This window comes from Thermosynechococcus sp. (assembly GCF_025999095.1).
GTDB lineage: Bacteria > Cyanobacteriota > Cyanobacteriia > Thermosynechococcales > Thermosynechococcaceae > Thermosynechococcus.
Window position 1 is genome coordinate 57,672 of the sequence record NZ_AP024678.1, and the last position, 115,343, is coordinate 173,014.

General features: G+C 55.0%; 107 protein-coding genes, 2 tRNA genes and 3 pseudogenes (2 of these 112 cut by a window edge). 46 read left to right on the forward strand and 66 right to left on the reverse strand.

Features of this window, described 5'->3' with window-relative positions; genetic code table 11:
* From Q0W94_RS00315 to Q0W94_RS00330, 4 genes are all read left to right on the forward strand, one after another.
* On the forward strand, positions 1-177 hold the 3' portion of the coding sequence (locus Q0W94_RS00315) for a Calvin cycle protein CP12 (protein ID WP_011057657.1). The gene continues 51 nt to the left of window position 1, outside the view; only the last 177 of its 228 coding nucleotides appear in the window; the start codon falls outside the window, past its left edge; the stop codon is at positions 175-177.
* An 11-nt stretch (positions 178-188) separates the two neighbouring features.
* Positions 189-1,046: a fructosamine kinase family protein gene (locus tag Q0W94_RS00320; protein ID WP_297759729.1), complete on the forward strand. Its 858-nt coding sequence runs from the start codon at positions 189-191 to the stop codon at positions 1,044-1,046.
* A gap of 131 nt (positions 1,047-1,177) precedes the next feature.
* A complete protein-coding gene (gene lepB / locus Q0W94_RS00325; protein ID WP_297759731.1) occupies positions 1,178-1,825 on the forward strand; it encodes a signal peptidase I in 648 nt (215 codons plus the stop codon).
* Positions 1,822-3,561 (forward strand): FAD-dependent oxidoreductase, encoded by a 1,740-nt coding sequence (locus Q0W94_RS00330; protein WP_297759732.1) that lies wholly within the window; start codon positions 1,822-1,824, stop codon positions 3,559-3,561. The genes lepB and Q0W94_RS00330 overlap by 4 nt, the downstream gene beginning before the upstream one ends.
* On the opposite strand, the gene Q0W94_RS00335 is transcribed toward Q0W94_RS00330, so the two are convergent.
* The 3 genes from Q0W94_RS00335 to rpsN all read right to left on the reverse strand — a co-directional run bounded on the left by Q0W94_RS00335 (position 3,558) and on the right by rpsN (position 5,914).
* On the reverse strand, positions 3,558-5,195 hold the full coding sequence (locus Q0W94_RS00335) for an acetolactate synthase large subunit (RefSeq protein ID WP_297759734.1): 1,638 nt from the start codon (positions 5,193-5,195) through the stop codon (positions 3,558-3,560). The two genes, Q0W94_RS00330 and Q0W94_RS00335, sit on opposite strands and share 4 nt — an antisense overlap.
* An 85-nt stretch (positions 5,196-5,280) precedes the next feature.
* Positions 5,281-5,568 (reverse strand): 4a-hydroxytetrahydrobiopterin dehydratase, encoded by a 288-nt coding sequence (locus Q0W94_RS00340; protein ID WP_297759736.1) that lies wholly within the window; start codon positions 5,566-5,568, stop codon positions 5,281-5,283.
* A gap of 43 nt (positions 5,569-5,611) precedes the next feature.
* Entirely contained in the window at positions 5,612-5,914 is a 303-nt protein-coding gene (gene rpsN, locus Q0W94_RS00345) for a 30S ribosomal protein S14 (RefSeq protein WP_011057663.1), read from the reverse strand.
* Positions 5,915-6,012: 98 nt separating this feature from the next.
* On the opposite strand from rpsN, the gene cysS reads away from it, so the two are divergent.
* A complete protein-coding gene (cysS, locus tag Q0W94_RS00350) occupies positions 6,013-7,473 on the forward strand; it encodes a cysteine--tRNA ligase (protein WP_297759739.1) in 1,461 nt (486 codons plus the stop codon).
* Positions 7,474-7,487: 14 nt separating this feature from the next.
* A complete protein-coding gene (pyrE, locus tag Q0W94_RS00355) occupies positions 7,488-8,057 on the forward strand; it encodes an orotate phosphoribosyltransferase (protein WP_297759741.1) in 570 nt (189 codons plus the stop codon).
* Here pyrE and purB read toward each other — a convergent pair.
* From purB to ftsH, 4 genes are read right to left on the reverse strand one after another with little or no spacing between them, the layout of a single operon-like run.
* On the reverse strand, positions 8,054-9,349 hold the full coding sequence (purB, locus tag Q0W94_RS00360) for an adenylosuccinate lyase (RefSeq protein WP_297759743.1): 1,296 nt from the start codon (positions 9,347-9,349) through the stop codon (positions 8,054-8,056). The two genes, pyrE and purB, sit on opposite strands and share 4 nt — an antisense overlap.
* A 52-nt stretch (positions 9,350-9,401) precedes the next feature.
* On the reverse strand, positions 9,402-10,490 hold the full coding sequence (locus tag Q0W94_RS00365) for an LOG family protein (RefSeq protein ID WP_297759745.1): 1,089 nt from the start codon (positions 10,488-10,490) through the stop codon (positions 9,402-9,404).
* A gap of 31 nt (positions 10,491-10,521) precedes the next feature.
* Complete coding sequence (locus Q0W94_RS00370) at positions 10,522-12,735, reverse strand: ATP-binding protein (protein ID WP_297759747.1); 2,214 nt, start codon at positions 12,733-12,735, stop codon at positions 10,522-10,524.
* On the reverse strand, positions 12,681-14,609 hold the full coding sequence (gene ftsH, locus Q0W94_RS00375) for an ATP-dependent zinc metalloprotease FtsH (RefSeq protein ID WP_297759749.1): 1,929 nt from the start codon (positions 14,607-14,609) through the stop codon (positions 12,681-12,683). Before ftsH ends, Q0W94_RS00370 begins: the two co-directional genes overlap by 55 nt.
* 136 nt (positions 14,610-14,745) lie before the next feature.
* On the opposite strand from ftsH, the gene Q0W94_RS00380 reads away from it, so the two are divergent.
* Together Q0W94_RS00380 and Q0W94_RS00385 are read left to right on the forward strand one after the other, a co-directional pair.
* Entirely contained in the window at positions 14,746-16,545 is a 1,800-nt protein-coding gene (locus Q0W94_RS00380) for an aspartate kinase (protein WP_297759751.1), read from the forward strand.
* Positions 16,532-17,446, forward strand: coding sequence for a DMT family transporter (locus tag Q0W94_RS00385; protein ID WP_297759753.1), 915 nt, complete (start codon positions 16,532-16,534; stop codon positions 17,444-17,446). The genes Q0W94_RS00380 and Q0W94_RS00385 overlap by 14 nt, the downstream gene beginning before the upstream one ends.
* On the opposite strand, the gene Q0W94_RS00390 is transcribed toward Q0W94_RS00385, so the two are convergent.
* Entirely contained in the window at positions 17,443-17,796 is a 354-nt protein-coding gene (locus Q0W94_RS00390) for a hypothetical protein (protein WP_297759755.1), read from the reverse strand. The two genes, Q0W94_RS00385 and Q0W94_RS00390, sit on opposite strands and share 4 nt — an antisense overlap.
* 78 nt (positions 17,797-17,874) lie before the next feature.
* Between Q0W94_RS00390 and prmC the strand changes: the two genes are divergently transcribed.
* A complete protein-coding gene (gene prmC / locus Q0W94_RS00395) occupies positions 17,875-18,750 on the forward strand; it encodes a peptide chain release factor N(5)-glutamine methyltransferase (RefSeq protein WP_297759757.1) in 876 nt (291 codons plus the stop codon).
* On the opposite strand, the gene Q0W94_RS00400 is transcribed toward prmC, so the two are convergent.
* Positions 18,747-19,010, reverse strand: a complete 264-nt coding sequence (locus tag Q0W94_RS00400) for a DUF3493 domain-containing protein (protein WP_297759760.1) — start codon at positions 19,008-19,010, stop codon at positions 18,747-18,749. The two genes, prmC and Q0W94_RS00400, sit on opposite strands and share 4 nt — an antisense overlap.
* A 107-nt stretch (positions 19,011-19,117) precedes the next feature.
* On the opposite strand from Q0W94_RS00400, the gene Q0W94_RS00405 reads away from it, so the two are divergent.
* Positions 19,118-19,696: a M23 family metallopeptidase gene (locus Q0W94_RS00405; RefSeq protein ID WP_297759762.1), complete on the forward strand. Its 579-nt coding sequence runs from the start codon at positions 19,118-19,120 to the stop codon at positions 19,694-19,696.
* 212 nt (positions 19,697-19,908) lie between these two features.
* Here Q0W94_RS00405 and Q0W94_RS00410 read toward each other — a convergent pair.
* Positions 19,909-19,982: transfer RNA gene (locus Q0W94_RS00410), tRNA-Asp, on the reverse strand.
* Positions 19,983-20,184: 202 nt separating this feature from the next.
* Here Q0W94_RS00410 and purD point away from each other — a divergent pair.
* Entirely contained in the window at positions 20,185-21,480 is a 1,296-nt protein-coding gene (purD, locus tag Q0W94_RS00415; RefSeq protein WP_297759764.1) for a phosphoribosylamine--glycine ligase, read from the forward strand.
* A 5-nt stretch (positions 21,481-21,485) separates the two neighbouring features.
* Positions 21,486-21,779: a DUF3082 domain-containing protein gene (locus Q0W94_RS00420; protein ID WP_297759765.1), complete on the forward strand. Its 294-nt coding sequence runs from the start codon at positions 21,486-21,488 to the stop codon at positions 21,777-21,779.
* Here the strand turns inward: Q0W94_RS00420 and Q0W94_RS00425 are convergent.
* Complete coding sequence (locus tag Q0W94_RS00425) at positions 21,776-22,477, reverse strand: ABC transporter ATP-binding protein (RefSeq protein ID WP_297759767.1); 702 nt, start codon at positions 22,475-22,477, stop codon at positions 21,776-21,778. The genes Q0W94_RS00420 and Q0W94_RS00425 overlap by 4 nt on opposite strands.
* 19 nt (positions 22,478-22,496) lie before the next feature.
* On the reverse strand, positions 22,497-23,684 hold the full coding sequence (locus Q0W94_RS00430) for a TRC40/GET3/ArsA family transport-energizing ATPase (RefSeq protein WP_297759769.1): 1,188 nt from the start codon (positions 23,682-23,684) through the stop codon (positions 22,497-22,499).
* A 261-nt stretch (positions 23,685-23,945) separates the two neighbouring features.
* On the opposite strand from Q0W94_RS00430, the gene psbA (Q0W94_RS00435) reads away from it, so the two are divergent.
* Together psbA (Q0W94_RS00435) and psbA (Q0W94_RS00440) are read left to right on the forward strand one after the other, a co-directional pair.
* A complete protein-coding gene (gene psbA, locus Q0W94_RS00435) occupies positions 23,946-25,028 on the forward strand; it encodes a photosystem II q(b) protein (protein ID WP_297759771.1) in 1,083 nt (360 codons plus the stop codon).
* Between the two features lie 304 nt (positions 25,029-25,332).
* A complete protein-coding gene (gene psbA, locus Q0W94_RS00440) occupies positions 25,333-26,415 on the forward strand; it encodes a photosystem II q(b) protein (RefSeq protein WP_297759773.1) in 1,083 nt (360 codons plus the stop codon).
* A gap of 71 nt (positions 26,416-26,486) precedes the next feature.
* On the opposite strand, the gene Q0W94_RS00445 is transcribed toward psbA (Q0W94_RS00440), so the two are convergent.
* A complete protein-coding gene (locus tag Q0W94_RS00445; RefSeq protein WP_297759775.1) occupies positions 26,487-27,683 on the reverse strand; it encodes a Coenzyme F420 hydrogenase/dehydrogenase, beta subunit C-terminal domain in 1,197 nt (398 codons plus the stop codon).
* Complete coding sequence (locus Q0W94_RS00450) at positions 27,684-29,882, reverse strand: phosphoketolase (RefSeq protein ID WP_297759776.1); 2,199 nt, start codon at positions 29,880-29,882, stop codon at positions 27,684-27,686.
* 157 nt (positions 29,883-30,039) lie between these two features.
* Between Q0W94_RS00450 and Q0W94_RS00455 the strand changes: the two genes are divergently transcribed.
* Both Q0W94_RS00455 and Q0W94_RS00460 read left to right on the forward strand, forming a co-directional pair.
* The gene (locus Q0W94_RS00455) at positions 30,040-31,371 is read left to right on the forward strand and encodes a cobyrinate a,c-diamide synthase (RefSeq protein WP_297759778.1); all 1,332 of its coding nucleotides are present in this window, start codon (positions 30,040-30,042) and stop codon (positions 31,369-31,371) included.
* A gap of 60 nt (positions 31,372-31,431) precedes the next feature.
* The gene (locus tag Q0W94_RS00460; protein ID WP_297759780.1) at positions 31,432-32,586 is read left to right on the forward strand and encodes a M23 family metallopeptidase; all 1,155 of its coding nucleotides are present in this window, start codon (positions 31,432-31,434) and stop codon (positions 32,584-32,586) included.
* On the opposite strand, the gene Q0W94_RS00465 is transcribed toward Q0W94_RS00460, so the two are convergent.
* The 3 genes from Q0W94_RS00465 to Q0W94_RS00475 form a co-directional block, all read right to left on the reverse strand.
* Entirely contained in the window at positions 32,583-34,310 is a 1,728-nt protein-coding gene (locus Q0W94_RS00465) for a phosphodiester glycosidase family protein (protein ID WP_297759782.1), read from the reverse strand. The genes Q0W94_RS00460 and Q0W94_RS00465 overlap by 4 nt on opposite strands.
* A 98-nt stretch (positions 34,311-34,408) precedes the next feature.
* Positions 34,409-37,198 (reverse strand): preprotein translocase subunit SecA, encoded by a 2,790-nt coding sequence (gene secA, locus Q0W94_RS00470; protein WP_297759784.1) that lies wholly within the window; start codon positions 37,196-37,198, stop codon positions 34,409-34,411.
* Positions 37,199-37,276: 78 nt separating this feature from the next.
* Positions 37,277-37,588 carry a Mo-dependent nitrogenase C-terminal domain-containing protein gene (locus tag Q0W94_RS00475; protein ID WP_399371884.1) on the reverse strand — a complete coding sequence of 104 codons (312 nt, stop codon included), beginning with the start codon at positions 37,586-37,588 and terminating at the stop codon, positions 37,277-37,279.
* Positions 37,589-37,850: 262 nt separating this feature from the next.
* Here Q0W94_RS00475 and Q0W94_RS00480 point away from each other — a divergent pair, with 262 nt between their 5' ends.
* The 4 genes from Q0W94_RS00480 to Q0W94_RS00495 all read left to right on the forward strand — a co-directional run bounded on the left by Q0W94_RS00480 (position 37,851) and on the right by Q0W94_RS00495 (position 42,783).
* Positions 37,851-38,858, forward strand: coding sequence for a radical SAM protein (locus Q0W94_RS00480; RefSeq protein WP_297759788.1), 1,008 nt, complete (start codon positions 37,851-37,853; stop codon positions 38,856-38,858).
* Positions 38,779-40,143 (forward strand): glycosyltransferase family 2 protein, encoded by a 1,365-nt coding sequence (locus Q0W94_RS00485; protein WP_297759790.1) that lies wholly within the window; start codon positions 38,779-38,781, stop codon positions 40,141-40,143. Before Q0W94_RS00480 ends, Q0W94_RS00485 begins: the two co-directional genes overlap by 80 nt.
* Before the next feature lie 78 nt (positions 40,144-40,221).
* Entirely contained in the window at positions 40,222-41,274 is a 1,053-nt protein-coding gene (locus Q0W94_RS00490; RefSeq protein WP_297759792.1) for a PstS family phosphate ABC transporter substrate-binding protein, read from the forward strand.
* 12 nt (positions 41,275-41,286) lie between these two features.
* Positions 41,287-42,783, forward strand: a complete 1,497-nt coding sequence (locus Q0W94_RS00495; RefSeq protein WP_297759794.1) for a hypothetical protein — start codon at positions 41,287-41,289, stop codon at positions 42,781-42,783.
* A 1-nt stretch (position 42,784) separates the two neighbouring features.
* Here the strand turns inward: Q0W94_RS00495 and Q0W94_RS00500 are convergent, their stop codons facing one another.
* The 5 genes from Q0W94_RS00500 to Q0W94_RS00515 all read right to left on the reverse strand — a co-directional run bounded on the left by Q0W94_RS00500 (position 42,785) and on the right by Q0W94_RS00515 (position 47,752).
* Positions 42,785-43,615 carry a Tab2/Atab2 family RNA-binding protein gene (locus Q0W94_RS00500; protein WP_297759796.1) on the reverse strand — a complete coding sequence of 277 codons (831 nt, stop codon included), beginning with the start codon at positions 43,613-43,615 and terminating at the stop codon, positions 42,785-42,787.
* A gap of 138 nt (positions 43,616-43,753) precedes the next feature.
* The gene (locus Q0W94_RS12315; protein WP_399371889.1) at positions 43,754-44,059 is read right to left on the reverse strand and encodes an IS630 transposase-related protein; all 306 of its coding nucleotides are present in this window, start codon (positions 44,057-44,059) and stop codon (positions 43,754-43,756) included.
* Positions 44,060-44,251: 192 nt separating this feature from the next.
* The gene (locus Q0W94_RS00505; RefSeq protein ID WP_297759798.1) at positions 44,252-46,390 is read right to left on the reverse strand and encodes a bifunctional diguanylate cyclase/phosphodiesterase; all 2,139 of its coding nucleotides are present in this window, start codon (positions 46,388-46,390) and stop codon (positions 44,252-44,254) included.
* Positions 46,391-46,507: 117 nt separating this feature from the next.
* Positions 46,508-46,834 (reverse strand): hypothetical protein, encoded by a 327-nt coding sequence (locus tag Q0W94_RS00510; protein ID WP_297759801.1) that lies wholly within the window; start codon positions 46,832-46,834, stop codon positions 46,508-46,510.
* A 786-nt stretch (positions 46,835-47,620) separates the two neighbouring features.
* Complete coding sequence (locus Q0W94_RS00515; RefSeq protein WP_297759803.1) at positions 47,621-47,752, reverse strand: hypothetical protein; 132 nt, start codon at positions 47,750-47,752, stop codon at positions 47,621-47,623.
* Positions 47,753-47,871: 119 nt separating this feature from the next.
* Here Q0W94_RS00515 and nrdR point away from each other — a divergent pair, with 119 nt between their 5' ends.
* Positions 47,872-48,360: a transcriptional regulator NrdR gene (gene nrdR, locus Q0W94_RS00520; RefSeq protein ID WP_297759805.1), complete on the forward strand. Its 489-nt coding sequence runs from the start codon at positions 47,872-47,874 to the stop codon at positions 48,358-48,360.
* Here nrdR and Q0W94_RS00525 read toward each other — a convergent pair.
* Genes Q0W94_RS00525 through Q0W94_RS00540 form a run of 4 tightly spaced genes read right to left on the reverse strand, consistent with a single transcriptional unit; the run spans position 48,357 to position 51,166 of the window.
* Complete coding sequence (locus Q0W94_RS00525; RefSeq protein WP_297759807.1) at positions 48,357-49,553, reverse strand: GNAT family N-acetyltransferase; 1,197 nt, start codon at positions 49,551-49,553, stop codon at positions 48,357-48,359. The two genes, nrdR and Q0W94_RS00525, sit on opposite strands and share 4 nt — an antisense overlap.
* 44 nt (positions 49,554-49,597) lie before the next feature.
* Positions 49,598-50,590, reverse strand: coding sequence for a pentapeptide repeat-containing protein (locus tag Q0W94_RS00530; protein ID WP_297759808.1), 993 nt, complete (start codon positions 50,588-50,590; stop codon positions 49,598-49,600).
* A 50-nt stretch (positions 50,591-50,640) separates the two neighbouring features.
* The gene (locus tag Q0W94_RS00535; protein ID WP_297759809.1) at positions 50,641-50,892 is read right to left on the reverse strand and encodes a hypothetical protein; all 252 of its coding nucleotides are present in this window, start codon (positions 50,890-50,892) and stop codon (positions 50,641-50,643) included.
* Complete coding sequence (locus tag Q0W94_RS00540; RefSeq protein WP_297759811.1) at positions 50,885-51,166, reverse strand: helix-turn-helix transcriptional regulator; 282 nt, start codon at positions 51,164-51,166, stop codon at positions 50,885-50,887. The genes Q0W94_RS00535 and Q0W94_RS00540 overlap by 8 nt, the downstream gene beginning before the upstream one ends.
* A gap of 44 nt (positions 51,167-51,210) precedes the next feature.
* Between Q0W94_RS00540 and Q0W94_RS00545 the strand changes: the two genes are divergently transcribed.
* Complete coding sequence (locus Q0W94_RS00545; RefSeq protein ID WP_297759812.1) at positions 51,211-52,608, forward strand: aminotransferase class I/II-fold pyridoxal phosphate-dependent enzyme; 1,398 nt, start codon at positions 51,211-51,213, stop codon at positions 52,606-52,608.
* Here Q0W94_RS00545 and Q0W94_RS00550 read toward each other — a convergent pair.
* From Q0W94_RS00550 to acpP, 6 genes are all read right to left on the reverse strand, one after another.
* Positions 52,605-53,222 (reverse strand): DUF3727 domain-containing protein, encoded by a 618-nt coding sequence (locus Q0W94_RS00550; protein ID WP_297759813.1) that lies wholly within the window; start codon positions 53,220-53,222, stop codon positions 52,605-52,607. The genes Q0W94_RS00545 and Q0W94_RS00550 overlap by 4 nt on opposite strands.
* A 108-nt stretch (positions 53,223-53,330) precedes the next feature.
* Complete coding sequence (locus Q0W94_RS00555) at positions 53,331-53,741, reverse strand: hypothetical protein (RefSeq protein WP_297759814.1); 411 nt, start codon at positions 53,739-53,741, stop codon at positions 53,331-53,333.
* A gap of 4 nt (positions 53,742-53,745) precedes the next feature.
* The gene (locus Q0W94_RS00560; RefSeq protein ID WP_297759815.1) at positions 53,746-54,147 is read right to left on the reverse strand and encodes a hypothetical protein; all 402 of its coding nucleotides are present in this window, start codon (positions 54,145-54,147) and stop codon (positions 53,746-53,748) included.
* Positions 54,148-54,243: 96 nt separating this feature from the next.
* Positions 54,244-56,238: a transketolase gene (gene tkt, locus Q0W94_RS00565; protein WP_297759816.1), complete on the reverse strand. Its 1,995-nt coding sequence runs from the start codon at positions 56,236-56,238 to the stop codon at positions 54,244-54,246.
* A gap of 42 nt (positions 56,239-56,280) precedes the next feature.
* The gene (gene fabF, locus Q0W94_RS00570) at positions 56,281-57,543 is read right to left on the reverse strand and encodes a beta-ketoacyl-ACP synthase II (RefSeq protein ID WP_297759818.1); all 1,263 of its coding nucleotides are present in this window, start codon (positions 57,541-57,543) and stop codon (positions 56,281-56,283) included.
* Between the two features lie 4 nt (positions 57,544-57,547).
* Complete coding sequence (gene acpP / locus Q0W94_RS00575) at positions 57,548-57,793, reverse strand: acyl carrier protein (RefSeq protein ID WP_024124908.1); 246 nt, start codon at positions 57,791-57,793, stop codon at positions 57,548-57,550.
* 221 nt (positions 57,794-58,014) lie between these two features.
* Between acpP and Q0W94_RS00580 the strand changes: the two genes are divergently transcribed.
* The 8 genes and pseudogenes from Q0W94_RS00580 to Q0W94_RS00615 all read left to right on the forward strand — a co-directional run bounded on the left by Q0W94_RS00580 (position 58,015) and on the right by Q0W94_RS00615 (position 65,423).
* Positions 58,015-60,279 (forward strand): ribonuclease R family protein, encoded by a 2,265-nt coding sequence (locus tag Q0W94_RS00580; protein ID WP_297759820.1) that lies wholly within the window; start codon positions 58,015-58,017, stop codon positions 60,277-60,279.
* A 36-nt stretch (positions 60,280-60,315) separates the two neighbouring features.
* A pseudogene (gene fmt / locus Q0W94_RS00585) lies at positions 60,316-61,312 on the forward strand (methionyl-tRNA formyltransferase).
* A 132-nt stretch (positions 61,313-61,444) separates the two neighbouring features.
* Entirely contained in the window at positions 61,445-61,768 is a 324-nt protein-coding gene (locus tag Q0W94_RS00590; RefSeq protein WP_297759822.1) for a ribbon-helix-helix domain-containing protein, read from the forward strand.
* A gap of 49 nt (positions 61,769-61,817) precedes the next feature.
* Positions 61,818-63,347 (forward strand): AAA family ATPase, encoded by a 1,530-nt coding sequence (locus Q0W94_RS00595; protein ID WP_297762445.1) that lies wholly within the window; start codon positions 61,818-61,820, stop codon positions 63,345-63,347.
* Positions 63,348-63,467: 120 nt separating this feature from the next.
* The gene (locus tag Q0W94_RS00600) at positions 63,468-63,821 is read left to right on the forward strand and encodes a DUF1257 domain-containing protein (RefSeq protein WP_297759824.1); all 354 of its coding nucleotides are present in this window, start codon (positions 63,468-63,470) and stop codon (positions 63,819-63,821) included.
* A gap of 141 nt (positions 63,822-63,962) precedes the next feature.
* Positions 63,963-64,892 (forward strand): site-specific DNA-methyltransferase, encoded by a 930-nt coding sequence (locus Q0W94_RS00605; protein WP_297759826.1) that lies wholly within the window; start codon positions 63,963-63,965, stop codon positions 64,890-64,892.
* The gene (locus Q0W94_RS00610) at positions 64,880-65,257 is read left to right on the forward strand and encodes a hypothetical protein (RefSeq protein WP_297759828.1); all 378 of its coding nucleotides are present in this window, start codon (positions 64,880-64,882) and stop codon (positions 65,255-65,257) included. The genes Q0W94_RS00605 and Q0W94_RS00610 overlap by 13 nt, the downstream gene beginning before the upstream one ends.
* Entirely contained in the window at positions 65,235-65,423 is a 189-nt protein-coding gene (locus Q0W94_RS00615; RefSeq protein WP_297759830.1) for a hypothetical protein, read from the forward strand. The genes Q0W94_RS00610 and Q0W94_RS00615 overlap by 23 nt, the downstream gene beginning before the upstream one ends.
* Here the strand turns inward: Q0W94_RS00615 and Q0W94_RS00620 are convergent.
* A complete protein-coding gene (locus Q0W94_RS00620) occupies positions 65,420-67,018 on the reverse strand; it encodes a radical SAM protein (RefSeq protein WP_297759832.1) in 1,599 nt (532 codons plus the stop codon). The two genes, Q0W94_RS00615 and Q0W94_RS00620, sit on opposite strands and share 4 nt — an antisense overlap.
* On the reverse strand, positions 67,019-69,682 hold the full coding sequence (gene topA, locus Q0W94_RS00625) for a type I DNA topoisomerase (RefSeq protein WP_297759834.1): 2,664 nt from the start codon (positions 69,680-69,682) through the stop codon (positions 67,019-67,021).
* Positions 69,683-69,969: 287 nt separating this feature from the next.
* On the opposite strand from topA, the pseudogene Q0W94_RS12320 reads away from it, so the two are divergent.
* Positions 69,970-70,597, forward strand: a pseudogene (locus Q0W94_RS12320) (amino acid ABC transporter ATP-binding protein).
* Here Q0W94_RS12320 and Q0W94_RS00640 read toward each other — a convergent pair.
* From Q0W94_RS00640 to Q0W94_RS12240, 7 genes and pseudogenes are all read right to left on the reverse strand, one after another.
* A complete protein-coding gene (locus Q0W94_RS00640; RefSeq protein WP_297762447.1) occupies positions 70,594-71,106 on the reverse strand; it encodes an inorganic diphosphatase in 513 nt (170 codons plus the stop codon). The pseudogene Q0W94_RS12320 and the gene Q0W94_RS00640 sit on opposite strands and share 4 nt — an antisense overlap.
* 194 nt (positions 71,107-71,300) lie before the next feature.
* Complete coding sequence (locus Q0W94_RS00645; RefSeq protein ID WP_315863137.1) at positions 71,301-74,156, reverse strand: BPTD_3080 family restriction endonuclease; 2,856 nt, start codon at positions 74,154-74,156, stop codon at positions 71,301-71,303.
* A gap of 19 nt (positions 74,157-74,175) precedes the next feature.
* On the reverse strand, positions 74,176-74,388 hold the full coding sequence (locus Q0W94_RS00650) for a DUF2283 domain-containing protein (RefSeq protein WP_297759841.1): 213 nt from the start codon (positions 74,386-74,388) through the stop codon (positions 74,176-74,178).
* On the reverse strand, positions 74,385-74,633 hold the full coding sequence (locus Q0W94_RS00655; protein ID WP_297759843.1) for a DUF4258 domain-containing protein: 249 nt from the start codon (positions 74,631-74,633) through the stop codon (positions 74,385-74,387). Before Q0W94_RS00655 ends, Q0W94_RS00650 begins: the two co-directional genes overlap by 4 nt.
* The gene (locus Q0W94_RS00660) at positions 74,633-74,923 is read right to left on the reverse strand and encodes a hypothetical protein (protein WP_297759845.1); all 291 of its coding nucleotides are present in this window, start codon (positions 74,921-74,923) and stop codon (positions 74,633-74,635) included. Before Q0W94_RS00660 ends, Q0W94_RS00655 begins: the two co-directional genes overlap by 1 nt.
* Before the next feature lie 77 nt (positions 74,924-75,000).
* Positions 75,001-75,363 carry a four helix bundle protein gene (locus tag Q0W94_RS00665; protein ID WP_315863138.1) on the reverse strand — a complete coding sequence of 121 codons (363 nt, stop codon included), beginning with the start codon at positions 75,361-75,363 and terminating at the stop codon, positions 75,001-75,003.
* Between the two features lie 49 nt (positions 75,364-75,412).
* Positions 75,413-78,037, reverse strand: a pseudogene (locus tag Q0W94_RS12240) (site-specific DNA-methyltransferase); the annotation flags it as partial.
* 160 nt (positions 78,038-78,197) lie between these two features.
* Between Q0W94_RS12240 and Q0W94_RS00675 the strand changes: the two are divergent.
* Positions 78,198-79,601, forward strand: a complete 1,404-nt coding sequence (locus tag Q0W94_RS00675; RefSeq protein WP_297759846.1) for a type II CAAX endopeptidase family protein — start codon at positions 78,198-78,200, stop codon at positions 79,599-79,601.
* Here the strand turns inward: Q0W94_RS00675 and Q0W94_RS00680 are convergent.
* On the reverse strand, positions 79,569-80,345 hold the full coding sequence (locus Q0W94_RS00680; protein ID WP_297759848.1) for an SDR family oxidoreductase: 777 nt from the start codon (positions 80,343-80,345) through the stop codon (positions 79,569-79,571). The two genes, Q0W94_RS00675 and Q0W94_RS00680, sit on opposite strands and share 33 nt — an antisense overlap.
* Before the next feature lie 67 nt (positions 80,346-80,412).
* Between Q0W94_RS00680 and Q0W94_RS00685 the strand changes: the two genes are divergently transcribed.
* Positions 80,413-81,339, forward strand: coding sequence for an alpha/beta fold hydrolase (locus Q0W94_RS00685; protein ID WP_297759850.1), 927 nt, complete (start codon positions 80,413-80,415; stop codon positions 81,337-81,339).
* On the opposite strand, the gene Q0W94_RS00690 is transcribed toward Q0W94_RS00685, so the two are convergent.
* The 10 genes from Q0W94_RS00690 to recN all read right to left on the reverse strand — a co-directional run bounded on the left by Q0W94_RS00690 (position 81,301) and on the right by recN (position 89,181).
* Complete coding sequence (locus tag Q0W94_RS00690) at positions 81,301-82,266, reverse strand: heme o synthase (RefSeq protein ID WP_297759852.1); 966 nt, start codon at positions 82,264-82,266, stop codon at positions 81,301-81,303. The genes Q0W94_RS00685 and Q0W94_RS00690 overlap by 39 nt on opposite strands.
* 7 nt (positions 82,267-82,273) lie before the next feature.
* Positions 82,274-82,639: a hypothetical protein gene (locus Q0W94_RS00695; RefSeq protein WP_297759854.1), complete on the reverse strand. Its 366-nt coding sequence runs from the start codon at positions 82,637-82,639 to the stop codon at positions 82,274-82,276.
* Entirely contained in the window at positions 82,575-83,210 is a 636-nt protein-coding gene (locus Q0W94_RS00700; protein WP_297759856.1) for a heme A synthase, read from the reverse strand. Before Q0W94_RS00700 ends, Q0W94_RS00695 begins: the two co-directional genes overlap by 65 nt.
* A gap of 146 nt (positions 83,211-83,356) precedes the next feature.
* A complete protein-coding gene (locus Q0W94_RS00705; RefSeq protein ID WP_297759859.1) occupies positions 83,357-83,578 on the reverse strand; it encodes a hypothetical protein in 222 nt (73 codons plus the stop codon).
* Positions 83,532-83,927, reverse strand: coding sequence for a hypothetical protein (locus tag Q0W94_RS00710; RefSeq protein WP_297759861.1), 396 nt, complete (start codon positions 83,925-83,927; stop codon positions 83,532-83,534). Before Q0W94_RS00710 ends, Q0W94_RS00705 begins: the two co-directional genes overlap by 47 nt.
* Positions 83,928-84,102: 175 nt before the next feature.
* Positions 84,103-85,011, reverse strand: a complete 909-nt coding sequence (gene csaB / locus Q0W94_RS00715; RefSeq protein WP_297759863.1) for a polysaccharide pyruvyl transferase CsaB — start codon at positions 85,009-85,011, stop codon at positions 84,103-84,105.
* On the reverse strand, positions 85,008-85,703 hold the full coding sequence (locus Q0W94_RS00720) for a sirohydrochlorin chelatase (RefSeq protein WP_297759865.1): 696 nt from the start codon (positions 85,701-85,703) through the stop codon (positions 85,008-85,010). The genes csaB and Q0W94_RS00720 overlap by 4 nt, the downstream gene beginning before the upstream one ends.
* Complete coding sequence (gene hisS, locus Q0W94_RS00725; RefSeq protein ID WP_297759867.1) at positions 85,700-86,968, reverse strand: histidine--tRNA ligase; 1,269 nt, start codon at positions 86,966-86,968, stop codon at positions 85,700-85,702. The genes Q0W94_RS00720 and hisS overlap by 4 nt, the downstream gene beginning before the upstream one ends.
* A 63-nt stretch (positions 86,969-87,031) precedes the next feature.
* The gene (locus tag Q0W94_RS00730) at positions 87,032-87,346 is read right to left on the reverse strand and encodes a resolvase (RefSeq protein ID WP_297759870.1); all 315 of its coding nucleotides are present in this window, start codon (positions 87,344-87,346) and stop codon (positions 87,032-87,034) included.
* 116 nt (positions 87,347-87,462) lie between these two features.
* On the reverse strand, positions 87,463-89,181 hold the full coding sequence (recN, locus tag Q0W94_RS00735; RefSeq protein ID WP_297759872.1) for a DNA repair protein RecN: 1,719 nt from the start codon (positions 89,179-89,181) through the stop codon (positions 87,463-87,465).
* 153 nt (positions 89,182-89,334) lie between these two features.
* On the opposite strand from recN, the gene crtR reads away from it, so the two are divergent.
* From crtR to Q0W94_RS00750, 3 genes are read left to right on the forward strand one after another with little or no spacing between them, the layout of a single operon-like run.
* Entirely contained in the window at positions 89,335-90,219 is an 885-nt protein-coding gene (crtR, locus tag Q0W94_RS00740) for a beta-carotene hydroxylase (RefSeq protein ID WP_399372432.1), read from the forward strand.
* A 14-nt stretch (positions 90,220-90,233) separates the two neighbouring features.
* Complete coding sequence (locus Q0W94_RS00745; RefSeq protein WP_297759876.1) at positions 90,234-91,193, forward strand: ABC transporter ATP-binding protein; 960 nt, start codon at positions 90,234-90,236, stop codon at positions 91,191-91,193.
* A gap of 44 nt (positions 91,194-91,237) precedes the next feature.
* Positions 91,238-92,476 (forward strand): endo-1,4-beta-xylanase, encoded by a 1,239-nt coding sequence (locus tag Q0W94_RS00750; protein WP_297759877.1) that lies wholly within the window; start codon positions 91,238-91,240, stop codon positions 92,474-92,476.
* Between the two features lie 2 nt (positions 92,477-92,478).
* Here the strand turns inward: Q0W94_RS00750 and Q0W94_RS00755 are convergent, their stop codons facing one another.
* Both Q0W94_RS00755 and Q0W94_RS00760 read right to left on the reverse strand, forming a co-directional pair.
* Entirely contained in the window at positions 92,479-93,315 is an 837-nt protein-coding gene (locus Q0W94_RS00755; RefSeq protein WP_297759879.1) for a hypothetical protein, read from the reverse strand.
* Positions 93,316-93,341: 26 nt separating this feature from the next.
* Complete coding sequence (locus Q0W94_RS00760) at positions 93,342-94,220, reverse strand: hypothetical protein (RefSeq protein WP_297759881.1); 879 nt, start codon at positions 94,218-94,220, stop codon at positions 93,342-93,344.
* A gap of 85 nt (positions 94,221-94,305) precedes the next feature.
* On the opposite strand from Q0W94_RS00760, the gene sufC reads away from it, so the two are divergent.
* The gene (gene sufC, locus Q0W94_RS00765) at positions 94,306-95,088 is read left to right on the forward strand and encodes a Fe-S cluster assembly ATPase SufC (RefSeq protein ID WP_297759883.1); all 783 of its coding nucleotides are present in this window, start codon (positions 94,306-94,308) and stop codon (positions 95,086-95,088) included.
* Positions 95,085-96,383 carry a Fe-S cluster assembly protein SufD gene (sufD, locus tag Q0W94_RS00770; RefSeq protein WP_297759885.1) on the forward strand — a complete coding sequence of 433 codons (1,299 nt, stop codon included), beginning with the start codon at positions 95,085-95,087 and terminating at the stop codon, positions 96,381-96,383. The genes sufC and sufD overlap by 4 nt, the downstream gene beginning before the upstream one ends.
* Here the strand turns inward: sufD and Q0W94_RS00775 are convergent.
* From Q0W94_RS00775 to Q0W94_RS00815, 9 genes are all read right to left on the reverse strand, one after another.
* Positions 96,363-96,905 (reverse strand): PepSY domain-containing protein, encoded by a 543-nt coding sequence (locus Q0W94_RS00775; RefSeq protein WP_297759886.1) that lies wholly within the window; start codon positions 96,903-96,905, stop codon positions 96,363-96,365. The genes sufD and Q0W94_RS00775 overlap by 21 nt on opposite strands.
* Before the next feature lie 23 nt (positions 96,906-96,928).
* Positions 96,929-97,603 (reverse strand): Fe2+-dependent dioxygenase, encoded by a 675-nt coding sequence (locus tag Q0W94_RS00780; RefSeq protein WP_297759888.1) that lies wholly within the window; start codon positions 97,601-97,603, stop codon positions 96,929-96,931.
* Positions 97,604-97,746: 143 nt separating this feature from the next.
* A complete protein-coding gene (locus Q0W94_RS00785; RefSeq protein ID WP_297759890.1) occupies positions 97,747-98,040 on the reverse strand; it encodes a hypothetical protein in 294 nt (97 codons plus the stop codon).
* A gap of 81 nt (positions 98,041-98,121) precedes the next feature.
* Positions 98,122-99,522, reverse strand: coding sequence for a cell wall metabolism sensor histidine kinase WalK (locus tag Q0W94_RS00790; RefSeq protein WP_297759892.1), 1,401 nt, complete (start codon positions 99,520-99,522; stop codon positions 98,122-98,124).
* Positions 99,476-100,165, reverse strand: coding sequence for a response regulator transcription factor (locus Q0W94_RS00795; RefSeq protein ID WP_297759894.1), 690 nt, complete (start codon positions 100,163-100,165; stop codon positions 99,476-99,478). The genes Q0W94_RS00790 and Q0W94_RS00795 overlap by 47 nt, the downstream gene beginning before the upstream one ends.
* Positions 100,166-100,272: 107 nt before the next feature.
* Positions 100,273-101,532, reverse strand: a complete 1,260-nt coding sequence (gene argJ, locus Q0W94_RS00800) for a bifunctional glutamate N-acetyltransferase/amino-acid acetyltransferase ArgJ (protein ID WP_297759896.1) — start codon at positions 101,530-101,532, stop codon at positions 100,273-100,275.
* A gap of 609 nt (positions 101,533-102,141) precedes the next feature.
* Positions 102,142-105,177 carry a phosphoenolpyruvate carboxylase gene (ppc, locus tag Q0W94_RS00805; RefSeq protein WP_297759901.1) on the reverse strand — a complete coding sequence of 1,012 codons (3,036 nt, stop codon included), beginning with the start codon at positions 105,175-105,177 and terminating at the stop codon, positions 102,142-102,144.
* A gap of 102 nt (positions 105,178-105,279) precedes the next feature.
* Complete coding sequence (locus Q0W94_RS00810; protein WP_297759903.1) at positions 105,280-106,779, reverse strand: DUF3352 domain-containing protein; 1,500 nt, start codon at positions 106,777-106,779, stop codon at positions 105,280-105,282.
* 26 nt (positions 106,780-106,805) lie between these two features.
* The gene (locus Q0W94_RS00815; protein ID WP_297759905.1) at positions 106,806-107,810 is read right to left on the reverse strand and encodes a phosphoribulokinase; all 1,005 of its coding nucleotides are present in this window, start codon (positions 107,808-107,810) and stop codon (positions 106,806-106,808) included.
* Positions 107,811-108,021: 211 nt separating this feature from the next.
* Here Q0W94_RS00815 and Q0W94_RS00820 point away from each other — a divergent pair, with 211 nt between their 5' ends.
* The 5 genes from Q0W94_RS00820 to Q0W94_RS00840 all read left to right on the forward strand — a co-directional run bounded on the left by Q0W94_RS00820 (position 108,022) and on the right by Q0W94_RS00840 (position 110,701).
* Positions 108,022-108,204: a 50S ribosomal protein L32 gene (locus Q0W94_RS00820; protein ID WP_024124949.1), complete on the forward strand. Its 183-nt coding sequence runs from the start codon at positions 108,022-108,024 to the stop codon at positions 108,202-108,204.
* A 2-nt stretch (positions 108,205-108,206) separates the two neighbouring features.
* Entirely contained in the window at positions 108,207-108,380 is a 174-nt protein-coding gene (locus tag Q0W94_RS00825; RefSeq protein ID WP_011057753.1) for a hypothetical protein, read from the forward strand.
* Positions 108,381-108,404: 24 nt separating this feature from the next.
* The gene (gene crtG, locus Q0W94_RS00830; RefSeq protein WP_297759907.1) at positions 108,405-109,187 is read left to right on the forward strand and encodes a 2,2'-beta-hydroxylase CrtG; all 783 of its coding nucleotides are present in this window, start codon (positions 108,405-108,407) and stop codon (positions 109,185-109,187) included.
* A 26-nt stretch (positions 109,188-109,213) separates the two neighbouring features.
* The gene (locus Q0W94_RS00835; RefSeq protein WP_297759909.1) at positions 109,214-110,071 is read left to right on the forward strand and encodes a hypothetical protein; all 858 of its coding nucleotides are present in this window, start codon (positions 109,214-109,216) and stop codon (positions 110,069-110,071) included.
* Positions 110,072-110,203: 132 nt separating this feature from the next.
* Entirely contained in the window at positions 110,204-110,701 is a 498-nt protein-coding gene (locus tag Q0W94_RS00840; RefSeq protein ID WP_297759910.1) for a hypothetical protein, read from the forward strand.
* On the opposite strand, the gene Q0W94_RS00845 is transcribed toward Q0W94_RS00840, so the two are convergent.
* Positions 110,678-112,915, reverse strand: a complete 2,238-nt coding sequence (locus Q0W94_RS00845) for a cation-translocating P-type ATPase (protein ID WP_297759912.1) — start codon at positions 112,913-112,915, stop codon at positions 110,678-110,680. The two genes, Q0W94_RS00840 and Q0W94_RS00845, sit on opposite strands and share 24 nt — an antisense overlap.
* A gap of 224 nt (positions 112,916-113,139) precedes the next feature.
* Between Q0W94_RS00845 and Q0W94_RS00850 the strand changes: the two genes are divergently transcribed.
* From Q0W94_RS00850 to Q0W94_RS00860, 3 genes are all read left to right on the forward strand, one after another.
* Positions 113,140-113,367, forward strand: coding sequence for a hypothetical protein (locus tag Q0W94_RS00850; protein ID WP_297759914.1), 228 nt, complete (start codon positions 113,140-113,142; stop codon positions 113,365-113,367).
* A 159-nt stretch (positions 113,368-113,526) separates the two neighbouring features.
* Positions 113,527-114,309, forward strand: a complete 783-nt coding sequence (locus Q0W94_RS00855) for an ABC transporter permease (protein ID WP_297759916.1) — start codon at positions 113,527-113,529, stop codon at positions 114,307-114,309.
* Positions 114,310-114,376: 67 nt separating this feature from the next.
* A tRNA-Thr gene (locus Q0W94_RS00860) sits at positions 114,377-114,448 on the forward strand.
* 4 nt (positions 114,449-114,452) lie between these two features.
* Here Q0W94_RS00860 and Q0W94_RS00865 read toward each other — a convergent pair.
* Together Q0W94_RS00865 and trxB are read right to left on the reverse strand one after the other, a co-directional pair.
* Complete coding sequence (locus tag Q0W94_RS00865) at positions 114,453-115,208, reverse strand: sulfite exporter TauE/SafE family protein (protein WP_297759917.1); 756 nt, start codon at positions 115,206-115,208, stop codon at positions 114,453-114,455.
* A gap of 19 nt (positions 115,209-115,227) precedes the next feature.
* Positions 115,228-115,343: the 3' portion of a thioredoxin-disulfide reductase gene (gene trxB, locus Q0W94_RS00870; protein ID WP_297759919.1), read on the reverse strand. It continues 1,246 nt past the right edge of the window; the window shows 116 of its 1,362 coding nt (coding positions 1,247-1,362); the start codon falls outside the window, past its right edge; it ends in the stop codon at positions 115,228-115,230.

Here is a 115,343-nt window from a genome sequence, read left to right on the forward strand (position 1 = left end):
ATCTGTGACACCGAAGGGGCAACCTCTGGACAGTGTGCCGCCGCTTGGGATGCCCTAGAGGAACTGCAAGCGGAAGCTGCCCACCAACGCGCTGAGCAGCAAGATCACAAAACCTCCTTCCAGCAGTACTGTGATGACAACCCGGATGCTGCTGAGTGCCGCATTTACGACGACTAAGGGTTGAGGGTGTGAGTCGCTGGCAACAGTTGTGGGAGCAATTTGCCGCAGCGACGGGTCGGCGGCTCCATGGGGGTAAAGCCGTTGCGGTGGGGGGCGGCAGTATCAACACCACCTATGTGTGGCAACATCCGGAGCAAACCCTCTTTGTTAAATTTAATCGCCCCGAACGGCAGGCTATGTTTGCTGCCGAAGCCAATGCCCTAAGGGCGATCGCCAAGGTTCAAGCGATTCGCGTTCCCCTTCCCCTGCTCTGGGGAGTGGTTGAGGACGCCAGTTTTTTAGTTTTGGAATACTTGCCCCTCACCAATGCTGGGGATTGGTGGCAGATGGGGGTAGAGCTGGCACAGTTGCACCTCCAGGGCAGTGGCGATCGCTACGGCTGGTCAGAAAATAACACCATTGGTGCTACCCCTCAAATGAACCCTTGGTCAGAGGATTGGGGCACCTTTTTCCGCGATGCGCGGCTGCGTTATCAGTTTGATCTGGCGCAGCGCCGGGGTGGATACTTTCCCAAGGCGGAGCAGCTCCTCGCAGTGATTCCAGAACTCCTAAACCATGAGCCAACCCCTACTTTGGTGCATGGCGATCTTTGGTCGGGCAATGTTGCCTTTTGTCCCACGGGGGAACCAGTGATTTTTGACCCCGCCAGTTATTATGGCGATCGCGAAGTAGATTTGGCCATGAGTGAACTTTTTGGTGGCTTTCCGGCTGCCTTTTATGAGGGCTATAACGCCACCTATCCCCTAACAGCGGGCTATGCGCAACGGAAAACCATCTACAACCTGTACCACATCCTTAATCACTTTAACCTCTTCGGCGGTAGTTATGCTGCCCAAGCCCAGTCCATGATTGAGCAGATCCTCTAACCATAGGCCGCCGGTGGAACAGAACGTTTCCCAAAGGACTCTAAGAGCAAACAGCGACCCCTAACCTGACATCGCTGTAGTATCGTGGAGTGCATGGCTTCAGTTTTTGAGTGTTTGCGAGATTCCTTCCTATGTCCGATGGCAAAGTGCCACCCACAAATGCTCCAGCCCCTGAATCAGGGATAGCCAACACAAAAAAGGCCACAGAACCCTGGTGGCTAGAGATGGCTAAAACCTTAGGGCTTGCGGCTGTCCTTGCCTTTGGCATTCGTACATTTGTGGCCGAGGCGCGCTATATCCCCACCGGGTCCATGGAGAACACCCTCCTGATCAACGATCGCCTGATTATTGAAAAAATCAGCTACTATTTCCATGCCCCCCATCGGGGCGACATTATCGTGTTTAATCCAACCCCCACACTTCAGCAGGCGGGCTTTCGTGATGCCTTTATCAAACGGGTGGTGGGCTTACCGGGCGATCGCGTAGAACTGCGCCAAGGGCGCGTCTATGTCAACAATCAACCGCTACCCGAACCCTATCTTGCGCCCTCAACCTTTACTTCAGTGGACACCTGTGCTGGGATGCAGCCCTACCTTGCTCAACCCCAAGTGATTCCTGCCAACAGTTACTTGGTGTTGGGGGATAACCGCAATAATAGCTTTGATGGCCGCTGCTGGGGAGTGGTACCCCGCAGTTACATTATTGGCCGGGCGGCGCTTCGCTTTTGGCCCCCCAATCGCTGGGGGTTGATTACCGATCCCAAGGAACCCCAACGGTGAGGCAAACCCTCCACACCGCAGTGCTCGTCGTTGGCGGCGGAACAGGGGGGGTGGCCGCTGCCCTAACGGCGGCCCGAATGGGTGTTCAAACAGTGTTGGTCAGTGAAACCCCTTGGCTAGGGGGCATGCTCACCAGTGCCGGGGTAGCGGCCCCCGATGGCAATGAACTCATGGCGTGGCAAACAGGACTGTGGGGGGAATTTCTACGGGCGATCGCCCACCGCCAGCCAGGGGGTCTGGATCATGCTTGGGTGAGTTTTTTTACCTTTGAGCCCAAGGTTGCCGCTGATCTGTTGGCCGAGTGGGTCAAGGCAACCCCAAACTTGGCCTGGATGGTCGGCGAAGTTCCCCAAGCGGTCTTGCGCCAGGGCGATCGCGTCGGCGGCGTGGAATTCACTACCCTGACGATCCATGCCCAAATCACCATTGACGCCACGGAACTTGGTGATCTCCTCGCCTTAGGGGAGATTCCCCACCGTTGGGGCTGGGAGTGGCAAGCAGACACCCAAGAACCCTCAGCCCCGCCAGCACCCACACCGCTCACCGAAACCTACCCTGTTCAAGCGCCCACCTGGGTTGTGGTTCTCCAGGACTATGGGGAGGGTGCCACTGCCCCGGAGATTCCCCCTTCCCCCCTTTGGGATGAACGCAAGTTTGACGGGGCTTGGGCAGGCTACGAGCCACGGCACTTCCTCAACTATGGCCGCTTGCCGGGGAACCGCTTTATGCTCAACTGGCCGCACCAGGGGAATGACTACGGTGTTGGCCTCCAGCGGTTGGTTGGCTCTGCCCAAGAGCGAGAAGCCTTTTGCCAAGAGGCCCGCTGGCATGCCCAGGACTTTGCCCGTTATATCCAACGCCACTTTGGTCGTCGCTATGGTTTAGCAGCGGACACTTTTCCAAGATTCCCTGGCCAACTAGGAGGTGGTGCCTATGCTCTCCATCCCTACTACCGCGAAAGTCGTCGCCTCATTGGTCTCACTACAATTCAAGAGCAGGATATTCTCCCCAGTGCGCCACCGCCCATTGATGCCCAAGGCCACTACACTGGCATTGCCATCGGCAACTACCCGAACGATCACCACTATCCTGGAATGGAACTCCCCCTGATGCCTAAGTCTATCCGCTGGGGCGGTCGTTGGACAGGGACGCCCTTTGTGATTCCCTATACCGCCCTGATCCCGCAGACGGTGGAGGGCTTTTTAGTGGCGGAAAAAAATATCTCGGTGACCCATATTGCCAATGGTGCCACCCGCTTGCAACCGCTGGTGATGGGCATTGGGCAGGGGGCAGGTTGGTTAGCAGCCACAGCCATTCGCCAAGGCAAATCTGTACACCAACTGGCGGGCACCCTTGATCTGATGCCCCTGATTCAGCAGTGCCGGCAGGCAATTTTTCCCTTCTTTAACCTGCCACCCCAACACCCTGAATGGGAAAGGTGGCAACTGCGGGCATTGCAGACCTTTGATCCCTCCCTAGCGCAGCCGTCGGCGGTGGCGATCGCCCAACCAACCCCGATGACCAAGAGCGTAGGAATGCAAACCGTCAGGGGCGAATTTCTAAACTTGGGGGAGCAGGCCTATCAACTGCGCACAGATCAACAGTCTTGGCCTTTGGTAACGCTCCACCCCACCGTGAACGATCGCCTGCAAACCTATAGAAGTGGGCAATGGATCACCGTGACGGGCTTTATCAACCCCTATGCCCCTTGGATACGGGTAGAGCACATCGCCTAAGGGTCGCAGCTTAGCTCGCCGAGACGTTGGTTAAAGCGCAGATTTTCACTATAGTCCACGGGGACATCAATGATAGTGGGGACATCCTGTGCCAGGGCGGTTTTTAGGGTTGGGATCAAGTCGGCGGTCTCCTCAATGCGATAGCCTTTGAGTCCCATGCTCTCGGCTAACTTAACAAAGTCGGGGTTCCCAAAGTGGACATAGGCAGATTCACCAAAGTAGCGCTGCTGCTTCCACTCAATGAGGCCATAGCCGCCATCATTAAAGATGATGGTTGTGAAGTTTGTGCCTATGCGCAGGGCGGTTTCCAGTTCTTGGCAATTCATCATGAAGCCACCATCGCCGGTGACCGCCACCACCTGCCGCTGGGGACAGACCAATTTCGCAGCCACTGCCCCGGGTACGGCAATGCCCATGGCCGCAAAGCCATTGGAAATCAAGCAGGTGTTGGGGCGATCGCAATGGTAGTGACGGGCAAGCCACATCTTGTGGGCACCAACATCGGAAATCACGATATCCTCTGGCCCCATGACTTGGCGCAGGTCATAGATTAGCTTTTGGGGCTTAACGGGAAAACTCTGATCCTGGGCATATTGGCAATAGTCCGCCACAATGTCTTGACGCAGTTGCACGGCATAGGGGGTGGGCTTCCCTTGGCGATCGGCCCGCTTCAGAATTTCGTAGAGGGAATCGGAAATATCCCCCACCACTTCAACCACGGGAATGTAGCTGCTGTCAATTTCGGCAGGAGTGGCCGCAATATGAATAATCGGCAAGCGGCCATCGGGGTTCCAGCTTTTCGGGGAATACTCAATCAAGTCATAGCCAACGGCAATCACTAAGTCAGCATGATCAAAGCCACAGCTAATGTAATCCCGCTGTTGGAGTCCCACGGTCCACAGGGCAAGGGAGTGCTGATAGGGAATGACCCCTTTGCCCATGAAGGTATTGGCCACGGGGATATTCAGCTTTTCGGCAAAATGGGTAAGGGCAGCGGCAGCATGGGCGCGAATGGCACCATTTCCCACTAAGATCAGCGGATTCTCAGCGGCATTGATCAGTTCAGCGGCCTTGAGAATGCTCTGGAAGGAGGCATAGGTTTTTTCAGGCAGGCTGGGTTTGAGGGGATAGCCCTCGGCTTCCATGGCGGCAATGTTTTCAGGCACGTCAATGTGAACCGCACCCGGCTTCTCATTCTGGGCAATTTTAAAGGCCTTGCGGACAATTTCCGGGGTAATGCTGGGGCGGACAATCTGGGCATTCCATTTGGTTACTGGGCTAAACATGGCCACCAAGTCCAGATATTGGTGGGACTCGATGTGCATGCGATCTGTCCCCACTTGGCCGGTAATGGCCACAAGGGGAGCGCCGTCGAGGTTAGCATCAGCCACACCGGTCATTAAATTGGTGGCGCCGGGGCCAAGGGTCGAGAGACATACCCCGGCTTTGCCGGTGAGGCGACCATAGACATCGGCCATAAAGGCCGCCCCCTGTTCATGGCGGGTGGTTATAAATTGAATCCGAGAGCGGCGGAGGGCCTGGAGAACATCGAGATTTTCTTCCCCTGGCAGGCCAAAAATATATTCAACGCCTTCATTTTCAAGGCATTTCACGAGTAATTCGGCGGTATTCATAGGATGGGCGATCGCGGGCACTACCTTCTATCGTAGTTTTGCTTTCTTGGCCCAATCCTTAAATGTTGGCAAATGCTGACGAAATTTATGCCGCTGCTAGATTGGAAATTACCTTGGCTAGATCAATATCCTTTTGGGTAATCCCCCCAGCATCATGGGTGGTGAGACAGACTGTGACCCGATTCCAAGAGATGGATAAATCAGGGTGATGCCCAGCCTGCTCAGCGGGATCCACAAGCCGATTGACAAAGGCAATGGAACCTAGGAAGTTCTTGAAGGTGAAGGTCTGCTCAAGGCGATCGCCCACCTGCTTCCAGCCGGGTAGGCTAGCTAACTGTGCCTCAATCTCCGCTGGAGATAATCGCTCTGCCATCGTTTTGCCTCAGTCCTATTAGCTCTAGGGTAGCAGTGCCAATTTACCAACTGGACTTGACGACCCCGGGCAGTAATCCTTGGTGAGCCATTTCCCGCAGGGCATTGCGGCAGAGGCCAAAATCGCGATAGTAACCACGAGGACGACCCGTCAACCAGCAGCGATTCCGCAGCCGCGAAGGGGCACTGTTACGGGGCAACCGTTGCAGTTGCCGATGGATGCTCATGATCTCTTCTTGGGTTTCGGCACTGGCCAGTTGAGCTTTGAGTTCTTGGCGTTTGCTGGCGTATTTCGCAACGAGCCGTTGCCGCTTTTTTTCCCGTTCGATCATGCTTTTTTTGGCCATGGGGGTGTGTTTGTCCTCGATAATGATGAATTTGCTATTCTATATCCTATCAAAGAGCGATTTGCTGCTGCAACTGTTGATCCTTGCGGGGTGTTTCTGTGCCCTTACATCTGTACAACACATTGTCTCGCCACCTTGAACCCTTTTCGCCCCTGCACCCAGAGCGGGTGACGATCTATGCCTGTGGTGTTACAGTCTATGACTATTGCCATTTAGGGCACGCCCGTTCCTATGTAGCTTGGGATGTGCTGCGCCGTTATCTCACGTTCTTGGGCTACACAGTGCACTATGTGCAGAATTTTACCGATATTGATGACAAAATTCTGCGCCGTGCCCATGAAAACGGTGAAACCATGGCGACGGTGAGCGATCGCTACATTGCCGCCTACCACGAGGACATGGCGGCTTTGAATATCCTGCCTGCCAGTGCTTATCCCCGCGCCACAGAGGTAATTCCAGAAATTATTAACCTCATCCAAGGGCTGCTGGATCGGGGCTATGCCTACGTGGCTGGGGGGGATGTTTACTATGCTGTGGCGCAATTTCCCAGCTATGGCAAGCTCTCGGGGCGCCACCTTGAGCAATTGATGGCCGGTGCCAGTGGTCGCATTGAGGAAGAGGAGGAGCAGCGCAAACGCCATCCCCTAGATTTTGCCCTCTGGAAGGCAGCAAAGCCAGAGGAAATGAGTGTTTATCAACCGTGGGAAGCCCCTTGGGGTAAAGGGCGCCCCGGCTGGCACATTGAATGCTCAGCAATGGTGCGACAGGCCTTTGGGGCAACGGTGGATATCCACTGCGGCGGTATGGATTTAATTTTCCCCCACCACGAGAACGAAATTGCCCAATCGGAGGCGGTGACACAACAGCCCCTGGCGCGATTTTGGCTCCACAACGGTTTTGTTACCGTTAACACCGAGAAAATGTCCAAGTCCTTGGGGAATTTCACAACTATTCGTGACCTGCTGGCTCAGGGGGTGGATCCCATGGCCTTGCGCCTATTGGTCCTGCAGGCTCAGTACCGCAAACCCTTGGACTTTACGCCAGAGGCACTGACCGCCGCTGCCAAGGGCTGGCAAACCCTAGGGGAAGCCCTGCGCGTGCATCAGCAGATTCCCCTGCCCCCTATAGATGCAGATGAGGTGAAAAGCCACCCCAGTACTCAAGCCTTTTGCCAGGCCATGGATGAGGACTTGAACACGGCAGCGGCTCTAGCAGTGATCTTTGAGCTGGCGAAAACCCTCAATCGTGAGCAACATCGCTATCTCCATGGCGGCGAGTGGGGGCGATCGCCCGCCGAAGTCAGCCGCGACTGGCACACTTTGGTGACCTTAGCTCAGGTCTTGGGCCTAGAGGCAAAGCAGGCAGCCCAGACGGCAGAACCTGTGGGTCTAAGCGATGCCGAAATTCAAGCCCTGATTGCCGCTCGCACCGCTGCCCGCCAAGCCAAGAACTACGCTGAGAGCGATCGCCTGCGGGATGTCCTTTTGGCTCAAGGGGTCAAACTCGTGGATCAAAAGGACGGCACCACCCATTGGTTTCGCGTGCCCTCAGCCCCCTAACGCTGGAGAACACCATGGACGATTCCCTTGCTGACTTGCGGCAGGAACTCTTGGCACTTCTTTGCCGCGATGCCTACCGTGCCGGAGAGTTTACCCTGTCCTCTGGCCAAAAAAGCCCCTACTACATTAACTGCAAGCCCGTTACCCTCTCGGCACGGGGCGCTTACCTGGTGGGGCGGCTCTTTCTGGAGCAGTTAGCCCCTGAGGCGGCGGCGGTGGCAGGTCTCACCCTTGGGGCAGATCCGTTGGTGGTGGCAGTGAGTGTGCTTTCCAATATGCAGGGACGGGATCGGGCAGCCCTGATTGTGCGCAAGGAAGCCAAAGGCCACGGCACGATGAGCTTTATTGAAGGTCCCCCCTTGCCCCAGGGGGCAGTGGTCACGGTGTTAGAGGATGTGATTACCACAGGGGGGTCGGCCCTCAAGGCTGTTGTGCGTCTCCAAGAGGCGGGCTATGTCGTGAATGAGGTCCTAGCGATTGTGGATCGCCAAGGGGGCGGCGCCGCTGCTTTTGCGGCTCAGGGGATCCCCCTGCGATCGCTCTTTCAAGTCAGTGACTTAGAAGCCTATCTCAATCGCCCTTAAATTCCCAAGCGCTGGTAAATTTCCTCCAAATGCCGCAGGTGGTGCTCTGGGTTAAAGCAGGCCTCTAATTCCTCAGGACTGAGATACCGCTGAATTTCAGGGTCTGCCTTTAGGTTGGCGGCAAAGTCCCCCTGGGGGTGATTCCAAGCGGCATGGGCATGTTTTTGCACAAGGGCATAGGCCGCTTCACGGCTGAGGCCTTTTTCCACCAAGGCCAAGAGCACCCGCTGACTAAAGATGACACCGCCATAGCAATTCATATTGCGACGCATATTCTCGGGATACACCTGCAGGGTTTGCACCAAGTCAGTCATTTCCACCAGCATAAAGTGGGCGAGAATGGAGCTGTCGGGCAAAATCACCCGTTCCACTGCACTGTGGGAAATATCCCGCTCATGCCAAAGGGCAACATTTTCCAGGGCAGCCAAGGCATTGCCCCGCAGCACTCGCGCCAGCCCCGTCAGCCGTTCAGAACGAATCGGATTGCGTTTGTGGGGCATAGCGGAGGAGCCTTTTTGACCCTTCGCGAAAAATTCCTCGACTTCCAGGACATCGGTGCGCTGAAGATTGCGAATTTCAACGGCAAAGCGCTCCAGACTGGCGCCTAGGAGGGCAAGGGTCTGCACATAATCTGCATGGCGATCGCGGGAAATGACCTGCGTTGAAGCGGTATCGGGTTGTAGTCCTAGTTTTTGGCAGGCGATCGCCTCTACGCGCGGATCGACATTGGCATAGGTGCCCACCGCCCCCGAGATTTTGCCCACCGCCACTGTGCGCTGCAATTGACACAGGCGATCGCGATGCCGCAGCAGTTCCGCCAACCAACCCGCCAGCTTAAACCCAAAGGTAATGGGCTCGGCGTGAATCCCATGACTGCGCCCCACCATCACCGTATAGCGATGTTCTTGGGCACGGTGGCGCACCGCCTGAATGAGATACTCCAACTGCTCTTGAATCAGCCTTAGACTGGCCACCAGTTGCAGGGCTAAACCGGTGTCGAGAACGTCGGAGCTAGTCAAGCCAAGGTGAATATAGCGCCCAGCATCGCCGACATGCTCGTTGACGTTGGTCAGGAAAGCAATGACATCGTGCTTCACCTCCGCTTCAATTGCCTGTACCCGTTCGGGGTCAAACTTGGCCTTGGCTTTGATCTCGGCAACGGCCGCCGCTGGAATATGCCCCAGTTCGGCTTGGGCTTCGCAGACCGCAATCTCCACATCGAGCCAAGTTTGGAATTTGTAGGCATCCGTCCAAAGGTTCCCCATTGGGGCCAGGGTATAGCGTTCGATCATGGGCGTGTGTTTATCTAGCGTGGTGCAAAAAACTGCAATGGCGAACGATCGCCTATTTACGTTCGGGATGGTACACAGCCTCCGCCTTGGCAAAGCCATTAAGGCGATAGATGAGTTGGTAAAGGCGGCTGTAATCCCGCTGGTTAAAGTGCAAAATCAATCGCGGTAGGTGGAGTGTGTGGGTCAAGGCAGGGCGGTTAATGGGTTGCTCGTCTTCCACTTCCCGAGGCAACGGTTCCGTCCGTTCAATCTGCCCCGACACGAGAATGTCTTGAAAATCCCGATTGAGTTCCGCTAAGGCAGCATCACTAATGTCTTGGTTTAACCGCAGCACCAAGCGATCGCCCACATAGCGGCTAGAGTGATAGACACGATAAAAGCCACTCAGATAGGCTAAGCCCTCCTCAACACTGGTGCAGATGCGGTAGAGTTCCTGATCTTCTCCGTTAATCAGCCCCTTGGCTGCCAGTTCTTCCCGAATAAACCAATCCCAGCGTTGCCAGTAGGTGCCCCCTGGAACGTCCATCAAGGCCAGGGGTTTAGGGGGGGCCTTACCCGTTTGGCACAGGGTCAAGCATTCAAAGGCTTCATCCTGGGTGCCAAAGCCACCGGGAAAGACGGCAATGGCATCGGTTTCCTTGAGCAAAAAGAGCTTGCGCGTAAAGAAGTACTTAAAGTGAATCAGGCGCGAATCCCCTTCAATGTAGGGATTGGCCCCCTGCTCAAAGGGCAGTTCAATGTTGAGACCAAAGGACTTATTGGGGCCTGCCCCTTTGTTACCAGCCTCCATGATGCCCCCCCCGGCACCGGTGATAATCATAAACCCCATCGCACTCGCGGCTTGGGCAAAGCGCACCGCCATTTCATAGACCGGCGCAGTGGCGGGGGTGCGGGCAGAGCCAAAGATCGAGATTTTGCGGGTATGGCGATAGGGGGCAAAGACCCGCAGGGCTTGGTGCATATCCCGCAGGCAGGAACGCAGAATTTTCCAATCTAGTCGTTCCAGTTCCTCATCGGCAATCTCCAGAAAAAGCTGCAGGGCTTGGTAAATCACGTCGCCGTGGGGCACCCTATCCAAGCGACTAATTAACTCATCGACGTCTTGCTGTAGGCTACTTAAAGCGACTCGCGAAAGGGTCATGGCACCCTAAAAACGTTAGCACCCTATTTTATCAGGTGGAGGGATCGCCTGTGGCAAGGGGTAGGCTGAGGGTAAAGGTGGTCATGCCTGCTGCGCTGTCGGCGCTAATTTCACCCTGCAATTGCTCTACGAGTTTTTGGGTGAGGGCGAGGCCTAAACCGGTTCCCCCCTGTTGCCACGGATCGGCATTGGGAATGCGATAGAACTTTTCAAAGATGCGCGGCAGTTCCTCACTGGGGATCTCTGAGGGATTACTCACCTGAATTTGCAGGCGATCGCCCCCGATGGGATCGAACCGGACAACAATCTGTGCGCCAGCAGGGCTATACTTACAGGCATTGTTGAGTAACTCTGCTAAGATGCGAGCTAAGGCATGGCGGTTGGAGAGGAGGGGGGGCAACGTGGCGGGGCGCAAGACCTCAAGGGATTGCTGCCGCTGTTGCATGCGGTTGCGAAAGGGTTCGAGCACCGAAGGCAGCCAACTGTCGAGATCAATCACCTCCTGTTGAATCTGGCTGCGCCCTGCCTCTAGGCGTTGCAGATCGAGTAAATCATTGATCAGTTCGGTTTCGCGGTTGCACTCATTGGCGAGAATCTCAAGGTAGCGTTTCTGGCGATCGTCGGTGGCAAAATGCTTCAGCATATGGATGGCCATTTTCATATTGGCCATGGGCGTACGCAACTCGTGGGAGACGGTACTCAAGAAATCATCCTTAATGGCATTCAGCCGCTCGAGCTCCTGCATTTTCTGTTCCAGTTCGGCGGTACGGGCGCGCACTTGTCGCTCCAAATCCGCATTGAGTTCTTGCACCTGTTGGTAAAGCTGTGCTTGGTGAATGGCGAGGGCACACTGATCGGCAATGGTTTTGAGGAGGCTTAAATCTTCCGGTGTCCAAGACTTGGGCAAGGTTTGTTGCCAAAGTGGGCGATCGCTCGCCAAAACTGACGTTGCCTCACTCGGTTCCCACTCACAATCTAGCAGCGTAATTTGCCCCAAGAGTTGGCCCAGGTAAACCAGCGGCGTGATCACCAAGGCATTGACATTTAAGGTTCTCAGATCCGTTTGCAGTGGCTCTGGCACCTCTGGACAATTAGCCGCCAAAACCACCTGTTCACCCCTCCTGAGGGTGGGCTCAAAGAGGGCGATCGCCCGTTGGTTGAGAGCAATCAAGGGGTTGGGCAAGCTGACCAATTGGGGACGGCTCGCATAGGTAGGGCTATGGGGGGCCGGGGTTTGGGTAATCAGGCAGAGGGTTGAGCCTAGGGCCTCTAGGAGTAAATCAGCGGTAATTTGCAGTACTTCTGCTGCCACCAAGGTGGTCCGCATGGCTTGAATGATGCGGTTAATGATGGCCTCCCGCCGCGCTTGGTTGCGCAGTTGTTCCTCGGCGCGTTTGCGATCGGTAACATCCATGACATAGCTGCGGATCAGCTCACTTTCATAGATGTAGTGGATCGATTGCTCGTAGATGCGGCCTTGGTACTCCACCTCCCGCACATGGACTTTTTCTTGGGTTTGCTTCATGTAACGCGCTAGTTCCGGCAGTCCCAATAGCAGGGGATGAGCTAACTTCTGTTGTTGCAAGTCCCGAAACTGCATCACTGCCGCTGGATTGAGATATGTCACCCTCCCCTCTAAATCCACCTCTAAAATCGGGTTGGGCGTCAGTTCTGGATAGGAGGCCAAGCGCACTAAGGCCGCTTCACTAAAATTCTCGATGTTGCCCTCACTGAGGGGAACGAGCGTTGCAAAGGGATTGGTGCTTTTGGAGAGAAATCCCAAGACATCGGTACTGCGGCAAAACTCCTGAAACTCGGTATCTGTCATGTTGGTCAGGGTCAGGTAGCGGGCCCGCACATCACCGCCAAACACAATCATGTCGCCCGTGCGCAAATCATGGGCCACAATCCGCTGGCCATTGACTAAAGTCCCATTCGTACTGCGCTTGCCCTGCAAATCGCCATCAATCAGGCGAAAAAGATAGCTATTGGTCTCAGGACTAGTCACTCGGAACAAAATCGCGTGCTGCCGTGAGACCATCTTGGAGTGGAGCACAATTGAGTTCGTCGGATCACGGCCAATGGAGTAGGTGGCCGCCTCTAGCAAAATGGGTCGCCGCCCCTCACTGTCTTCGAGGACTAGTAGGTGGCGGACTGCCTGCCGCTCATCGCTCACCGTTGCCTCCTGACCTAGGACGGCTGGGCATCCTGACGAAAGGACACGGGTGTGGCCGTTGCCTGCCAAGGGGGTTCTTTGACAGGTAGCGTGGTGTATTGACGCACCAAGGCACGGAACTCATCACCGTCAATGGTTTCCTTGTCAAGGAGCAGCTCCACCAGCTTGTCAATGGCCACCCGATGCTCGCGGATCAGTTTGCGAGCAATCTCGTAGCAGTGCATAACAATCGCACGCACTTGCCGGTCAATTTGCACGGCCACGGCTTCAGAATATTCAGCGCGGGGCATGAGATCTCGACCCAGAAAGACCTCGTTGCCTGTTGTTTCAAGGGCTAGGTGTCCCAAATCCGACATACCGTAACGGGTCACCATTTCCCGCGCCAGATTCGCTACTGCTCGCAAGTCGCTACTGGCACCCACGGTAACTTCAGCATCACCAAAGATTTCCACTTCAGCAGCGCGCCCTCCCAATAGAATTGTGATCTCATCGAGGAGCCAGGCGCGGGTATAGAGGCCACTATCTACCCGCTCTTCATCAAAGATCTGCTGGGCAAAGCCACCAACACCCCCAGAACGGGGGATAATCGTCACTTTATTGAGGGGATCGGCGTGTTTTAGCAGTGTCATCAACAACGCATGCCCCACTTCGTGGTAGGCAATCAGCCACTTTTTCTTACTGTCGAGGAGAGGGGTGAGCGTCATGCCAATGGTGACCCGGTCAATGGCATCGTCAATTTCGGCATTGGTAATGGCGGGTTTGCGGCGGCGCGCTGTGAGGATCGCAGCTTCATTGAGAAGGTTAGCCAGGGCGGCACCTGAAAAACCGGGGGTCCGGCGGGCGATCGCCTCTAGGGACACCTCAGGGGCAATTTTTTTGTTGCGCGCATGGACTTGGAGAATTTGGAGGCGTCCTTTGTAGCTGGGCAAATCAACGGTAATCTGGCGGTCAAAGCGGCCAGGGCGCAGTAGGGCAGCATCCAAAACATCGGGGCGGTTCGTTGCTGCAATGACAATAATGCCAGTATTGCCCTCAAAGCCATCCATTTCCGTTAGGAGTTGGTTGAGGGTTTGCTCGCGCTCATCATTGCCACCGCCAATTCCCGCACCCCGTTGGCGACCAACGGCATCAATTTCATCAATAAACACCAAACAGGGGGCGTTTTCCTTAGCCTTTCTGAAGAGATCGCGCACGCGGGAGGCGCCGACACCGACAAACATTTCCACAAATTCAGAGCCAGAAATGGAAAAGAAGGGTACCCCAGCTTCACCGGCGATCGCCTTGGCAAGGAGCGTTTTCCCAGTTCCCGGTGGCCCAATCAGCAGCACCCCCTTGGGAATACGGGCACCAATAGAGGTAAATTTCTCTGAATTCTTGAGAAAGGTGACGACTTCCTGCAGCTCTTCTTTGGCTTCTTCAATTCCTGCCACATCGCCAAAGGTCACCCCCGTTTGTGCCTCCATTTGAAAGCGGGCGCGGGATTTGCCAAAGTTGAGAATCTGCCCAGGGCCGCCAGGGGCATTACTGACCCGCTGCAAAATCATCAGGAATAAAATCAGCACAAAGAAGCCCAGCACCAAGTTGGAAACTAGACTGACAACGGCGCTCTCATTGCCTGAGGGCACCACCCGCACCGTCGTGTCATAGCGACTGCTCACTTGGCGCAGCAGTTCCACCAGTTCAGGATTGCGATCAAAGAGCCGTACCTCTTGGGGAGGCGATTGTTCTGGCTGATTCTTGCGGCGAAACTTGGCTAGTCCCTGTTCCTGATAGAGTTCAACGGAGCGAACTTCACCGGCCTTAAGGGCATTGAGGAATTGAGTGTAGGAAACGGTATTATTGTTGCTCGACTGCCCTAGACCAATATTAGTGGGGGCTAAGGAGAGACCCACGACCAAAGCCAGTTGACTCAGTCGTTGGCAAAGGCGTTGAGCGTATTTCATCGACACCCGTTTCCGAAATTGAGTTCTAATTTCCAGTTTAACAGCGATTTTTCAGTTCCCTGGCGCCACGGCTCAGCCACAGCCCAGAATCGCCGCCCTGAATATAAAATAGGACAGCATTCTTTTTAGAACGCCCATGGGACTGATTGTACAAAAGTATGGCGGCACGTCCGTCGGTAGTGTCGAGCGCATTCAAGCGGTAGCCCGCAGGGTCAAGGCCACTGTGGCAGCAGGACATCAGGTAGTGGTGGTGGTCTCGGCCATGGGCAAAACGACGGATAGCTTGGTGCAACTGGCCTATGCCATTAGCGATCGCCCCAGTCAGCGGGAAATGGATATGCTGCTTTCGACGGGGGAGCAAGTCTCGATCGCTCTATTGACGATGGCTCTCCATGCCTTGGGGGAACCCGCCATCTCCCTGACCGGCGCCCAAGTGGGCATTGTTACTGAACCGGCCCACACCCGCGCCCGCATTCTCCACATTGAGACCCAGCGCCTCGAACGGCACCTCAAGGAAGGACAAGTGGTGGTTGTGGCCGGTTTTCAAGGAATTACCGCCGATGCAGATTTTGAAGTCACCACCCTTGGGCGTGGCGGGTCGGATACCTCAGCTGTGGCTTTGGCGGCTGCCCTACGGGCGGATTGCTGTGAAATTTACACCGATGTCCCTGGTATTTTGACCACAGATCCGCGACTAGTGCCCCATGCCCAACTCATGAGGGAAATTACTTGCGATGAAATGCTAGAGTTGGCCAGCTTAGGGGCAAAGGTCTTGCACCCCCGCGCAGTGGAGATTGCCCGCAACTATGGGGTGGATTTGGTGGTGCGCTCCAGTTGGACGGATGATCCTGGTACTCGCGTCATCGCACCATCGCGACCGCCGCGTCCTGTGGAAAACCTTGAGCTGGGCAAGCCTGTGGATGGTGTAGCGCTGGACACCGATCAGGCAAAGGTGGCCCTGCTGCGGGTGGCCGATCGCCCCGGTGTTGCGGCACAGCTTTTTGGCGAACTGGCACGGCAAAACCTGGATGTGGATTTGATTATCCAATCTATCCACGAAGGGCAAACGAATGATATTGCCTTCACAGTGCAAAAGAGGGTTCTGAGACAAGCCGAAGCCATTGCCGTGGCCTTTTATCCCCGCCTGAGTCCGCGGGTTGAAGAGACGGATGTGCTCGTGGATGCCGATATTGCCAAGGTAAGTATTACCGGTGCAGGGATGATTGGCCGACCGGGGGTGGCAGCTCAGATGTTTTCAGCCTTGGCGGCAGCGGGTATTAACCTGCAAATGATTTCCACCTCTGAAGTGAATGTCAGTTGTACAGTGGCCGCAGCGGATGCCGGTCGAGCCATTGCCGTCCTCTCCCAAACCTTTGATGTGGAAGCCGCCACCACTGTCCCCCAAAAGCCCCCCGCTGCCCCACCGGTGCGGGGCGTTGCCCTTGATCCCAAGCAGGCGCGGATTGCCATTCGGGATGTGCCCGATCGCCCGGGCATGGCGGCAGCGATTTTCCAGACCCTGGCGGATGCGGCCATTAGTGTCGATATGATTATCCAATCCCAGCGATCGCGCTCCCTGGGGGGGGTGATGACCCGCGACATTGCCTTTACGGTCGCCGCTGCCGATGCCGAGAGAGCCACCGCACTGCTCAGAGAAGTTCAGGCCCAATTGGGCTACGGTGACATCCTCGTCGATACCGCGATCGCCAAAGTGAGCATTGTCGGTGTAGGGATGATCCACCGGCCGGGGATTGCTGCCCAAATGTTTGCTGCCCTGGCCCGCGAAAACATCAACATTCAAATGATTGCCACCTCGGAAATTCGCGTCAGTTGTGTCGTAGCAGAATCAGAGGGGGTGCGGGCGCTGCGGGCGGTGCATACGGCCTTTGGCCTAGATGGTGAGACGCCCGTCGTCATTCCCGATGTCGGTCAATAGGCCGCCCCCCTGGCAAATTGACCTTGTGCTTGGCCTAGGGGTATTGGCGGTTTCTACGGCTGCTGTCCTGGTGCGTTGGGGAATGACTAGTTTACCTACCTATTCCCTAGGCACAACTGTGGGGTTTAGCATCTTCTTGGCCAGTGGTCGCCTGGGGTTGGCTGCCCTCTTTTTAACCCCGCAACTCTCCACTTGGCCGTGGCCAGATGCCACTCGCTACAATCTGCGTTGGGCAGTGGCTGCTGGGGTTGCCCTGGCGGCGCACTTTAGCCTTTGGTTTACCTCGCTGAATTACACATCGGTGGCCGCCTCGACAACATTGGTGACCACAACCCCCATTTGGTCGGCGCTCGAGGGGTACCTTTGCCAGCGGCAACCCTTCAAACCCCGTACTTGGCTAGGCATGGCGATCGCCCTTGGTGGCAGTGCTCTAATTGGCATGGCAGAACCGACGAGTGCTGGGGCCAGGAATCCCCTACTGGGAAATGGGCTAGCGATCGCGGCGGCCTGGGCGGTCAGTGCCTACTTTATTTGTGGTCAAGCTGCCCAAAAAGCCGGTCTGGCAATTCACCACTACGCCCTTGTTGCCTATGCCACTGCTGCGGTGGGGCTCCTACCCCTGCCGCCTCTCCTGGGCCTTGCCTACACAGGTTGGCCACTAAAGCTCTATGGCGCTATTGTCTTGCTGGCGTTGATTCCGCAGTTGCTGGGGCACACCAGTCTCAATTGGTGCCTGCGTTGGCTCTCCCCCACAGGGGTAACCCTTCTAGGGTTGGCAGAACCCATTGTTGCGAGTCTCTTTGCTTTGCTGCTGTTTGGTGAAGTGCCGACAACGGCAGTGATCATGGGGGGCGCTCTTGTGCTGGTGGGTTTAAGCCTGGCCCTGTGGCCAAGTCCTTAGGGTGGTTTTGGCGATCGCCGCCGCTGTTTGAGGGTATCCAAGGCATCCCCCAAGGCGGTAATTAACCCCTCACGGGTACGGGCATGATTTTGCCGTTCCTCCTCTAGGGCACGTCGCAGCCGTTTATTTTCCAAGAGAGCTTCAATCAGTTGAACCTGAAGTTGGGCAACGGAGGTTTCACGGCGCACGCGGGCTTCAATCTGTGCCCGTTCATCTGCCCATTCTGGGGCTTCGGGAGCCGCAGGCGGTGGTGGTGGTTCAGGAATTAGTGACGACAGTTCATTGGCTCGCGCCTGTGCCCGTTGGAGTTGCTCTTGCAGACGTTGAAGCTGTTCCTGAAAATCTGCCACAGTGGATAAGGCACAGTTAGGAATCCTAGGGCTATTTTGATACGAGTATCCTCAGAAAACAAGGGTCAAGATATCTTCGTGAGTGGTGAGGTGCTCCAGGGATGGTGGCACTGGGCTCAGGGGATCATTCCCGCTTCGGAGCGCCAGAGTGGCCTGCAGGAGTTAAAACAATTTCTCAGGGCCTTTACAGTGCTGAGTCCCCTTGAAATCACACTGCGCCGCTTCCCGCCCCAGATTCATCTGAAACTTCCCCTTACAGAACTGCAAGAGCGCTGGCAACGCCGCTGGCAAGAGCGAGTCCCCCTGCAATATCTGATTGGTGTGGCCCACTGGCATGATCTCGAATTAGTCGTTACCCCCAGCGTCCTGATTCCTCGGCCAGAAACCGAGGAGTTACTTGAAGTAGTGGCGGCAACGGTACCCCCTTGGCAACAGCAGGGGCATTGGCTGGATTTGGGTACAGGGAGTGGCGCGATCGCCATTGGGTTGGCGCGGTTATTTCCGACAGCGCTGATTCATGCCGTAGATTGTAGTCCTGAGGCCCTAGAGGTCGCGCAAGTTAATATTCAAAAGTACGCTTTGGGCGATCGCGTGCGGTGCTACGTCGGCAATTGGTTTGACCCCATTGTACCTCTGCAAGGGCAAGTGCAGGGGATTGTCAGTAATCCCCCCTATATTCCCACCAGCCTAGTGGCCACCCTCCAACCGGAGGTGCAGTACCATGAGCCCCTCCTTGCCCTCGATGGCGGCACCGATGGCTTGCAGGCCATTCGTCAGATTCTTGAGACGGCGCCAGAGTATTTGCAACGTCAAGGCTGGCTCTTTATTGAATTGATGGCCACCCAAGGGGAAGCAGTGGCAGCGTTGGCAAGGGCCACCCAAGCCTATGAACGGGTGGAAATCCTGCGAGATCTCAGTGGCCACGATCGCTTTTTGCTTGCTCAAACCCCTTAGCCGCGATCCCAACGCCAGAGGGCAACCATTAGGGCAACCACTCCAATTTGTAATGCCAGATTCCACGCCACATCGTCACCTGCGGTGCCCGCCAATCCCTTGAGGCCAAGGATAAAGGCACCCATGAGGCCGGAAGCGGCAAAAACAGCATAGAAAACATGCCGCAGTCCCCGGTAGGGCGCTGCTGCCTCAGCGCGCAGGCGATCGCGCAGGGTTGACTGAGTCACTTCAACCTGTTGCTTGGGTTCCTGAGCAGCCATTTGATTTTTCCGTCACCTGAAAATATTCTACGTCCCTAATAATAGGGAACGGTGTGCATCAATGAGGGTCTAGGGCCGTAGGCCAAAAAAGACGTGAGGAGTTTAATATGCATTGGCAGCGAATCAGTCTGGCACTCTCGATCGCCTTGGGGACCACGGTTGCAATTCCCCAACTGAGCCAACCCTCCCAAAATACAAGTACAGGGACACTCCGCTGGAGTGATGCTTCATTTCCTGTGGAAAATTTCCAAGGCTATACCTCTCCCTTCGGCTACCGGCGATCGCCCACGGGGGAACCCACCACCGAATTTCACAATGGCCTTGATTTTGCAGCGCCCCAAGGGAGCTATATCCGCAATTGGTGGGCCGGGCAAGTAGTTGAAGTGTCCGATCACACCGTCTGTGGCACACTGGTACGGATTCAATCGGGAGCTTGGGAACACGTTTACTGCCACATGATGGGGCGGGTTGAGCAGACCCCCCAAGGACGAGCCATGGTTGATCGCGCGGGTGGCATTTTAATCCTAGAGAGGCAACAAGTACCCACGGGGGCACGTATTGGTCGAGTGGGCATGACGGGGCGCACCACCGGACCCCACCTTCACTGGACGCTCCGCTACCGCGGGCAATTGATCAATCCTGCCGTGGTTTTGCAAGCCATGTATGGCAGCCAAGCTCAGCGGTAACCCCAAGCAGAGAATTGTTTGGGTTTGCGTCAGGGACGCCGCTGAGACTCGAAAACATTTTCTTGCGCATCATTTGCACATTCCAATCATCCATGGCACCGAAGCGATCAATCACTCAGCCAGAATAGGGCACCTATCGAGCCAGCCAGTGCTCAAAAAGTGACTCTGCCGATTATCCCTGAGGAATTCAACGTAAAATTGTGTAACTTTGACGGGACTGACGGGGCTCGAACCCGCAACTTCCGCCGTGACAGGGCGGTGCTCTAACCGATTGAACTACAGTCCCAATTTTTGAGCGATTTTTAGCCTATCAGGAAAATCAGGGGCTTGTCAACTGGTTGCATTTCCCTTGCAGGGCGATCGCCCCCTAGGCATTTCTTGTGGCCTTTGGGGAGAACATTGCCGGTTGACTGATAAACTTGGTAAGCTCCTGAACATTGATTTGAGTTGATTTGAAAAATGATCGCCTATCTTTTGGGAGTACATCTGTGAAGGTCGTTGTCGTTGGCAGTGGTGGGCGAGAGCACGCGATCGCTTGGAAATTGCTCGATTCCCCTCGCGTGACCCAGGTTTACTGTTTGCCAGGGAATGGGGGCACAGCCTGCTTAGAGCGGTGTGAGAATGTTGCCATTGAAGCCAGCGACCTCACCGGCATTGGTGAATTTGCCAAAGAGACTAACGCTGATCTGGTAGTCGTTGGCCCAGAGGCACCCCTGGCGGCTGGTTTAGGCGATCGCCTGCAGGAGTTAAACATTCCCGTCTTTGGACCCGTACAGGCAGGGGCCCAAATTGAGGCCAGCAAAGCCTGGGCCAAAGCCCTGATGCAGTCTGCTGGCATTCCTACGGCCAAGGCAGCGGTGTTTGACACTTATGAGGCCGCCTGCCGTTATGTTCAAGCCCAAGGCACCCCCATTGTCATTAAGGCCGATGGTTTAGCAGCGGGTAAAGGAGTGACGGTAGCAGCCACAGAGACAGAGGCGATCGCGGCCCTCGAGCGAATCTTTGGGGGCGAATTTGGTGTTGCTGGTCAAAAGGTGGTCATTGAATCAGTGCTGGAGGGGCAAGAGGTCTCCGTACTCGCTGTTACAGATGGCAAAACAATTCTGCCGCTGTTGCCTGCCCAAGACCATAAGCGCATTGGCGAAGGGGATACCGGTCCGAATACCGGGGGAATGGGGGTCTATGCCCCTGTACCTTGGGTGACACCAGCGCTCATGCAACGGATTCAAAGGACGATTCTCGAACCTGCCCTTGGGGCTTTACAGGATCGGGGCATCCACTACTGCGGGGTGCTCTATGCGGGTCTGATGGTGACGCCCGCAGGGGATCCCTACGTGGTGGAGTTTAACTGTCGCTTTGGCGATCCCGAAACCCAAGTGGTGCTGCCCCTTTTGGAAACCCCCTTGATTGATGTAATCCTGGCCTGTGTTGAGGGACGCTTAGCCAGCTTGGGAGCCTTGCAATGGCGCAATGAAGTGGCGCTATGCGTTGTCATGGCCGCAGCAGGTTATCCGGGCAGTTACCGCACAGGGGATGTGATTCAAGGGATTCCAGAAGCAATGGCCCAGGGAGTTCTTGTCTTCCATGGGGGTACCCGTTGGCAGGAGGGGCAGTGGTACACCAATGGTGGGCGGGTTCTCAACATCACTGCCTTAGCCCCTGATTTTACCACGGCTCAAGCCCGGGCCTACGCGGCGGTTAATGTCATTGAATTTGCCAACTGCTACTATCGTCGTGACATTGGCTACCGTATTCTGGAATCATCGGCCCACAGAGGTGAATAGTGTCCATGACCCTTCTTCCTTCCAAAACTAACCCATTACACTGTTTAACCGGCGCATTAATTGCTGGTACCCTTGGGCTTCTCCTCTATCGGCTCACAGGGGCGATCGCCTACCTCTTTGCTAGCCATGCCGTCAGTACTCACAATCAACTGGTTTATAGCTTGGCAGTCGCCGTGCGCACCCTTGTGGTCGGCTTGTGTACCCTGGCAACGGGTGTCTTTAGCATTATTGCGCTGGGGCTAGTGGCTCTGACGCTGCAACTCCTTTGGGAACGCTGGGTACAACGGGAGCAAGCTTAACTGTTGCTGATTTTGCCATCCTCAATTTTGGTGATGCGATCAGCAATGGCTGTAATACGCGGATCATGGGTAACAATCAATACCGTGCAGTTGTTTTCCTTGGCCAGCTTGTCGAGAATCTTGATCACCTGCTGGCCATTTTGGGAATCAAGGGAGGCCGTGGGTTCATCGGCAAAAATGATCTTTGGCTCACCGGCCAAGGCACGGGCAATGGCAACCCGTTGTTTTTGCCCCCCGGAGAGGTTGGCGGGCAGAAAGTCGAGGCGATCGCCCAAACCAACTGCCTCGAGAAGCGCTGCTGCCTGTTCCTTCGCTGTTTTGCCTTTAATGCCCTTAAGATTGAGGGCAATTTCAACATTTTCCAGTGCGGTCAAGGCAGGGAAAAGATTAAAACTCTGAAAGATAAAACCAATATTTTGCAGGCGAAATTTTGCCAGTGCAGCCTTGGATAGTTGGGTTATCTCTTGGCCTAAGACAACCACTTGACCACTGGTGGGGGCAAGAATGCCGGCCAAAATCGAGAGCAGAGTGGTTTTCCCCGACCCCGAAGGTCCCATTAGCAGATGGATATGACCGGCTTGGATTTGCAGATTAATTCCCTGAAGCACAGGGGTCTCCTGATGACCAGAACGATAAACCTTGGTTAGATTGGTGGTGGCGATCGCCAGGTTAGTCATAATCACAGCGGCCAGGCTCATCAGTCATCCCCTGGGGGAATTAGCCATTGGTGGCACTAGCAAAGCGGATTTTCAGGTAGTCCGCCTCCATTTTCGCGCCCACCGGTTGCAGCGCCGCCAACCCTTGGGGGAGCACCATATTGCGACGATGGTTGCCAATGCGAATATTCAACTCATCCGCCGTCTTGTTCAGTTCAATTTTTTCCTTGGGGACCCCCGGTAGATACAGTTCGAGGCTGTACTGGCCATCGCTGGGCACCACCCGAATTGTTTGCTCGTGGTAATAAACCTGAGCTGGATCCTCATCACCATAGAGGGTTTCCTTCAGGCGATGCAGTGCTGCTAAACCACAGAGTTCCTCAGCAAACAGGGGGACTTCCTTGACAGGCAGGGGGCGAAAATTGTCGTGAATCTCTTGGCGATACCGTTGCTGGGCTTCTTTCCAGCGGGTAAAGAAGGGATCATGCACGGTCTCTGGCAAAATGCGGTTGGCCACCACTAAATCCGTAGCCACATTGTAGAGGCTGAGATAGGCATGGGCACGCAGGGATTCCTTGATCACCATCTTTTCTGGATTGGTCACCAAGCGCACGGAGGTTTGCATGTTGTCGGTGAGAACTTTTTCAAGGGCTTCAATCTGCTCATAGAATTCATAGGGCGCATCCATGACCTCTTGATCGGGCAAAGAGAACCCTACCAAGGGCTTGAAAATTGGCTCCACAATTGGTCGCAAGGCCACGGACATCCGCTGTAAGGGTTTGTAGAAGCGGCGCATATACCAGCCGCTCACCTCGGGCAGGCTCAACAGCCGCAGTGCCGTGCCTGTGGGGGCAGAGTCAATGATGAGGACATCGTATTGACCTTCGTCGTAGTGGCGCTTCATACGCACAAGGGCAAAAATTTCATCCATCCCCGGCAAGATGGCCAATTCCTCCGCCTGAACCCCTTCTAACCCCCGCGCCTGCAACACTTGGGTAATGTAGCGCTTGACGGCTCCCCAGTTGTCCTCCAGTTCCATGAGGGCATCTAGTTCGGCACCCCAGAGATTTTCGGCAACGGGCACTGGCACATGCCCCAGTTCCATGTCAAAACTATCGGCAAGGGAGTGGGCGGGATCGGTACTCAGGACCAAGGTTTTATAGCCCAACTCAGCACAGCGTAGCCCCGTCGCCGCCGCCACTGAGGTTTTGCCAACGCCACCTTTGCCAGTCATTAAAATTACGCGCATGGGAAGGCTCTGCCCTAAACACAATTGCTTAAAATATCTTAACCCTTGAGCCTAGCCGCGGGGGGGCGATCGCTCGCCACCAATGGAAATAAAATCATTAAGGAAAATAAATAAATACAACTACCTATTTAGTTTTATTAACAATAATTTAGAACCCTCCCCGATCCCTTGGGGGGAATATTAAGTTAATGCTTAAGCCCTTGCAGTTTATGACTGTTTTCAAGGGTTTGTAAATCAAATATATTTGGACTTATCACGACTATGACCACAACTCTCCAACGTCGCGAAAGCGCGAATTTGTGGGAGCGGTTTTGTAACTGGGTGACCAGCACCGATAACCGCCTCTATGTGGGCTGGTTTGGGGTGATCATGATCCCCACCCTATTGGCCGCAACCATCTGCTTTGTGATTGCCTTCATCGCTGCTCCCCCCGTGGACATCGATGGCATCCGTGAGCCCGTTTCTGGTTCTTTGCTCTATGGCAACAACATCATCACGGGTGCCGTTGTCCCCTCTAGCAACGCCATTGGCTTGCACTTCTACCCCATTTGGGAAGCGGCTTCCCTCGATGAGTGGCTCTACAACGGTGGCCCTTACCAACTTATCATCTTCCACTTCCTGCTGGGTGCCTCCTGCTACATGGGTCGCCAGTGGGAACTCAGCTACCGCCTGGGGATGCGGCCTTGGATCTGCGTCGCCTACTCTGCCCCCCTGGCCTCTGCCTTTGCGGTCTTTTTGATCTACCCGATTGGTCAAGGCAGCTTCTCGGACGGGATGCCCCTCGGTATCTCCGGTACCTTCAACTTTATGATTGTGTTCCAAGCCGAGCACAACATCCTCATGCACCCCTTCCACCAACTGGGTGTGGCCGGTGTCTTTGGTGGCGCTTTGTTCTCCGCCATGCACGGTTCTCTGGTGACCTCCAGCTTGATCCGGGAAACCACGGAAACCGAATCCACCAACTATGGCTATAAGTTCGGTCAAGAGGAAGAAACCTACAACATCGTGGCTGCCCACGGTTACTTTGGCCGGTTGATCTTCCAATACGCCAGCTTCAACAACAGCCGTGCGCTGCACTTCTTCTTGGCCGCTTGGCCGGTGGTGGGTGTCTGGTTCACGGCGCTGGGCATCAGCACCATGGCCTTCAACCTGAATGGCTTCAACTTCAACCATTCAGTCATTGATGCCAAGGGCAACGTGATCAACACCTGGGCAGACATCATCAACCGTGCCAACCTGGGGATGGAAGTGATGCACGAGCGCAATGCTCACAACTTCCCCCTCGACTTGGCCAGCGCAGAGTCTGCCCCTGTGGCGATGATTGCTCCGAGCATTAACGGCTAAGCAACGTTATCTGCTGAACTTTTACACAGCCGCTCCTAAATCTAGGGGCGGTTTTTTATTGTGTTACAGCCCACAGGGATTAACGGGCTCAATATTCCAACAGCTTCAGAGATGCCGGTACCTCCCCAGCTTCAATCTCTTAGATTGATAAAAATCAATGGGTAAACAAAGTTCCTTTGGCTCTATAAAGGTTGACCTCAAGTCTCTTGCTACTTAAAAATATAACCATATAATCATAAATAGAGTATGCAGCGTTTATTGCTGCTGCTGCGGTCCTGTTGTTATTTATGGATTCATAACGACTATGACTACAGTTCTGCAACGTCGTCAGACAGCGAATCTGTGGGAGCGTTTTTGCGATTGGATCACCAGCACAGAGAACCGCCTTTATATTGGCTGGTTTGGGGTGATCATGATCCCGACGCTGCTTGCCGCAACGATTTGCTTTGTCATTGCCTTTATTGCGGCGCCCCCTGTGGATATTGATGGCATCCGTGAGCCTGTCTCCGGCTCCCTGCTCTATGGCAACAACATCATTACAGCGGCAGTAGTGCCCTCCTCTAATGCCATTGGGTTACACCTCTACCCAATCTGGGATGCCGCTTCCCTCGATGAGTGGCTCTACAATGGTGGGCCTTACCAACTGATTGTTTTCCACTTCCTCATCGGCATTTTCTGCTACATGGGTCGGGAGTGGGAACTCAGCTATCGTCTCGGGATGCGGCCTTGGATTCCTGTGGCCTTCTCTGCCCCTGTGGCAGCGGCAACGGCTGTGCTGTTGATCTACCCCATTGGTCAAGGCAGCTTTTCCGATGGACTGATGCTGGGGATTTCCGGTACGTTCAACTTCATGATTGTGTTCCAAGCGGAACACAATATCCTCATGCACCCCTTCCACATGCTGGGTGTGGCGGGTGTCTTTGGTGGTGCCTTGTTTGCCGCCATGCACGGTTCTCTGGTGACCTCCAGCTTGATCCGGGAAACCACGGAAACCGAATCCACCAACTATGGCTACAAGTTCGGTCAAGAGGAAGAAACCTACAACATTGTGGCTGCCCACGGTTACTTTGGCCGGTTGATCTTCCAATACGCCAGCTTCAACAACAGCCGCTCGCTGCACTTCTTCCTCGCAGCTTGGCCAGTGGTGGGTATCTGGTTTGCTGCCCTGGGTATTAGCACGATGGCCTTTAACCTCAATGGTTTCAACTTCAACCACTCCGTTGTGGATGCGCAAGGCAACGTGATCAACACCTGGGCGGACATCATCAACCGCGCCAACATTGGTATTGAGGTGATGCATGAACGCAATGCCCACAACTTCCCCCTCGACTTGGCTAGCGGTGAATCGGCTCCTGTGGCGATGATTGCCCCGAGCATTGACGCCTAAAAAGGTCGCTCCTAAACCTCTCTAGTGATAAGTCCAAATCTGGCTCCCTACAGGGGAGCTTTTTTATGGCATTACGGGGTGGGGAGTTGATACTGATCCACAATTTTTTTGGCAAAGGCGGGCACATGAGCGGCAAGTTTTTGGGGATAGTTGCGCCGCACATAGAGATAGTTGCGGGTGAAGTGCGAATCAATGGAAAAGCGGGCATATTCAAGCCCTTTGGGGCCAATACGCTCAATCACAAAACCCACCAGTTTGGCCGCCCACAGGGGCAGGGTCACGCCTTTATCGTAGGCAGGAATGCTTTGCTGCACCGCTGCGTGGCGATCGCCGGCACTCGTGACGGGCTGGATTTCCAATTGATCGCGCACCAGGTCAAGCATTTCTTGGCCAAGCGCATTGCGCACCACCAGCCACTGCCAACCCAAGGGGGCCCCCATATATCCCACCACCAAATCGGCAAGGCCATTGACGTAGTCAAAGCAACTCATGCAGGAGGGGGCAAAGACTTCCTTAAGCTGATTCGTCTTGAGACCAAAGAAGGGCACAGTTTCTGTGGTGCCGTCGCTGTGCTTGAAGTGTACGCGAAAGTCCTGCATGAACTCGTAGTAAATCACCGTAGCGGGCGATCGGCTGGTGGTTTCCAGGAATTTTTGCAGACCGGCACGGGTGACGTTATCCACGCAAGGGGTTCCCAACACATAGAGCTTCTCTAGCCCCAGTTTGTCCTGAACAGCTCGCAGGGCCTGAATTTGACAGCCAACGCCAATGACCAACAGCCGTTTGAGGCCGGCTTGTGCCACCTGCTCTAGTACCGAAAGATTGGGAGAGAGGGTGGGCTTGTTCACCCGCGCCGCCAAAATCTCCTCACGGGTGCGGGCAATCACCGGCTTGGGGGTAAAGCGATCGCTCTCGCTGTTTTGAACACAGACAACGCCCTCAACCCGTCCCGATTCCAACAGGGCAATGGCAATACTGCTGACGATGCCCGTCCACTGCGCCCCTGCAATGGGTTCTGTTTTGCGAGCTGCCATCATCTGCTGGTGAACACCAAAGTAGCACTCATCCCAGTTGTCAAGATCACGGGCACGGCCATGACTTTGCTGCTCTAGGGTCTCAAACTGTTGCTTGAGGAAGGCACAGGCCTCTTTGACATAGTGGATATAGTAGGTGTCGCACAGACCACACTCACTGCAGAGGGCCTTGGCGGGGCGGGGGCTACCGGGCTTGAGGGCGCGGGCTTTGTGATGGGCAGCAGTCATGGGCATCTACTTCAGCAATGAACGGGCGCGATCGCAAATGGCTTCTGGCGTCAGGCCATTGTAGGCCATCAGTTCGGCAGGGCTAGCTGTGGTTTCGCCGCGCTGCCAAGCCAGTAGATCGCGAGGACAAGTGGCACGCAGCAGAATGGGTTCCAAAAGGGCAGAAGCTCCCCCCGTTACCCCCAAGAGGGCATCGCCGCCAAAGAGACGCTCGAAGGTGGCCTCATCGGCAAAGCCGCCATCGGGTTCTGCGCAGGTTTGCCAAGCAACATCCCCAGGGCGGTAGAGGCGGCGGGGGTTAACTACCGAAACAATCCGCACTCGATAGCCCAACGCTTCCAATTGGGGTAGGGCATGATACACGGGTTGCAAAATCATATCCCCCAGCACCGCTAGCACTAAGGTTCGTCCCCCTTGGGTGGATTCATAGAGGGTGAGTGCCCCCTCATCAAGGGCCTGTTCCGTTTGCGCAAAGGTGGTGCGCACCGGCAGTGGCGTTTTACTGGCAAAGATGGCAATTCCCTTGTTTTGGGTATTCAGTGCCCAGCGGTAGCACACTTGAATGCTATTGGCATCGGGCGGAAAGAGGACAAAGATATTGCCATTGCGCAACAAAGCGCCGTAGTAGGCTTCGATTTCCGGGCGTTGATGCGTCCAACCATTCCGTCCCTGCTCAAGGGCACCGGCGGTAAAGAGAGTAACCGTCGAAGGGGTGGGACGGCGCAGTTCTGCCATCGCTTGGGTGACCGTTTGCCAAATGGGGAGACCATTAATGGCAAAGGATTCGTAGGAGCACCAAAGACTCCGGCTGCCCATCAAACATAATCCCGCCGCTAGGCCCGCGCAGGCATCCTCGCTCAGGGGTTCGTATACTTGGCCATTGGGCACTTGGTTGTAGAGGGGATCCGTTGTTGGGTGGATGATCTTCAGGGCTTGGTTGATGTTGCCAATCCCAGAAGCCTCATTGCCATCGGCATTGGTGACGAGGTAGCGGCGATCGCGCTGCCCCACTTCTGCCACTATGCGCCCCATAGCGGTTGTGGCCACTTTGCTTTCCCCCAAGGCATAGGCCTCAAGGGCAATCTCCCCCAAGGGAGGTAAGTCCAAGACCTGCTCGGTCACCACCACCTCTGCCGCTGGTCCGCCAGCCGCTGCCACACAGTTTTGACGCACCAGTTCCCAGGCGGCAGGAGAAAGGGCACGGGCTTTGAGGGCACTGACAATATCGGGGTTGTCGAGGGTGTGCTGGGCGTAAAGGTTATGGGATTTTGCCCCCTTGGCATGAACACCTGCCCCCTTCAGTTGCTTGAGGATAAACACTGTCAACTTCCCAGAGAGGGCCGATCGCGCTGCCTCTTGCATCCCCTTCAGGACCGCCTGCACAAAGGCCAAGCGCTGCCCAAAGGAAAACTGAGTGCTATCGACGTAGTCCCCCTCTTGACCGCTGTCGTCAAAGTCCTTGGCATCCACCAGCACCACCTCTTGGAAACCATTGCCGTGCCAGTAGGCCATCATTTCTGGATTGGTTTTCAGAGAAACCATGCTGTGGTGCTCCTGGCTAAAGCCATTCCAAACCAGAACAGGTAGGAAATTGGTAACCTCTGGGAAAGCGGTGTGGAAGTGGGCCATGCTGCTCATGACGTAGGGCTCCCCTAGGCCGCCATCCCCTAAGGTGAAGGGAAAGAGGGTCTGGCGGTGTAGCCAAGCAGCGGCCATAGCAAAGTGCTGCCCCTGTCCCAGGGGGCCGGCAGGCGCCAGAATCCCCGGAATATAGCCGGAGAGGTGGCCAAGCAGACCATGTTTTTCGCGGAAGCGATCGCGCAGGTCCTGAACCGTATAAATGCCCATTTTCTCTAGGGAGCGATCCAAGAACAGGGCAGCATAAAAGCCCGGCGCATGGTGCCCCACTTCCGTGATGATATTTTTGTGCCCCAACATCACGAGGGCAGCATAGGCTTCTGCTTGACTGGCAAAGCCGCCAGGATGACCCGAGGCCTTACTGCCGGTCATCTGTAAGATTAAATAGCGGAGGGCATCGGCGTAGAGGAGCGTTTGATAGGCTGCTTCCGTAGCCTCCAGATCCGTAAGGGCTGGCTGTTGGGTACTCAGGAGTGGCCTTTGACCATAGCGATCCCAGTCTGGCCAATCATGGCCAAAATACTGAATGCCTTCACAGAAACTGGGGACTGAAGTTACCGCTGTCATAGACCCTGACCCAACTCTTGAGTGCACGCTTAGTCTCCTATCTTACAGGGGTGGGGAGTTCCCCTGAGGGCAGTTGATCAGGGAATATCCCCGAAATAACGGTGTTGGAGTGGATTGCAGGCATAGTATTGATTTTTTTTGGGGGAAGGGATTAACAATGGCGTTGGTGATAGCAGGCGATCGCAGCGGCGTGGGGAAAACCACGGTTGCCCTAGCATTAAACGCGGCTCTAACTGCACGGGGGCAGCGGGTACAAACCTTTAAGGTGGGCCCTGACTACATTGATCCCCTGTTTCACACGGCTATCAGTGGCCGACCTTGCCGTAACCTCGATGTGATCTTGACCAGTCCTGACTATGTCTGCGCCTGCGTCGGCTATCACAGTCAGGGGATGGATGCGGTGCTCATTGAGGGGGTGATGGGGCTATTTGATGGCCGGGGAGGGAGCCATGAGGGCAGTACGGCACACATTGCCCAACTTTTGCAGGCACCTATCCTCCTGGTCTTAGATGTCCAAAAACAGGCAGCATCGGTGGCGGCAGTGGTCTATGGCTTTTGCCACTATGATCCATCGCTGCAGATTGCTGGTGTGGTCTTGAATCGGGTGGCCAGCGATCGCCACCGGCAACTGTTAGAAGCCGCCCTTGCCCCCCTGGGGGTGCCTATTGTTGGCGTCCTCTATCGCGATCAGGCCTTGGCCCTCCCCAGTCGGCACCTCGGCTTAGTGCCACCCCAGGAATCCCGCGAGTTTCAAGCCTTGGGCGATCGCCTTGCCCACTTAGGTAACACCTGCTTTAACTGGGAGCAATTGACGCCTCTTCTTGCGCCTGAGTTCTCTGCCCCCTCTCCTTTGCCCTCTTCTGTCACTCCTTTCTCCTCACCGCTGCACATTGGTATTGCTCAAGACAGTGCGTTTCACTTCTACTACGCCGATACCCTTGACCTGTTGCAGCAGTTAGGGGCAACACTCATCCCTGTCTCTCCCCTCAAAGATGCAAAGCTGCCAACCCCGCTCCATGGACTGCTCCTGGGGGGTGGCTTTCCAGAAGTGTTTGCAGCGGAGCTGGCGGCGAACCACCCCTTCCTTGGGGCTTTGCGGCAGGCGATTCAAGGGGGCCTAGCCCTCTATGCCGAGTGTGGGGGTCTCATGTATCTATGCCAAAGCCTCCGCACCCTAGAGGGAGAGGACTATCCCTTGGTGGGACACTTGCCGGTGGTTGCCGAGATGGGGAACAGGCTCACCTTGGGCTATCGCCAAACCACAGTGCTGCAAACAACGGTGTGTGTGCAAGTGGGGGAAACGGTGCAGGGGCATGAGTTTCACTATTCCCGTCTGAGTCAGCCATCGCCAAGGCCCCTGTGGCAGTTGAATGGGGCCCCGGAGGGGTGGGGTAATCCCCGACTGCATGCCAGTTATTTACATCTCCATTGGGGCGGCCATCCCCAGTGGGCAATGCGCTTTCTCCAGCAGGCAGCAAGGGTTGGATAATGCGACTCACGGCAACGTAATTTTTGCAGGTATTTTTTAAGGTGTGGTTGGGGAAGGTCAATGCCAAAGCAATACCGCTATGGGCTCTACCTTTGCCTTGGGCTGCTAGTGGTGCTCAGGGTCACTCTGGCGGCTTGGGCAACGGTCCCTTCCCAGAACCTGGAGTATTGGCAGCAGGTGATCCAACAACACCAGCAGCACCAGCAGGCAGTAGGTCAGCAGCGTCAACAACTAGAACGCCTTGAGGCAGCGGCGAGCGATCGCCTGGAGAGTTTAGAAAGCAATGTGGATACAACAACACAACAGATAGTGGCGGCCAGCGATCGCCTGCAAGCGGCAGAAAACCTGCTCAAGGAGCTCAAGGAGCAGCAACAGGTTCTGAGTCGCCGCTACAGGGCCAGTGTTGCCGTGATTAGCGATCGCCTGCGGCGGCTACAACGCTACCGTGAGATTCCCCAGTGGGCCATGCTCTTTGAAGCAGAGACCCTGAATGACTGGCTGACGCAGCAGGGGCGCCTGCGTCAGGTGTACGAGCGCGATCGCCAGCACTTGACTGCCTTGGTTCGCGATCGCCAGCGACTTCAGCAGCAGGAGCGGCAAATCCAAGTACAACAGCGATTTATTCAAGCCCTACGTCAGCAGTTGCAGCAGCAGCAGGCTATCTATGCACGGGAGGCCGAAAGTCAACGCCAACTGATTGCCCGTCTGCGGAGCGATCGCCAGGCCCTTGCCGCCATTGAAGCCCAACTGGCCCGTGACAGCGTTGCCATTCAGCAACTCATTCGCCAGCGCCTCGGCTATGTCCCCAGGGGCGCTCCACCCCTGCCCCGCAGTGGCCGTCTTGCTTACCCCATTCAAGCACCGCTGACCAGTCCCTTTGGTTGGCGGATTCATCCCATCTTGGGCAGGCAGCGGTTCCATGCTGGTGTGGACTTTGGTGCTGATTTTGGCACCCCCATCTTTGCTGCGGCAGCGGGCACCGTGATCTTTGCCGGTTGGTCAGGGGGCTACGGGCAAACCGTGATCTTAGATCATGGCGGCGGGATGACGACGCTCTATGCCCATGCCCAGCGCCTCTTGGTTCAGGAGGGACAGCTGGTGCAGCAGGGGCAGCCCATTGCTGAAGTGGGCTCCACCGGCCTTTCCACGGGACCACATTTGCACTTTGAAGTGCGCCTGAACGGTGAACCCACCGATCCATTGGCCTATCTCTAGGGGGTTGGCTGCCAAAACAGACCAATGGCGTTGTTGATTCGTGTTGTTGTGACCGAGTGGCGATCGACTAAAACACCCCCAAGGTAGAGGGCAGTTGAACTGCCACCATCCAAATTTACCGCATTGATCAGGCCCAACTGTTGCAAAATTTGTGCCCATTCTGCGAGGGTAGGCCCCATACCACCTATACGATTGTGGGCGGTCACCCAGACAAGGCTGCCATCGCGGCGATTGCCCATGGCACTGCGGGGGGCAGCCTGGGCATCCAAGCCTGCCCCAAATTGCTCTAGGGCTGCATTCAAAACCACACGTCCCTGCTCTAGCAACAGGGGGCCTGCACCAATAATATGGGGCATGGCATTGAAGGCAGCGGGTATAGCCCTTGTCTCCAGTTGGACCGGGGTGCCTGGGGGCAAGTTAGCTAAGGCCCCATGGAAGTGGCGCGCCACCAGCAGAAAGCCATCCTCAGGAATGGGAACGCCTTGATTGTGGTTAATGGGTTGTTGCCCCACCACCACCTGATTGCGCACCGTAATCACGACGTCATTGCTCGTTTTCCCTTGGTAGCTCGCGCCCCAACTGGGGGTATAGAGGGCAAGACCTGCTTGAACATAGCCCGAATTGAATGTGACAATGGGCACCGTGCCAGTCGGCGTCCTCACCCGCTGCTGCAAACTGAGGCGACCCACAACAATCTGGCCGCGATCGTCCCAGCCAATGGCCCCGCGATTGAGAATCGGGCCGGAAAGCCAGTTACCCTCACTGCGAATTGCCCCTAAGGGAGCTTGGCGATCGCGATTAAAGAACCCGGCATTAATGGCTGCGGCTGCTTGCCAGCGTTGCGCCAATTCAGGCAGTGTCGCCAACCCCACTAATGTTGTGGGTGTCACCCCTAGAGGGCGCAGATGCAACCCCGGTTGTTGGGGATTGATGATGAGCAGATCCACAGGGAACTGACGAGTGCCCAGGAGGACCGTTTGCTGTTGCCAGCGCAGTCCCGGCGCCCATTGAATTGTGCGGGGAGGTGGCGCATCACTGCGAAAATCAATCACCAGACGCGGTGGATTGAGCAGCATTGAGGCCACTGGGCGAACTGTGCCGGGAATTTGGGTCTCCAATACTGTGCGATCCGGGGTAGCCGTAACTTTGACATTGGGGAGCGTGGCCAATTCTCCTGTGGCTTCAATCGTGAGACTGAGATCCCGCGGCGTCAAAGCGGTGCGGCTAAAGGTGAGGCGATTGATCTGCCAGGGGGTGGGGCGGTCCAATTCAAAGACCCAGCGATCGCCCCAAGGTTGTCGTCCCTGCCACCAACCGAGAATGCGGGCTGGGGGTGTGCTGATCTGGAGCGTATTGCCTTGGGGTTGCACTCGCCACTGGTGTTGCTCAATCCAGGGCGTAATGTCTAGGTAACGATACATGCCATTGGCGCTAAAGCGCACAGCCAAAGGACTAAATTGCTGCTGAAACCATGCCACCGGCTGCTGAAAGGGATCCGTGGTATCGCCAAGGAGAACACCAAAGCGCTGGGCCAGACCCCCGTCACTAACGCCGGTGCGCAGTTGATTTTGGGCATCGCGCCACTGCTGCCAAGCCACCGGGTAGTCGCGGCCATTGAGGTTCAGGCGATCGCCCTGACTCTCTTGGGCCAGGGTAATGTTTGCGCTGGCGATCGCCACCGTCAGTGCGTTCCCAAAAACTAAATAAGCTGAGCGTGCAAGCACCCTGGAAGCACCCCCCCTACTGAGACTACGCCAGTATAGTTGACGCCGCCGCCTTAAAGATGGCTCCAATGGGCAGACTGGGTTTTGGGGAAACGGGACTACCCCTGATCTGAGGATGAGGAGACCTGCTCTGGGGGCGGTGCCACTTGGGGCTGGAATTGAAAGAGGGAGTACACGACATTGCGGCGAATCATGACCATCATGTCCAAGAACAGCTCATAGCCCTCCCGTTTATACTCCACTAGGGGATCCTCTTGACCATAGCCCCGTAGGCCGACGGACTCCCGCAGGGCATCCATCTGTTGCAGGTGCTCCCGCCACAGCAGGTCAATTTGCTGCAGAATAAAGAACCGTTCTGCCTGCCGCATCAAGCCCGGTTGAATGGCCTCAATTTGCGCTTCCTTTTGCTCATAGGCAGTGCGCACTTGCTCATGCAAAAAGGCCTGCATCTCCGGTACGCTTAGGTGCGCCAGATGCTCAGGGCGCAGGTCCGCAAGTAAATGCACAAATTCCTGCACCTTGGCTACTAAACCTTCCAAATCCCATTCTTCCGGCGGTAGATCGGGATTGACATAGGCGGCAATAATGTCATCCATGGTTTTTTCGGCGTACTCTAGCACCCGATCCTTGAGGTCTTCCCCTTCGAGGACTCGCCGCCGCTCAGCATAGATGGCGCGCCGCTGGTTATTCATCACCTCGTCGTATTCAAAAACTTGCTTGCGGATGTCGTAGTAGTAGGTTTCCACCTTGCGCTGGGCATTTTCCAGACTGCGTGTCAACAGTGGCGACTCGATTGGCATATCTTCATCAATGCGCATGGCATTCATGATACTGGCAATGCGATCGCCCCCAAAAATTCGCAGCAGGTTATCCTCCAAGCTTAGGAAAAAGCGCGTTGATCCGGGGTCGCCTTGACGTCCGGCCCGTCCCCGCAACTGATTATCAATCCGCCGCGATTCATGGCGTTCTGTACCAATCACGTGCAAACCACCGAGGGCCACTACCTCTTCGTGTTCTTTCTTGGTCACCACCTCATATTCTTCGCGGATGCGGTTAAAGGCATCCCGCAGGGCTTGAATCACCGGGTCTTGGGTCGGTGCTTTTTCAGAGGCAATGGCCAGCATGTCTTCTGCTTGCAACTCCGGCAGACTGCGCTCCCCATAGGTTTTGACGGCCACCTCCACCGCATGGCGCAGCAGCTTTTCGGCCTCCTTGCTAATTTCGCAGGGGAAAAGTCCTGGTGAAGCCTTCCAATTTTTCTGCGCCCCCTGACTGAATCCTTGACCACCGCCGCGATCCATTTTTAGTCCCAACAGCATCATCGGGTCATCACTGGGGGGCATGACAATGCGGGGCATAAAATACTCCCGCACCTTGAGGCGAGCCATGTAGTCGGCATTCCCACCCAGAATAATGTCGGTACCTCGGCCTGCCATGTTGGTGGAAATGGTCACTGCTCCCTTGCGTCCGGCTTGGGCAATAATCTCTGCCTCCCGCTCCACATTTTCGGGCTTGGCATTCAAAAGGTTATGGGGAATTTCCAACTCCCGCAGCAGTTGGGACAAAAGCTCTGACTTTTCAACACTGGTGGTTCCCACCAGCACTGGCCGACCCGTAGCGTGCACCTCAGCACATTCAGAGGCCACTGCCAGCCATTTAGCCCGCTCGGTTTTATAGACCACATCGGGAAAGTCTCGCCGCTGACTGGGGCGATTGGTGGGCACCACCGTCACTTCTAGCTTGTAAATTTTCTCGAATTCCGCCTCTTCGGTTTTGGCGGTACCCGTCATCCCCGCCAACTTAGGATAAAGGAGAAAGAGATTTTGGTAGGTAATTGTGGCGAGGGTTTGGGACTCATTTTGAATTTCCAGGCCTTCTTTGGCTTCGATCGCCTGATGCAAGCCATCACTCCAGCGGCGACCCACCATGACCCGTCCAGTGAATTCATCCACAATCACCACCTCACCATTGCGGACAATGTAGTTCACATCCCGCTGGAAGAGTTCCTTGGCCTTGATGGCATTAAAGATGTAGTGCGCCCAGGGGTCTTGGGGGTCATAGAGATCGCTCACCCCCAGTAACTTCTCCGCCTCAATAAACCCCTCATCCGTCATCAGCACATTGCGAGCTTTTTCATCCACCTCATAGTGCTCGTCTTTTTTCAGGAGCTGAGCGACCTCAGCCGCCTTGAAGTACTTCTCGGTGGGACGCTCCACTTGACCCGAAATAATCAACGGGGTGCGGGCCTCGTCAATGAGGACCGAATCCACCTCGTCAATAATGCAGTAGTTGAAGGGACGCTGCACTACCTCGGCCATGGACGTGGCCATGTTATCGCGCAAATAGTCAAAGCCAATTTCACTGTTGGTGGCGTAGGTAATGTCACAGGCATAGCTTCTTTGCCGCTCTTGGGGTGCCATTTGCTGCTGAATTAGCCCAACCGTCAGACCCAAAAAGCGATGCACCTGCCCCATCCACTCGGCATCCCGGCGTGCCAGATAGTCGTTGACCGTAACAATGTGTACCCCCTTACCCGTGAGGGCGTTCAGGTAGGCCGGCAGGGTGGCCACGAGGGTTTTGCCTTCGCCGGTTTTCATTTCGGCAATCTGGCCGTCGTGGAGAATCATGCCACCGATGAGCTGGACATCAAAATGGCGCATCCCCAGTACCCGTCGTGAGGCTTCGCGCACCACAGCAAAGGCCTCTGGCAGCAAATCATCCAGGGTCTCGCCATTGTCGAGTCGCTGCCGAAACTCAGCCGTTTTCGCCTGTAGCTCACTATCGCTCAGGGGCTGAATTTGCTCCTCCAGCAGGTTGATCTCGACCACAAGGGGTTGATACTTCTTAACCTTGCGCTGATTGGGATCGCCAAATAGGGCTTTCAGCATGCAACGGGCACCATGGATACAAAGCTATATACTTTACATCCTATAGCAACTGCCTGTTCCTCGCTGCCAACACGTAGCCTAGACGTATTGACTGATGTCCTCTTGGCAGACATCGCTGAGGTAGGTCAGGGCGCGAAACCGCAGCATCACCACCTCCTCATAAAAGGGATTGAGTTTACACAAGGGGGGAATGGTAATGACTGGCCGACCAAAGAGGGAGAGGGTGCGGGCAAAGGGACATTGGGCAGGAATCCAGCGACAAATGCGGTGGGCGATCGCCGGCGTGGTAATTGGATAAGTCATTAGCCATTGGCGAATTTTGGTCATTAAAGAAGTGGGCATGCGTTGGCTAAGGAGTTGATTCATGGGGCTATCCTCACAATTGCGCATACCCTCACGGTAAGATATAACCTATGTAAATAGCAATGTGCTTTTAATATAAAAAATTTTTATCAATAATAAGCATTGCTAAACTGGCAGCAGGTTCAGGTGAGCAATGGCCCTCCTTCAGCTCAGCAGAGTGCTAAACTGTTCATCAATTCAAACTCCGATGAAGTTTTGTCTAGAAATCTTTCAATTGCTTGCATAAACTCATTTGCTATTTTTGCCCATTCCTCTTGGCCTTGCTGAAATTTCCTAAGGAAGATACTCAATGAGTCCACTGGTTGCTAACTACTACCTGACTTACCGCTGTAATGCCCGCTGCCATTTCTGTGACATTTGGGCGCTGGAACCGGGCAAAGAAGCTGATTTTAGCACTATCCAAACCAATCTCCGCGACTTGAAGCGCTTGGGGGTGAAATATGTGGACTTTACAGGGGGCGAACCGCTGCTGCGTGCCGATGCCCCAGCCATCTACCGCGAGGCCAAGCGTCTTGGTTTCATGACCAGCATGACCACAAATACGATTCTCTATCCCCGTCGTGCCAAGGAAATTCAGGGGGTGGTGGATTTCTTGAATTTTTCCCTCGATGGACCGGATGCTGCCACCCACGATCAGTCGCGGGGCGTGAAAATTTTTGACACGCTGGTGGAATCGGTCAAAATTGCCCTTGAGCTGGGTGAATATCCCGTGCTGAACCACACCGTGACAGCCCAGAACTATGAGCGAATTGGGGAAGTCGCTGAATTTGCCCAAAGTTTAGGAGTACGGGTTTGGCTCAACCCTGCCTTTACTGCCCACGAACACTACAACGACAAAAAGAACCCCACTCCCGAAATTGCCAACAGCATTGAACAAACAGCGAAGAAGTATAACAATGTTGGTTACAATAAGGCAGCACTAGCCCTCATTCGCGCTGGGGGAAACAGGACTCACAATCCCCGTTGTAAGGCGGTGGATGCTGTGATTGCCATCTCCCCCAATGATGAGTTGCTGCTGCCGTGTTACCACTTTGCGCAGCAGGGAGTCCCCATCAATGGTCGCCTGTACGAACTGTACAAGTCCTCCGAGGTGGTAGAGGAGTATCGCCGCTCCCAAGGCCGACTCCCCGTCTGCGAAGGCTGCACAGTGTGGTGTTATCTCATTCCCAGCTTCTTTAAGGGACTGGATAAGTACTGGTTTCTCAATCAGGTGACCTATGCCGGAGAATTCCTGGCCCGAAAACAGTTTCTACAACGAAGCCGACCCCTTCGACGAACTCCTGTCGGAGTGGGTTGATGACCCAGAGAGTCCTCCATTACAACCGCGTTCTGAGGGTCGCCGTCGCAAGGCTTTCCTAGTGCTATCTCTAATTTGGGGTAGCACGATCGCCATTCACCTGATTGTTGGTGGTATCTGGCTCATCTATGTCCTAACCCTCTTGATGAGTTTACAAACCCTGCGCTACTGGCGCGCCAAACCCCAAAGTCTGCCAGCGTCAGAGACAGCCGAAAGTGTGCCGCCGATGGTGTCGTTGGTGGTGGCTGCCAAAAATGAAGAGGCGGTGATTGGTCGCCTGGTGAAAAACCTCTGCCGCTTGGATTATCCCCACTACGAAGTGTGGATCATTGATGACAACAGCAGCGATCGCACCCCCGATATTTTGAGCGAACTACAAAAGCAGTATCCTCATCTCAAAGTGCTGCGGCGGCTGCCAGGGGCAGGGGGTGGCAAATCCGGGGCTCTCAATCAAGTCCTACCCCTGACACGGGGAGAAATTATTGGCGTCTTTGACGCCGATGCCACGGTACCCCCAGATCTCCTGCAGGAGGTGGTCAACCGCTTTCAGGTGGCCAGTGTCGGCGCCGTCCAAGTGCGCAAAGCGATCAGTAATGCCGACATGAATTGGCTGACCCAAGGTCAAGCGGTCGAGATGATTCTCGATGCCTACTATCAACAGCAGCGAGTTGCCTGTGGCGGCATGGGAGAACTGCGGGGCAATGGCCAATTTGTGCGGCGGCAAGCCCTAGAGCGCTGTGGGGGCTGGAATGAGGAAACCATTACTGACGATCTAGATCTCAGTCTGAAGCTGCATCTCCACGGCTGGCAGATTGACGTGCTGATGAATCCAGCGGTCCAGGAAGAGGGTGTGACCACACTGCTGGCACTGTGGCACCAACGCAATCGCTGGAGCGAGGGCGGCTACCAAAGCTATCTCGACTACTGGCAGCCCTTGCTGCGCAATCGCCTTGGCTGGCAAAAAAGCTGGGATGTGTTTTGCTGGTTTTTGATTAAATATGCTATTCCTACGGCGACCATTCCCGATCTGCTGATGGCCCTGCTGCGCCACCGCCCGCCGGTACTAGTGCCCTTGACAACACTAAGCTTGACGATTTCGATGGTGGGGATGCTGCGGGGTATTCCTCAGGCTCAATCGGTGGGGGTGTGGCAACTGTTTTGGCAGAGCCTACGGGGAACCCTATACATGTTCCACTGGTTGCCAGTGGTGAGTACAACCACCTTGCGGATGGCCCTACGGGCAAAACGTCTGCGGTGGGTGAAAACGGTGCACCATGGCCCCTAAGGGAAAAACCTGCTGCCTCAGGATCTCAGGAGCAACCACTTTAAGCTAGTCTAGGGGCAGATTTTTACGGGTTCTGCCATGTCTCGCAATAGTAACTTGCTCCCGTTGCTCTTCTCCCTTGTCTTGACCTGTAGCCTGCTGGGGGTGGGGGCAGTGCTTGTCCTGCGGCTCCTAGGCTATCAAAATCCCCTAGAACAAGTCACTGGCGGGTTGTCTACTTCGCCGGCAGAAAAAACACCAGAGAGGTCGGGCGCCAATTTCAGTGATGTCAGTAATGTTCCCAGTGGGACGTTTCAGTACGGAGGCAGTACCACGTGGGCGCCGATTCGCCGCGATGTCGATCCTTTAATTCAAGCGGCTTGGCCAAATTTTCGTCTGCGCTACACGGATCCAGTAACCGGTACACCGGGATCGGGCAGTGGTATTCGCATGTTACTGAACAATCAAATTGCCTTTGCCCAGTCCTCACGCCCTTTGAATAACCAGGAGCGGCAGCAGGCGCAGAGTCAGGGTATCAAGCTCGTTGAATTGCCGGTGGCGATCGATGGCCTCGCGATCGCCGTCAATCCAACCCTCAAGATTCCCGGCTTAACAGTCCAGCAGGTGGTTGATATTTACACCGGTAAACTCAGGAACTGGAGTCAAGTGGGGGGGCCGAATCTGACCATTACCCCTTTTTCACGACGCTTGGAAGATGGCGGTACCGTGGAATTTTTTGTCCAAGAGGTCTTGGGCGGGCAGCAACTGAGCACTAATGTCGTTATGGTACGAGATACCACGGATGCACTGCGGCGCTTGGGGACGACCGTGGGCGGAATTTACTACGCATCGGCACCGGAAATTGTTGGTCAGTGCAGTGTGCGACCCTTGCCCTTGGGGCGTCAGCCGAATCAGTACGTTCCTCCTTACCAAGAACCCTACGTGGATTCCTCCCAGTGTCCACAGCGGCGGAACACGCTAAATTATCAAGGATTTCAGGACGGCACCTATCCGGTTACCCGTCGCCTGTTTGTCATTGCTAAGGATGACAATAGCCTCGATGCCCAAGCCGGGCGTGCCTATGCGGCTCTGCTGTTGACCGACCAAGGACAGGCAATCATTGAAAAAGTCGGCTATGTCCGCCTGCGTTAGGGGAGGGCTGTGTTGGATAAGCCCCTGAATCGAACCTATGAGCGGGTAATGGCGGCGATCGCCAGCCTCAACTTGGCGTTGGTGCTTTTTGATCTCACCTATATTCCGCTGCGGGACTTTTGGCTGTTGGGAAAAGTCCGCATTCCCCTAATTCAGCGGGTGATTTATCTCCCCCAACCGTTGCCGATTACCCACCTTTATGACCCCATCAAAGGCATTCAACCCCACCGAGTAACGCAGCAGTACATCAACACCGTCAACCAACTACGGCACACCATTACCACTGAAGGGGTGGATGCCCCAGCAACTCAAGCGCTTTTGACGCAGTTGCAACAGCAGAGTAAAACCATGGTGGACACCAACCCCTTTGCTCTGGCCGATAAGACCGGCATCCTTGAGCAGATTAAGAATCGCATGCGGCAGCGGGTCTTTGGCAGTCGGGATGCCTCCTCCAAGGAAGCCTTTGAGCGCTTTTGGAGTTCGGAGTACATCAATGAACGGGACTGGCGGAGCAACCTGAATTGGTTTGAGAAGCACATCACTCCCCTAATAGCGACCAACTATTGGCGCGCCTATGGCGAGGATGGGGACTTTCTGAATCGGTTTAGCGTTTTGGATCTTCCCTTTAATCTCCTCTTCTTTGTTGAGTTCTTGGGTCGCACGTTTTGGCTGAGTCGGCAGTACCCTGGTTATCGCTGGCGAGATGCCATGCTATGGCGCTGGTACGATGCCCTCCTCTTTTTTCCCTTTTGGTGGTTGGCACCGACGTGGGCATGGCTGCGGGTAATTCCCGTCATGATTCGCCTCGATCAAGCGGGTCTGATCTGCCTTGATACCCTGGAGCGGCAGCTATCCCAGGGCTTGGTGGGGGCGATCGCTACCGATATTTCAGAGGTGGTTGTCCTGCAAGTGCTGACGCAACTGCAAAAGGCCATTCGCCGCGGGCAGTTTAGCCACTGGCTTCCCCGTGCCTCTGGCTTACAGGTCAATAGCGTCAATCGCAGGGTGGATGACATTGATGAATTGGGGGAACTGGCGGCCTTGGTGGTTCAAGTGATCCTCCAGCGTGTCGTGCCCCAACTGCGGCCAGAAGTGGAAGCATTAGTGGCCTACAGTGTGGATCAAGTCCTACGGCAAGCACCCCCCTATCGGCGATTGCTCGAGAGTCCGACCCTAGGGGCCTTACCCCTGCAGTGGCGCCAATCCCTTGCCAAGGAGATGAGCGATCGCCTCTTTCTGCTGTTGGAGCAAGCAAGCAAAAACCAAGACAATCCACCCCGCGAAGGCGCTTTGCTGGTGAGTCAACTAGCGCAAAAATTTGGCCAAACCCTGAGTGCTGAACTCCAAGAGGAACAGGTGGGCAAGGTGATCCAAGACCTGTTGGTGGTATGGCTAGAGGAACTAAAAATTAACTTTGTGCGCCAGACCCACCTTGAAGGCATTGAAACAGTTCTAGAGGAAACTCGCACCCTTCAGGAACGTTTGGCGCAGAATAGACTTAAACCCTAGGCTATTCAAGGGCTTGCAGTAGCCACAGAGCAGTGTAGGTCGTGTCCTTGGGAGTGGGCTGAATGAGCAGAAAGTGCAAGCCTTGGCTTTGGTGCAGGCGATCGCGAAACACCTCTCCCGCTTGCATAATTTCCGAATCCTGAAACGTTAAAAACACCCAGCGATCGCGCAATCCACTGTGCAGGAGAACGCCACAGGGCTGCCCCGGTACAAACTCTAGGCGATAGGGCACTTGCTCTTGGAACCAGCGAGCCAGCTTCAAGGATTTGCGACCCCCATAGAGAATAATTCCCGGAATCAGGGTGTCTGCCGCCAAGTCTAGGGACTCCGGCAGCATCTCTCTTTCAAAGGCCAGAATCCGTAAAGGGTACTGCATCAGTTGCTGCAAATCGGGGGGCGCGATCGCTGCAAACTGCCAAGATTCCCCCCAAATATCATCCGGCAAGGGCAGGGGCGGGAGCTGCTCAATGGCCAAGGGATCGTAGGCTTCACCCGTGTAGGTTTTCAGGCTTGGGTATTCCTGAGCGCGTTGGCACAGGTAGTGCTTCAGAGCAGGAGTGCGGCGGGTGGGCTCTAGGGGGATGTTGAGTTGTCGGCAGGCTCCTTCCACTAGCCCTAAACTTTCGGGGCGAAAGACCTTGACTCGCTCCGGCAAGGGCTGACCACAACGGTTGAATTCTGTGGCAACCCAGGGACTACTCACCAGTGGTTCAGGACAAAAAGTCGTGTAGTAAAAATTTTCTTCAGGATCACAAATCACAAGTTCCCACAGATCAAGACCACTGGGGGTACGCAAAGGCCGACGGTAAAGGTCAACTTGCCAAAGGGACATCGAGGGAATAGATGAGCAAAAGAGGTGATAGCCTTTTTCAGACTGAATACGGTCTATATTTATTCTCGTTCTTTTTCTCTGATTTGTTAGAGCTATTTCAATCAAAAATGAGAAACTATCTAGGACAATCCTTGCAAATCACCTCCGCAATAGAACCTTTGGACCCTGCATACATCCGCTGTCGCTCTTCCACAGGGCGTTCTTGGTAGGGCATCTGTTTTTTCGGGTGATGGCCAGCCGGCCGAGGGCGGAACTTATTGTGGAAATTTGTACCCCAAATTGCTGGGCACGGTCGATTAAAGGATCCTCGGGATGGGGAGCAACGTCTGGCCCTAAGGTCTGCCAATCCAGTTTCCCTTGACACAGGTCTGGCTCGCGATCGCGCTGTTTCCCTGCTGCAAACTTAGGGCTTAGATCAGCCCAAGGATAAACTGCTAAAAACAATGGTCATGGCTTTGGTGGAGACTTTCTTTAAAATTGATTGCCTTTAGTGTCAAAACGCCCCGTGATTTACTGTATTTCGCCGCCCCAATTCTGATGATTGCCATCAGCCCATAGTTGATGTACCGCGTCAGTTCCGAAACCCATCCCTAGGGAGTCGGGTTTGCAATGAAGTTGTCTTTCTAGGTTGTCTTTCTAGGGGGTGTGAATCTGCGCTAATAGGGCAGCCACCTGCTCAGTAGTGAGGGGTCGCGAGAAATAATAGCCTTGGACATAGTCACAGCCGAGTTCCCGCAGTCGCGTCACTTGATAGGGATGCTCCACCCCTTCGGCCACCACTTCCAACGCCAATCCCTTGGCAAGGCTAACAATGGCATCAACCACGAGGGGTCTTTGGTCGGTTTCCGTGATGAGCTTCACAAAGCTGCGATCAACTTTGAGGATGTCGATGGGCAGATGGGTCAAATAGGACAGAGAGGAATAGCCCGTGCCAAAGTCATCAAGACTCAGCTTGATTCCCTGGGCCTTCAGTTGGCATAATGTCTGCCGCACCTGATCTGGCTGATCAATCCCCACACTTTCGGTCATTTCCAGGTGCAGGCAATGGGGAGGAATCTGGGTCTGTTCCAAAGCAGCCAACACTTGCTCGACTAGAGCAGGGTGCATGACTTGCCGATTGGATAAATTCACGTTCACGGATAACTCACACTGGGGAAATTGCTCGTGCCAGTACTGGAGATCACGACAGGCACGCCAGATCACCCAGTCCCCAATGGGCAGAATCAATCCCGTTTCCTCCGCAAGGGGAATGAAACGATCGGGCAGGAGTAAGCCTTGAGTGGGATGCTGCCAGCGAATCAAGGCTTCAAAGCCGTAGAGAGCATTGTCCCTCAGGCGGTAGATGGGCTGGTAAAAGAGAGTAAATTCGTCCCGCTCAATGGCTTGGCGCAACCCGATTTCTAGGGAGAGGCGATCGCGCGCCATCAAATGCATGTCTTCACTAAAGACTTGATAGCGATTTCCCCCCGCCAGCTTGGCACGATACATGGCAATATCGGCATTGCGCAAATAGTTTTCTGCCTTCTCAATGGAGGCCAATCGCGTGGCCACGCCAATACTCACCCTGAGTGCGATCGGCTGATCATTCACTACAAAGGGTTTATTCAGTTCACTGAGAATGCGATCGCAAACCCCCAAAGGATCGGTGTTGTCACTAATGTCATCCAGCAAAATCACAAACTCATCGCCCCCAATACGAGCCACCGTGTCATCGGCGCGGACAATGCGGGTGAGACGATTGGCCAATTCAATCAAAATCAAGTCGCCACAACTGTGGCCAAGGCTGTCGTTAATGACCTTAAAGCGATCAATATCAATAAACAAAATTGCAAACTTGTAATCGGAACGACGACGAGCATGGCGAGTCGCCTGTTCAATGCGGTCAAAGAGAAGCGTGCGATTGGCTAACCCCGTCAGCGAATCATGGAGGGCATCATAAAGCAACTGGGCTTCGGCAAGGCGATGTTCCGTCAAATCGGTCAGAGAACCCGCAACCCGTCTGGCATTGCCATGGGCATCCCGCAGCACCAGCCCCCGTGCCAAAGCCCAACGATAGGCACCATTGCGATGTAGAATGCGAAACTCTTGGTGGAAATGGGGGGTTTGGCCGCGGATATGGAGCATTAAATTCAACTTCACCCGTTCCACATCTTGGGGGTGAATGCGCTTGAACCAATCATCAATGTGATTGCCAATTTCGTCATGCTGATAGCCAAGAATATTTTTCCAGCGGGCGGAATAAAATGTCTCATTGGTGGTCAAATTCCAGTCCCAAATACCATCATTGATGCTACGGGTCAGGAGCGTATAGCGATCGCTGGTTTCCAGGAGCGCCGCCTGAGTTAACTTCATATCGGTAATGTTGTAGCCACAGATTAAACCTGCCCCATTCGGAAAGCGCACAAAAGCCCAAATCATCTCTAAAACTTGACCATCGGCACCATGGACAGGTACCTCCTGCCAGCCGTTGGGAGGATGAATCATCCAATAACGCATCTGCCGCTGGGTTTCTAGATCGGGAAAGCACTGACTCAAAAAATCCCCTGTGATCAAATCCCCTGTATCCCAGCCCAACTGGGTCGTCACCTCTTGGTTAAGGGAATGAATGTGTCCCTCATTGTCATAGAAGAGAACGAGCAGCGGTAAACGGGCACAAACACCCCGCAGTAAGTCATAGGGATCAGTACCTAGCGGGAAATCAAATCCATGGCCTGTTTGACCATTCACCATTGGCCACCGTAATTGAAAAGATAAAGGTGAGTCATCCTGCTCCATGGAAATATCCTAGCTTAAATGCTCAACAAACCAAAAACTGGCTCTCCTAGACAGCAAGACTCCTCGGTCTCTTTGAAAATCTTGATGTGCAGGCAAAAAACTTTTATCTTCTGCTGGCTAGCCGGTCATAGATACTGATCCCATGTGGGGTAACGTGTATTTTAATCCCAGAATCCAGAAAATCTGCTGGGCAACTGCCTCATATTGCTCCGTGGAGAGCAGGTCTTTTTTCTGGTGCAAAACAATCAGTCTAGCCAACTGTTCCGTGACTGTTGCCAATTGCTCTGTATCGGGATAGAGACTCTCAAGGACGGCATGGAAATCGGCCTCGGCATTGGCCACTAGCCCTGCTCCTTCGTAGATGACAGGCTTAAGAAATGGCTGATACTGCCGCAACAACCGCCGCAGGTGGTAGATCATTGAGATCGACAGTGTACAAGTCATAAGCTAGGACCTTACATCTTATCAGGTTAGCGGGGAGAGCAAAACTGCCTATTACTCTCGTTGTGCTAGTAAAAATTAGACTATGAAAAAAAGGTCATTTTTGTTATCTAGATTACAAACTACCCAAGTCATTTCAACTTTTTTGCATCCTAAGATTGTGCTCAGGAGAGTAATTTTCTCGATGAATGAACTTTGATAGCTCGCTAATACTCATAGCCTAGGCAACCTCCCTAATTTTTGCTAACAGAGTTTGGTTTTGCGGGAGTACTGATTCTTCTTTTTTTTAGAGATTTAAGTTTTAATTAATTTTTGTGTCGGTATTTTAATGCATATTGATTAGTCATCCTTTTGATCCTGAAATCATTCATTGAGTGATCAATTTTGAGATATTGAATCCTGTCTTGAAATTGACGGTTATTCATTGTTTTTCCTCCAAAAAAACTTAATTTTTGAGAATCCGGCCAACGAGCCCCATCAGTCTAGAAAAGCTTTTTCGCTCTAGAGACTGTCTATAAATGATTCTAAAACTTGGATCACTGATTCTTCGAGGTTTCGTGATCTTTTTTTTAATTTTTAATAACTTAACAATTGAATAGTTAAGCCTTATTTAAGCTTCTCAGAATTTGTCCTGACAAAATCATGCCGTCACAGGCAGACTTTGGCGCAGCAAATCCTCGACAGCAAAGGATGCTGAGATATTTATCTTTTTTCTATTTACAATGAAAAACAAAAATTTTTAGATTTTACGCTGTACCTATCGCAAGTGATCTTGTTTTTTAAGGAATCCTAGTGTGCAAAAAAGCCGACGATCAGCAGCGGAATAAAGAGACTCAGGGCAGCAATGAGCAGTAAATTTTCAGGTTCGACGTTAATGATCGTGGGTTGATTGCGTTTCTTTTGGGGGTTTGGATTGGTCATGGCAGGATACCCAAGGGATACCCCTAGCCTAGCAAACACTGTCGCAGCTCTGACAAAGGTTAGTGAGTGAAAAGAATCCGCTATGATACTCTACAGGTGCCTGAATCAGCGGGATCCCTATGCAGTGTCCCTATTGCCACCATACAGATAGTCGTGTTCTAGAGTCTCGATCGGCAGAAGGGGGGCAAAGTATTCGGCGGCGGCGCGAGTGCCTAGCCTGTGGTCGTCGCTTTACCACCTATGAGCGGATTGAGTTTGTGCCCATTACGGTCATTAAGCGCAATGGCGATCGCGAGTCCTTCGATCGCTCGAAATTGCTGCGGGGCATTATGACCGCCTGTGGTAAAACCAACATTCCCCAACAAAAAATTGAAGCCCTTGTGGATGATATTGAGGCGGATTTGCAGTTGCGATCGCGCCGCGAAGTCACCAGCGCCGAATTGGGGGAAGCAACCCTACAACGACTGCGCCACCTGAGTGAAGTCGCCTATGTCCGCTTTGCTTCGGTCTATCGCCAATTCCAGGGCATTAGTGATTTTGTTGCTGAACTTGCCCATCTCCAAGAGACTTCTGACTCGCCAGAGCTGCTGACAGCCTCCCAGCCTTAGTGCTGCTTCATCGGTAAATCGGCATTAATTGTATCAATCAGCCTTTGCTCCTCGTCATTGATCTGGTCAATGTAGTGGTCAAAAATTGCCGCTAAACGTGGTTCATAGAAACGGTGCAGGCTGTAGTTGGGAGTCGCTGGAAAACCCCGCCGTTTTTTATGGCGTCCACCGGCGCCAGGATCAAAGCGCTGAATCCCTTGGGCGATCGCCCACTCAATGGGTTCGTAGTAGCAGGCACTAAAGTGCAGGCAATCAATTTCACGGGTACAGCCCCAATAGCGACCGTAGAGATTGGTTCCCTTGGTAATGCAAAAGGACATGGCAATGGGACGCTGACCACCGTTGTTGGGATAGGCGGCAAAAAGCACCACGCGATGGCGATAGCGATCGCTCAGGCCTTCAAAAAACTGCCGCGTCAGATATTTGCTGCCCCACCAGCCAAATTTGTCGCAAGTATCAGCATAGAAATCGTACATCTGTTGCAACAGGCTACGGCTGACCTCCTGCCCCCGATGAACCCGAAACGTGAGATCCGCTTGAGCCACGGCCTTGCGCTCTCGCTTGATGTTGCGGCGTTGGTTGGCATTGAAGTCCGCTAGGTAGTCGTCGAAGGTCTGATAGTTGCGATTTTGCCAAATGTAACTGTGGTGGAGCCAAGCGCGATAACCGTAGGCCTCGGCAGCGGGCTGCCATTGGGGATCGACATAGAGAAAGTGGCAACTGGAAAAGCGGTGGCGCTGACAAAGGCGATCAATTTCATGGAGCATCACCTTGGTCATCATGGCCACATCCACCCCCTCCGCCATCAGAAAGCGATAGCCCACCGCCGGTGTAAAGGGCGCCATCCCCAGCAGCTTTGGATAATAGCGAATACCCAACCGCGCGGCTAACTCTGCCCACTGGTGATCAAAGACAAATTCCCCTTGACTATGACCTTTGACATACAGAGGCGCGGCGGCCACCAGTTGCCGCTGACCCTGGCGATCGCGCCAAACCAGCAAATGCTGGGGGAGCCAACCGGTTTGGGGCGTTGCACTGCCGGAGGCTTCAATTTGATGCAGCCATTCCCATTCCAAGAAGGGGGTTTCGAGGGGCAACGCCAAAGCATCCCACTGGTCTTGGGGAACGCTGGCGATCGCATTCACCCACTGAATGATTAGCTCTGGTGCCAGTGCTGCTGCAAACTCTACCATGCTTTTGAGGGGAACTGCTTCTGTGTTGTACTATAGCAACCCCCCTAGAGAAAGATACTGCCATCGGGCATGAGGGCCTCTGCCAAACACGCCTCCAACAACACAGCACTGCTGAGATCAGCACGCATTAGGTTGGCTTGGCGTAAATTGGCACCCTTGAGATTCGTGCGGGCGAGGTAGGCATCAATCAGGCGAGCTTCCTGCAAATCGGCCCCCGTCAAATCGGTACGCCGCAAATCCGCTTTGTTCAAAACCGCTTCCCGCAAATTCACCCCTTGAGCTTGGGCATCATCGAGCCGCGCCTCTGAGAGAATTGCCTGACGCAAATCCGCTTGATTGAGAATTGCTCCCCGCAAATCCGCTTGGAGGAGCCGTGACTGCTGCAAATTGCTCCCCACCAAATTCGCCTTAGAGAGAATGGCACGGGTGAGAATCGCCCCTTGAAGATTGGCATTTTCCAAGTTGGCTTGGACAAGGTTGGCAGCATTCAGGTTAGCTTCCTTGAGATTGGCCCCCTTGAGGTTCACCCGCGATAGATCTGTCCCTGACAAATTCGTTCCTTGGAGATCCACCTGGTGCAGATCTGCCCCCACCAGACTTGCCCCCTCCTGATAGTTCTCTTTGCGCAAGTTGGCGCTGCGCAAACAGGAGCCCGCCAAAACCGCATGGCTTAAACTGACCTGTCGCAAATCACTACTAAGGAAGTTACAGTCGCGAAAAGCCGCTAAGGTGAGATCTGCCCCCTGGAAATTGGCGCGATCGAACACGCAACCATGACATTGAGCATCGCGAAAATGACTGTCATTAAAAATCGCTTGGGTAAAGTTGCATCCCTCCAACCGGGCACCCGTGAACAGGGCATAGCTAAAGTCAGCACGGCCAAAATGACAAAACTGAAAGTGTACCCCCTGTAAACTTGCACCCCGCAGATCAATGCCGATTAAATCGGCGTCCACAAGACTAATGCCCGCCAAATTCACACTTTGAAAATTGGTTTGGCCCTCGGCATAGCGAGCGAGAAACTCTTCGGGTTGCATCGTCAGTCTATAGTAGGGAGCACCACGGGGTTTCTAAAAAATCCCGATCGCTAACATTGCCAGCCGCCGTGCTGAAGGCCGTAGTGCTCCAGAATCTCCTCATATCGTGCTTGAGTCCCGGGGTCAAGGGTGGGGAGCACAGCCACGGCAATGCCCTCAATTTGACTCAATTCGTAGTCAAAGTGGGAACAGGTTTGGGGCAACAGCCGCACAGAAACCCCATCGAGTAACTGCAAGTGGGCAGCCAGCTCACGATAGACGGCCAACGGCATTTGCCGATTGTAGTACACACGTTCACTCATGGGGCTGGGTAGGGGGGGTGGGCAGAGCACAACAATTCACATCATTCAAGCAAACTTTACCCCACGCTAAAGCCCAGCGCACAAGTGCCACCCGATTCTCTGATTTTGTTTTCATCAGAATATTACTGATGTGGTTATCTACCGTGCGCTTGCTGATGTCTAATTTGGCAGCAATATCTTGGTTGGTTAACCCCGCCGCCACAAGTTCCAACACCTGTAGCTCACGCTCCGACAGCAGTGAATATTCCAACCGATCGTTTTGCGGTATAGACATCCCTAAATCCGTATAATTACTTAGAAGCCTAACATTAATTGTAGTTGACGACTTCTCTCCTTGCTGCTCTTTTAGCCCAAAACCACACAATTCCCTTGCACACCCCCGGTCATCAACGGGGTCGAGGCATGGAGCCACTGTTGCGTGCCCTTTGGGGAACGGCCTTAGCCCAAGACTTGAGTGAGTTGCCCGGCCTTGATAATTTGGCTCAACCCACAGGGGTCCTGGCAGAGGTACAGGCGGCAGTGGCAGCGACAATGGGGAGCGATCGCGCCTGGTTTCTCGTCAATGGGGCAACCGCTGGCCTTTTGGCCGCCCTTTTGGCAGCAGTTGGTCCGGGCGATCGCGTTCTCGTGGGTCGCAATGTCCACCGCTCAGTGATTGCGGGACTGGTGTTAGCGGGGGCAAAGCCTGTTTATTTGGGAGTTGGGGTTGATCCGCAGTGGGGGCTGCCATTACCAGTCACTCGTGATGTGGTTGCCGCTGGTTTGGCTGCCTATCCGGATACTAAGGCCGTGGTGCTTGTCAGTCCCACCTATGAAGGCCTCTGCTCGCCCTTGCTAGAGATTGCCCAGTCTGTCCATAGCCACGGTGTGCCGCTCATTGTCGATGAAGCCCACGGCAGCCATTTTGCCTATCATCCAGCCTTTCCCGTTGCCGCTTTGGCCGCAGGCGCGGATGTGGTGGTGCAGTCGTGGCACAAAACCCTCGGAACGTTAACCCAAACGGCAGTGCTGCATCTGAAGGGAGAGCGGGTATCTGCTGAACGCTTGAGTCAGGCCCTCAACCTAGTGCAAACCACCAGTCCTAGCTATTGGTTGCTGGCAGCCCTTGAGCGAGCAGGAGTGCAAATGGCTCAGCAGGGAGAGCAAATCTATGGGCGACTTCTGCAGTGGGTCAAGACCTCTGAATGGCCATTGCCGCGATGGCAGCCCACGGGCATTCCCCAGGATCCGCTGCGATTGACCCTAGGGACTTGGCCGATAGGTCTGACCGGGTTTGCCCTCGATGAGCTGCTGCAACCGCAGATCATTGCTGAATTTCCCAGTGGGCGATCGCTGACCTTTTGCCTTGGCCTTGGTACCACGCAAACAATGCTAGAAACCTTAAGCGATCGCCTGAAAAGTGTTTACAGCCAATACCGCCACAATGCCCCGCTGCCGCCCCTGGCCATGCCATCCCTCCCCAGCTTCAAAGAACCGATCCTCTCACCACGGGAGGCCTACTTTTGCCCACAGAGAGCGGTTCCCCTGAGGGCGGCCCTCAATGAGATTAGCGCCGAAACAATCGCCCCCTACCCACCCGGGATTCCCACTGTCATCGCTGGCGAACGATTCACTGAATCAGTGATTGCAGCGTTGCAAACCCTGCAAGAAGTCGGGGCAGAGATTGTGGGGGCCACCGATCCTACGCTGCACACCCTAAGAGTTTGCAAGGTCTAGTCCTCCCAGTCCTCCTGTTCCAGCAAATGGGTCACCAAATGCTGCTCCAAGAGGGGTTGCAAGTGTTCAAAGTCTTGGGGAGAAAGCAGTTCAGGCTCTTGACCAGGAACCAGGCGAGCCACATAAAGGGTAGGACTCAGGGGCGTATAAACACTGTATTCCCGTGTCCCATAAAAGAAGCTACTACCGAGGGGTTGATACTCCTCGATGCCATCATCGGCTTCTACCTCAACCGTGAGAATTTCATCTTCATCTAGGTCTGGCAGTTCGCCTACTACGGTGAGGGTGAGTGCGGTGCGCTTGAGGGTGAGGTTTTGTTCTGCAAGGATGGCACGGGCTGTATCAAAGACTTCATCAATTTCCTCCTCCTCTAGGGGCACCAAGGTTTCTTCCTCGTCGTTTTCAGCCACGACCGCAAAAATTTCTACGGGGTAGTCCACCGGGCGCAGCAGCGCATAGGTTTCCCCTTGCACATTCAGACGAAACTCAATGTAGCAGTCGAGGAAGCGACCCGCATCATCGTAGAGGCGGAGCTGCTCCATTTCCTCTTCGAAGTCTTCCTCTTCCCAAGGCTGCTCATTACTGTTTTGCTGGTTTTGATAGTTTGAGCCCATGCTGCTTCGGTAAAAAGATTCCTATGGCATTGGAGCATACCATGCAGCGGGTCGTCGTGGGTCATTCCCTGTGGCAACCTGAGCTATTGCTTCTCCAAGAAGTTAAAATCAAGGGGAATCCAAAGCCGCAAATAGCGCTGCAACCACCTGGGCTGCCTTCCGATCAAGCTTGTGCCAGTCCACTTCGCCAGCAGCATCAAAAAGACTAAGGTCAGCTTGCACCTCCCCCACCCGAAAGTCATGGATACCGCTGTAGTCGAGGTCTGGGGTGTACTGCTGAAAACAAATTTGGTAGCACAGCTCCCACAGATTCACCCGCTGCTGGCGATCGCCCTGACGTAAATGCAGCCAATAGAGAATTTGGGGTTCGGCTTCACCACAGGGAATCTCAACGGTTTCATAGGTGCCCTGCCAAGGGGAAGTTTCTAGCGATCGCCGCAGATGATCAAGGAGTCGAATCAGCGCCGGTTGCAGCAGTTGAGCCGCCGCATACCAAGGGTGGTCAGTAGGTAGGGACATCGCATCACGCGAGGGGTTTTTTGACATTGTAGGCCTCATGGGAGAGGACACTGCGGGGTTCAATGCGATCGCCGGTGTCATAGCAAATAAGGCGATAGTCATAACTCAGGGGAATGCTAATCACCCGCCGATCGTGATTGAGACGCTTCCCCTTAAACTGACGGTAGTCAGCTCCTGCAAGGAGTTGTGCAATCACTTGGCGCGCTTTCAGGACAATTCCCTTGGGCAATCTCCTTAGATCCACCACATCGCTGGCAAAGGAGGCCTGCCATGCCTGTCGCGCTAGGCGGGCCTGTTCCCGCTGGGCTGCCTCTAGAGCTTTGGCCTGGGCTAACTGGGCGCAGCGATGACACACTTGACCATACCCGTAATGGCCGCAGGGAAATTGTTTCCGACGACGTGGCATAGGGTCTTTACCAAAGGACAAAACAGGGCAGAGGAGTATAACCCTCCACCCTGGGCATCTATTGATATTTTCCGTCTAAAGACGTACCACTGGAACTTAGCTGAGAAGGGCATTGGCTTTGGCCACGACATTGTCCACAGTGAAGCCAAATTTCTCCATGAGGACGTTACCAGGGGCCGAGGCACCAAAGCGTTCGATTGATACCGTTGCATCGGCATAGCGGCACCAACCAAAACTAGCAGCCGCCTCCACAGCAAGGCGTTTTACCCCCGCCGGCAGCACACTGGCTTTGTACTCAGGGGATTGCTCCTCAAAGAGTTCCCAAGAGGGCATGGACACCACCCGCACCTTCTTGCCATTGGCGGTCAGGGTTTCAGCGGCCTTGACACAGAGGGAGACTTCTGAACCTGTTCCAATCAGGATCAAGTCGGGGGTACTTCCACAATCCACAAGGATATAGGCACCTTTGGCGACATTCGCCGCGGAGCTACCGGCCAAGTTGGGCACATTTTGGCGGGTCAGGGCCAGCAGGGTAGGCTGTTTGCGCCGTTGGACGGCAACTTGGTAAGCCCCCGCGGTTTCATTGCCATCGGCCGGCCGGATCACCAGGAGGTTGGGAATGGCACGCAGGGAGGCCAAGGTTTCCACGGGTTGGTGAGTCGGCCCATCTTCCCCAAGGGCAATGGAGTCGTGGGTCATCACATAGATAACACCCGCTTGGGAGAGCGCCGAAAGGCGCAGGGCAGGCCGCAGGTAATCAGCAAAGACTAAGAAGGTAGCACAGTAGGGAATCAAGCCGGAATTGTGGAGGGCAATGCCGTTGCAAATAGCGGCCATGCCGTGTTCACGGACGCCAAAGCGAATGTTGCGATTGTGGTACTGACCTTTTTGGAAGTCCCCGGAACACTTCAATTCGGTGAGGTTGGAGTGGGTCAAGTCGGCAGAGCCACCGATGAGTTCTGGCAAATTGGGGGCGATCGCGTTCAGGCAAATTTCCGAATGCTTGCGGGTAGCCACGGCCTTGTCCTCAGGGGTGTAACTGGGGAGATTGGCATCCCAGTTGGCGGGCAATTCCCCCCGTAGCAGCCGTTCAAATTCGGCAGCCTCCTCAGGATATTTCTGGCGGTAGGTGGCCAGGGTTTGGTTCCACTCCGCTTCATAGCTGGCACCGCGCTCAATGGCTTTGCGGAAGTGGTTCAGAACCTCCTCGGGGACAACAAAGGGTTCATAGTTCCAGCCAAGGTTTTCCCGGGTAAGCTTGACCTCCTCAGGACCGAGAGCAGCACCGTGCACACCGGCAGTGTTGGCTTTGTTGGGGGAACCGTAGCCAATGGTAGTGGTGACCTTAATGAGGGACGGTTTATCGGTTACGGCCTTAGCCGCTTCAATGGCCTTGGCAATGCCGGCGAGATCCGTATTGCCATCGGCAACGTGCTGCACGTGCCAACCGTAGGCTTCAAAACGCTTGCAAACATCCTCTGTAAAGGCAATGTCGGTGGAGCCGTCAATAGAAATGTGGTTATCGTCATAGAGGGCAATGAGCTTACCCAAGCCCCAGTGACCAGCCAGGGAGCAGGCTTCTCCGGAGACCCCCTCCATATTGCAGCCATCCCCCAGAATGACGTAGGTGTAGTGATCTACCAGTTTGATGTCGGGCTTGTTGAAGCGGGCGGCCAGATGGGCTTCAGCCACCGCTAAGCCAACGGCGTTACAAATCCCTTGACCCAGGGGGCCTGTGGTCACCTCCACACCGGGGGTTTCAAAGTTTTCGGGGTGACCGGGCGTGCGCGACCCCCACTGGCGGAACTGTTTAATATCCTCAATGGTAACGCTGTCATAGCCTGTGAGGTAGAGCAGGGCATACTGCAACATGCAGCCATGACCCGCCGACAGGACAAAGCGATCGCGATTGAACCATTGCGGATTTTTGGGGTTAAACCGCATGAACTGGTTCCAGAGCACGTAGGCCATGGGAGCTGCCCCCATGGGCAGACCGGGGTGCCCAGAGTTGGCCTTTTGTACCGCATCGATCGCTAGAAAACGGATCGCATTAACACAGAGTTCATCAAGGGATTGAGTAACCGCAGGCATGGCTTTCTCTCTCTAGTCTCTAATTAGGTTTGCAGCAAACAGTTAAAGGTCGGGAGTAAACTTGCGGAAGGCCAACGTGACGTTGTGCCCACCAAAGCCAAAGGAGTTGGACAAAGCCACCGTCACCGGACAGGCCCGGCTCTGATGGGGAACATAGTCCAGATCGCAGGCGGGATCCGGCTGCTCCAAGTTAATTGTAGGGGGGATGCGATCGTGGGCTATGGCCATTACCGTCGCGATCGCCTCGATACCCCCTGACCCCCCCAGCAGGTGCCCTGTCATGGATTTTGTCGAACTCACGGGAACGCGACGCGCATTTTCTTCGCCAAGGGCACGTTTAATGGCGGCGGTTTCCGTACTGTCATTGGCGGGGGTACTGGTACCGTGGGCGTTGATATAGCTCACCTGATCCGGGGCAATCTCCGCATCCTTGAGGCAGGCTTCAATGGCACGGGCAGCCCCCTCTCCCCCCGGTGAGGGAGCAGTCATGTGGTAGGCATCACAGGTCAAGCCGTAGCCCACCATTTCCGCATAGATACGTGCTCCCCGGGCAAGGGCAAATTCCAATTCCTCCAGGATCAAGATGCCAGCCCCTTCCCCAAGGACAAAGCCATCGCGGTTGAGGTCAAAGGGGCGGCTGGCATGGTGGGGGTCATCATTGCGGGTGGAAAGGGCACGAGCTGCCGCAAAACCTGCCACCGATAGGGGCGTAATCGCCGCCTCTGTACCACCACAGATCATGGCTTTGGCGTAGCCGTGTTGGACCATGCGGAAGGCATCGCCAATGGCATTGGAACCTGCTGCACAGGCGGTTACCGAGCAGGAATTGGGGCCCTTGGCACCGGTGTGAATGGCGGTGAGGCCTGCGGCCATATTGGCAATCATCATCGGGATCATAAAAGGACTACAGCGATCGGGTCCCCTCGTGAGATAGACCTCCTGCTGATCCTCCATCACCTTTAGACCACCCACACCAGTACCAATAATGATGCCAATGTCAGTGGCATTGCCCTCGTCAATTGTCAATTGGGCATCCGCAAGGGCTTGCTTACTGGCGGCCACGGCAAATTGAGCAAAGCGATCCATGCGCTTGGCATCTTTGCGATCCATGTAGAGGGTGGGATCAAAGCCACGCACCTCAGCCGCAATGCGGCAGTCATGACGACTGGCATCAAAAGCCGTGATGTAATCAATGCCGCTGCGACCGGCCATTAACCCTTCCCAATACTCCGCAAGGGTGTTGCCGAGGGGGGTAATCGCCCCCATCCCCGTGACAACGACCCGTTTTTGATGCGCCTTTGCCATGGATCTATGCAGCTACCTTATTGTTGATAAAGTCAAGGACATCTTGGACGGTTTTGAGCTTTTCTGCCTCTTCATCGGGAATTTCCACACCAAACTCTTCCTCAAGGGCCATGATTAACTCCACGGAGTCAAGGGAGTCAGCGTTGAGGTCTTCGGCAAAACTGGCTTCGGGTACAACTTTTTCTGCATCAACACTGAGTTGATCGGCAACAATGGCTTTTACTTTTTCGAGAATTTCAGATTGATTCATAGATGCCTTAACTGGATGGACAACGACTGAGAACAGTAATTCATGCGGGCGATCGCCATTCCTCAAATCTAGGATGTTTCGTGCCCAGAATCAACGCGCCCTAATTATAGGACAGATTGGGGATCCCCTAAGATACTCCTGCAGCTGTGATAAGCTACACTTTGGATACTTGACACCAACAACGCCACGTCCACTGTTGCCCTCTCTTCACCGAGTTGCCGATGCGTTTTACGATTGCCAGTCTACTTGCCAACTTTAGCGAAGATAAGTTTGTTGCCCCCAAAGTTCTCGAAAAAAAACTCGGCTGTGACGATCCTGAGAGCCAGCGAGAACTGGAAATTGCCCTGGATGCCCTAGAACGCATTGGCCTGCTCATCAAAGAACGGGGCAAGTATCGCCGTGCCAGTGATGATGGGTTGATTGAGGGGCGGCTGCGCTGCTCGAGCAAGGGCTTTTGCTTTGCCATTCAAGATGCCGAGGGTGGGGAAGATATTTTTGTCCGCGAGCATCAACTCAGTACTGCTTGGAATGGCGATCGCGTGCTGGTGCGGGTCACCCGTGAAGGCCGCCGCAAGAAATCTCCAGAGGGGGAGGTAAAACTCATCCTGGAGCGGGGAAATCCCTCGGTGATTGCTCGGGTTAAACGGACAGAAGATGGGTTTCGTGCGCTGCCCCTCGACGATCGCCTGCTCTTTGAAATCGCCCTTGAGCCAAATGACCTTGTGCCCGATCTGGCGACGGTGGTGGATCAACTGGTGCATGTGAGCATTCGCCGCTATCCTTTGGGGGGCTACCTACCCACGGGGGAAATTGCCCAGATCCTAGGGAGCGATGCCCAATCGGCGCCTGTCCTTGACTTAATTTGCTGCAAACACAACCTTGTCCGCCAATTTAATCCAGCCCTGCGCACAGCAGCCGCCACCTTGAATGCCCAGTTGGAAACCTTGGACTTCAGCGATCGCCAAGACTTGCGGGAACTGGTCACCATTACCTTAGTCGCCCCCGGCCAAGAGCCCCAAGTGGCCTTTTCCCTCGATGCTCTTGGGCAAGATCTCTGGGAGTTGGGGATTCACATGAGCGATGTGGGGGGCTTACTTCCCCGGGATGAACTGCTGGATCGCACGGCTCGCCGTCAGGGCATGAGCCTGGCGACGCCTGAACTCAGTTTGCCCCTATTGCCGCCGGAATTGGAGAGGCTGCGCTTGCTGCCGGGGGGCGATCGCGCTGCCATTTCGCTGCTGATTGTGATCAACACTGCCGGCGAAGTTCAGTCCTACAGGATTTACCGCAGTTGTATCCGCGTTGATGCCTGTGTCACCAGTGAACAAGTAGCGGCTACCCTTGCCCTCGGGGACAGTTCTGGAGATTGGTTGCGTGCTTTCATTCACCTCGCCAATGCCGTGAGCCAGCGGCGACAGGCACGGGGGAGTATTGAAGTGACCCCAGCGGCAGCCCTGAGCCTTGCCTATGCCGATGAGGGCCTTGCTCCTGCCATTTTCCTACCAAAGGTGACCCCTTGGACCAGCTTGGTGATTCTTGCCAATGAACTCCTTGGCCGTCATTTGGCGAAGTTGGGGGTACCGGCCCTCTATCGGACGCAACCTGTACCCGAACTCTATGCGGTGCAGGATTTTCTCAAGCTGTGCCAAAATTTGAACTTGCCCTTGAGCCTAGACAATCCCTCCCAGGTCACGTCCCGCGACTATCAGCGGTTTATGGCGCAATTGGCCACTGCGGATCTGGCAGCTGTGTTGCAGGAACTCTTGCTCGATAAACTCAAACCCGCCAGCGATTCGCCTATGGCACTGACCCACTTTAGTTTGGCCACTGGAGAGGGCTATGGCCATTTCTGCTCGCCGTTGCAACGCTACACTGATATTGTCAATCAGCGCATTTTACACCTTCTCCTGACCCAAGGGCGCGATCGCCGCGGGCCACGGGCAAAAGAGCGCGTCAATCTCGGCGAGTCCAGTTGCTTGGCGCAGGTGAATTGGACAGTTTTCACCACCGACATTCAGCGGGAGGTGGAGACTCTCGTTAACGAATTAGCCCCCCACCTCCAAGAGCGGGAGCGGCAAACCTACACGGCTTGGAAGGATTTAGTAGGGCTGCAACGGGTGCGCCAAGTCCAAGCCTGTATCGGCGAAGTGCGTCCCGGCATTATTACGGGTGTGCAGTCCTATGGCTTTTTTGTGGAACTGCTTGACTTTAATGTGGAGGGCCTAGTTCACGTCAGTTCCCTCAAGGATGACTGGTATGAATACCGCGCCTATGCCCAAACTTTGACGGGCCGGCGTAATCGCTTGCGTTACCGCTTGGGCGATCGCGTGGAAGTGCTGATTAAAAATGTGGATTCCTACCGCCAGCAGGTGGACTTAACGGTCATTAGTGGTGGCTCCCAAGCGACGGAAGAAGATCTCAACGGCAGCAGTGACGGCGGGGAAACCCTCACCCCTGCTGAGGATGACGCCCCTGAGAATCTGTAAGCCAAGAGTTGATGTTTCGCAGGAAGTAGGCGGCGGTTGAACATCGTTTACTTTGGCACACCGGAGTTTGCCCTTGCGCCCCTCCAACGCCTGTTGGCAACAGAGGTCTATCGGGTGTTGGGGGTGGTCACCCAGCCCGATCGCCGGCGGGGACGGGGCAACCAACTATCCCCTTCTCCCGTCAAGGCCTTAGCCCTTCGCCACAGGTTACCCATTTGGCAGCCCCCAACGCCTGCGTCGCGATCCGGAGCTGCCTGAAGTCTTGCGATCGCTGGCTGCTGATGTCTTTGTGGTTGTTGCCTACGGTCAAATTTTGCCCCAGTCCATCCTTGAAATTCCCCGTTACGGCTGCATCAATATCCACGGCTCACTGCTGCCGAAGTATCGCGGGGCGGCTCCGATTCAGTGGGCACTCTACCACGGCGAACAGCAAACCGGCGTGAGCACGATGCTCATGGATGCCGGCATGGACACCGGCCCAATACTCCTAAAGCGCAAAGTAACGATTCATTTAGGGGATAACGCTGCTACCCTCAGCGCCAAGCTCAGCGAGATGGGTGCTGACCTACTGCTAGACACCTTGCAGCAACTGCCACAGCTTCAAGCCGAACCCCAAAACGAGGCTGAGGCTACCTACGCGCCCCTCATTCAAAAAAGGGACTATGCCATTGATTGGGGGCGATCGGCCCTAGCCCTCCACAACCAGGTGCGCGCTTTCTATCCCTATGCCTATACCCAGTGGCAAGGGACACCCTTGAAAATTTTGCAAACCTGGCCGCTGCTTCCCGAAGTGGCGGCCAAATTACCCGAACCCCTACAGTCTTATGTCGGTGAGCCTGAGGCCTCTGCCGCCCCCGGTACGGTGCTAGCCCTCATCAAGGGCTGGGGGCCAGTGGTACAGACGGGCAAGGGTCGCCTACTCCTGAGTCAAGTGCAGTTGAGTGGTCGCAAAGCGCAATCGGGGTGGGATTTTGTCAATGGGGTTCGACTGGCGATCGCCACGCAATTCGGTATTGGGCCCGCAGCTCTGTAACTGAGTTTTAAGCAGGGGGGGCTTAACGTAACTAAATGTTAAGATTTTGCCGTTTTGACAGCATTTGGCCTTGACACCCCTCGGATTGGCTCACTACACTGGCACACATACCTAGGTACGTCTCTAACCCCTATGGAAGATAAGCAAAAGGTTACGTTGTATCTCTCCCCCGATGTGCACCGCCAGCTAAAGATTGCCGCTGTAGTCGAGCAGGAAACAATGTCCACCCTTGCTGAGCGTGCTATTGAGTTTCTGCTGGCTCACCCAGAAGTACTGGCGGAATATGCCGAGCAAAAGCATGGCAATGTGCATCGGGTTTATCACTGCCCAGAGTGTGCCAGTGCCCTTGTCCTGCGGGGGGATGAGCTAACGGCCTTGGTCAATCAGCCCACTGTGATTGATGACGACAGCCTCAGTGTTCCTTCGCTCGCCGTCGAGTTGGTGTCTGCCCGCTAGGCCAGTGGCGGGGGTGTTGGGTCAGCCTTGCAAGAAGGAGGTGATTGCTGTGCAAGAAGAATTGAGTATCCTAATCCAAGCGCAATATCCGTTGATCTACCTCCTGACCTCTGAAGAAGAGCGGGCTGAGCAGGCGATCGCCACCATTGCCCAAAGTCAAGTTGGGCCGCAAGGGCGGTCTCCCCGCAAGCTCTACATCTGGACAGTGACCCACGGCATGGTGGAGTATGGCCATCCCCGCAACAATAGTCACCACAATACTGTCTCACCGGAAGCTGCCATTCAATGGGTTGTTCACCAACGGGAACCGGGCATCTACGTCTTCAAGGATTTGCACCCCTTCATTGATTCGCCCCCTGTCACTCGTTCCTTACGGGACGCGATCGCTAGCTTCAAGAGCAGCCACAAAACCATTATCCTCATGTCCCCCGAAGCGGCGCAGCGAATTCCCGTTGAACTGGAAAAAGAAATCGTCGTTGTTGACTATCCCCTACCCAGTATTAACGAACTAGATGAGGTTCTCAGGCAACAGTTAGATTCCCGCGATCGCCGCCTCACCCCGGAAGCCCGGGAAAAGCTCGTCAAAGCCACCCTGGGCCTGACGCGGGATGAAGCCGAAAAAGTCTTTCGCAAAGCCAAAGTCACCGCTGGGCGGCTCACCGAAGCCGAGGTGGACATCATCCTCTCCGAGAAAAAGCAACTCATCCGCCGCAACGGCATCCTCGAATACATGGAAGTGGATGAAACCATTGATTCTGTGGGGGGCCTAGAGGAACTCAAAGTATGGTTACGTCAACGCGCCAACGCCTTCAGTGAAAAGGCTCGTGAATACGGCTTACCGCAACCGAAAGGGATGTTGATCTTGGGTGTCCCCGGCTGTGGCAAGTCCCTCATTGCCAAAACCACCTCCCGCCTTTGGGGCTTGCCCCTGCTGCGCCTTGATATGGGTCGGGTCTATGATGGTTCAATGGTGGGGCGATCGGAAGCAAATTTGCGCAATGCGCTGAAAACCGCTGAATCCATTTCCCCTGCCATTCTCTTTATTGACGAAATGGACAAGGCCTTTGCTGGCGGGGCAGGCTCCTCAGACTCCGATGGCGGTACCTCTAGTCGCATCTTTGGCTCCTTCCTAACTTGGATGCAGGAGAAAAAGTCTCCCGTCTTTGTCTTGGCAACAGCCAACCGGGTTGAGCGGCTCCCCGGTGAATTCTTGCGTAAGGGCCGCTTTGATGAAATTTTCTTTGTTGATTTGCCAAATGCCGAAGAGCGCAAGGAAATCTTTCGCATTCACCTCACTAAGCGCCGTCGTGAGATCGATCGCTTTGACCTAGAGCAACTGGCCAATATCTGTGATGGTTTTTCTGGTGCCGAAATTGAGCAGGCCATCATTGCTGCCATGTACGAAGCCTTTGCTCAAGGGCGGGAGTTTACCCAGTTAGACATTATTGCCGCTAGCCGTGCCACTCAACCCCTTTCCAAGACAATGCAAGAGCAGGTCACGGCACTTCGGGATTGGGCACGCCAACGGGCGCGTCCGGCGGCGGCTTCAGTGGCTGAATACCAGCGACTGGAGTTCTGACAAGCTTCCTTCTGTCTGCCCGGCGCAGATGGGAGAAAGACCCGACCACAGGGGTTTGGTTCGCCATAAATTGTGGTTCATTCAGTCCAATGTTTCTGTCTCAATCTGGAGGAAATCCACATGTCTCACTTCAGCACCCTGCGTACGAAAGTTACCGATGCTGAAATCTTGAAAGCATCCCTGCGGGATCTGGGCATTACGGTGAAAACCAATGCCGATGTGCGGGGCTACAACGGCCAACGCGTTCGCGCTGACATCGTCGCTGTCCTGGATGGCGAGTATGATCTAGGCTGGTCTCGCAATGCTGATGGCACCTTTGATCTCATTGCTGACCTCTGGGGTGTGGCTAAAAAACACAACCAGACCGAGCTGATCAACTCGATCAACCAAAAATATGCCATCAACAAAACCTTGGCTGAGGTGAAGCGCCCTGGCCTTCAGAGCGCCAACGTCAAGCTTGTGGTGCATAGCTAATCCTGTTGCCAATTGCTTTGTACTGTCTAGCGCGCGTTCCCAAGTAATCTGCTGGCTGACTCCTGAGGGGTCGGCCTCTTTTTTATCTCAGGATTAAGAATATGGTATTTTGGCCATGAAGGTAACGATTGCTTGTATTGATTGAGTTCTGGCCAACCGATTCAAGAACGCTTTTCTCCAGAGGCTAGGCTAGTGATTGCCAGCGGGGATATCTGTGAGGTGGTTCGTCAGGTGCCGGATGAGGCCATGACGCTCATCTTTACGTCGCCGCCCTACAACCTCGGCAAGGCCTACGAAACGCCGGTGGCGATCGAGGACTATCTCCAAAGCCAAAGCGAAGTGATTGCTGAGCTCTATCGAGTGCTGCGGCCAGAGGGAAGTCTGTGCTGGCAAGTGGGGAATTTTGTTCAACGGGGAGAGGTTTATCCCTTGGATATTTTGTTTTATCCCCTCTTCAAGCGATTGGGTTTGAAGCTGCGCAATCGCATCATTTGGAAATTTGGCCATGGTCTCCATGCCACAAAGCGCTTTTCTGGCCGCTATGAAACGATCCTCTGGTTCACGAAGTCAGATGACTACATCTTTAATTTGGATGCGGTGCGTATTCCAGCCAAATATCCGGGGAAACGCCACTTCAAGGGTCCTAAGAAGGGCAAACCCTCGGGCAATCCCTTGGGCAAAAATCCAGCGGATGTCTGGGAAATCGTTCTTCAGGATTGGCAAGAACTGGTGTGGGATATTCCCAATGTCAAGTCCAATCATCCCGAAAAAACGTTCCATCCCTGCCAATTTCCCATTGAGTTGGTGGAGCGGTGCGTTCTTGCCCTCAGCCATGAGGGGGATTGGGTCTTTGACCCCTATATGGGGGTGGGATCATCGCTCTTGGCTGCCCTCATGCACAATCGGCGGGCGATGGGCTGTGAGAAGGAACCCGTTTATGTCAACATTGCTCGCCAACGGATTCAGGCCTATGCAAATGGCACCTTGCCCTATCGTCCCCTTGGCCGACCGGTGTACACCCCCACAGGACGGGAGAGAATCGCGCAAATTCCTGAAGAGTGGCAACAGTGAATTGGCGATCGCGCGAGGAACTGGTAGGCATTCCATCCAAGGGGGTGACCTTGATTGCCGAGAAATGGCTGACAGACAGGGGTGAAACCCTAGAATACTGGCGGGTAGAAAAGGCGGACTCTGTAATTGTCCTGCCGCTGCAAGGAGACACTATATTAATCTGCCTGCCGCCAACCTTGCCGGTGGGCGTTCAGCGAGCTACGGTGGATTTTCGCGGTAGGCAAGGGCTTCCCCATCAAACCCCCAGGGCAATGGTGCCGCAAATTTTGACACGGGAATTGGGAATGACGTCCGATGCGCTTCAAGCAATCATCCCCATCAGCGGGCAGCCTGGGCGGGTCAATGGTGCCTTTTCTAATCAATAAAGTGTGGGGCTTTGTTGCCGAACTGGCGCTAGGAGCAAGGGTCCCCGAAGCGGGGGGCAAGTTTCGGCTAGGGAGTCCGGACATCCCACAACTTCTTGCGCAGTTGGAGTGCTTGCAATGTCGCGCCCTTTTCTTGGAATGGCTGTATCAGTGCCGACCGGCCTAGGTGATCGCTCGCTGCAGATGATTTTGCAAGGTTTTAGGGGGCAGGCCACTCTGGAGATGCTGCCACGGTAAGACAGTCTCCTCTGGCCAATTGGCAGTGACATAGGCTTCCAACTCGGGCAACTGGCCTCGCCGTTCCTTAAAAGCACGGCGATAACTGCCTAGGGAGGTGCCATAGTGGCGCACCTGCTCTAAAAGGGGAGCCAGCCGGCGATCGCCCCGCGAAATCAAGGCTTGAATCAACGAGTCATGATAGGATTCAGGGCGAAACTCAATCCCCAATTTGGCCAATTCTTTTTTCAAAAACTGGAGGCGTTTTTCGGCCACGGGTTGTACACCCCACCACTGAAAGGGGGTATGGGCTTTGGGGACAAAGGTACTACAGCCAAGGGCGAGCCGCAGGCGCGGCGCTGTTTTTTTCAATTGGCGAAAGAGCTCCACCGTAGCTGCGACATCGGCCTCCGTCTCTGTGGGCAGTCCCACCATGCCATAGAACTTTAGCCCCTTGAGGCCACCGGCTTGGGCATGGCTAGCAGCAGCCAGAATCTCGTCAGTCGCAAGCTTTTTGTTGATCACTTGCCGCAGGCGCTCAGACCCGGTTTCGATGGCGATCGTCAGGGACTGACTACCCCGTTGACTCAACAGTTGCGCTAAGGATTCGGTGACCGTATTGGTGCGCACCGAGGCCAAACTCACCCGCACATGATCAAATTGTGGCTGACCGAGATACTCGATCAAGGCAGGAAATTCGGGATGCTGGGTAATGGAGGCACCCAACAGTCCTAGGCGATCGCTGACGGCTAGCCCCCGCTCAATGGCGGCAATCAGTGTCTCTAGGCTCGCTGTGCGAAAGGGCAAAGTCAAATAACTGGCCAAACAAAAGCGACAAAGTTCAGGACAACTGCGCACCACCTCCACCATGTAGATATTTTCCCAAGCGGCGCGGGGAGTGACCACCGTGGAGGCAGCAAGGGTATTACCGCGATGGACTTGTTTCGTGACTGTCGCTGGCACACTGGCCTTGAGCGGTTCAATCCCTTGAATCGGACCGGTGGCATGGGTATAGCTGACTTGGTAAAGACTGGGAACGTAAATACCGCTCACTTGGGCGAGGGCTTCTAACTGCTCTGCTCGCGGCGCCGTGCGCACCTGTGCCATTGTCTTCAGAAAGGGATCTAAGAGAGGTTCGGCGTCCCCCAGCAAAATTACATCGAAAAAGTCGGCAAAGGGTTCGGGATTTGCCGTCAGCACCGGACCGCCGCCAAAGACCAAGGGGTGGCGATCGTGGCGATCGCGCTGCCAAATGGGAATGCCCAACTGCTCCAAAAGCACCAGTAAATTGCCGTAGTCCAACTCCCACGAGAAGGAAAAACCGACCAACTCTGGATCGCGAGGCAGTGGCTCCTGTACATCGGTAAAGAGGCGACTCACCGCCACATCAGCACGGCTGGCCAGTTGTGCCCACACCAGTTGATAGCCCAAGCTGGTAATGCCAACGCTGTAGGTATTGGGAAAGCCATAGATAACGCGCAGCGCGTCTGGCCGGGGGCGCGATCGCTCAAAGAGGAGGGCTTCAGCAGCAAAGGGGGAGTTCACCTAGGTTTCCGTTGACTTACGGCGGCTAGTTTTTGCGGTCTGGGTGGCCGTCTTTCTACTGGTTCTTTTGGTGGTTGATTTGGGTTGCGGGGCAGTAGCCGTTGCACGGCGACGGGTTTTCTTCGGTGCTTTTTCCGCCAACAGGAGCAGGGCTTGCTCTAGGGTTATTGTTTCTGGTGTCACCCCCTCCGGCAGGGAGGCATTCACCTTGCCGTGGTTGACATAGGGGCCATAGGGGCCATCAAGGACTTGCACGGGCTCCCCATCCTCTGGGTGAGTCCCCAACACCGCCAGCACCTGTTTTTGGGCCCGGGCGCGACTCGATTTTGGTGTTGCCAGCAGCTCTAGGGCGCGCTCTAGGGTAATTGTATAGACATCATCCTCCCCTTTAAGGGAACGATAGTCTTTTTCACCTTCGGGATCATGGACAATGTAGGGGCCAAAACGACCTTGATTGGCTTGAATCAGTTTGCCAGTTTCGGGATGAACCCCCAATGTCCGCGGCAGCGACAACAGGGTAATCGCCAAGTCTAGGGTGACTTCATCGGGACTCACTCCCTTGGGTAGGGAAGCGCGTTTGGGTTTTGGATTGGCCTCTGTGGCTTCTCCCAACTGCACATAGGGACCAAAGCGCCCCGTCAGCAGAAAGATTGGTTCGCCCGTTTCAGGATGTAGGCCCAGCTTGTCGGGACCCTCTAGTTTTTGGCGAATTAATTGCTCCACCTGTTCCCGGGTGAGGCTACCGGGGGTGGCGTCTTGGGGCAAGGAGGCCTTAATGGGTTGACTCCCATTGCCATTTTGATAGACCACAAAAGGACCAAAGCGACCCACGACCACTTCTGCATTCAGTTCTGGTAGAGCGATCGCCCGTGCTTCCGTCGCCTCAATCGTCCGCTCCCGCTCTTTGACCTGCTGCTCAAGGCCATTTTCACCCAGATAGAAGGATTCAAGGTAGGGCTGCCACTCCACCTCCCCTGTGGAAATATCATCCAGGGTTTGCTCCATCCGCGCCGTAAAGTTAATATCCACCAAGTCAGGGAAGTATTTCTCTAGCAGCGCCGTAACCGCAAAGGCAGTAAAGGTCGGTTCCAGAGCATTGCCTCGCCGAATGGCATACTCGCGGTCTTGGATGGTGCTAATGATTGTGGCATAGGTGCTGGGGCGCCCAATACCGGCTTGCTCAAGGGCTTTAACAAGGCTGGCTTCGGTGTAGCGCGGCGGCGGCTGGGTTTCATGCCGCACACTTTCGAGGGCGTGACAGCGGAGAATCTCTCCGACTGGCATGGGGGGTAGGATCACCTCTTGGCTTTCGAGGGCGGCCTCGGGATCATCGGAACCTTCCACATAGGCCCGGAAAAACCCTGGAAAATCAATGCGTTTACCGTGGGCACGGAAGAGGGCATCCCCAGCTGTAATCGAGACTGTTAGCAGAGTTACATGGGCATCAGCCATCTGGGAGGCCACCGTGCGCTTCCAGATCAGTTCATAGAGTTCCAGTTCCCGATCCTTAAGGCCGGTTTCTTGGGGAGTGCGAAACTGGCTACCTGCAGGGCGAATCGCTTCGTGGGCCTCTTGGGCCCCCTTGGTTTTGGTGGTGTATTGGCGCGGCTGCGGCGATAGAAAGTCTTTGCCATACATGGCTTCCACACAACTGCGGGCGGCGGCGATCGCCTGCTCCGACAGATGCACCGAGTCTGTGCGCATATAGGTGATGTAGCCCTCTTCGTAGAGCTTTTGGGCAATGCGCATCGTATCCGACGCCGAGAGGTGCAGTTTGCGGTTCGCCTCCTGTTGCAGGGTCGAGGTGGTAAAGGGGGGAGCCGGTTTGCGGGTTTGTTGGCGCTCCTCTTGTTCGGTGACCGTCCAGGTTTCCGTTAGCAGGCGATCGCGCAGGGCGTTGGCAGCCGCCTCATCCAAGAGCAAGACAGCATCAGGGTTACGTAGCTGTCCTGTAGTGGGATCAAAATCATTGCCCGTGGCCAAGCGTTGACCGCCGACACTCACCAAACGCGCTGGAAAAAGGGTTCCCCTTTGATCTAAGGTGGCCTTGAGATCCCAAAATTGCCCCCTACGGAAGGCCAACCGTTCTCGCTCCCGTTGCACCAATAGACGCACTGCCACCGACTGCACCCGCCCCGCTGACAGATGGGGGGCAATTTTCCGCCACAGCAGGGGCGACAGGGTATAGCCCACCAACCGATCGAGGATACGCCGTGTTTCTTGGGCACGCACCAGTTGTTGATTGACATCGCGGCAATTGCGTAGCGCTTCTTGGATGGCTTCCTCAGTAATTTCATGGAAGACCATCCGCCGCACCGGCACCTTTGGCTCCAACAGTTGCAGCAAGTGCCAACTAATGCTTTCCCCTTCGCGGTCTTCATCAGTCGCAAGCAGGAGCTCATCAGCGGTTTTGAGGGCAGTTTTCAATTCTTTGACAACTTTTTGCTTGTCTTTGGGGACAATGTAGAGGGGCTCAAAGCCAGCCGCAACATTCACCCCAAGGGTTGCCCACGCTTCCCCCCTGAATTCGGGGGGCACCTCAGCAGCACTGCGGGGCAGATCACGGACATGCCCCATCGAGGCTTCAACGCGATAGTCCGGCGGCAGAAATTTGCGAATGGTACGGGCTTTTGTTGGGGATTCAACGATGACAAGGGTGGACATAGCAGATGCTGCGGGATGGGTTTTGGGCACTCTCAAGTTTAGCGACAAGTTTAGCAATCGATCATAGAATGGTGTTCTCCCACCGTATCATGGGGACCCAGGAGAAGTACTTCCTTTATTGATAACCCTAGCCTAACCAATGGGCGATGGGGAGGGTCTGTTTAGTCAGCATAACGGTTTTTAGGGGGCAGCGATGATTCAGCGGGGGGCAGCCCCAGACATTGTGAGCCAAAACGCCGCCTCAACACCTCAATAAATATTGAGGCGATCGCCACCTCCTTAGGGACATTCACTTCACCGTTGCTATCATTGACCCCAGGGGCTCTGGCAAAAGCACCTTGCTCCGCTGCTTGAATGGGTTAGAGATGTACCAAGCGGGGGAGATTCTCATTCTCGGCCATTACCTGCCACCAGTGCCGACGCCGCAACAACTGCGGGTGATTCGTCGAGATGGCGGTATGGTCTTTCAGAGCTTTAACCTCTTTCCCCAGATGACGGTGTTGCAAAACATGATTGAAGCGCCGATCCTTGGGCGCAAACTCCGCCGCCTGGCTATTGAAATAGCTGAAGGGACCACCGGGATGCCTACCCAAGCGAACTCTTTGGTGGAAAAGACAGCGGGTGGCGATCGCCCGCGCCTTGGCCAGGCAAGCGGCGATGCTTGTCTTTGCCGAAGCCACCTCCGCCCTTGATCCAGAACTGGCAGGGGAGGTCCTAGCCGTGATGCGACAATTGGCCGAAGAGGCAATGCCTATGGTGGTGGTCACCCACCCAATGTAATTTGGCCGCAAAGTGTCCTGCCGCGTGGTCTTTCGCGGTGATGGTCAAATTATTAAGGAAGGATGGCCCCAAGTTTATCGTCCGCAGCAGGAGCGAACCCGCCTCTTTCTAGAGGGTGTGCTAGTCAGGCCCTAGCCCTTGTAAGCTTTGACGCATTTTTCCACGAGGGGCTGCACCGCATCCACATCCTGCCAGCCAAGAATTTCAGTGACTTTCTTTTGCAGATTCTTGTAGGTGCGGAAGAACTCGGCAATTTCTTCGAGACGGTGGGGGGCAATGTCCTTGAGGGATTTCACCTCAACGTAGCGGGGATCACCAACAGGCACACAGAGAATTTTCTCGTCGCGATCGCCACTGTCAATCATCTCTAGCATGCCAATGGGACGGGCAGCAATCACACACCCTGGAAACGTTGGCTCATCCATCATCACCAGCCCGTCGAGGGGATCGCCATCCTCGGCCAAAGTATTGGGAATAAAGCCATAGTCATAGGGATAGACCACCGCCGAATAGAGGACGCGATCAAGGGCAAAGGCATTCATCTTCTTATCAAACTCATATTTATTGCGGCTGCCGCCAGCAATCTCTACCAAAACATTGACAACGCCCGGTTCCGGTTGGGCAGGAATGCGGCTTAGGTCAATACTCATAACAGGATGTCCAAAGCAACAAGTCTCCATTTAATCGAGATTGGGACATAGAAGCAAGCACCTCACCTGAGGCTCCTAACTTTTGTCAATGGCGCCCCAGGGGCAATGCTCAACAAAATAGCGCCCGCAATCGCGGCGTGAAACTCGGTACCCTGGCGGCGCAAACCATAATCTGCTGCAAGCGGCCCCTAGCCTCCTGCTCGAACAGCATTCACCTGCCGAATTAAAGTATCCCGAATCTCGCCGGGCGTCTTGGCTACTGCCGCCCGCCATCGGCCGAACCCACCGTGCGCGTTCACGGCTTTGCACCACTTCTCAAGCGCGCGCCGCTTTACTTCGTCCTGCTCCGTGTTCTGCCCCTTCGTTTCCAGAATGAGCATGTCGCCACTGTTAAGCCGTACCAGAAAATCGGGCCGGTACTTCCGCACCACACCGCGATAGATGTACAGCACTTCAAAGCCGAGATGGTCATTCTTGACCCAGGCGGCAACGGCTTCGCTGTTGTCTAGCATAAACGCGTCGGATGCTTCCCAGGTGCTGTCGTAGACGCAGACGTTGATGTGCGACTTGCGCGTGCGTTCGCAGGGCTTGCCCGTATACCAGGTGCGCATCTCGCCCGTGGAGCGAATGGGATGGTCGCGGTCAAAGACCGGGGTCAGCTGCTCGGTGTTCTCCTGCCGCACCGCCTCCCACACATGCTGCACGACCCGCGACATGTTGAGCGTAATGATCAGCCGCCGGCGCAGTTCGTCCTGATAGAAGAGCGGCGGGGTGATGCGAATGCGGTCGGAGCGGATGAATCGCTCGACAATGCGAATCAACTGTGCCAGCAGCACTTCTCGGCTGCCTTTCCAGGCGGCCTGCATTTGATCAAAGACATCCCGCGCCGTCTCGAAGATGATGCGCTGGGTGCGGAATTCTCTGGCCAGGCGCTCCAGTTCGATGCGGTCCACCTTGGTCACATTCGGCTTGCCTTCCAGAATCGGCGCCAGTTCGGCGACCTGCGCTGTCTGCGCCGCATCCAGCTCCAACGGCTGCACCTTCGACCAATCCAGGGTCAGGGTGGGCGTAAGCACGTGTTCGATGCGCACCACGTTCGGCCAGCAGATCTCGAACTGTGCCTTGGCCGGGTCCGGTTTGACTTCAGTCTTGGGCGTGGGCGGCGGAGGTGGGCCGCCTTCTCCACCTTCGTGCGGCAAAAATGTGAATGGCACGCCAAAGATGTTGACATACTCGGGCTCGAACAGTCCCGTCTCCGGGTTGACTTCGTAAGACGTGCGCCGCAAACCACGCCCCACCACCTGCTCACACAGAAGCTGTGAGGTGAAGGCGCGCAGGCCCATGATGTGCGTCACCGTCCTGGCATCCCAGCCTTCGGAGAGCATCCCGACCGAGATGACGTTCTGAATCTTCTCGCCGGGCTGACCAACTTTGCCGACGGTATCTACCATTTGCCGGAGCAGTTCGGCCTTTTCGGCAGTGGTGAGTGGTTTGTGAATAGTGGCTAGTCGCCCGGTGCCATCCTCACTCTCACTATCCACTCTCCACTGTTCACTATCCACTATTCCCTGTTCACTATCCACTTCTTCTTTCGCCTCCGCCTCAGCCAGCACCTTCGAGTCAATGTGCAGAATGCGCTCAGGATCGCATAGTTCGTCGATGTGGATGCGTTTCGTATCGAAGGCGTGCTTCACGCGGGCTGCGGTCTCGGTGCGGTTGCAGACGGTGATCATCACCGGCGGGGTGGGCAGCCCGGCCGCGCGCCATGCTCTCCAAGCCTCGCGCCAGTCGTAGCCCAGCAGGTAATAGGCGTTCAGGACCAGGTCGGGCAGCGGCTCTTCCGGCTCCGCTTTCCTATTGAGATCGTCCTTCACATCCGGGTCGTTGTAGATGTGGTAGAGGCGCGATTTGTAAGTCTTGGCGTCCGGCACGGCATCGTCGCGCACCACCACGCGCGGGGTCTTGACCAGCCCCGATTCGATGGCGTCGTTCAAGCCGAAGTCGCTGACGATCCAGCCGAATAGGGCGTCTTCGCTGCTCTTCTTGCCCGAGGGCGTGAAGGGCGTGGCGGAGAAGTCATAGCACTTCAGAATGCCCCGCGAGCGGTGCAGCCGGTCAAGGCCGCCAATCCACACGGTGGCTTCCTCGGCGCTGTCCTTGAGATCCCGTTGGCGCAGGTACTTGCCCTCGGCCTCCCAGTTGACGCGCCAGGCGTGGTGGGCCTCGTCGTTGATGACTAGGAGATTGCGGGCATTCGCCATGTCGCCTAGCACCTCGCGGGTGTACGCTTCATCACTCTTGGGGCCGCGCTTGTCCACGCTCCGGCGTTTCTTGAGCTGCTCCTCGCTCTCCCAGGCCAGGGCGTGCCAGTTGCGCACGAGCACCTTGCCTTGACGGAGCTTGTCGAGCAAGGCGGAAGGGACGATGTCGAACGCCTCGTAATAGTTCCCCCCCGCCGCCGGCTGCAGCACCGCGAGCCGACTTTTCACTGTCAGCCCAGGGGCGATCACCAGCACGTTTTTCGAGAAGCGGGCATCCTGTGGGTTGGTGACCTTGTTCAAAATCTGCCAGGCGATGACCATCGCCATCACAACAGTCTTGCCGGTGCCGGTGGCCATCTTGCAGCACTGGCGGACGAACTCCCCGCCGTCGCCGATGATCTCGATCCCCACGCGCTCGGCGGCCGGCGCTTCGGTAAGCCAGATGAGCGTTTCGATGGCTTCCAACTGGCAGAAAAAGAAATGCTGGTCGCGCTCCGGATCGCGCCAGTGCTCGAGTAGGCGCTTGGTGATGCTGCTGACGCCCGGATACCCCGCCTCGCGCCAGGCTTTGACGCGCGGGCGGATCTGATTGACCAGCGGAATCTCGACGAAGATGCCGGGATCGTCGAAGGATTTGGAGCCAGGCGTCGCCACCACGTAACCCGCCGGGCGGCGACCCTCCACCAGATCAAAGAGCCGCGTTTTGCGATCGTAGCGCCAGTAACGCTGTGGCTCCTCGTAGGGCGAGTTGATGATCAAGCGGTCAATGGTGGTGCGGGGCATGGCGGTGGTCTGTTCCATTTCAACCTGCCTGGGGCACTGTTTCGAACAGCAGCCGTCGCAGATCAACGTCTGGCACCCGTTTGGACAGGTACAGCATCTCGATGCCGACCACCCGATCCTGGTCGTCGTAATCCAGGAGAACACCCGGCGAGACTTCGTCGGTGCGGCTCGCAGGAGCATCGCTCAGGGTCAGGTAGAGCGCATCGGCTTGTTGGTCCACTTTGAGCTTCATGGGATGGTCCTCCTTCGATCAAAGAATGCGGTTACGATAACGGGCGGTGTTTGCTTGCCATTGACGATGACGCGCAACACCCGATTGCCAAACTCTGGAATCCGGGCCAGCCGGTGTTCCAGATCCCGGTCCACCTGGTCGGCCTCGGTCACCTCCGGGGTGCTCAGTGTGCGTTCCAGCCATGCGGTTTGGATACGCCGCTTCGCCAGAGCGTCCCGGGCGTGTTCTGTGAGCACGTATTCCATCAGCCTGTCCCATTCAAGGCGATGACCTTCAAACTCTCAATCCCCCGGTCGTCCACGATCTTGACCGCGATGCGCTTGTGCTCGCCCGGCTCGAAGGGAAGCGACACCGTGCCCCGGTAGGCCTCGATCCGCTCCTCATCGATCTCCGCCTTGAGGTTCCGCGCCAGTTTCGCCCAGCCTTCGTTCTTGCCGGCCATCGGGAAGAAGACCTGGCGCGGATAGAGGCTGCGGCCGTCGTAGTCGGTGTCCAGCATCCAGACGGCGATCTTGTCCGCGCCACCCGATTCCACCTGGCCGGTCTTCGTGTTGTATTAGTCGAAACCGTGGACAGTGACTTGTGCATAGTGGATAGTGGCTAGCGGACCGCTTAACGTCGCAGCGATTTCACGAGCCCGGTCAGCAACTTCCCGATTTCGTCGCAGGCGTTCAATGCGCCCTTGACGTTCTCCTGGGGCAAGAGACTCAAGTTCCCGCACAAAATCAGCAGCGTCTCCAATTCGGCCAGGGAGCCCCGCGCGATGCCCAGAAATTGAAGAAATTCCCCCGTGCTCTGACGCGCCTGCCCCTCGGCGATGTTTGCCGGGATTGACACCGCCGCCCGCGTCAGTTGAGAGCGCATCCCATAGGTCTCTTCTTTGGGCAATTGCGATGAAAGTTGATAAATCTTCTCCACCAAGAGCATTGATTTCTGCCAGGCTACGAGCTCCCGATAGCTTTGCAACGACTTCATAAGGCGCTAACGCCTCCTTCCTGCTATCCACTATCCACTGTTCACTATCCACTACCACGTCCGGCTGGCCGATGAGCCAGAACGACTCGTTGCTGGCGCGCTTTTTCTTCAAGTCGTCGGTCAAGAGGTCGGCGTTCATCTGGACTTTGAGTAGGGTGACGCCGGGCCAGTTCGTCTCGTCAATGTCTTTGGCGGCTTCGGGATCGAACTGGAAGGCGGCGAAGACGATGAGATTGGGTTTGGGCACCAGCCGCTGCGCTTCCTCGATGGCCTGGGCCACCTGGCGAGGTTCCAGCGGGGCGTGTTCGGGGCCGAAAGAAACCATCACGCGCATCGGATTGTAGGCCGGCGATGCTTCTCGCACCCGGTCTGCGCCTTCGTCGCTGGGGCGGGTCTCACCCTCGGCGTGCAGCCAGCGGCAGCCGGGCAGGGGCTCCAGGCGCGCAAAGCGGATGTACTGCCCGGCCTTGCCGCGAATGCCGGCGCGCAGGAGTTCGTCGCGCCATTCGGCCTGGCGCAGCGTCTCGCCACTTCTCGCCGCTGTTGCGGCGAAGTGGCTAGTGGCTAGTGAATCGTGAATAGCGTCCTGCTGCTCGCCTCTTTCGCTATCCACTATCCCCAATACACTATCCACTGACTTCACCACCGGCGCAGGCACCGCCTCCACGGTGAACGGTCCCGTCACGCGCACCTTCTTGCGGTCCACGAAGGGCTGGTCGTAGAGCGTCTCCTGCGGGGCGTGGCGGGCGATGGCATCGTCCATGGCTTTCTGCATGGCGCGGCGCGCGGCGTGGAAAGCATCGAAAGGTTTGCGGGCCGCCTCGGGCCAGTCGGCGGGAAACTCGAACGGCACCTCCCATTCCACCAGTTCGTTGGCCTTGACCACTTGACCAGAAGGCATGGTGAAGGTGGCGCTATCGGGCGCGGCGAAGTCCACGACCTGCCCGGCGCGGCCGCCCTGCGTGACCTTGAAGCGTGGATAGCCCTCACCCCCGGCCCCTCTCCCACGGGGAGAGGGGAGTTTGAGCGCCGCGTTGAGGTTGGCGAGCGCCTGCTCGATGGCCGGGTGCATTCGCCCATGGATGCCGTCGATCTCCGGGTTGTTGGCGATGGACTTGAGCGTGACGTGCGGCACGGTCTTGTACTTGAAGCCGGAGCCGACGCCCTCTTCGGGGTGCGCCAGTTCGTAGTAGTCGAAGACGGCAGTCATCAGCCGCTGGCGGGCAAGCGTCAAGGCCACGCGCGAGGTGTCGCAGGTGATCCAGCGCCGGCCCCACTGCTCAGCGACGTAGGCCGTGGTGCCGCTGCCACAGGTCGGGTCGAACACCAGGTCGCCCGGGTCGGTGGTCATCAGGAGGCAGCGCTGCACTACCTTGATAGATGTTTGCACCACAAAAAGCTTTTCATCACCAAAGCTCGACAACCGTGTGTCCCGCCAGTTGTTGGTGAATTCAGACACCGAATAGTCGTCCAGATAATGGACAAAACGAGGTCTGTTACCAGCCTTCACCACGCGCCCGGCTTTGACGAGCCTCTGTAGACCGTCCGGGCCAGTTTTCCAGTGTTGCCCTTGCCCGGGACGGAAAGTTTCGCCCTCGAACTCGAACAATTCCTTCTCGGCTGCGGCTTCGCCGCCAGAGATTAAAGATGTCAGCTCAAAGATCCTGCTTCCCTTTGGCAGTAGCTGAGAGTTCACTTCATCTTCCGGCTTCAGAAGCCGACGTTCGCCGGTCGGTAAAATAACATAGGAATAACCTACCGCTCCGATAAGACCAGGTTCCTTCTCGAAGAAGAGTGGTCTCCGTTTGACCATCTGCTGATCCCTGGCATACCACAGAAGTAGGTCGAAGGTTTTCTGGATAATCTCAGAGGTTTTGAAGGAAGTCTTTTCAAAGGCGATCATCGCCAGAAAATTCTCACTTCCAAACACCTCATCCATCAATTCCCGCACGTGGTGCACGTTCTCGTCGGAAATCTGCACGAAGATGCTGCCGCTCTCGGTCAGCAGTTCCCGCGCCAGGAGCAGCCGGTCGCGCAGGTAGGTGAGGTAGGAGTGGATGCCCAGTTCCCAGGTGTCGCGGAAGGCCCGGATCTGCTCCGGCTCGCTGGTCAGGTCTTCGTCCTTGCCGTCCTTCACGTCGCGCTTGTTGACGAACGGCTGGAAGTTGGAGCCGTACTTGATGCCGTAGGGCGGGTCGATGTAGATCATCTGCACCTTGCCGGCCAGTCCCTCTTTCTCCAGGAGCGAGTTCATCACCAGCAGCGAATCGCCGGCGATCAGGCGGTTGCTCCAGCCGTGGCGGTGCTGGTAGAACTCGATGGCCTGGCGCAGCGGCTCTTTTCTCTCTTCCTCGAACAGTGATAACTGGCGACTAGCCACTGAGCACTGACCACTGTCTTTCCGCACCGCCTCGATGATGCTGCGCGGATCGATGCGCTCGTGGACATGGAGTGACACCGTCGGCACTTCAAAGGAGGTGTGCTCGGCCTTGCCCGCCCAGACCAGTTGCGGCTCCAGGTGCGGGTCGTAGGCGTAGGTTCTTTTCTGCTGCCCGACATCCGGGTCAGTGTCCGGCGTCACCAGGCCGGCGGGCGGGTTGTTGGGGCGCTGCTTGTCGCGATGCTCATAGGATTCAATGGGGCGGCTGGAGGAGGATTGTTTTTGGCGCGGCATACAGGGGAACAGGCCAGTAGTATTTTGAGAAAATCATACATGGAACCGTAGAGGCTGTGCCGCAATTCTACCCCTGTCCTAGTTGTGACCCTCTCCCTCGATTGATCCACTGGGTCGCTTTCCGCTAAGGTTTTGGGAAGTCCTTTGTCAGCGTTGCCCTATGTCTTTCAAGCGGTTGGTGCTTGCCGCCCTCAGTGTAGTCGTTGCTGCCCTCATGACAGTATCGTTGCTGGGGAGCTATTTGCAGCCCCAAACCCAAGGGCAAATCAACCTCCTTCAAACGAACTTGTCACTGCAAGCCCGGGAATGGCAGGCCCTAGGGGACAGTCCAGCCCGCGATCGCCTCCTCGGTGATCTGCAAGGGGCCATCCAAGCCTATGAAAAGGTGCTGCAGACCCCCCCACCGCAAAACCAACCGCTGCGTCTGCAATTGGGACTGCTCTATGCTGACGCTGGGCAGGGCGATCGCGCCCTGAAAACCTGGCAATTCCTGCTCCAAGAAAGTCAAGGGACAATCCACGCAACAGCAGAGGTCTTGATTCATCTGTGGTCAGAGCCACCGCAACTGCTCCCGGAAGCGGAAGGATTAATTAAAGAGACGCTCCACGGCTGGTTTCGCGATCGCGCCCTCCAACGCCTGTACGAACTGCAACAGCGCTCCGATGCCCTAAGGGCCCTGGCCAGTGCCGAACAAAAGCGCGCAAAAGCAGCCTTCTATCGCCTGGCCCTCCTTGGCACGACGCCATTGCTCGGGAGTGTGATTGGGATAGGGCTCTGGATTATCTGGATCTATCAACACCTGCGACGCCGCTCCCAAAATACCCCCTCCTCCCTACCCCCCGTGACCTGGGGCTGGGAAAGCCTCTGGGAAGCCATGGTGATCTGGTTTGCTCTGTTCTTTGCTATTAATTTGGTATTGATGCCCCTGGTGCGCGCCCTGATCAGTAAGGGGCTGCCGCTGCATTCCGCCATAGCGCAAACCCTGTATGCCTTAGTCAGCTACAGCACACTCATGGTCGCGGGGCTGGGTTGGCTCGGGTACTTCCTGCGTCCCTTTGGCCAGCGCCCTTGGAAGTGGCTGCGCTGGCAGGGCGGCTTAGGGGGTGCCCTGCGTTGGGGGGTCGGCGGTTATTTGGCGGCGCTGCCGTTAGTTCTCATCAGCTCACTGATCAGTCAGGCGCTGCTCAAAAATCAAGGGGGCGGTAATCCCCTGCTAGAGATTATTTTGCAAAGCCGTGACTATCCAACCTTTGCTCTGCTCTATGTCATGGTGGCACTGATGGCACCCCTCTTTGAGGAGATTCTCTTTCGGGGCTTTTTCTTTCGTTCTGTGCAATCCTATCTCCCCCTAGGCACAGCCATGGGCCTCACTGGGGTCTTGTTTGCGATTGCCCACCTCAACTTAGCCGACCTCTTGCCCCTGACGGTTTTGGGAACAGTGCTCAGCTACATCTACTGGCGATCGCAAAACATTGGTGCGGCAATGATTCTCCACAGCATCTGGAACAGTGGCTCCTTTTTAGGCTTGCTCCTATTGAGCGGGGGGACGGAAGCGGGGTTCTAACTGCTGCACCAACCACTGACGGGGCACTAACCGTCCGGCAAGGGCAAGGAAGCGATTGGCCGGCTGACCGGGAATGATCGTTGCCCCATCGGTTTGCAAGGCAGCAAGGGTTTCGGCAACGACCTGTTCGGGCCTGTCCTGCTGGGCAATGAGAGCAGGGTTGCGGGTCATAGCGGCGCGCTCAAAGAAGTTGGTGGCAGTGGGTCCGGGACAGACGGCCAAGACCCGAATACCCCAGGGTTTGACTTCTGCCCAGAGGGCTTCGCTAAAGTGGCGGACAAAGGCTTTAGTGGCAGCATAGACGGCAAGGTAGGGAAGGGGCTGAAAAGCAGCAATGGAGCTGACATTAATGATGGTTCCTTGACGGCGGGGGCGCATTTCCTGGAGCACGAGATGGGTGAGTTCCACCAGGGCTGTGATGTTTACTTGGAGCATAGCCATCAATTGGTGGCGATCGCGATCGCCAAAGGCCCCATAATCGCCAAAACCAGCATTATTGACCAGCACATCCACAGCCCATCCCAAGGATTGAATCTGCCCATAGAGGCGGCAGGCAGCACCGGGCTCACTCAGATCTTGGGGAATACACAGCACCGATACCTTTTGGTTCAGGCGCGTCTTGAGGGCCGCTAGGGCATCGACAGAACGCCCCGTCAGGATCAAATCGTGCTGGCGATCGGCAAAGGCGTGGGCAAAGGCCTGACCCAATCCCCCCGTTGCCCCCGTAATCAGTACCGTTGTCATAATTGTTACGAAACGTAAAGATCGCTATCTTAAGAGTAATACACTTTGCAGGAAGGGACTGGGCAAAATGACCTCGACGCTCTCCGCCACAGCAGCTTTTCCCACCGCAGACTGGACTTGGCGCGGCCATCGCATTCGCTACAGCGTCAATGGCAGTGGTGCCCCAGTGGTCTTGGTTCATGGGTTTGGTGCCTCCATTGGTCACTGGCGCAAAAATATCCCCGCCCTCACTGCCGCAGGCTACCGTGTCTATGCCCTTGATTTACTGGGCTTTGGTGCATCGGCAAAGCCAGATTTAACCTACAGCTTGGATCTGTGGGCAGAGCTACTGGCGGATTTTTGGCAAGCCCATATTGGGGAACCGGTGGTTTGGGTAGGCAACTCCATTGGGGGTCTGTTGTGTTTAATGATGGCCGCGCGCTATGGCCACACCTGTCGTGGGGTCAGTGTTCTCAACTGTGCCGGCGGACTCAACCACCGTCCCAATGAACTTAACTGGACCCAGAGTCTGTTTACAGCAATTTTTCGGGCGTTGGTGGCCTCCCCGATCATTGGTCATCTCATTTTCCATCAGATTCGACAGCCAGAGCGCATCCGCAAAACCCTGACCCAAGTCTATGCCAATCCCGCAGCCATCACCGATGAATTGGTGGAGCTGTTGCACCGGCCGGCCATGGATGCCGGTGCTAAAGAGGTCTTTGCCCGCGTTATTTCGGCACCCCCTGGCCCCAAAATTGTTGATTTGCTCCCCCACATTCAAGTGCCCATTCTAGTGCTGTGGGGGGAAGTGGATCCTTGGACTCCCGTGTCGGGGACAAAGCACTTTGAGGCCCACCAAGACCGCTTACCCATCCGCATTGAGCGGTTGCCCAATACTGGCCACTGCCCCCATGACGATCGCCCCGAGCTGGTCAACCCGATTTTAATTGAGTGGCTGCAACGGTTGCCTCAAGTCCTAGCTCAGGCACTTCCACAGGCCCCCAAGGGCAGCTGAGACTGGCGGGCATAAGGGCGGCAGGCGTAGGCGATCGCCCACCATGGCAGCACACAGCAGCATCATATACAGGATGGAAAACTTAAAGAGACGGCGGGCGCGGTCGCGATCCTCTGGGGCTTGGGTCAACTGCCACGCGCCGTAAATAAACCAACTGCCAAGGGCGATCGCCCCCAGACCATAGCCCCAACTCACCACACCACAGGGATAAACTAACAGCAAGCTGGTGGGCACCAGTGCCAAGGTGTAGCGGAAAATTTGCTCTGCCGTCAGGCGATTGCCCCCCACCACCGGCAACATGGGCACCTGCACACGGGCATAGTCCTCTTGAATTAACATCGCCAGCGGCCAAAAATGGGGCGGTGTCCAGATAAAGATAATGGCAAACAGGACCCAGGCCGCCCAACCCAGTTCTCCCGTCACCGCTGCCCAACCCACCAAGGGGGGAATCGCCCCGGCCGCACCGCCAATCACGATATTTTGCGGCGAAGACCGCTTCAGCCAGTGGGTATAGACCCCCACATAAACCGCAATTCCGGCCATGGCCAGGCCAGCACTCAGGAGATTGGCAAATACTGCCAAAAGACCGAAGGCCGTGGTTGCCAGCAGTACCGCCAGAAACACTGCTTCCCAAGGGGCCACCCGCCCTGCCGGCAAAGGCCGATGGCGCGTCCGCTCCATCATTGCATCAATATCACGGTCATAGAGACAGTTGATGGTATTGGCTGCCGCCGCCGCACAGGTCCCGCTCACAAGGGTGATGAGTAGCAATTGCGGAGCCACCCGACCTTGACCGGCCACCTCCATGGCTGCCGCAGTGGTAATCAAAAAGAGCAGGATTAACCGCGGTTTTGTGAGCTGGACATAGTCCAGCAATTTTGTCGAGAGATCCCCCGTTGAGGAGGAAAGCCTAGCGAGAAATGTCATGGAGACCTCAAAGATGTTTAAGATGCCTCGTTTCAGAAAATGGGGGGGCGATCGCGCCACGCCAAGGCTGAAATGGCCACCACCCCCCCCAAGAGGAGTGGCGCCAATCATTTGATGGGCAACGGTGAGTGACCGGAACCTGTAGCTTTAGTTGGAGGGTGCTCCACCCCAAGGCCACCTGCAGTGCCACCAGTGGCAGGAGCGAGAAACTCAATTGCCGCAGCGGGGGAGTTAAGGCGGGGCGGCGCCAGGCCACCATTACAACTGCCAAAACCCCCAAGGTGGCTGGGACAACCCCCAACAGATGGTTACGGAGCACCCCACACAGGCGATCGCCATAGAGGCACTGATGAACGGCCCACTGCGAAGCCACCAAGCCCCCCAACACACTCTGGCCATAGACCCATAGCAGGGCGATCGGTCCTGCAAGTCCGCAACCAACGGGCGCTACCCCTACCCCTAAAGGGAGCCAAGCCAACGGTGATGGCTACCAAAAGGCAAAAGAAGAGTAGTCCTGTGCCCAAGTGAGCCGTGACAATTTCAAAGCGCAGCAACTCCGTGACCGTCAGCCCCCCCAAAATCCCCTGCAAAATCACCAGGCACAGTGCCGCCGCCGCCGCGTAGGGAACCCAAGGAGGCAGGGCTTGCCGCCAAGCCACGCTCAGGCCAGCAAAGGCGATCGCCAGCAGCCCTAAGCTGGTGGCCAACAGGCGGTGAAACCACTCTAGGAAAATCGGCAAATCCATCTGCGGCACCAGCCTGCCAAAGCACAAGGGCCAGTCGGGACAGGCTAAACCGGCATCCATCACCCGTGTGGCACTGCCTATCGCCATCAAAAAGAGGGTAAAGATCGTCATCAGCAACACGAGGCGAAAAATCCACTGGCGACGGACACTCGGAGCACTGCCTAGGGTCAAGGGTGAGACATCAAAGGGACCCAGCACGGATTTTTCCTCGACAGCAACAACTTCTTCATGGTAAAGAAGCTAAGGGGGGGATCACGGCTGCCGTGAAAATCTATAGCTTTTCTTTAAGTTTTCGCCAGAGTATAAATTTTTCTTGCATTTTGTTGCCTAATTTTATGAATGGCCTAAAAGGACAGCTCCCCAGGAGTGGGTTGTTGTTGCAAGAAGTGGAGAAAATCCAAGAGTTCTTCATCGCTCAATTGCTGGCGCGATCGCTTGCCATAGCGTTGCAGTAAACAGGCACGGCCTTGGGCTTCCGTCCATCCCAAGCGCTTCATTTCCACGGTGGTTTGGGCAATTTCATCCGCCAGATCCAGCGGGTTGGCGCTTGGTGGGGGGCTTCTCACTGGCCGGTTTGACGGGGGGTTGGCTGCGGTGAGGATTGGCAGCAGAGGTAGGTTCTAGGAGCAGATCAGTATTGCTGGCCTCTGACCAAGGCGCTGCCTCTAGGGCTGCCGGGACCCGGGGAATCAGTTCCGCTGCCGTTTGCACAGGGAGATGAATACCCAAGAGTTGCAGGGCCCGCTGGCGGGCATTATCTTCCGCCTGTTCAAGGGTTGGTGCCGCAGCCATCCCTGTAGCAAGAATGGTGTCCCCCACTAGGAGAGTTGTTTTGACAATAAAGAGGCCGTCATGAATTTGCAATAAATCACTGACAATGCTGCCGGTGGGATAGCGGCGGTGAAATTCGCTCATGGGGGTGCCGCAACAAAACGACGCATCGAGTTAATCTTATCCTATCCTTGCCAAGGGGCTGGCCTAGAGGAGATTCAACACTGCCTTGTGAACGCCAGCCGACTGCAGGTAGGCTTGATAGCTGGGCACGGGGGCGGAGAAGGTGTGTTGCCATTGGTGGATCAAGGCAGTGGGGTCAGGCGGGCAAGGCTGCCAGCTCAACCCCAGCCATACCCGTATCGGCCATGAGGTAGCGGACCTTGGGGTCGTAGCTGAGGGCAAAACAGGGACAGCCCACACTGGCGGCCATAATTAGCGCATGGAGGCGCATGGCGATCGCCCCCGCCGTTGCCGCCAAAATTCCCTTCATCTCGCGGGGATCCTCACAGGAGATCAGTTGGGTCTGATCGGGCAGCAGTGCCCCATAGAGATCCTCAGCCAAGGGCAAATCCTGTTGGCGCTGAAAGGGCAACAGCAAAAGCGACACCCCCGCCTCTTCCTGCCACCGCCGCAAGGCCATTTTCAGACGCTGCCAGCGATCGCTGGTGAGGTGCCGATGGGGACGCAAACACACCGCAATGGGCGCCCTCTCCTTGGGGAGCAACCCAGGCCGCGCCGACATCAGCCATACGGGATCGGCTCCCTGTTGATGGGGAATACCCCACTGCCGCAGGAGGGCCGCCGACCCGGAATCTCGCACCGTAACGGCCACACAACGGCGGAGCAGTTCCCGCATCCACCAGCGATAGAGGGGCGATCGCAGCGGTCCAATCCCCTGTGCCCAAGCAATTGTGCGACAGCCAAACCGCTGCGCTAGGGTCATCAAGCCAAGGTAATAGAGAGGACTGCGCCAACTTGTCACATCCTGAATTAGACTGCCGCCACCCCAAATAAAGGCGTGGCTCCGTTGCAGAGTACGCAGCACTGTTTGCCACTGCCGGCGATCGCAGGTGGCAACACCATAGCGGTTTGCCGTGGCCCTAGGATTGCCGCTGAGGACGACCGGTGAAACGTGGGGGGGCAACTGTTCGAGGAGCGTTGCCAACAGCGCCTCATCGCCGGTATTCCCATAGCCGTAGTAACCACAGAGAAAGACTTGACTCATACAACAGGCTCCACGCGCGGCGCTGCCTGAAGAATCCGGTGCAGAACGTTGATGAAGGAGGAGGTGGGTTGAATGGCCGGCACCAAGGAAACGGCGTGGTGGGGATACCTGAGCTGCAGCAGGGTGAGTTGGCTGTGCACCTGATCAAGGGTTTTGCCACCAAAAAGAAAGTAGCCATAAATTTTGCTACTGGTATACCCCTGCGCCAGCCGCGTCTCAATGGCATGGTCTAAACTTCCCGTTTGGGTCAGCAGGGCTGGATGCACACCACAGGTCTGACAGAGTTCCTCAAACCAAGGGAGGACTTCAGGCCGACGGCTGCCATGGCCAAGGAGAATATGGGCAACTTCATCGGCGATCGCCCGTTTTAACCAGGCTTGAAAGAGCGGCTGTGCCCCCAAGAAGGGGAGTAATTGAATGGGAAGCACCGACTCGGCTGCTGCGATCGCTAGGGGTAGATCCACGACCACATGGTTGCCCGGCAATAGAAAGAGGGGTAGGATCACCATCCCCTCCGCCCCCTGTGATTGGGCCTGCTGACTGAACTGGCGAATCTGCGCAGGCAGGGGTGCCCCTTCCAGGGTTCCCCAACTGAGGATGCCAAGGGGGGCGAGTTGCTGGCACAGGCATGCCATCGCCTGCGGCGGCTCGGGGGCAGGACTGCCGTGGCTAATGAGAAAGTAAGCCATCATGGGGGGGTCAGGAAGCGCGATCGCCAGTTTTCGCTCAAGAGTTCCTGTTGCGGTACCAAAACCTGCTCTCCAGAAGCTAACCACTTCACTTGGACGGTGCCATCCGTCGCTTCACTTTCACCAATCACTAGACACACCGTGGCACCCACGCGATCGGCGCGTTTCACCTGCTTGCCAAAGGCACTACCGCTGAGATCCACTTCGACGGTATAGCCTTGATGCCGCAGTTGCTGTGCCAAGATCAGGCCTTGACGTTCAGCAGCTTCGCCACGGGTCACCATATAGAGGTAGGGCTGATTGCGCGGTGGGAGAGGGCGATCGCGCAAAAGTAAAATCAGCCGTTCCAGTCCCATGGCCCAACCAATTGCCGGGGTGGGCGGGCCACCCAGTTCCTCCACAAGGTGATCGTAGCGACCACCGCCACAGACAGTTCCCTCATTCCCTAAACTGACATCCTGAAATTCAAAGGCAGTGTGGGTGTAGTAATCGAGACCACGCACAAGGGCAGGGTTAATCTGGTAGGCAATGCCCAGAGCCTGCAGGAGGGATTGGACTTGCTCAAAATGGGCGCGCGATCGCGCACTCAGATAATCCAAAAGCCGCGGCGCTTCCTTGACAATGGCTTGGGTGCGGGGGTCTTTGCTATCGAGAATCCTGAGAGGATTGCGGTGGAGGCGTTCTTGGGAATCGGGGTCTAACTCCGCTTTGTAGGGGGTGAGGTAATCCACCAAGGCTTGGCGATAGGCACTGCGATCCTCGCGATCGCCCACGGAGTTGAGCATCAGGGTTAACTCCTTTAGTCCCAGAGCCTGCAAAATATCCAAGGCCACCGCAATGACTTCGGCATCAGCACGGGGATCGGCACTCCCTAAAACCTCCACCCCCAACTGGTGAAACTGGCGGTAGCGACCGGATTGTGGCCGCTCATAGCGAAACATTGGCCCTAGGTACCACAGCCGTTGCACGCCCCCTTGGCTGTGGAGGCCATGCTCAATATAGGCGCGAACGACCCCCGCCGTGCCCTCTGGCCGCAGCGTCAGCGATCGTTGGGCGCGATCGCTAAAGGTGTACATCTCCTTACTGACAATATCGGTGGCTTCACCAATGCCCCGCTCAAACAGATGGGTTTGCTCAAAAATCGGAGTGCAAATTTCACGGTAGGCGGCGCGATCTAAAATCTGACGGGCAATGGCTTCTAAATACTGCCAATAGACCCGCTCAGCGGGCAAAATATCGCGAGTTCCCCGTGGTGCTTGCAAACCCATGTGTGGTCAATGTGCAAATGAAACAGACGTATTATACCTGCTTATACCTGCCTAGCTTCCTAGTCACTTCTCCAGCCGCTCTAAAATCTCGCGAATGTGCTTTAATTCCCCGAGAATTTCCTGGAGGAGATCGTCGGTGGGATTCGGAGGGATTGTTTTTAATTCCACTTGGAGGGTGGTCATCCCCATCACATCACGGGCAAAGCGAGCCACTTCATTGGGGTGAAACAGCAGCGGTTGACGACGGCTCTGGCGATGCTCTGGATTGAGGCGCTGGGGATCAAAGGGGGGATTAATTGTTTCATGACTAGTGTTGACATAACGATAAATAGACGCACGGGAGCGGCGGAGAGTTTGCTGCACCTGCTCAATGGTCATGAACTCATCCCCCCCTACAGGATAGAAAGAACGCAGCATTGAGGACAGTCAGACGGCAATGTTACGATCAATCTTACTTTACTGTAAGAAACTGTAAGAATATGGGCATTCCCGCGTTAAGTTTTCATGCTCATTTCCTCGGCGTTGGGCGGCAGGGAGCGTTGTTGCTGTGCCAACAGGCCACGGGCAAATGAGAGTGCCATAGCTGCGCAATCGCCCCCCGCTAAATCCGCAAGGGCCTCGACACGTGCCTTATCGGTTAAGTATTGCACATGAATTGCCGTTGTGGAGGTGCTGGGGTCAATATGCTTGTGAACCCAATAGTGATGATCAGCCGCCGCCGCAATCAAGGATTGATGGGTAACACACAACACCTGATGGGTTTGCCCCAATCGGCTTAAACTCTCGGCGATCGCCCCCGCAACACGGCCGGAGACGCCAACATCAATTTCATCGAAAATGAGCGTTTTCGGCGTTTGCTGTGTCGCCAAGCAGGTCTCCAACGCCAGTAAAAACCGACTCATTTCACCGCCAGAGGCAATCTCCCCCAGGGGTTGCAGGGGTTGGCCGGGGTTGGCACTCCAAAGAAAGCTAATTTCATCACTACCGCTACTACTGGCTTCTGTGGTTGTCAACTGCACCCTAAAACGCGCTTGGGGAAGCCCAAGGGGACACAGGTGGGCAAGGAGGTCCTGTTCGAGACGTTCTGCTGCCCCTTGCCGCAATTGGTGAAGCTGCTCACTCGCTTGCTCAAGAACTTGCCGCCGTTGGGCAACTTCGACTTCTAAGAACGCTTGGCTAGTGGAAGCATCCCTGAGGGCGGCTAATTCTGCTTGGATGCGATCGCGATAGGCAATGACACTGGCTAAATCGGGGCCATACTTGCGACACAGGCGTTGTAATTGGTGAATGCGGTGACCTATGGCGTCCAGCATGGCTGGGTCCCCATCGAGGCGATCGGCATAGCTGCGCAGTTGGCGTGCCGCTTCTTCAGTGTGGGCGATCGCCCCTTCTAACAATTCCCCAATGGGTTGAAGCGCTGGATCCCAGTCGGCAATGGATTGCAGCGCCCCTTGGGCTTGGGCCAGCAAGGTCACCACACTGGGTTCCCCGTCGTAGAGGAGGTGATAGGTCCGTTGGCTTTGGCTTTGCAGTTCCTGGATGTGGCTGAGGCGTTGATAGTCCTGTTGCAACTGGGTGAGTTCCTCAGGGTCTGCCAGGGCGGCACCCAGCAGTTCTTGGAGTTGAAAGTGGAGTAAATCGAGTCGCTGCAGTTGCTGCTTCTCCTGGGCGAGAAAGTCTTGCAATTCCTGTTGCCGTTGTTGCCATGCCCGATAGGCTTCTGCCACCCGCTGCCGCTGGGTCATTAGGGCCTCGCCGCCATAGCGATCAAGCCAATCCCGCTGTTGGGCAGCACTCGCCAGTTGCACCGCCTGTCCCTGAGCTGTGAGGTGCACAAGGTGGCGCCGCAGTTCCTGCAGTTGTTGCCGATTCACGAGCACACCATTGACTCGACTGCGACTGCGAAACGTCTCACCCTTGAGACTAAACTCGCGGCTACAAATCACCTCATCCCCTTCAGCATCAATTTCTAGGGTGGTCAGCCAGTCTCTCACTGGGGGGGTCAGGGTGAAACTAGCTTCGATACAGCCCTGCGCCGTTCCCGCTCGCACCTGGCCTGCTGAGAGCTTTCCCCCTAGGAGGGCATCAATGGCATCGAGGAGGATTGACTTTCCTGCCCCTGTTTCCCCGGTGAGGACATTGAACCCCCGCTGAAAGGTCACCTCTAGCTCCGCAACGAGAGCAAAGTTCTGAATCCGCAGCGTTTGTAGCATTGGGGCTCCACGAGAGCAACAGTTCTAGGGCAATCCTTGCGCAAAGGACAGTAACCCACTTTTGGGATCGTGCGACTTGATTTTGTACCGCCGATTGGCCTACATAGTAGAAGGTAACATTTTGCAACAATGTGAGGAGCGACCGCGCCGATGATCACGGAGGCAGCGATTCCGGCCACGGTTCCTAAGGAATTTTTAGGTCCCCCGGTGGGCTTTAATCCCACTCTAGTGATGTTTTTTGCCGCATTTGGGATCGCCATTCTATCCACTTGGGGCTACTTTCAAGGTCACTGGCCGGGCTGGGTCTCATTTGTGGCCAATATGTTAGCTTTGCACCTCATGGGTACAGTGATTCACGATGCCTCCCACAATGTTGCCCACAGCAATCGCATCATAAATGCCATTATGGGTCATGGCAGTGCCCTGATGTTGGGGTTCGTTTTCCCTGTCTTTACGCGGGTACACATGCAGCACCATGCCCATGTCAATGATCCCGAAAACGATCCCGACCATTACGTTTCCAAGGGGGGGCCGCTGTGGTTAATTGCCCCCCGCTTTTTCTACCACGAGATTTTCTTTTTTAAGCGGCGGCTTTGGCGCAAGTATGAACTGCTGGAGTGGTGCCTCAGTCGCCTGACGGTGGTGGGGATTGTGACCTTTGCGGCGCTCAATGGCTATTTAGACTACATTTTGAACTATTGGTTTTTACCGGCTGGGGTTGTGGGTTTGATGCTGGGGCTGTTTTTTGACTATTTTCCCCATCGTCCCCACACGGAGCGCGATCGCTGGCACAATGCGCGGGTCTATCCCAGTCGTCTCCTCAACATCCTCATTTTTGGCCAAAACTATCACCTGATCCATCACCTCTGGCCGAATATCCCTTGGTACAAGGTGCAGCCCGCCTACTACGCCGTCAAGCCTCTCCTCGATGCTCACGGCTGCAAACAAACCCTTGGTATATTGGAACCAGGGAATTTCCTGCCCTTTCTTTACGATGCCTTAGTGGGTTTGCATTTTCATCCTCCCCGTTCTTCCTGAGGTGACTCCCTGCTATGGTGATTAGCGCTGCCGGCGATCGCTCCCCTGTGGTGGCGGTTGAGAACCTAAAAAAATCCTACCGCACGGGTTTTTGGCTGCAGACAGTGCTCACACCCCTCAAGTCCGTCTCGCTGCAAGTCCAGCCAGGGGAAACCTTTGGCCTGCTGGGGCCCAATGGAGCGGGCAAGACCACCCTCTTAAAAATTCTCTTAGGGCTGGTGCGACCCAGTGCTGGCTCCGGTACCCTGCTGGGATACCCTTTGGGCGATCGCGCTGTGCGGCAGCGGATTGGCTACCTACCGGAAAATCCCTACTTCTACGACTATTTGACCGCTTGGGAGTTCCTAGAGTTTACGGCAGGCCTCTTTGGCCTCAGTGCCGCCACCCGCAGAGAACGTATTCCCCTGCTATTGGAAATGGTCGGCCTCAATCTCAAGGATGCCCGCAAAAAGCAAATGCGCCGCTATTCAAAGGGGATGGTGCAGCGGGTGGGATTGGCGCAAGCTCTAATTAACGATCCCGAAGTGGTCTTTTTGGACGAACCCATGTCGGGCCTCGACCCCCTTGGCCGCTACCAAATTCGCGAGATCATTCTTTCCCTAAAACAGCAGGGCAAAACAATTTTCTTCAATAGCCACGTGCTGGCGGATGTGGAAGCCATTTGCGATCGCGTGGGCATTTTGGCCCAGGGGGAACTGGTTTGCGCAGGGACGGTTGATGAACTCCTCGGCAGCAGCCAAGCCTACCATGTGGTGGGCAAAGGGGGCCATGTGGACGGCCTTCAGGAATGGCTCTATTCCCTAGAAATTCAGGGCGATCGCTGGCAAGGCGTGATCAAAATTCCCCTACAACGCTTCCTCGCTCTCGTTGAAGAAATGGGCGGCAAAATCCTACAACTGCGCCTGGCTCACCCCACCCTAGAAGAGTTTTTTGTGGAACAACTGCGGCAACGGGGGATTCAAGTGACCCATTAGGAATGCAACCCCTGTGAAATTCTCATCGCAAAAGGTCATCATCTATGCTGAACTGGCGCCGTTTTCTTCGGTTGAGTTGCCTAGTTGCTCTTTTAGTGGTTGCCTGTGGTACCTCTTCCTCTTCTGTGGCCACCGCTACCCTCAGCCAGAAAATTGAGCAGTTGCGACAGGCACCCCTGACCGTCGTCGTTGAGAATACCCAAGGTCGTCCGATTCCCAATGCCCGCATCGAACTGGCGCAGCAAAGCCACGCCTTCCCCTTTGGCGTTGCCCTCGATACGGAGATGTTTCGCCCCAGCCCACCCCCGGCTGCCCTTTGGTATAAGCAGACGGCTCAGGAAAACTTCAACGCGGCGGTTCATGAAAATGCCCTCAAGTGGTACCAGTTGGAACCAGAACAGGGCAAGCTGGACTTTACCATGGCTGACACCATTGTTAACTGGGTGCAGGCCCAGGGCTGGCCAATGCGGGGGCATACTCTCTTTTGGGAAGTGGAGCAGTTTAATCCCCCTTGGCTGAAAACACTGCCACCCGAGCAATTGCGCGCAGCAGTTCAAAACCATGCCATTACCGTCTGTCGCCACTATCGCGGTCGCATCAATGAGTTTGATGTCAACAACGAAATGCTCCATGGCAATTTTTTCCGCAGTCGCCTTGGTGAGGGCATTGTTAAGGAGATGTTTGACTGGTGTCGTGAGGGCAATCCCGAAGCCGTTCTTTATGTCAACGACTACGGCATTATTGAGGGCGATCGCTTGAACGACTATGTTGAGCAGATTCGCGGTTTCTTGGCGCAGGGGGTGCCCCTTGGCGGTATTGGTATTCAAGCCCATCTGGAATCTCCCTTGGATGAGGCCAAAATGCAGCGCGCCCTCGATACCCTTGCTCAGTTCAATCTGCCCTTAAAAATTACCGAAGTGAGTGTGAGCTTGCCCAATGAGCAACAGCAGGCCCAGACTCTGCGCCAGATTTACCGCCTTGGTTTTGCCCACCCCGCCGTCAAGGAAATTTTGCTTTGGGGCTTTTGGGCGGGGAACCATTGGCGTCCCCAGGCGGGACTCTATCGCCAAGACTTTTCTGCTAAGCCAGCGGCGATCGCCTACCGCAAGCTGCTCTTTGAGGACTGGTGGACTAGGGTGACCGGTCGAACCAATGCCCAAGGCCAATGGCAGGGCCGCGGCTACCTCGGTCGTTATCGCTTAACCGTTACCGCCCAGGGCCAAACCCAAACCCGCGAGTTTGAACTGCCCCAAGGGGGGGCCACTGTCACCGTGCGGCTATGAGCCTAGCCCCGCAGCGCCGCTGTCAAGAGGGAGAGCCAAGCCAAGGGGTTGCCGCCAGCGTAAATGTCCATGACCGCCTGAGCCAGTTGAGGGAGGGTGCGATGGCCGTAGAACCAAGGGGGTGTCACCGGTAACTGGAAAGGAACACGAACCACGGCTTTTTCGGGATAGTCAAAAAGGAAGCTATTGTGAACGACGCCGACCCCAGAACCAATGGCCGCTGGCCTATGGCCAGGAAAGGCGCCCCAGGGGGTACAGCCCAACCCATAGGCCAAGGAGACCCAGGCATTAATGGCAATGGAACCGTAGCGTAGTTGGGCGATCGCCCGCTCCAGCGCCTCTGCATGGCTGGCCTCAGTCCGTGGATCAATAATTAGACTACAGCCAAGGGTGCCCCAGAGCCGCTCATTGACAAAGGTCACCGCCGTGGCAAGGTAGGTAGGGGCATCATTGACGGGCAGTTGCACCTCTGCCAACAGACCACAAAAGACCTCTTCGCGGAAAATACGAGGATTCGCCGTCGGGGTGAGGCCTTCAATCAAGGTCCAAGGAATTGTGCCTTCCCCAGCCGGACTCAGTATCGTAGCTTGGGGATAATCCGCCAAAAACGACTCATAGCGAGCGATCGCCCCCGGATAGTAGGCAGGACGCGACGGAATCCCTTGCAGTTGTGCCTTCAGAGCGTTGAGGAATGCCTGGCGCTGCGGCCATTCCGCAGCCGTGACGAGGATTTGCGCCCCAATGCAGTTGAAGCTGGCATTATGAACAAGGGCACTGGCCACTTGGCGGGCTTGATACGCCAGCTCAGACTCTGTCCACTCCCCAGGGACCATCAGCAAGGGTGTGACATTTCCCAATTCTGCCGTTACGGGTTTGCCTCAGCTTGGGGCTGTTGGCGCGCCTTGCGAATGGCCTGCTCAGCCGCCGTTTCTCCCCAAACGAGACGATTGTAGGTATGGTGGGATCCCGTAATGTGAACGTGCTGCGTCAAGGGATGGTGGCAGAGGGCTTCACCTAGGGCGGCATCCCCTTCAACAATCTCAAGGAAACCCGCCTCAATCAGGGGGGCACAAACCTTACGAAAACAGTCCGTCAAGGGGGTCAAGAGGGGATTCATCTTCAGTAGTGCCACTCGATTGGCCACCACAAGTTGATAGAGGGCATCCGCCAAGCACAAGGATGTGATATTGCCTGCCCCCAGCACGACAGCGACCCCCGGTGGCGGTGGGTTACGGTAGGCACTGCCTTGAGTTGGGGGGTGATTGGGTTGGAGCCAAACTGCCGCTTTCACCCCAAACCAGAGTAAGCGCTCTTGCCAATTGCGCGGCAGAATCTCAGCGATCGCCTGACCGGTGGGGGCGGTTCGCCAGCGGGGTACGGGGGGAGTTGCCTCGTGACGCAGGGCATAGAGATAGTGATCCAGCTTGAGAATCAGTCCCAGAGGACCTGTTGTCCACTCTTCCCCTGCCCAGGCGCCTTGGGGATCAATTCCCTTAATTTGACAGGCTAGGGTAACCCACTCTGTGGCATGGCGGCGAGCCAGGGCCTTAACCGCTTTCAGATAGGGAATCCGCTGCCGCGGGGAGAGGGATTGCCAGCGGCTGGCCTGCTGGTGGAGGCGGTCAAGTTCGGGAATCGTGGCTGTGGAGAGTGCCATAGTGAGGTGGTTGGTTTTCTCCTGTGGACATTGTTTGTGGACATTGTTGAACAGCGGTGCCAGTTCTGGGCGGGCTGTTGTGATCAATGCTCTTGTGCCAAGAAACTCAATCGCGATCGCCCGCCCGCTGCGCTACATTAAAAAATTATGAACGATGCAGGGGAGGTAAGGCGTGATTCGTCCCGACAGCGAAGTCATTTTAGAAGTTAGAGAGTTAACGGCCAGTGTGGAGGACACCCCCATTCTCAAAGGGCTAAACTTGACGATTCGCGCGGGAGAAATTCATGCCATCATGGGACCCAATGGCTCCGGCAAAAGCACCTTCTCCAAAATTCTCGCGGGTCATCCCGACTACACGGTAACGGGTGGCGCAGTCCTCTACAAAGGCAAAAATCTCCTGGACTTGCCCCCTGAAGAGCGTGCCCGCGAAGGGGTCTTTTTGGCCTTTCAATACCCCCTTGAAATTCCGGGGGTGAGCAACCTTGACTTTTTGCGGGTAGCCTACAATGCCAAGCGGAAACACCAAGGCCTCGATGAACTGGATGCCTTTGATTTTGATGATTTGGTGCGGCAGAAAATTGAACTGGTGAAGCTAGATGAAGGCTTCCTCAATCGGGGGGTGAATGAGGGCTTCTCTGGCGGTGAGAAAAAGCGCAATGAAATTTTGCAAATGGCCCTGCTGGAACCAACCCTTGCCATCCTTGATGAAACGGACTCTGGGCTTGATATTGATGCCCTGCGCATTGTGGCCAACGGCGTCAATCAACTCACTCGCCCGGACAACTGCATTCTGCTCATTACCCACTATCAGCGGCTGTTGGACTATATCGTGCCCGACTATGTCCATGTCATGGAGGGAGGGCGCATTGTGCTCACGGGGCCGAAGGAACTGGCCCTAGAACTGGAAGCACGGGGCTATGACTGGGTTCGCGAAGAGGAGGTGGCTGCCTCATGACAATTACAGTCAATGCCAATTCCGATCAAGCGGATCTGCCCAAGGCCAGTTGCGCCAATGACCTCAATGACCTGTTGAACTTAGCCCCGCCCCTGCGCCACCCTGAGCTGGCAGTGCTACGCCAAACTGCCCGCGATCGCCTCCATGAGCAAACCTTGCCGACCCCCCGTGATGAGGATTGGCGCTTTACGGATTTATCGGTTTTACGGACGCGCTCCTTTGAACCGCCCCTTGCCCCCCTCAACCCTGAAATTGTTGCTGAGGTGCGGCATCTGCTGTGCGAACGCACTTTTCCAACCGCTGCCCAGCTGGTCCTGATTGATGGCTATTTCTGTGCTGAGCTATCGCAGGTAAAAGCCGCAGGGGTTGAGCTGTTACCGCCCACAGTGCCAGCGATCGCCCCCCCGGAGGTCTTCAGTGACCTCAATGCCGCCATGCTGGCAGAGCGGCTGTGTCTGCGCCTATCGGGACATCTCAGGGAGCCGGTGGAGGTCTTCTTTGTCAGTAGTCGGCAGCAGCAGAGTGTGGTCTCACCCCGCCTTACCGTTGAAGTGGCTGCCCACGGTCAAGGGACCCTGATTGAACGCTTTTTGTCCCTCAGCGGTGACCAACAGTTCACCAACACTGTGACGGAAATTTCCCTGGGTGCGGCTGCTTGCTTGCACCATGTGCGAATTCAACACCAATCGCCGACGGCGATTCACATTGGCTCTACAGCAGTGTGCCAAGCTCAAGACAGTGACTACGAGGGGCATGCCATTGATTTGGGGGGATGCTTGAGTCGCCATCATTGGCAGGTACAGATCCAAGGCAGTGGTAGCCAGACAATCTTGAAGGGGCTAGCGATCGCCATGGATGAGCAGATCGTAGACACCCACTCAGCAGTGCTCTTCCATGCTCCCCACAGCAGGAGTGCACAGATTCACAAGTGCATTCTTGGCGATCGCGCCCATGGTATTTTTAATGGTCGCGTCGTTGTGCCCCACGTGGCGCAACTCACGGACGCCAGCCAGCTCAATCGCACACTGCTGCTTTCCGACAAAGCCCGTGTCGATACCAAGCCGCAACTGGAAATTGTGGCTGATAACGTCAAGTGCTCCCACGGTGCCACCGTCAGTCAACTGGCCGCGGCGGACCTCTTTTACCTGCGCAGTCGCGGCCTTGATCAGCGCCAAGCACGGGATTTACTGGTGAAGGCCTTTGCCCTTGAGCAGCTCAGCGACATGACACCCGAGCCACTACGGGAGGAAATTGAGGAAGCACTGCTCGCCAAATTAGGCGGATCGCTGCCGTAACATCCGCCAGCCAGTGAAAAACATCAGGAGCAAAGCCGTACCCAGCAGCAAGACGTAGAGGGGTTTTAGGGCTGCGCCCAGATAGGCTCCTTCATGAATTTGTAATAAAATAGCCACCCTTTCTTTCGGCAACCCCAGCCAATAGCGACTCAAATGATACATCACTCCTGTGATGGCACTGATTAGCAATGGCAGAAGGAGAACCAAGGCGCCATATTGATGTATTACCCTTATATTCCTCTTGGCAGAAGAGAGGCCACGTTTTAGAAGCCGAGGATTAATTAACCTGAAGCCACTGGCAATCAAGACAACCACGGCCAAGCTGAGCAAGAGCATATAAATGCAACTAAACCATTCCCCCAGACAGCTACCCGTATGGATTGCCATCATAGCTCTACCAAAGTCCTTTGATAGATTGAACCAACTACGACCTAGACGATAGGCTAGCCCCGTAGAAACTGTTAGCCCTAAGGGTAAAAACAGAGCGATCGCTAGTTGACGATGTAGGTGACGGATGTTCATCTTAATCAAAATAACGCAGCAAATTAAATTTCAGCCCATTTCCGCAGCAAGTTAGAGTACACCTTGCACAGGAGATCAAACTCTACGGTCTTTCCCTGCTTTTCAAAAATGCTGTGGCGAACCGTATCTAACTCAAAGAGCAGTTCCCGCTCTAGGGGATCACGAATCAAACTTTGCACCCAGGCAACTGCCACCAGGCGCACCCCCTTACTCACTGCCTCCACGCGATGGAGAAAGATAGAAGGATAAACAATCATTGATCCCGCAGGTAGCTTAAAATACTGCTCTCCGAGGCTGGTGTCGAGAACCAATGCCCCTCCTTCGTAGGTCAAAGGATCAGTTAGAAAAATCGTTAGGGAAAGATCAGAGCGGCTCAATTGATCACCACTTCCCATCAGGGCATTGTCCATATGGGTACCGTAGGCCATGCCTGCCTCGTAGCGGCTAAACAGAAGGGGACCAATCATCTTGGGCTGGACATAGGTTTGAAAGAGCCGATTTCTCCCTAGGGCAGAGCGTACCATTTCCGAGGCAACTTGGTACTCCTCCCCCTCCTGCACCAGTTGTTGATTGTCTTTAACCCTTTTGGCATAAATCCCGGCAGTCCGTTTGCCGTTCTCAAACACCCCGGCTTGTAGGAGTGTATTTAGCTGGCTCAATTCCTGAGTGCTGAGTAATTGATCAATTTGCAGTAGCATAGGGTGCTTTTCTTGATGGGTATCCACAGGATAGTCATAGGACTGTTTCTGCTCTGGGGGGCAGAGCAACTAGCCTGCCCCATTGTGGCTGCACTACAACTCAAGTGCTCAGCATAGAGCTTGACTGACAAAAACAAGACAACTTATGACTGCCAAAATCGATAACGACCGCGTTCGCCATATTCGCCCCGTTCACCCCGTTCACCACATTCGCCCCGTTCACCATGTTCACCCCGTTCACCGCGTTCGGCCATCAGGTAAATGCTAAAGCCTCCGGCTGGCTTGCCGGTGACCGCAGTGGCAGAGGCGCCGGGAACAGAGGGACCCCGATAGGATGTTCCTCCCTCTTCACCGCCAGCATTAGGAGTCTGGCAACTAGCTAGGGTCGTTGCTAGCCCTAGGGAAAGAAACAGGCGGACAGCTTGTGAAGAATTCATTGCAGACTGCTCCTTAGAATGTTCAATTCTGCGTTTCTTCCCAACCCTAGCAAGAGAAAGTAAAAATCTTGGAAAGGATGCTTATGCCGCAGGCAGCTTGATGACAAATGTTGTTCCCTGATGTTGCTGACTGTAGACACTGACGGTCCCACCATAGTGATCAACGAGTGTCTTAACCACCGTCAAACCTAATCCTGAGCCTTGGGCGTAATGTAGCCTTGCTTCCTTGGAGCGCCAGAATCGGTCAAAAATGCGGGGTAGATCTTGAGGAGCAATTCCAATGCCGGTATCCTGAATTTCAACAATGGCGAAAGCCCCTTGCTTTCTAAGACAAACAGTGATCGCCCCACGATCAGAAGTGTACTGAAGCGCATTATCTAAAAGATTGCTAAAAATTTCATAAATTTGTTGAGGATGTCCACGGACATAGCTATTACTCTCGCATTGATAAGTCAGATGAATCTCTTTTCTTTCGGCGCGATCGCGGTTCAGTTCAATTAGTGAATCTAATAACTCATCTAAGTCAATTTCAATCCATTGACTCTGATCCAATATGTTGTTATCCGTGCGGGCCAATATCAGAAGCTTATTAATCAAAGCAGTCATCTGCTGGCAAGCAAATGAGATAACTTTGACCTTATTTAAATGGGAAGAATCAAGATTATTTAAGTGAATTTCTAGTAACGAAATAGAAGCTTGAATCGCCGTTAGAGGATGACGCAATTGATGGGAGACATCCGCAGTAAATTGTTTGATTTGATTTAGTGAAACAACAATTGGTTCTAGATTTTTACGAGTTAACCAAGATGCCGCAAGGAGTGCCAGCGTACTAATACATAGGATATTTAATAGAAAAACATGTCTCAAATAGTTAATCTCTTCTTCTAATTCAGCGGTAGATTGTATGACACAGACGTAGCCGACAATTTGACTCTGCTGCCCTGGTTGAATCGGAGTTGCATGTACCGGTAGAAGAAAACGGTGATATTGATTTGCTTCGATGATGGTTCCAGAGGCAGGAAGATCATCGGGGAAGTTGATCTTCCCAAATCTCTTTCCTTCGTATAGAATTAGGTTTTTATCCTTATCGTACCACTGAATACCTTGGGAAAGGTTAATTCGAGGGCTCTCTATAACTTCATAGACAGAACTGAAATAGTACTTACCCATTAATTGTGAAACAGTTATTGGCTGTAAAGCCCCCGATTCATTTCTAGGGGCATATGCTTTATACTCCGGCTGCTTTTTCAACTCTTCGTATTCATGTTGAAGAATAGAAAAAATATTGGCAGACCAATTTCCTACTTCCCTGAGATTGGTATTTAATTGATTAAAGCGCTGAGCAACAATCAAGGAGTAAATGGTTAATGAAGAAATAGATAAGATGCCATTAATCAGTAGAAAGTATACGAGAAATAGGCGATTTCGCAGCTGACTAAGTTTGCGATTGGAAGTTCGGATTAAGCCGATAGCCAAAACCATAGACAGTCTCAATAAAATTAGCAGGGGCCCCTACTGCTTTCAACTTATGACGTAGGCTTCTTAAGTGGACTTTAACCGTTTCCTCACCTGGCATCTCATCAAAAGGCCAAGCATGATCCATAATAGCTGAGCGGCTCAGAATACGGCTGCCATGGCGCAATAACACCTCTAAGATGGCATACTCTTTGGGTGTAAGATGCAACTCTTGATGGTTGTACATTACTTTAGTGCTATCAAGATCAAGAACGAGGGCACCCCAGTGCAGAGTAGGGGTGAAGGGTAGTGGCTTGCGCCTCAATAGGGCACGGACTCTGGCCAAGAGTTCAGGGAGATCAAAGGGCTTGACAATGTAGTCATCGGCACCTGCATCAAGACCAATGACTTTATCGCTACTGGTGTCTCGAGCGGTCAGCATCAGAATAGGAAGTGAGTGGCCTCTTTGGCGAATTATTTGGCAAAAGCTGAGACCGTCCATGCGAGGTAAGCCGAGGTCTAAGATAAGGAGGTCAAAAGGGGTGGCTTCTAAATACTCAAGCCCCGTCTCTGCATCATGGACACTTTCAACAATGTACTGCTGATGGGCTAGGGATTCAGCAACTAAGCTCGCAATTGTCCTATCGTCTTCGATAATTAAGATTTTCACTACTGCTGACAATGTCCTTAGTTGGTCTTTTTTGTTTTTGTTGCGATTGGTGGCGATCGCCGCCGGCAGGTTGACAGCGATCGCCGGCTCCCACTGGCAACGGACAGTTAGGTCGTGTATTCAGCGTTAATTTTCACGTAATCATAGCTGAGATCGCAGCCCCAAGCCACACCCCGACCACTGCCAGCACCAATACTCACCTCAATCACCACAGGATGGTCAATGGATTGCTGACCACTGGCATCTTTACTGGCAGCGGCTTGCTGAACCAAATAGGCATGGGCGGCAGCGCGATCAAAGGGTAGGGGCTGACCATGGCGCATCATGGGGATGCCCCCCAGGGAAATGGCGAGATTACTAGCATCAAAGGGTACCCCAGCACGACCTGCCGCCGCAGCAATGCGTCCCCAGTTGGGATCCCGTCCGTAAATGGCCGATTTGACCAGCATTGAACTTGCAATGGTTCTGGCCACTTGACGGGCAGCGGTGTCATCACTGGCACCGCTCACTTGTACTTCAATGAGGCAAGTTGCCCCCTCCCCATCGCGGGCGATCGCCTTCGCTAAATGTACACAAACAGCCGTCAGCATTTCTTCAAGGCGGGTGGCAGCTGCTCCCGGCTCCGCGATCGCCGGAGTACGCGATTGTCCATTGGCCAAAGCAATTACACTGTCATTGGTACTGGTGTCGCCATCCACAGTAATTTGATTGAAGGAGCGATCGCAGGCGCGCTGTAGCATCTCCTGCCACAGATGGGGAGACACGGCAGCATCACAAGTAATAAAGGCCAGCATCGTTGCCATCTTCGGGTGAATCATTCCCGACCCCTTGGCCATACCACCAATGCGAATGGTTTGCCCCTCCCACTCGGCTTCAAGAGCAATTTGCTTGGGTACTAAATCTGTTGTCATAATTGCTCGAGCAGCGGCCTCTCCACCGCCATCACTCAAGTTTGCCATCAGCGTTGGCAGCGCTTGGCGCATTTTTTCAAGGGGAATGGGTTGACCAATGACCCCAGTGGAGGCCACAAGCACCATCTCGGGACTGAGCCCCAAGGCCGTTGCCACCATATCCGCTTGGGCCAAAACCGCCTGCCAGCCCTGTTCTCCCGTGGCGGCATTGGCCTGACCCGAATTACACAAAATGGCCTGCGCCGTTCCCTTGGTTTGTAACCGCTGCCGACAGTAGCTGACGGGCGCGGCACACATATGGTTTGTCGTAAATACCCCAGCGGCGATCGCTGGCACATCGGAAACAATCAATGCCAAATCCGGTGCGCCTGAAGCTTTGAGTCCTGCCGTTATTCCCGCAGCCCGATACCCTTTGGCGGCAGTCACACCACCTGTAATTCGTTGCCAGTGGCTCATAGCGTCGTCAACAAGAGAATCGTTGCGATTATATCAGGGGTATTTCCCAAAACCGCAACTGTTAAGGTTTCTGCAGCAGTCTAGGGAAAGATTACGACTCAGGGCGCGAAGTCGTTCGGTAATCGGCAGGGTAATTGCTCGGATTGCCGGCAAAATGCGGCGATTCAGCTCACTCAACGTTGTCGTTGTTATTTGCTCAGGTTTACTGTCGGCTTTAAGGGTTCGATCCACCCAGTTAAAAAGCCAATAGTGGGGAATCTATGCCTCGGGATAGAGCACCAATTTCAAGGTGCGATCGTAACGATTGTCAACAAGGGTAATATCTAGCTCAGGTTCACTGTGAACTGAAATGACAATCAGTGGTTAACAACGCCGGGTTGCCCTATCACCAAACATTGGCATTAAGACCGGCAGCAGTTGGGTGATACAGGTTTCGTGGGCTGTGCCCTCGCAGCCATCTTGATCAGTCCCCCCCGCCCTAGTTCAAGCGGGTCATCTTGCTCCCAAAAGCCCAGCTCAACAGTGATAGTCCTCAACGCTGATTTGCATTAACTCCGGAGATAGGGTTAATGTGCGGGTATCGGGGTCATGATTCACCCTCGCCGTTGCTTAGCCCGTATTGCGCATCCCCGCTGCTATGCCATTGATGGTCAAGAGTGCCCCCCGGAGCAATTCACCCCGACCATAGCGGGAGCGCAAAATTGCCCCAGAGGTAGTTTGGCTATTGTGCTGGCGCAGCCGTTTCAAAAGAGATACTTGCAGGAACCCCAAAGGAACAATGGTGCGATTGCGCAGTTGCACTGATCGCTGAAGCGCCGGATCGCCATCGAGTAGCCGCTCATGGCCAGTAATCGTGAGCACTAATTCCGTGGTCAGGCGATGTTCCTGAGCAATCTGATCGTAGAGGCGGAAGAAGGCTTCACGGTTTTGGGGCTGGCTGAGTTCTTGGACATAGTAGCGGGCAATCTCTAGATCGACCTTGGCAAGGGTCATCTCAACCTTAGAAATCACCATGCGGAAGAAAGGCCATTTGTAGTAGAAGTAGCGCAAGAGGGAAAGATGCTCAGCGGGTTTTTCCTCAAGGAATTCCTTTAGGGCAGTACCCACACCATACCAAGCCGGCAGCAGGAAACGGGTTTGTGTCCAACTAAAGACCCAAGGAATTGCCCGCAGGCTCTCCAGGGTTTTCTTGCCCCCCCGCCGTGTTGGCCGTGAGCTAATTTGCAGTTGGCTAATCTCTTGGATTGGGGTGACTTCGTTAAAGAATTCAATGAATTCTGGCTGCTCATAGATGAGATGGCGATAGCACTGGCGCGATCGCGTGGCCAACTCCTCCATAATCTCGTGCCAAGGCTCAATTTCGTCAATACTACTGCGCAGCAAACTAGCTTGGATGACCGCTGTGGCCACTGTTTCGAGGTTAAAGAGCGCTAGTTCCGGCAACGAGTATTTGGAAGCCAGTACCTCCCCTTGCTCAGTAATCTTGATTCGTCCCTTAATCGTTTGCGCTGGCTGCGCCAAAATCGCCGCATAGGCAGGTCCACCACCCCGACCCACTGAGCCACCCCGACCGTGGAAAATGCGCAGTTGGAAGCCAAAATTCTCAGCAATTTTCTGCAGCTGTTGTTGTGCCTTGTAAATTTCCCAGTTGCTACTGAGGAAGCCCGAATCCTTATTGCTGTCGGAATAGCCCAGCATGACCTCCTGCAGAAAGGGGGTACTGTTGCTGCCAAGATAGCTGCGGCAAAAGGGGAGGGAGAATAGTTGCGTCAGCACCGCCGGGGCGTGCTTGAGGTCCTCCACCGTTTCAAACAGGGGAACGGCTTGCAGGGTACTAGCTCCAGTGGCTGGATCAAAGAGGCCTGCCTCCTTGGCAAAGAGGAGTACCTCCAATAGATCGCTGACCTCGTGGCTCATGCTGATGATGTAGGTATTGCACAAATCGGTGCCAAATTCCTGCTGGAGTTGCCGCACCATGCGGAATGTTTCAATGATTTCATTGGTGCGATCGCTAAAGGGGAGTTCCCCCGGAATCAACGGGCGACGGGTCGAGAGTTCGCTGAGGAGCCAGCGAGTGCGTTCGGTTTCTGGGAGTTCTGTATAGGGACAGGGGAGAATACCCAAATAGGCGGTAATTTCATTGAGAGCCTCAGCGTGACAGGTGCTCTCTTGGCGAATATCCAAGGCTGCCAAATTAAAGCCAAAGACCTGCACTTGGCAAATCAAATCATCCAATTCGCGGCAGGCCAGTCCTGTTTCCTTGAGGTTACGCTGAATTAGCAGCAATTCTGCCAAGAATTCTTCACCGTGGCAGTAAAACTGTCCATTATTTAATTCTTCCGCCTCATTGCGGCGAATGCAGTAGGTTTGCAGCGCCCGGTTGCGATCGCGGGTATTTTGCAGCCGTTTGAGTACATAGGCCAGTTTCAGGCGGTAGGGTTCCTGCCGATAGCGCACCGCATACTGGTCATAGATACTAGGAAGCTGCCGCTGATCCTGCTCAAGGGAATCTAGCAAATCCGGCAGCACATCGCACCAGTGCAGGGACAGGCTGAGCAAATTGATTAAGCGCTCAACGGACTTAATATACTCCTCAAGAACTAAGTTGCGCTGATAGCAGGCGGTTTGCCACGTTACTTCTGGTTTGACATAGGGATTGCCATCGCGATCGCCCCCCACCCAAGAACCAAAGCGGCAGAAATTGTAACGGGGGGGCTCAAGCGTGGGAAAGGTTTCATGCAATGACTGCTCCAGGCGGCGATAGAGCTTGGGAATGACAGCAAAAATTACCTCCTTGAAGTAGTGGAGGGTGTATTCCACCTCATCGAGTACTTCCGGCTTAAATTGGTGTAACTCATCCGTGCGCCACCAGAGGCGAATTTCTTCCATCAGTTGTGCCCGTAGAGTTTGGGCATTCCAATCCGTCAGGTGTGCAGAAGCCCCCTCTAGCACATCCAGTTGCTCGAGTAATCGGGCAACCCGCCGCTGCTTATCACGAATTGTTTGCCGCACAATCTCCGTCGGGTGAGCAGTAAAAACCAGCTTAATGTCCAGTTGATCCAAAAGCTTTTGAATATGGCGCGGCGGCACATTCAGCATCTGCAGCCGAGGAAAGAGCCAAGCAAAGGAACCATACTGCTGAGTGGCGGGAATGGCTTCGTAAAGACTATGCTCTAGGCGTTCACTCGGCCCACTGCGCACAGCCGTTGCGTTGGCAGCACTATGAGGCAGCGGAAAACCTTCACCACTGACACCGGAAATCGGTTCACTCATGACGCTGCGGCGCCGCAATCCCTCTTGGGCAGCGCGTTCGCGATTGTATTGTTGTTCGTAGTGCTGCTCAACGATGTTGATAATTTGAAAGTAGAGGTTAAAAGCACGGGCCGCTCTAATGGCTTGATTGAGTTCGAGGGATTCAATGACTTTCAGCAGTTCCCCTTCTGGGGCATGGAGCACATGACCCTCCGGCGAAGAGAGCGCACCTAAGCGCCGCAATAGATCAACCAATTCTTGACCCGATTCTGCCGCCAAGACATCGACCAAGACCTCTTCCACCAGTCGCAACCGTTCCTGTAGGGTACGGGCTGCTAAACTTTCACTTTCAATTAAGCGATCGCGATTGGTCACATCGAGGACTGATGTCATATTTACCCCAGTCTGCAAACATAATACTCCCTACTTTACTCAATCCTGAACCAGGGCGGTACAACAATTGGTAACAGGCCTATTAAGGATTTGTTAACAGTTCTAAGCTTTTTTGCTGCTCAGAATCAGTTCTAGGTGCTGCAGGCGATCGCGAACGCCATAATTCACCAAAGTAATGCTTTGCAGATGTTCCAACCAGCCGGCGGTGAGGCCATTGAGGTACTGAAGTAAGGGCCAACGCTGGCTCAAGGGGGCAAATAGCTGCGGCCAACGGGCATAGACTAGCCCATGAATCCCTTGTTGCTGTCGCAGCAGGCTCTCTGGCAATCCAGATACTTTTTTACTCTGACTCTGGGAAAATACCGATAGGGAAGACGCTAGTATCAGGCGATCGCCCCGTTGCCCATAGGCAGCGGCCACATCAGAGACCAAGCCTGCCCTTGTCTGCGGGTCAAGCATCAATTTTACCCAAGCGGTTACGGGTTCTTTATCCAAGACTAAGCGATTGACCTCATAGCCATTGGCACGGGCAAGATCATCCAACTGGTGCAGCAGCGTCGCCGTTTCTGGGGTATCGGTCGTCTGCCACGACCATTGCCAGTGTTGATCGGCTGGATACCAAAGGGCAAGGCAAAAGCGATCGCTAGCCAAGGGAAAAATCTGGCTAGTCAAGTCCACCGGTATATCCGCCGTTAAATCCCGCAGTAGTTGGCTGGCAATATCATCCCCTTGGGGAGTTTTGCCAAAGCGGTAATCGGCCAAAGCCGCGGTGAGTTGGCTATAGCCCTCTGGCAAGTGGGAACCCGCCACCACTACCGTGGGAATCGGTTCTTGGAAACGGAGGGACTCAAGGTCGAAGGGATCAGACGCCAGTGTGGCATCACTGGTGCGGTGCAGCAGTGTTTGCAGATGTAGCTCGTTGTTTTTTGCCTTTACGGCTAAGAGCAGGCGATCGTAGGTGGGGGCCAGTTGGCGCCCCTCGGGACTTAGGGATTGCAGGTTGAGATAGTAGAGGGCTGTAGGTTCAGGCCCGAATTGAGGCCGGGCCACTTGATAAAAGGTCAAACTCGCAAGATTACCATCCGCGGTTACCGCTGCTCCCAAGCTAGCGGTCATAGTCTCCACATCCGAAGCAAGGAGCAGGCGATCGCCTAGACGGGCTGTCACCAAGTCTTTGCCCACCTGCAGGAGGATATTTTGATAGACTTGCACCGCAAAGGGATGCCCCTGCCAGTAGGTCTCCAAAAAAGCTGTTGCGGCTTCTGGGCGCTTCAGGGGCAAAATCCACAACTGCCGCGGCGATGAACACGCTTCAGGGCAGGGGAACTGGGCAACAATCACCCCCTCGCCCACCCAATCATTGATTTCAGACCACGACCAGCCCCAATGAGCAAGTTGGGATGTCCAAAAACGCTCCGCCAAAAAATGTAGGGGATCGCTACTGGGAGGTTGATTGAGCTTGAGGACACTCTGGGCTTGGCGAGGGACAAAGATCAGGTCATCACTATCGGCAGCAAAGGCTGGCTGGCCACACATTAGAAACAACCAGCAGAGGATAAAGACCAAAAGAGATGACCCTAGCGATCGATGGCGCAGTTGCATCAGTGCCCTCAATGTGGCAGGCCCAATTAGCGGTTGGTGACAGTGGCCGCGTCCCGCGAGGTCAAGCGCTCGTAGGTAGCCCGCATTTTCAACCCCGTTAGCACTTGGAATAGACCCGACCCATTATCGGAACCCGGATAGTCACGGTGCTTCAGCAGTAGTTCCGTCACTTCGCCGTAGTGCTTGGTGGAGGTATTACTCAGGTGGCTTTCAATGTAGATGAGTTCATCGAGTTTTTCAAAGCGACCGTCCACTTCTAAGACCGAAACGGGGTGACCATAGTATTCATCAGGTCCGTAGCTGAGGCGGATGCCCGGATAGGAGCAGGTGAGCTTACGACCGCAGGGAATCCAAGTAATCGTTGAGCCTTCATCAAAGAGATAGACTGGCTCAAAGCCGGGGATGCCTTCCCGTTGCAGCATCCGTACCCGCAGGATATTGCCGACTTTTTCCTCTTTGACCAACTGGGTCGGCAGAATTTGCAAGACGACGTCAGCGTACTGCTTTTGGGGATCGATATAGGCCATGAAGTCAGGGCGACGGGCGTTGATGGAGGCAATCACGTCTTCATAGCTATGGCCCCGCTCAGCCATGTCGCGCTTGATCTTCCAAGCAATTTTTACATCGTCACTGATGTCGAGATAAACACTGAAGTCGATGAGCGATCGCACCCGTTCATCATAGAGGGGATGCAGACCTTCAATCACAATCACGTGGTTGGGATCCACCTTCTCCGGCGGATCAATCGTCCCCGTTTCGTGGTTGTAGATGGGTTTCATGATTGATTCGCCATTTTTGAGAGCCTTGATCTGCTCATACATCAGATCAAAGTTGTTGGCGCGGGGATCAAGCGCCGTAATCCCCATTTCTTTCCGCTGCTTGCGATCCAGACTGTGATAGTCATCCAAACAAATCACAGTCATAAAATCTTCGCCAAACAGATCGGCCAGTCGGCGCAAAAACGTTGATTTACCACAGCCGGAGTCTCCAGCAACGCCGATGAGAACCACACGGTCTGGCTTACTGCTCATAGCTGACGATTCCCTTTGCTCGTAGAAGTGGACATCCCCTCATGGGGTGGTTCAGTATACCCTTAACTGATATTACAAGGGTGGTGTCCCTCTGGGATAGTTTTTTGTGCAAAAAGAGGAACCTTGTGGTCCACAGGGGGGATGGGTGGTTGTTCTCGGGAAGAGTTTGGGATAAAGTAGTAGATTGCGAAAGTTCATCCTAGGGATCACCATGGCCTGCCCCAAAAAGAAAACCTCAAAGTCCAAGCGCAGTATGCGCCGTGCTGTCTGGAAGCGCCAAGCTGCCCTTCAAGCACAACGTGCCCTCTCGATTGGTAAGTCTATTTTGACTGAACGTGCCCAAGGCTTCTACTTCCCTGAAGCCGAAGAAGAGAACGAAGACGAGCAGGAGTAATCATGGCCACCCCTACAGAGCCGAGCCGCACCCCCAAACTGGAAACCCCAAAGTACGGCTTTAATACCTTTGCTGAGCGGATTAATGGCCGTGCAGCGATGGTGGGTCTGGTGGCTCTTTTGTTGTGGGAATATTGGACAGGAGAGGGCTTGCTCCACTGGTTGGGCTGGCTCTAGGGGACGCCTTTAGCACTGTGTTGCATGATTCCCTACAACCTCAGTGACCCCCGCCTCTTTAGTATTATGGTTGGGGTAATGTTTTTGATGGTCGTCAGCCGCCTATTGCTAGTGGCTGGCTTTTTTTCGCTGGTATATGTCGTGGCTTGCTGGACGCCCCTGAGGAAACGACGGATAAATCTGCGGCCTTACCAGCGGGGGCAGTTTTGGCAGGAGTTTGGCTGGTCATTGCTGACAGCGGCTATTTTTGCCCTGGCGGGGGCGATCGCCGCAGTGATGTGGCAGCGGGGCTGGACAGCGGTTTATCTGGAGTTAAATTCCCTTTGGGACTATATTTACTTTCCCTTGAGCATTGGCCTTGTGCTACTGCTCCACGAAACCTATTACTATTGGCTCCATCGCTGGATGCACCAACCGAAAATTTATCGCCGTGTCCATCGGGTGCATCACTATAGCATTGTTGCCTCCCCCTGGACGGCCTTTTCATTTCATCCCTGGGAGGCCTGCTTACAGGCGATTTTTCTGCCGCTGATTATTGTGCTTGTGCCGCTGCACCCCTACGCTATCGTGATCCAGCTCAGCCTGATGACGGTCTCCAGTGTGATTAACCATCTGAATTTAGAGATCTACCCCCGTGGCTTTGCCGAACATTGGTTGGGGCGGTGGTTGATTGGAGCCACCCACCACAGTTTGCACCACAGTCAATTTCGCTGTAACTATGGCCTCTATTTCACCTTTTGGGATCGGTGGTTGGGGACAGAAAGTCGTGATTACCTACCCCTGTTTCGCGATCGCACCCAAGGCTGAATTCAGGATGAATTCTGCATAGGTCCATGGGTGAAGGCGTAGGACAGTCTGTCTGGTTCAGTGGCAGTGAGATGGCCAAGGCACTTTCCTTTCCCATGATGGCGGAGCGACAACATCCGCTGATCCAACCGCTACTCACCCTTTCCGATGCGGAGTTGATCAAGGCCTTTCAGGATCAGCGCGATCGCGGCTGCTACTTCGTGGCTCTCTATTGTCGCTACGGCCCCCTTGTCTATAGTGTTCTGCAACACCACGGGCGATCGCCTGTACAGGTGGACTATCTTTTTGCCAAGGTGTGGCATGGGTTATTTTTCAGCCTTGACCTTGTGGAATTTACCCCTGAGGGCGTGAAAGTGGGCGATGAGGAAGCTCGCTCTCTGCGCAATTGGATAGTCAACCGCACCGCCACCCTAATTCAAGAGGAACTTCCCGGCATTGAGCACATTACCTATGTCCTCCAGGATGCACCAGTGCCCCTTTGGTGCTATTTGGAAGCCAGCCTTGCCTACCTGAGTCCCCTCAGCCGCCTAACGCTGGTGACAACCCAAACCTTTCACTGGAACCTTGAGCGCCTGCGCGCCTACCTGGAAGTTCAAGGGGAAACCTACAGCCTTGAGGAACTCAAGCAGCATTTAGAGGAGGGCCTAGCACGGATCGTGGAGTATCTGCCACCGGATATCCGCCAAATTTACTTAATGCCCGATCGGGGGTCGGAGGACCCCCCCGCTGTTCAACCAACTCTTGAAGAACTCTTTCCCAATAGCGTTGAGGAGGGGGGGGCCCACCTTGATAGCCCCGCCGGCGTAAGAGTAGGCGAGGCGACTGAGCCTACGGACAGTATTGATAACCTACTGGCAGAGTGGGAGCGGATTCTCTCCGGTTGACACAATTATTTTCTTAAAGGAGTCTAATAAGGCTTTGGGCTAACCCCAAGACCGTGCCTTGTATGCTAAACTCAATTTATTGCGAAAAATTTCTAACAATCTCTTACTTCTATGGGTCTGGGGGTCGTTGATTTGTCGACATTTTGCCTTGAGGGCACGGTTGAAGAGCTCTTTTACAAGAAGGGACTGCCCAAGGTCGTGATTTTGAAAACCCTCACGGGAACAGTCTGGATCAAGCTGAACAAGTCGCTACGACGCGAATTAGCCCAATTCCCCAAGGTGGGCGATCGCCTGCGGCTAGAAGGCACTGTCAAGGATAAGTACGATGGCTGGGTCAAGCAATACCAGGCAAGCCATTTAGAATTTTTAGCAACGGCTCAAGCCATAGCGGCAAGGGGTTCTCAGCCCTGTAGGGTACTCATTTGTCAAAAATCCGCCTGCTGTCGCCGCGGTGCCAAGAAACTCTGGCAAGAACTAGAGGCCCAACAGCTCCCCATTACCCTGAAAGCGACAGGCTGTATGGGGGAATGCAAACGGGGACCAGCGGTGGTTGTCCTGCCCCACAGAAAGCGGCTCACCGGTGCCAATGCCCAACAGATTCGCGAGCTAGTTTGCTCGACTGAGGCTTAGGGAATTCAGAACAACGGCAATCGAACTGCCGGCCATACAAGCGGCCGCAAGTCCGGGCGTGAGACTGAGTCCCCACAGGGGTAACCCGACACCCGCTGCAACGGGTATGCCGACGATATTGTAGGCGACTGCCCAAAAAAGATTCTGCTGAATTTTGCGGAAGGTGGCACGGCTGAGGGCCAGCACGGTGAGCACATCCTCCAGATGATTGCGGGTGAGGATAATATCTGCTGCTTCAATGGCCACCTCTGTACCAGTGCCAAGGCTAATCCCCACCTGAGCTGCCGTCAGAGCGGGGGCATCATTCATGCCATCCCCAACCATCGCCACGGTTTTACCCTTGGTTTGCCACTCCTCAATGAGGGCCAGCTTTTGCTGTGGTTGCAGATCGGTGTGGATATTGGCTGGGAGTAGGCCGAGGGGTTCTAGGAGTTGTTGTGCCGCTTTGGCGGTGTCACCCGTGAGGACATGAATCTCATAGCCTTGGGCTTGCAGGGCTTGAATGGTGCTCACTGCCTCTGGGCGTAGGCGATCGCGAAAGGTTACCACCGCCATCAACTGGCGATCGCAGGCCAAGGCCACATGGGTTTCTACCGCTAGGGGAGGGCAGTCAATGCCCTGATCACGCAGCCAACTGAGACGTCCCGCTTGATAGTAATGCCCCTCAATCCAACCACTGATCCCCAGTCCAAGGGCAGTTTCCAGCCCGGTGACCGTTGCTAGTGCTGTTGTCTGGTTTGTGGCAGCCCATGCCTTCTGAATCGCCACTGCCAGGGGATGGCGACTCTGGTGCTCTAGGCTGGCCAGTAGGTACAGGACTGTTTCTAAGGAGCACTGCCCGTACAGGTGGCTCTCTGCAACTTCGAGTTCACCCGTCGTCAGTGTGCCCGTCTTATCAAACACAACTGTGTTCAACTGTTGAGTGCGCTCGAGAACATCGCCACCGCGAATAATTAAGCCTTTGGCAGCGGCATGACTGGTGCCCACAAGAAGGGCGATCGGAGTGGCAAGGCCAAGGGCACAGGGACAGGCAATCACCAGCACACTTAAGGCCAGCTTTAGGGGCAATAGGGGCGTGTTATTGGTTATTTCTGGGAAGACATGGGGGGCGATCGCCCTCCAAAAAAGAGCGGTGCCGGCCGCTAAGAGCAACACGCCATAGCCAAAATAGCCAGCCACCACATCTGCCATTTGCTGCACCGGTGCTTTGCGATTTTGTGCCTGCACCACTAGCTCTAAAATCTGTCCCAAAAATGAGGCACGGCCACAGCGTTCTACCCGTAGGGTAACGGCAGCACCAGCATTGCGACTGCCCGCTAGAACGGATGCCCCCACGCCTTTGACCACCGGTAGAGATTCCCCCGTGAGCATGGATTCATCCACCAAGGTTTCCCCGGTCACAATGGTGCCATCGGCGGGAAAAGGTTCTCCAGCATCCACCCACAGCCAGTCTCCCACCTGGATACGACTGACGGGAATGGGCCAGCGATCGCTAGCGGTCAAACTCGGTTGCCATAGTGCCTGTTTTGGCTGCAGGGCGAGGAGCGATCGCAAGTCCCGTTGCGCCTGTTGACGTGCTTGTTGCTCCAGCGATCGCCCCAGCAAAATAAAGCCAAGGATCATCACAGGTTCATCAAAGAAACACTCCCACCCCAAGACCGGCCACAGCCACGCCACCGTACTGGTGAGGTAAGCCCCCAAGGCCCCAAGAGCCACCAGCGTATTCATATTTGGGCGACCTTGGATGAGGCCTGTTATCCCTTGCTGCAAAATTTCCCACCCCGGCAGGACAAGGGCAATCGTCGCTAGCCCCCAATGCCAGATCATGGCTTCTAACATGGGCCAGTGTCCCGGTAGTAGGTGAATGCCGTGGCCAATGCTGGAGAGAATTAAGAGCACAAGGGCGATCGCCAACCTTGGCAAAGAGGTTTCTGCAGCGGCCGTGGGCAGTTCCAAAAGGGCATTGGCTTCTGCAAGGGTGGCTTGAAAGCGGCCTTGGTTTAAGCTCTCGACAATAGCGATGGGGGTTGTCCTATGGGGGGAGTAGGTGACAACGGCGGTTCCCGTCACTAGATTCACTGCCGCAGCCTCTACGCCCGGCTGCTCTTTTAACTGATTTTCCAGCGATCGCACACAGCCAGCACAACGCAAGCCGCTCACCCGCAGAATTGCCACCTCAGGGGCGTGGGAATCAAGACTTGAACTTAGGGACACCTCGACTTTCTCCCAAGAGAACTACGTTAAATCTCCTAACTGCGTCCCCACCGCCTATTGTGGCACGTTGGTTCTGAGATGTCAGGGATAAGGGAGGCTATCCTCTAAGGAATAACGTTTTCCCTAGAGATGCAAGCAATGGTAGCTGCCAAGGAGACGGGCTTTCACACCAGAAGAATGCTCTGGGTGGCAAGAGCAGCAGTTGGCAGGGCATGAGCTAATTCATGGTCATGTCTATACTCACTGTCGAAGTGCTCTTGCTGGCAACGGCAGCCGACGATCGCGGCAAAAGGTTTGATCGCTACCGCCGCAACCCCGACCTCGTGGAGTGTGCTGGCTACCTCAGAGGCAATGGCACTCGACATCATATACATCTATCCAAGAAACAAAGAAATGAATCAAAGCTGGCGATCGCATCAAATCGCGAAGCCCTATCTCAGGGTGCCCATTGAGCACTTTTATGAAGATGCTTATGAAGATGTTGACCTGTCTCTCCCTGCGGTAGGTACCACCGTGAAAGAGTGAGCGGCTTTGCCTGTGGACGCCGAGGCTATCAAAAAAGGAAAATTAGGTATTCTTTGAGAGGAGAGTTAACTCAAGGAGTACCAGACATGTTGCCGCTAACGGTGAGTCGCCTCTGGACAATTAGCCGTAATGTTTTCAATGAAACACTGCGGGAGCGAGTTCTCTACGTCACTGCTGTTTTTGCCATTGGCCTAGCCTTAGCGATTGTAATTTTGGGACAGGTCTCAGCAGGAACCCAAGACAAAATTAGTCTTGATGTGGGGATAGCAGGAATTTCCCTCTTTGGCTTGCTGATTGCCGCCTTTGTCGGGGGTGGTTTGCTCAATAAAGAGATAGAAAAGCGCACGATTTTGGTGATGTTGGCGAAACCCATCAGCCGTGCAGAATTTATTATTGGCAAACATTTGGGCTTATCGGCGGTTCTGCTAGTACTGGTAGCACTGATGACGCTGATTCTGTTTATTCTCATGAGCTTGAATCAGTTTGCCTATCCCACTGGTCCTTTGATAGTGAACTCTTTCTACATTGCGCTGCAACTAGCCCTCTTGACGGCCGCCGCTTTGCTTTTTGGTAGTTTCACCAGTTCCTTGATTGCCACGCTCCTAACAGTGGCACTGTACTTTATGGGGCACTTTAGCCAAAACTTAGTCATCCTCAGCCAAAAGATGGAGAGTGACGCCGTACGGCAACTGATGCAGTTGCTCTATCTGATTTTTCCCGATTTATCCCGCTTGGATTTTAAGAATACGGCGGTCTATGGAATGCTGCCGTCTGTACCGGAACTCGTGGCCAATGCTGTTTATGGCGTGATTTATACGGTGGCACTGCTGGCGATCGCCACCTGGATTTTCTCCAGCCGCAACTTTTAGCAAAAACTCGCAGCCAATGTGTTGAATTGTTCCCTCAATGGGCTATGATAAAGCTCTGGGAATCTTTGCCCGTGTAGCTCAGTGGTAGAGCACACCCTTGGTAAGGGTGAGGTCACGAGTTCAATCCTCGTCACGGGCTTTCTCTACGGCTGGCGCAGCCAATAGACGATCGCCAACAGGATGGCCAAAAGCACAACCGTGCAACGCAACAGCCGGGGGTCAACCACGCGGGCACATTTACCCCCTAGAAGGCCGCCAACAAGGGTGGCGATCGCCATCCCGCCAGCCAGCGACCACACCACCTCCCCAGACACGACGAAAAAAGCAGCAGCAGCACCATTGATCCCAAAGGCTAAAATTTGCTTCAAGCCATTGAGGCGCTTCAAGCTTTCCCCGAGAACCACACCCAGCACCGCCAGCAAAATCACACTCAAGCCCGCACCAAAATAACCGCCATAGACCGCCGCTAGAAATACCAGGGGAATGGCTCCCACTTCAGACATATCTGGAGCACTGATGCGCCGCAGTAACCAGACCCGCACCTGCTCCTGAACCCCCAAGAGAACAGCGGCCAAAAGCAGCAAATAGGGAATTAAGGCATTGAACAGTGCCTCGTGGGTGTGCAGCAGTAACATTGCCCCTGTGATCCCCCCGGCCACGGCAGTGGGAAAGAGCCAACCAAGGCGCCCTTGCTGCCCCTTGAGCTCTTGGTATTGGGCCACTGCCGCTCCCAAGTAACCGGGAACCAAGGCAACTGTGCTAGTGAGATTGGCAACCACTGGCGGCAAGCCGATCGCCACCAACGCTGGAAAACTAATTAGGGTGCCGCCACCAGCAATAGCATTGACAAAGCCCGCCACCACACCCGCAACAGTAAGGAGCCCGATCTCGCTGATCATACCCCTGACTGCCTAAAGCCTAGGAAAGGTGGCGTTGGATAGTCTCGCGGTACTGACTCTTGGGTTTCATGCCGACAATCACCTCTAGGAGTTCTTTATTTTTGAACAGTTGAATGGTGGGGGTACTGGTCACCC

Coding starts and splice junctions, on each gene's coding strand:
- Q0W94_RS00445 (WP_297759775.1), bottom strand. CDS start 27,683: ATGCCCATGACTGCTGCCCATCACAAAGCCCGCGCCCTCAAGCCCGGT.
- Q0W94_RS00365 (WP_297759745.1), bottom strand. CDS start 10,490: ATGACCCTTTCGCGAGTCGCTTTAAGTAGCCTACAGCAAGACGTCGAT.
- Q0W94_RS00560 (WP_297759815.1), bottom strand. CDS start 54,147: ATGCCACGTCGTCGGAAACAATTTCCCTGCGGCCATTACGGGTATGGT.
- Q0W94_RS00525 (WP_297759807.1), bottom strand. CDS start 49,553: ATGGTAGAGTTTGCAGCAGCACTGGCACCAGAGCTAATCATTCAGTGG.
- Q0W94_RS00455 (WP_297759778.1), top strand. CDS start 30,040: ATGGCGTTGGTGATAGCAGGCGATCGCAGCGGCGTGGGGAAAACCACG.
- Q0W94_RS00380 (WP_297759751.1), top strand. CDS start 14,746: ATGGGACTGATTGTACAAAAGTATGGCGGCACGTCCGTCGGTAGTGTC.
- Q0W94_RS00780 (WP_297759888.1), bottom strand. CDS start 97,603: ATGCTACTGCAAATTGATCAATTACTCAGCACTCAGGAATTGAGCCAG.
- Q0W94_RS00685 (WP_297759850.1), top strand. CDS start 80,413: ATGACCTCGACGCTCTCCGCCACAGCAGCTTTTCCCACCGCAGACTGG.
- Q0W94_RS00865 (WP_297759917.1), bottom strand. CDS start 115,208: ATGATCAGCGAGATCGGGCTCCTTACTGTTGCGGGTGTGGTGGCGGGC.
- Q0W94_RS00540 (WP_297759811.1), bottom strand. CDS start 51,166: ATGTCTATACCGCAAAACGATCGGTTGGAATATTCACTGCTGTCGGAG.
- csaB (WP_297759863.1), bottom strand. CDS start 85,011: ATGAGTCAAGTCTTTCTCTGTGGTTACTACGGCTATGGGAATACCGGC.
- hisS (WP_297759867.1), bottom strand. CDS start 86,968: ATGGGTTTGCAAGCACCACGGGGAACTCGCGATATTTTGCCCGCTGAG.
- recN (WP_297759872.1), bottom strand. CDS start 89,181: ATGCTACAAACGCTGCGGATTCAGAACTTTGCTCTCGTTGCGGAGCTA.
- Q0W94_RS00745 (WP_297759876.1), top strand. CDS start 90,234: ATGGTGATTAGCGCTGCCGGCGATCGCTCCCCTGTGGTGGCGGTTGAG.
- topA (WP_297759834.1), bottom strand. CDS start 69,682: ATGTCCACCCTTGTCATCGTTGAATCCCCAACAAAAGCCCGTACCATT.
- Q0W94_RS00515 (WP_297759803.1), bottom strand. CDS start 47,752: ATGACCAATCCAAACCCCCAAAAGAAACGCAATCAACCCACGATCATT.
- Q0W94_RS00790 (WP_297759892.1), bottom strand. CDS start 99,522: ATGGTTTTGGCTATCGGCTTAATCCGAACTTCCAATCGCAAACTTAGT.
- fabF (WP_297759818.1), bottom strand. CDS start 57,543: ATGGCAAAGGCGCATCAAAAACGGGTCGTTGTCACGGGGATGGGGGCG.
- psbA (WP_297759773.1), top strand. CDS start 25,333: ATGACTACAGTTCTGCAACGTCGTCAGACAGCGAATCTGTGGGAGCGT.
- Q0W94_RS00510 (WP_297759801.1), bottom strand. CDS start 46,834: ATGACTTGTACACTGTCGATCTCAATGATCTACCACCTGCGGCGGTTG.
- ftsH (WP_297759749.1), bottom strand. CDS start 14,609: ATGAAATACGCTCAACGCCTTTGCCAACGACTGAGTCAACTGGCTTTG.
- psbA (WP_297759771.1), top strand. CDS start 23,946: ATGACCACAACTCTCCAACGTCGCGAAAGCGCGAATTTGTGGGAGCGG.
- Q0W94_RS00480 (WP_297759788.1), top strand. CDS start 37,851: ATGAGTCCACTGGTTGCTAACTACTACCTGACTTACCGCTGTAATGCC.
- Q0W94_RS00505 (WP_297759798.1), bottom strand. CDS start 46,390: ATGGAGCAGGATGACTCACCTTTATCTTTTCAATTACGGTGGCCAATG.
- Q0W94_RS00730 (WP_297759870.1), bottom strand. CDS start 87,346: ATGACCATTGAGCAGGTGCAGCAAACTCTCCGCCGCTCCCGTGCGTCT.
- Q0W94_RS00850 (WP_297759914.1), top strand. CDS start 113,140: ATGGTCATGTCTATACTCACTGTCGAAGTGCTCTTGCTGGCAACGGCA.
- Q0W94_RS00485 (WP_297759790.1), top strand. CDS start 38,779: ATGCCGGAGAATTCCTGGCCCGAAAACAGTTTCTACAACGAAGCCGAC.
- Q0W94_RS00385 (WP_297759753.1), top strand. CDS start 16,532: ATGTCGGTCAATAGGCCGCCCCCCTGGCAAATTGACCTTGTGCTTGGC.
- Q0W94_RS00855 (WP_297759916.1), top strand. CDS start 113,527: ATGTTGCCGCTAACGGTGAGTCGCCTCTGGACAATTAGCCGTAATGTT.
- Q0W94_RS00785 (WP_297759890.1), bottom strand. CDS start 98,040: ATGAATTCTTCACAAGCTGTCCGCCTGTTTCTTTCCCTAGGGCTAGCA.
- Q0W94_RS00550 (WP_297759813.1), bottom strand. CDS start 53,222: ATGGGCTCAAACTATCAAAACCAGCAAAACAGTAATGAGCAGCCTTGG.
- Q0W94_RS00710 (WP_297759861.1), bottom strand. CDS start 83,927: ATGAGCGAATTTCACCGCCGCTATCCCACCGGCAGCATTGTCAGTGAT.
- Q0W94_RS00530 (WP_297759808.1), bottom strand. CDS start 50,590: ATGCAACCCGAAGAGTTTCTCGCTCGCTATGCCGAGGGCCAAACCAAT.
- crtG (WP_297759907.1), top strand. CDS start 108,405: ATGATTCCCTACAACCTCAGTGACCCCCGCCTCTTTAGTATTATGGTT.
- lepB (WP_297759731.1), top strand. CDS start 1,178: ATGTCCGATGGCAAAGTGCCACCCACAAATGCTCCAGCCCCTGAATCA.
- Q0W94_RS00340 (WP_297759736.1), bottom strand. CDS start 5,568: ATGGCAGAGCGATTATCTCCAGCGGAGATTGAGGCACAGTTAGCTAGC.
- tkt (WP_297759816.1), bottom strand. CDS start 56,238: ATGCCTGCGGTTACTCAATCCCTTGATGAACTCTGTGTTAATGCGATC.
- Q0W94_RS00820 (WP_024124949.1), top strand. CDS start 108,022: ATGGCCTGCCCCAAAAAGAAAACCTCAAAGTCCAAGCGCAGTATGCGC.
- Q0W94_RS00400 (WP_297759760.1), bottom strand. CDS start 19,010: ATGGCTGCTCAGGAACCCAAGCAACAGGTTGAAGTGACTCAGTCAACC.
- Q0W94_RS00825 (WP_011057753.1), top strand. CDS start 108,207: ATGGCCACCCCTACAGAGCCGAGCCGCACCCCCAAACTGGAAACCCCA.
- Q0W94_RS00430 (WP_297759769.1), bottom strand. CDS start 23,684: ATGCGCGTAATTTTAATGACTGGCAAAGGTGGCGTTGGCAAAACCTCA.
- Q0W94_RS00580 (WP_297759820.1), top strand. CDS start 58,015: ATGCGTTTTACGATTGCCAGTCTACTTGCCAACTTTAGCGAAGATAAG.
- Q0W94_RS00590 (WP_297759822.1), top strand. CDS start 61,445: ATGGAAGATAAGCAAAAGGTTACGTTGTATCTCTCCCCCGATGTGCAC.
- Q0W94_RS00450 (WP_297759776.1), bottom strand. CDS start 29,882: ATGACAGCGGTAACTTCAGTCCCCAGTTTCTGTGAAGGCATTCAGTAT.
- Q0W94_RS00815 (WP_297759905.1), bottom strand. CDS start 107,810: ATGAGCAGTAAGCCAGACCGTGTGGTTCTCATCGGCGTTGCTGGAGAC.
- purB (WP_297759743.1), bottom strand. CDS start 9,349: ATGATCGAACGCTATACCCTGGCCCCAATGGGGAACCTTTGGACGGAT.
- Q0W94_RS00680 (WP_297759848.1), bottom strand. CDS start 80,345: ATGACAACGGTACTGATTACGGGGGCAACGGGGGGATTGGGTCAGGCC.
- Q0W94_RS00645 (WP_315863137.1), bottom strand. CDS start 74,156: ATGCCCCGCACCACCATTGACCGCTTGATCATCAACTCGCCCTACGAG.
- argJ (WP_297759896.1), bottom strand. CDS start 101,532: ATGAGCCACTGGCAACGAATTACAGGTGGTGTGACTGCCGCCAAAGGG.
- nrdR (WP_297759805.1), top strand. CDS start 47,872: ATGCAGTGTCCCTATTGCCACCATACAGATAGTCGTGTTCTAGAGTCT.
- pyrE (WP_297759741.1), top strand. CDS start 7,488: ATGGACGATTCCCTTGCTGACTTGCGGCAGGAACTCTTGGCACTTCTT.
- Q0W94_RS00750 (WP_297759877.1), top strand. CDS start 91,238: ATGCTGAACTGGCGCCGTTTTCTTCGGTTGAGTTGCCTAGTTGCTCTT.
- Q0W94_RS00405 (WP_297759762.1), top strand. CDS start 19,118: ATGCATTGGCAGCGAATCAGTCTGGCACTCTCGATCGCCTTGGGGACC.
- Q0W94_RS00420 (WP_297759765.1), top strand. CDS start 21,486: ATGACCCTTCTTCCTTCCAAAACTAACCCATTACACTGTTTAACCGGC.
- Q0W94_RS00615 (WP_297759830.1), top strand. CDS start 65,235: ATGGTGCCTTTTCTAATCAATAAAGTGTGGGGCTTTGTTGCCGAACTG.
- Q0W94_RS00475 (WP_399371884.1), bottom strand. CDS start 37,588: ATGCGCAATTGTGAGGATAGCCCCATGAATCAACTCCTTAGCCAACGC.
- secA (WP_297759784.1), bottom strand. CDS start 37,198: ATGCTGAAAGCCCTATTTGGCGATCCCAATCAGCGCAAGGTTAAGAAG.
- Q0W94_RS00665 (WP_315863138.1), bottom strand. CDS start 75,363: ATGAAGTCGTTGCAAAGCTATCGGGAGCTCGTAGCCTGGCAGAAATCA.
- Q0W94_RS00835 (WP_297759909.1), top strand. CDS start 109,214: ATGGGTGAAGGCGTAGGACAGTCTGTCTGGTTCAGTGGCAGTGAGATG.
- Q0W94_RS00460 (WP_297759780.1), top strand. CDS start 31,432: ATGCCAAAGCAATACCGCTATGGGCTCTACCTTTGCCTTGGGCTGCTA.
- acpP (WP_024124908.1), bottom strand. CDS start 57,793: ATGAATCAATCTGAAATTCTCGAAAAAGTAAAAGCCATTGTTGCCGAT.
- sufD (WP_297759885.1), top strand. CDS start 95,085: ATGACAATTACAGTCAATGCCAATTCCGATCAAGCGGATCTGCCCAAG.
- Q0W94_RS00425 (WP_297759767.1), bottom strand. CDS start 22,477: ATGAGCCTGGCCGCTGTGATTATGACTAACCTGGCGATCGCCACCACC.
- Q0W94_RS00720 (WP_297759865.1), bottom strand. CDS start 85,703: ATGATGGCTTACTTTCTCATTAGCCACGGCAGTCCTGCCCCCGAGCCG.
- Q0W94_RS00600 (WP_297759824.1), top strand. CDS start 63,468: ATGTCTCACTTCAGCACCCTGCGTACGAAAGTTACCGATGCTGAAATC.
- Q0W94_RS00335 (WP_297759734.1), bottom strand. CDS start 5,195: ATGAATACCGCCGAATTACTCGTGAAATGCCTTGAAAATGAAGGCGTT.
- Q0W94_RS00690 (WP_297759852.1), bottom strand. CDS start 82,266: ATGACATTTCTCGCTAGGCTTTCCTCCTCAACGGGGGATCTCTCGACA.
- rpsN (WP_011057663.1), bottom strand. CDS start 5,914: ATGGCCAAAAAAAGCATGATCGAACGGGAAAAAAAGCGGCAACGGCTC.
- ppc (WP_297759901.1), bottom strand. CDS start 105,177: ATGACATCAGTCCTCGATGTGACCAATCGCGATCGCTTAATTGAAAGT.
- Q0W94_RS00810 (WP_297759903.1), bottom strand. CDS start 106,779: ATGCAACTGCGCCATCGATCGCTAGGGTCATCTCTTTTGGTCTTTATC.
- Q0W94_RS00500 (WP_297759796.1), bottom strand. CDS start 43,615: ATGTCCCTTTGGCAAGTTGACCTTTACCGTCGGCCTTTGCGTACCCCC.
- Q0W94_RS00555 (WP_297759814.1), bottom strand. CDS start 53,741: ATGTCCCTACCTACTGACCACCCTTGGTATGCGGCGGCTCAACTGCTG.
- Q0W94_RS00655 (WP_297759843.1), bottom strand. CDS start 74,633: ATGGAATACGTGCTCACAGAACACGCCCGGGACGCTCTGGCGAAGCGG.
- Q0W94_RS00490 (WP_297759792.1), top strand. CDS start 40,222: ATGTCTCGCAATAGTAACTTGCTCCCGTTGCTCTTCTCCCTTGTCTTG.
- Q0W94_RS00675 (WP_297759846.1), top strand. CDS start 78,198: ATGTCTTTCAAGCGGTTGGTGCTTGCCGCCCTCAGTGTAGTCGTTGCT.
- Q0W94_RS00535 (WP_297759809.1), bottom strand. CDS start 50,892: ATGAGTGAACGTGTGTACTACAATCGGCAAATGCCGTTGGCCGTCTAT.
- Q0W94_RS00775 (WP_297759886.1), bottom strand. CDS start 96,905: ATGAACATCCGTCACCTACATCGTCAACTAGCGATCGCTCTGTTTTTA.
- Q0W94_RS00650 (WP_297759841.1), bottom strand. CDS start 74,388: ATGAAGCTCAAAGTGGACCAACAAGCCGATGCGCTCTACCTGACCCTG.